Origin of the sequence: Pseudomonas sp. B20 (assembly GCF_020515755.1) — a bacterium.
GTDB classification, from domain to species: Bacteria; Pseudomonadota; Gammaproteobacteria; order Pseudomonadales; family Pseudomonadaceae; genus Aquipseudomonas; species Aquipseudomonas syringae.
Map to the genome: position 1 here is coordinate 230,687 of NZ_JAHPJG010000005.1, position 103,051 is coordinate 333,737.

82 protein-coding genes and 1 pseudogene (1 of these 83 only partly in view) are annotated in these 103,051 nt (G+C 60.7%); 58 read left to right on the top strand and 25 right to left on the bottom strand.

Annotation, left to right across the window (positions count from 1 at the left end):
* From LIX91_RS07570 to LIX91_RS07620, 11 genes are all read left to right on the top strand, one after another.
* Window positions 1-148 carry the 3' portion of a hemerythrin domain-containing protein gene (locus LIX91_RS07570; RefSeq protein ID WP_003369485.1) on the top strand. It extends 296 nt beyond the left edge of the window, so 148 of the gene's 444 nt are visible here — the last part of the coding sequence; its start codon lies off the left edge, out of view; its stop codon occupies window positions 146-148.
* Window positions 149-196: 48 nt separating this feature from the next.
* A complete protein-coding gene (locus LIX91_RS07575; protein WP_003410340.1) occupies window positions 197-556 on the top strand; it encodes a hypothetical protein in 360 nt (119 codons plus the stop codon).
* 359 nt (window positions 557-915) lie between these two features.
* A complete protein-coding gene (locus LIX91_RS07580) occupies window positions 916-1,767 on the top strand; it encodes a transporter substrate-binding domain-containing protein (RefSeq protein WP_003416527.1) in 852 nt (283 codons plus the stop codon).
* 63 nt (window positions 1,768-1,830) lie between these two features.
* Window positions 1,831-2,493: an amino acid ABC transporter permease gene (locus tag LIX91_RS07585; RefSeq protein ID WP_003410344.1), complete on the top strand. Its 663-nt coding sequence runs from the start codon at window positions 1,831-1,833 to the stop codon at window positions 2,491-2,493.
* Between the two features lie 9 nt (window positions 2,494-2,502).
* Complete coding sequence (locus tag LIX91_RS07590) at window positions 2,503-3,165, top strand: amino acid ABC transporter permease (protein WP_003304383.1); 663 nt, start codon at window positions 2,503-2,505, stop codon at window positions 3,163-3,165.
* Entirely contained in the window at window positions 3,162-3,947 is a 786-nt protein-coding gene (locus tag LIX91_RS07595) for an amino acid ABC transporter ATP-binding protein (protein WP_003410346.1), read from the top strand. The genes LIX91_RS07590 and LIX91_RS07595 overlap by 4 nt, the downstream gene beginning before the upstream one ends.
* A 40-nt stretch (window positions 3,948-3,987) precedes the next feature.
* On the top strand, window positions 3,988-4,374 hold the full coding sequence (locus LIX91_RS07600; protein ID WP_003369497.1) for a RidA family protein: 387 nt from the start codon (window positions 3,988-3,990) through the stop codon (window positions 4,372-4,374).
* Between the two features lie 82 nt (window positions 4,375-4,456).
* The gene (locus LIX91_RS07605; RefSeq protein ID WP_003317643.1) at window positions 4,457-5,221 is read left to right on the top strand and encodes an IclR family transcriptional regulator; all 765 of its coding nucleotides are present in this window, start codon (window positions 4,457-4,459) and stop codon (window positions 5,219-5,221) included.
* 16 nt (window positions 5,222-5,237) lie between these two features.
* Window positions 5,238-6,440, top strand: a complete 1,203-nt coding sequence (locus LIX91_RS07610; RefSeq protein ID WP_100071886.1) for an amino acid deaminase — start codon at window positions 5,238-5,240, stop codon at window positions 6,438-6,440.
* Between the two features lie 26 nt (window positions 6,441-6,466).
* A complete protein-coding gene (locus LIX91_RS07615; RefSeq protein WP_003416533.1) occupies window positions 6,467-7,390 on the top strand; it encodes a sugar kinase in 924 nt (307 codons plus the stop codon).
* A 129-nt stretch (window positions 7,391-7,519) separates the two neighbouring features.
* Entirely contained in the window at window positions 7,520-10,012 is a 2,493-nt protein-coding gene (locus LIX91_RS07620) for a UvrD-helicase domain-containing protein (protein WP_226488268.1), read from the top strand.
* Between the two features lie 10 nt (window positions 10,013-10,022).
* Here LIX91_RS07620 and LIX91_RS07625 read toward each other — a convergent pair whose 3' ends face one another.
* On the bottom strand, window positions 10,023-10,289 hold the full coding sequence (locus LIX91_RS07625) for a DUF1652 domain-containing protein (protein WP_032698502.1): 267 nt from the start codon (window positions 10,287-10,289) through the stop codon (window positions 10,023-10,025).
* A 389-nt stretch (window positions 10,290-10,678) separates the two neighbouring features.
* Between LIX91_RS07625 and LIX91_RS07630 the strand changes: the two genes are divergently transcribed.
* Window positions 10,679-11,758: a polyamine ABC transporter substrate-binding protein gene (locus LIX91_RS07630; RefSeq protein WP_003416537.1), complete on the top strand. Its 1,080-nt coding sequence runs from the start codon at window positions 10,679-10,681 to the stop codon at window positions 11,756-11,758.
* A gap of 6 nt (window positions 11,759-11,764) precedes the next feature.
* Here LIX91_RS07630 and LIX91_RS07635 read toward each other — a convergent pair whose 3' ends face one another.
* Genes LIX91_RS07635 through LIX91_RS07645 form a run of 3 tightly spaced genes read right to left on the bottom strand, consistent with a single transcriptional unit; the run spans window position 11,765 to window position 14,337 of the window.
* Window positions 11,765-12,478 (bottom strand): ABC transporter ATP-binding protein, encoded by a 714-nt coding sequence (locus LIX91_RS07635; RefSeq protein WP_226488269.1) that lies wholly within the window; start codon window positions 12,476-12,478, stop codon window positions 11,765-11,767.
* Window positions 12,479-12,481: 3 nt separating this feature from the next.
* A complete protein-coding gene (locus LIX91_RS07640; RefSeq protein WP_226488270.1) occupies window positions 12,482-13,330 on the bottom strand; it encodes an ABC transporter permease in 849 nt (282 codons plus the stop codon).
* Window positions 13,327-14,337, bottom strand: a complete 1,011-nt coding sequence (locus LIX91_RS07645) for an aliphatic sulfonate ABC transporter substrate-binding protein (RefSeq protein ID WP_032702883.1) — start codon at window positions 14,335-14,337, stop codon at window positions 13,327-13,329. Before LIX91_RS07645 ends, LIX91_RS07640 begins: the two co-directional genes overlap by 4 nt.
* Before the next feature lie 619 nt (window positions 14,338-14,956).
* On the opposite strand from LIX91_RS07645, the gene LIX91_RS07650 reads away from it, so the two are divergent.
* Window positions 14,957-15,643 carry a hypothetical protein gene (locus LIX91_RS07650; protein ID WP_003416545.1) on the top strand — a complete coding sequence of 229 codons (687 nt, stop codon included), beginning with the start codon at window positions 14,957-14,959 and terminating at the stop codon, window positions 15,641-15,643.
* A 19-nt stretch (window positions 15,644-15,662) separates the two neighbouring features.
* Here LIX91_RS07650 and LIX91_RS07655 read toward each other — a convergent pair whose 3' ends face one another.
* Window positions 15,663-16,658 carry an aldo/keto reductase gene (locus tag LIX91_RS07655; protein WP_226488271.1) on the bottom strand — a complete coding sequence of 332 codons (996 nt, stop codon included), beginning with the start codon at window positions 16,656-16,658 and terminating at the stop codon, window positions 15,663-15,665.
* 204 nt (window positions 16,659-16,862) lie between these two features.
* On the opposite strand from LIX91_RS07655, the gene lexA reads away from it, so the two are divergent.
* The 5 genes from lexA to LIX91_RS07680 are packed head-to-tail and all read left to right on the top strand — an operon-like array spanning window position 16,863 to window position 23,522.
* Window positions 16,863-17,480 carry a transcriptional repressor LexA gene (gene lexA, locus LIX91_RS07660; protein ID WP_226488272.1) on the top strand — a complete coding sequence of 206 codons (618 nt, stop codon included), beginning with the start codon at window positions 16,863-16,865 and terminating at the stop codon, window positions 17,478-17,480.
* Window positions 17,480-18,100 (top strand): translesion DNA synthesis-associated protein ImuA, encoded by a 621-nt coding sequence (imuA, locus tag LIX91_RS07665; protein ID WP_032702976.1) that lies wholly within the window; start codon window positions 17,480-17,482, stop codon window positions 18,098-18,100. The genes lexA and imuA overlap by 1 nt, the downstream gene beginning before the upstream one ends.
* A 7-nt stretch (window positions 18,101-18,107) precedes the next feature.
* Window positions 18,108-19,523, top strand: a complete 1,416-nt coding sequence (locus LIX91_RS07670) for a Y-family DNA polymerase (RefSeq protein WP_226488273.1) — start codon at window positions 18,108-18,110, stop codon at window positions 19,521-19,523.
* Window positions 19,520-22,615 carry an error-prone DNA polymerase gene (locus LIX91_RS07675; RefSeq protein ID WP_226488274.1) on the top strand — a complete coding sequence of 1,032 codons (3,096 nt, stop codon included), beginning with the start codon at window positions 19,520-19,522 and terminating at the stop codon, window positions 22,613-22,615. Before LIX91_RS07670 ends, LIX91_RS07675 begins: the two co-directional genes overlap by 4 nt.
* Before the next feature lie 55 nt (window positions 22,616-22,670).
* Window positions 22,671-23,522: an urea carboxylase-associated family protein gene (locus tag LIX91_RS07680; RefSeq protein ID WP_003410362.1), complete on the top strand. Its 852-nt coding sequence runs from the start codon at window positions 22,671-22,673 to the stop codon at window positions 23,520-23,522.
* A 4-nt stretch (window positions 23,523-23,526) separates the two neighbouring features.
* Here the strand turns inward: LIX91_RS07680 and LIX91_RS07685 are convergent, their stop codons facing one another.
* Window positions 23,527-24,456 carry a magnesium transporter CorA family protein gene (locus LIX91_RS07685; protein WP_226488275.1) on the bottom strand — a complete coding sequence of 310 codons (930 nt, stop codon included), beginning with the start codon at window positions 24,454-24,456 and terminating at the stop codon, window positions 23,527-23,529.
* Window positions 24,457-24,460: 4 nt separating this feature from the next.
* Entirely contained in the window at window positions 24,461-26,047 is a 1,587-nt protein-coding gene (locus LIX91_RS07690) for a RimK family alpha-L-glutamate ligase (protein WP_003420659.1), read from the bottom strand.
* Between the two features lie 93 nt (window positions 26,048-26,140).
* Here LIX91_RS07690 and LIX91_RS07695 point away from each other — a divergent pair, with 93 nt between their 5' ends.
* Complete coding sequence (locus tag LIX91_RS07695; RefSeq protein ID WP_003416558.1) at window positions 26,141-27,289, top strand: GNAT family N-acetyltransferase/peptidase C39 family protein; 1,149 nt, start codon at window positions 26,141-26,143, stop codon at window positions 27,287-27,289.
* Complete coding sequence (locus LIX91_RS07700) at window positions 27,286-28,188, top strand: polysaccharide deacetylase family protein (RefSeq protein ID WP_226488276.1); 903 nt, start codon at window positions 27,286-27,288, stop codon at window positions 28,186-28,188. The genes LIX91_RS07695 and LIX91_RS07700 overlap by 4 nt, the downstream gene beginning before the upstream one ends.
* A 20-nt stretch (window positions 28,189-28,208) precedes the next feature.
* Here LIX91_RS07700 and LIX91_RS07705 read toward each other — a convergent pair whose 3' ends face one another.
* The 4 genes from LIX91_RS07705 to LIX91_RS07720 form a co-directional block, all read right to left on the bottom strand.
* A complete protein-coding gene (locus LIX91_RS07705) occupies window positions 28,209-29,468 on the bottom strand; it encodes a metal-dependent hydrolase family protein (protein WP_016568113.1) in 1,260 nt (419 codons plus the stop codon).
* On the bottom strand, window positions 29,465-30,775 hold the full coding sequence (locus tag LIX91_RS07710) for an MFS transporter (protein ID WP_003416564.1): 1,311 nt from the start codon (window positions 30,773-30,775) through the stop codon (window positions 29,465-29,467). Before LIX91_RS07710 ends, LIX91_RS07705 begins: the two co-directional genes overlap by 4 nt.
* A 188-nt stretch (window positions 30,776-30,963) precedes the next feature.
* Window positions 30,964-31,875, bottom strand: coding sequence for a LysR substrate-binding domain-containing protein (locus tag LIX91_RS07715; RefSeq protein ID WP_201417575.1), 912 nt, complete (start codon window positions 31,873-31,875; stop codon window positions 30,964-30,966).
* Between the two features lie 24 nt (window positions 31,876-31,899).
* Window positions 31,900-32,805, bottom strand: coding sequence for a LysR substrate-binding domain-containing protein (locus LIX91_RS07720; protein WP_103688443.1), 906 nt, complete (start codon window positions 32,803-32,805; stop codon window positions 31,900-31,902).
* 150 nt (window positions 32,806-32,955) lie between these two features.
* On the opposite strand from LIX91_RS07720, the gene LIX91_RS07725 reads away from it, so the two are divergent.
* Complete coding sequence (locus LIX91_RS07725) at window positions 32,956-36,003, top strand: FAD-binding and (Fe-S)-binding domain-containing protein (RefSeq protein ID WP_226488277.1); 3,048 nt, start codon at window positions 32,956-32,958, stop codon at window positions 36,001-36,003.
* Window positions 36,004-36,131: 128 nt separating this feature from the next.
* On the opposite strand, the gene yghX is transcribed toward LIX91_RS07725, so the two are convergent.
* Window positions 36,132-37,019 (bottom strand): YghX family hydrolase, encoded by an 888-nt coding sequence (yghX, locus tag LIX91_RS07730; RefSeq protein WP_003416575.1) that lies wholly within the window; start codon window positions 37,017-37,019, stop codon window positions 36,132-36,134.
* Window positions 37,020-37,423: 404 nt separating this feature from the next.
* Between yghX and LIX91_RS07735 the strand changes: the two genes are divergently transcribed.
* The 11 genes and pseudogenes from LIX91_RS07735 (at window position 37,424) to LIX91_RS07785 (ending at window position 48,914) form a co-directional block, all read left to right on the top strand.
* Window positions 37,424-38,479 carry a GGDEF domain-containing protein gene (locus LIX91_RS07735; protein ID WP_003410389.1) on the top strand — a complete coding sequence of 352 codons (1,056 nt, stop codon included), beginning with the start codon at window positions 37,424-37,426 and terminating at the stop codon, window positions 38,477-38,479.
* Window positions 38,480-38,586: 107 nt separating this feature from the next.
* Window positions 38,587-39,537: a LysR family transcriptional regulator gene (locus tag LIX91_RS07740; protein ID WP_003402669.1), complete on the top strand. Its 951-nt coding sequence runs from the start codon at window positions 38,587-38,589 to the stop codon at window positions 39,535-39,537.
* A 315-nt stretch (window positions 39,538-39,852) separates the two neighbouring features.
* Window positions 39,853-41,313, top strand: a complete 1,461-nt coding sequence (locus LIX91_RS07745) for an NAD(P)-binding domain-containing protein (RefSeq protein ID WP_032702977.1) — start codon at window positions 39,853-39,855, stop codon at window positions 41,311-41,313.
* Window positions 41,310-42,280, top strand: a pseudogene (locus LIX91_RS07750) (ABC transporter permease). Before LIX91_RS07745 ends, LIX91_RS07750 begins: the two are co-directional and overlap by 4 nt.
* A complete protein-coding gene (locus tag LIX91_RS07755; RefSeq protein WP_226488278.1) occupies window positions 42,277-43,197 on the top strand; it encodes an ABC transporter permease in 921 nt (306 codons plus the stop codon). Before LIX91_RS07750 ends, LIX91_RS07755 begins: the two are co-directional and overlap by 4 nt.
* On the top strand, window positions 43,194-44,207 hold the full coding sequence (locus LIX91_RS07760; protein ID WP_003416583.1) for an ABC transporter ATP-binding protein: 1,014 nt from the start codon (window positions 43,194-43,196) through the stop codon (window positions 44,205-44,207). Before LIX91_RS07755 ends, LIX91_RS07760 begins: the two co-directional genes overlap by 4 nt.
* Complete coding sequence (locus LIX91_RS07765) at window positions 44,197-45,210, top strand: ABC transporter ATP-binding protein (RefSeq protein WP_003416585.1); 1,014 nt, start codon at window positions 44,197-44,199, stop codon at window positions 45,208-45,210. Before LIX91_RS07760 ends, LIX91_RS07765 begins: the two co-directional genes overlap by 11 nt.
* Window positions 45,211-45,261: 51 nt before the next feature.
* Window positions 45,262-46,827: an ABC transporter substrate-binding protein gene (locus LIX91_RS07770; RefSeq protein WP_226488279.1), complete on the top strand. Its 1,566-nt coding sequence runs from the start codon at window positions 45,262-45,264 to the stop codon at window positions 46,825-46,827.
* 70 nt (window positions 46,828-46,897) lie between these two features.
* Window positions 46,898-47,425, top strand: a complete 528-nt coding sequence (locus tag LIX91_RS07775) for a CMD domain-containing protein (protein WP_003410397.1) — start codon at window positions 46,898-46,900, stop codon at window positions 47,423-47,425.
* Entirely contained in the window at window positions 47,425-48,012 is a 588-nt protein-coding gene (locus LIX91_RS07780) for a peroxidase-related enzyme (protein ID WP_226488280.1), read from the top strand. The genes LIX91_RS07775 and LIX91_RS07780 overlap by 1 nt, the downstream gene beginning before the upstream one ends.
* A 104-nt stretch (window positions 48,013-48,116) precedes the next feature.
* Window positions 48,117-48,914, top strand: coding sequence for a phosphodiesterase (locus LIX91_RS07785; protein ID WP_226488281.1), 798 nt, complete (start codon window positions 48,117-48,119; stop codon window positions 48,912-48,914).
* Window positions 48,915-48,942: 28 nt separating this feature from the next.
* Here the strand turns inward: LIX91_RS07785 and LIX91_RS07790 are convergent, their stop codons facing one another.
* Window positions 48,943-49,278 (bottom strand): DMT family transporter, encoded by a 336-nt coding sequence (locus LIX91_RS07790; protein ID WP_003410401.1) that lies wholly within the window; start codon window positions 49,276-49,278, stop codon window positions 48,943-48,945.
* 24 nt (window positions 49,279-49,302) lie between these two features.
* Window positions 49,303-50,418 carry a type III PLP-dependent enzyme gene (locus LIX91_RS07795; RefSeq protein WP_181017060.1) on the bottom strand — a complete coding sequence of 372 codons (1,116 nt, stop codon included), beginning with the start codon at window positions 50,416-50,418 and terminating at the stop codon, window positions 49,303-49,305.
* A gap of 550 nt (window positions 50,419-50,968) precedes the next feature.
* On the opposite strand from LIX91_RS07795, the gene LIX91_RS07800 reads away from it, so the two are divergent.
* Genes LIX91_RS07800 through LIX91_RS07875 form a run of 16 tightly spaced genes read left to right on the top strand, consistent with a single transcriptional unit; the run spans window position 50,969 to window position 66,725 of the window.
* Entirely contained in the window at window positions 50,969-52,039 is a 1,071-nt protein-coding gene (locus tag LIX91_RS07800) for a DUF6001 family protein (protein WP_226488282.1), read from the top strand.
* The gene (locus LIX91_RS07805) at window positions 52,036-52,587 is read left to right on the top strand and encodes a DUF6031 family protein (protein WP_003416601.1); all 552 of its coding nucleotides are present in this window, start codon (window positions 52,036-52,038) and stop codon (window positions 52,585-52,587) included. Before LIX91_RS07800 ends, LIX91_RS07805 begins: the two co-directional genes overlap by 4 nt.
* Window positions 52,584-53,840, top strand: coding sequence for an aspartate aminotransferase family protein (locus tag LIX91_RS07810; RefSeq protein WP_103688449.1), 1,257 nt, complete (start codon window positions 52,584-52,586; stop codon window positions 53,838-53,840). The genes LIX91_RS07805 and LIX91_RS07810 overlap by 4 nt, the downstream gene beginning before the upstream one ends.
* A gap of 12 nt (window positions 53,841-53,852) precedes the next feature.
* On the top strand, window positions 53,853-54,320 hold the full coding sequence (locus LIX91_RS07815) for a type II toxin-antitoxin system RatA family toxin (RefSeq protein WP_003402649.1): 468 nt from the start codon (window positions 53,853-53,855) through the stop codon (window positions 54,318-54,320).
* A 1-nt stretch (window position 54,321) separates the two neighbouring features.
* A complete protein-coding gene (locus LIX91_RS07820; RefSeq protein ID WP_100071871.1) occupies window positions 54,322-55,431 on the top strand; it encodes an SDR family oxidoreductase in 1,110 nt (369 codons plus the stop codon).
* A gap of 34 nt (window positions 55,432-55,465) precedes the next feature.
* The gene (locus tag LIX91_RS07825; protein WP_003416609.1) at window positions 55,466-56,482 is read left to right on the top strand and encodes a fatty acid desaturase family protein; all 1,017 of its coding nucleotides are present in this window, start codon (window positions 55,466-55,468) and stop codon (window positions 56,480-56,482) included.
* Window positions 56,483-56,486: 4 nt separating this feature from the next.
* Entirely contained in the window at window positions 56,487-56,999 is a 513-nt protein-coding gene (locus LIX91_RS07830; protein WP_003410416.1) for a dCTP deaminase domain-containing protein, read from the top strand.
* 2 nt (window positions 57,000-57,001) lie between these two features.
* Complete coding sequence (dcd, locus tag LIX91_RS07835; protein ID WP_046270106.1) at window positions 57,002-57,676, top strand: dCTP deaminase; 675 nt, start codon at window positions 57,002-57,004, stop codon at window positions 57,674-57,676.
* Window positions 57,666-59,561 carry a PEP/pyruvate-binding domain-containing protein gene (locus tag LIX91_RS07840; protein WP_226488283.1) on the top strand — a complete coding sequence of 632 codons (1,896 nt, stop codon included), beginning with the start codon at window positions 57,666-57,668 and terminating at the stop codon, window positions 59,559-59,561. The genes dcd and LIX91_RS07840 overlap by 11 nt, the downstream gene beginning before the upstream one ends.
* Complete coding sequence (locus LIX91_RS07845; RefSeq protein ID WP_103695793.1) at window positions 59,558-60,736, top strand: hypothetical protein; 1,179 nt, start codon at window positions 59,558-59,560, stop codon at window positions 60,734-60,736. Before LIX91_RS07840 ends, LIX91_RS07845 begins: the two co-directional genes overlap by 4 nt.
* A gap of 24 nt (window positions 60,737-60,760) precedes the next feature.
* On the top strand, window positions 60,761-61,900 hold the full coding sequence (locus LIX91_RS07850; protein WP_226488284.1) for a hypothetical protein: 1,140 nt from the start codon (window positions 60,761-60,763) through the stop codon (window positions 61,898-61,900).
* Entirely contained in the window at window positions 61,897-62,943 is a 1,047-nt protein-coding gene (locus tag LIX91_RS07855; protein WP_003416619.1) for a hypothetical protein, read from the top strand. Before LIX91_RS07850 ends, LIX91_RS07855 begins: the two co-directional genes overlap by 4 nt.
* Before the next feature lie 12 nt (window positions 62,944-62,955).
* Entirely contained in the window at window positions 62,956-63,543 is a 588-nt protein-coding gene (locus LIX91_RS07860) for a dephospho-CoA kinase (protein WP_226488285.1), read from the top strand.
* Entirely contained in the window at window positions 63,540-65,123 is a 1,584-nt protein-coding gene (locus tag LIX91_RS07865) for a hypothetical protein (RefSeq protein WP_226488286.1), read from the top strand. Before LIX91_RS07860 ends, LIX91_RS07865 begins: the two co-directional genes overlap by 4 nt.
* Window positions 65,124-65,161: 38 nt before the next feature.
* Window positions 65,162-65,959: an HAD-IIA family hydrolase gene (locus LIX91_RS07870; RefSeq protein WP_226488287.1), complete on the top strand. Its 798-nt coding sequence runs from the start codon at window positions 65,162-65,164 to the stop codon at window positions 65,957-65,959.
* A gap of 28 nt (window positions 65,960-65,987) precedes the next feature.
* On the top strand, window positions 65,988-66,725 hold the full coding sequence (locus LIX91_RS07875; RefSeq protein WP_226488288.1) for a GntR family transcriptional regulator: 738 nt from the start codon (window positions 65,988-65,990) through the stop codon (window positions 66,723-66,725).
* 139 nt (window positions 66,726-66,864) lie between these two features.
* On the opposite strand, the gene LIX91_RS07880 is transcribed toward LIX91_RS07875, so the two are convergent.
* Window positions 66,865-68,313, bottom strand: a complete 1,449-nt coding sequence (locus LIX91_RS07880; protein WP_100071864.1) for a fatty acid desaturase — start codon at window positions 68,311-68,313, stop codon at window positions 66,865-66,867.
* Between the two features lie 232 nt (window positions 68,314-68,545).
* On the opposite strand from LIX91_RS07880, the gene LIX91_RS07885 reads away from it, so the two are divergent.
* Both LIX91_RS07885 and LIX91_RS07890 read left to right on the top strand, forming a co-directional pair.
* Window positions 68,546-69,211 (top strand): hypothetical protein, encoded by a 666-nt coding sequence (locus LIX91_RS07885; protein ID WP_226488289.1) that lies wholly within the window; start codon window positions 68,546-68,548, stop codon window positions 69,209-69,211.
* Entirely contained in the window at window positions 69,205-70,320 is a 1,116-nt protein-coding gene (locus tag LIX91_RS07890) for a hypothetical protein (RefSeq protein WP_032702886.1), read from the top strand. Before LIX91_RS07885 ends, LIX91_RS07890 begins: the two co-directional genes overlap by 7 nt.
* Here the strand turns inward: LIX91_RS07890 and LIX91_RS07895 are convergent.
* Complete coding sequence (locus LIX91_RS07895; protein ID WP_100071863.1) at window positions 70,268-71,215, bottom strand: hypothetical protein; 948 nt, start codon at window positions 71,213-71,215, stop codon at window positions 70,268-70,270. The two genes, LIX91_RS07890 and LIX91_RS07895, sit on opposite strands and share 53 nt — an antisense overlap.
* Before the next feature lie 24 nt (window positions 71,216-71,239).
* A complete protein-coding gene (locus LIX91_RS07900) occupies window positions 71,240-72,106 on the bottom strand; it encodes a metal-dependent hydrolase (protein WP_180301183.1) in 867 nt (288 codons plus the stop codon).
* A 137-nt stretch (window positions 72,107-72,243) separates the two neighbouring features.
* Here LIX91_RS07900 and LIX91_RS07905 point away from each other — a divergent pair, with 137 nt between their 5' ends.
* The 3 genes from LIX91_RS07905 to LIX91_RS07915 are packed head-to-tail and all read left to right on the top strand — an operon-like array spanning window position 72,244 to window position 75,847.
* The gene (locus LIX91_RS07905) at window positions 72,244-73,161 is read left to right on the top strand and encodes a fatty acid desaturase family protein (RefSeq protein WP_003416644.1); all 918 of its coding nucleotides are present in this window, start codon (window positions 72,244-72,246) and stop codon (window positions 73,159-73,161) included.
* On the top strand, window positions 73,161-74,777 hold the full coding sequence (locus LIX91_RS07910; protein WP_180301182.1) for a GH3 auxin-responsive promoter family protein: 1,617 nt from the start codon (window positions 73,161-73,163) through the stop codon (window positions 74,775-74,777). Before LIX91_RS07905 ends, LIX91_RS07910 begins: the two co-directional genes overlap by 1 nt.
* The gene (locus LIX91_RS07915) at window positions 74,762-75,847 is read left to right on the top strand and encodes an aromatic ring-hydroxylating oxygenase subunit alpha (RefSeq protein WP_003416648.1); all 1,086 of its coding nucleotides are present in this window, start codon (window positions 74,762-74,764) and stop codon (window positions 75,845-75,847) included. Before LIX91_RS07910 ends, LIX91_RS07915 begins: the two co-directional genes overlap by 16 nt.
* Window positions 75,848-75,859: 12 nt before the next feature.
* On the opposite strand, the gene dhaL is transcribed toward LIX91_RS07915, so the two are convergent.
* From dhaL to LIX91_RS07950, 7 genes are all read right to left on the bottom strand, one after another.
* Window positions 75,860-76,522, bottom strand: a complete 663-nt coding sequence (gene dhaL, locus LIX91_RS07920) for a dihydroxyacetone kinase subunit DhaL (protein ID WP_226488290.1) — start codon at window positions 76,520-76,522, stop codon at window positions 75,860-75,862.
* A 3-nt stretch (window positions 76,523-76,525) separates the two neighbouring features.
* On the bottom strand, window positions 76,526-77,527 hold the full coding sequence (locus tag LIX91_RS07925; protein WP_046270115.1) for a dihydroxyacetone kinase subunit DhaK: 1,002 nt from the start codon (window positions 77,525-77,527) through the stop codon (window positions 76,526-76,528).
* 40 nt (window positions 77,528-77,567) lie between these two features.
* Window positions 77,568-78,683, bottom strand: a complete 1,116-nt coding sequence (locus LIX91_RS07930; RefSeq protein ID WP_004417774.1) for an erythritol/L-threitol dehydrogenase — start codon at window positions 78,681-78,683, stop codon at window positions 77,568-77,570.
* A 29-nt stretch (window positions 78,684-78,712) separates the two neighbouring features.
* On the bottom strand, window positions 78,713-79,468 hold the full coding sequence (locus LIX91_RS07935) for an SDR family oxidoreductase (RefSeq protein ID WP_044312811.1): 756 nt from the start codon (window positions 79,466-79,468) through the stop codon (window positions 78,713-78,715).
* Window positions 79,469-79,676: 208 nt separating this feature from the next.
* A complete protein-coding gene (locus tag LIX91_RS07940; protein ID WP_226488291.1) occupies window positions 79,677-80,687 on the bottom strand; it encodes a substrate-binding domain-containing protein in 1,011 nt (336 codons plus the stop codon).
* Window positions 80,688-80,730: 43 nt separating this feature from the next.
* Window positions 80,731-81,708 (bottom strand): ABC transporter permease, encoded by a 978-nt coding sequence (locus tag LIX91_RS07945; RefSeq protein ID WP_003416658.1) that lies wholly within the window; start codon window positions 81,706-81,708, stop codon window positions 80,731-80,733.
* Complete coding sequence (locus tag LIX91_RS07950; RefSeq protein ID WP_226488292.1) at window positions 81,705-83,192, bottom strand: sugar ABC transporter ATP-binding protein; 1,488 nt, start codon at window positions 83,190-83,192, stop codon at window positions 81,705-81,707. Before LIX91_RS07950 ends, LIX91_RS07945 begins: the two co-directional genes overlap by 4 nt.
* Window positions 83,193-83,470: 278 nt before the next feature.
* On the opposite strand from LIX91_RS07950, the gene rpiB reads away from it, so the two are divergent.
* The 3 genes from rpiB to LIX91_RS07965 all read left to right on the top strand — a co-directional run bounded on the left by rpiB (window position 83,471) and on the right by LIX91_RS07965 (window position 87,425).
* Entirely contained in the window at window positions 83,471-83,932 is a 462-nt protein-coding gene (gene rpiB / locus LIX91_RS07955) for a ribose 5-phosphate isomerase B (protein WP_003395470.1), read from the top strand.
* A 67-nt stretch (window positions 83,933-83,999) separates the two neighbouring features.
* Complete coding sequence (locus LIX91_RS07960) at window positions 84,000-84,980, top strand: sugar-binding transcriptional regulator (protein ID WP_180301181.1); 981 nt, start codon at window positions 84,000-84,002, stop codon at window positions 84,978-84,980.
* A gap of 69 nt (window positions 84,981-85,049) precedes the next feature.
* On the top strand, window positions 85,050-87,425 hold the full coding sequence (locus tag LIX91_RS07965; RefSeq protein ID WP_003416664.1) for a glucose/quinate/shikimate family membrane-bound PQQ-dependent dehydrogenase: 2,376 nt from the start codon (window positions 85,050-85,052) through the stop codon (window positions 87,423-87,425).
* Window positions 87,426-87,513: 88 nt separating this feature from the next.
* Here LIX91_RS07965 and LIX91_RS07970 read toward each other — a convergent pair whose 3' ends face one another.
* On the bottom strand, window positions 87,514-88,287 hold the full coding sequence (locus LIX91_RS07970; protein ID WP_003416665.1) for a helix-turn-helix transcriptional regulator: 774 nt from the start codon (window positions 88,285-88,287) through the stop codon (window positions 87,514-87,516).
* Between the two features lie 289 nt (window positions 88,288-88,576).
* Here LIX91_RS07970 and LIX91_RS07975 point away from each other — a divergent pair, with 289 nt between their 5' ends.
* Entirely contained in the window at window positions 88,577-98,074 is a 9,498-nt protein-coding gene (locus tag LIX91_RS07975; protein WP_226488293.1) for a non-ribosomal peptide synthetase, read from the top strand.
* Window positions 98,071-103,051 (top strand): non-ribosomal peptide synthetase (locus tag LIX91_RS07980; protein WP_226488294.1); only part of this gene is annotated, 4,981 nt, incomplete at its 3' end. The genes LIX91_RS07975 and LIX91_RS07980, both read left to right, overlap by 4 nt.

A 103,051-nucleotide genomic window follows, 5' to 3' on the forward strand; every position in this document is an offset into this window, starting at 1 on the left:
AAAGCTGTCGGAAAAAGTGCATCACCACCTGAAGGAAGAAGAGCAGAAGTTCTTCCAGATGGCGGGCAAACTGCTCGACGAAAAGCAGAAACAGAGTCTGGCCGGCGAATACGTGAAGGAATACGAAGAGCAATTGGCTGAAGGTTGATAGCGCTGTGCAGTGCTAGAATCGGCTTTTTATCAGCGAAGGCATGACATGAAGTTTCTGTTTCTGACAAGCGCGACGGTGATTGCGGCAACCGTATTGACCGGGTGTGCAGCGCCTTCCAGTTCTGCACGTGCCGCAGGACCCTACAAGGTCCTGTCGAGCGCCAAGCAGGATGCTGCCGTTGCCCAGTGCATTCAGGTGACCTGGCAGAACGAAGCCATGTTCGGCACGTCTACTGACGTGTTCCTGCATGACCTGTCCGGCGGCGGCTTCACTGTGTTTACCACTGAATCGACCTACTTCGCCGACGTGCGCGGCAAAGGCCCGACCACTGCGGTCGAGTTCTATGCTCCGCAAGGCGATGCTCAGGCCGCGTTGCGCTCTGCGGCCATTGCTACCTGTCTTTGAATCTTTTCCCACTGACACCTCTCATTCCCATGCTCCCGCATGGGGATGCCGTTCCGGACGCTTTGCATGCGCCCACTCATGCTTCGGGCTTGTCCGGGTCAGTACTCCCCGCCCGATAACAGCGCATGCGCACGAAAGTGGGGCCTTACCACTCATATGTGGCAATCTGTAGCGTTACCTGCGAAATCCGCCCGCAATGTCCTGATTCAAGCCTTAATCCCAGTCTGTTGATTTGCCTCGACTTTTTCATGTGGTGTTTTGCGCATGTTCTCTGTGGCACACTTTCTGCTGTCTATTCCGTTGTTACATACCTGTGTCCGCTATAGCGGAATAACGAATACTTCGGCGGAGTTTAAGTCATGCATCGCGGACCTTCCTTTGTGAAAGCTTGTGCCTTTGTTCTTTCAGCTTCATTCATGCTGGCCAATACGGTGCAGGCAGCCGAAGGCAGCAAGCTGGATGCAGTATTGAAACGTGGCAATCTGGTGGTAGGCACGGGCAGTACCAATGCTCCGTGGCACTTCCAGGGCGCGGACGGCAAGTTGCAGGGCTTCGATATCGACATTGGCAGAATCATCGCCAAGGGTCTGTTCAATGACCCGAGCAAGGTGGAATTTGTCGTGCAGTCCTCGGATGCACGTATCCCCAACCTGCTGACCGACAAAGTCGACATCAGCTGCCAGTTCATCACCGTTACTGCCAGCCGCGCGCAGCAGGTGGCATTCACCCTGCCGTACTACCGCGAGGGTGTGGCGCTGCTGTTGCCTGCCAACAGCAAATACAAGGAAATCGATGATCTGAAAGCGGCAGGTGACGATGTGACCGTGGCCGTACTGCAAAACGTGTACGCCGAGGAACTGGTGCATCAGGCACTGCCCAAGGCCAAGGTCGATCAGTACGACAGCGTCGACCTGATGTATCAGGCGATCAACTCCGGGCGTGCCGATACAGCGGCCACCGATCAGTCTTCGGTCAAGTACCTGATGGTGCAGAACCCTGGCCGCTACCGTTCGCCTGCTTTTGCCTGGAGCCCGCAAACCTATGCCTGCGCGGTCAAGCGTGGCGATCAGGACTGGCTGAACTTCGTCAACACCGCGTTGCATGAGGCTATGACCGGTGTCGAGTTCCCTGCTTACGCGGCGTCTTTCAAGCAGTGGTTCGGTGTTGATCTGCCGGTGCCTGCAATCGGTTTTCCGATGGAATACAAATAAGTCCACTCTGACCTTCAGCGGCAGGGCGGGCCCTCGGGCTTTCCCTGCCAGGTACGGGCAAGCATGAATTACCAATTGAATTTTGATGCCGTATGGCGCGACTTTCCCAGTCTTCTGGCGGGGTTGGGCCTTGGCCTGGAACTGGCCCTGATCTCGATCGCGATTGGCTGTGTGATCGGGCTGGCGAATGCATTTGCGCTGCTGTCACGTTACAAGGCGTTGCGTATCGTCGCGTCGGTCTACGTAACGGTGGTACGCAACACGCCGATTCTGGTGTTGATCCTGCTGATCTACTTCGCATTGCCCGGGCTGGGCATTCGACTCGACAAGCTGGCGTCATTCATCGTCACCTTGTCGCTGTACGCTGGCGCCTATCTGACCGAAGTGTTCCGTGCCGGGCTGCTGAGCATCCACAAGGGGCAGCGCGAAGCGGGGCTGGCGATCGGTCTGGGCGAATGGCAGGTGCGGGCCTACATTATCGTGCCGGTCATGTTGCGCAATGTATTGCCGGCACTCTCCAACAACTTCATTTCGCTGTTCAAGGACACCTCGCTGGCGGCCGCCATTGCCGTGCCGGAGCTGACCTATTACGCGCGCAAGATCAACGTTGAAAGCTATCGGGTGATCGAAACCTGGCTGGTGACCACAGCACTCTATGTGGTGGCCTGCTACGTGATCGCTCTGCTTTTGCGCACCCTCGAACAACGTCTGGCGATTCGCCGCTAGGAGGCTGTCATGTATCAACCTCCTGGCTGGCTGCAGGAATTGTGGAATGCGCGGGAAGTGCTCTGGTCCGGCTTTCTGACCAGTATCCAGTGCTCGGCGCTGGCGATTGCCGCAGGTACGCTGATCGGCATGCTGGCCGGTCTGGTGCTGACCTACGGCGGTTTTTTCGCCCGCTTGCCGATTCGCCTCTATGTGGATCTGATTCGCGGTACCCCGGTGTTCGTGCTGGTGCTGGCAGTCTTTTACATGGTGCCGGCGCTGGGTTGGCAGATCAGCGCGTTTCAGGCCGGCGCAATAGGCCTGACGCTGTTCTGCGGCTCTCACGTTTCGGAAATCGTGCGCGGCGCCCTGCAGGCCATTCCCCGTGGCCAACTGGAAGCCGGCAAGGCCATCGGTCTGCGCTTCAATCAGTCGCTGCGCTACGTGTTGCTGCCTCAGGCCATGCGCCAGATCCTGCCGACCTGGGTCAACTCCTCGACCGAGATCGTCAAGGCGTCGACGCTGCTTTCGGTGATCGGTGTGGCTGAACTGCTGCTCAGCACCCAACAGGTGATCGCGCGCACGTTCATGACCCTGGAGTTTTACCTGTTTGCAGGTTTCCTGTTCTTTCTCATCAACTACGCCATCGAGCTTCTTGGGCGGCAAATCGAAAAACGGGTGGCATTGCCATGACACAGACTCATAACCCCGGCCCGGCGCTGCTCAGCATCGAGGGCCTGCATAAATCCTACGGCCAAGTGGAAGTGCTCAAGGGTGTCGATCTGCGCATGCAGAAAGGTAATGTCGTGACCCTGATCGGTTCCAGCGGCTCGGGCAAGACCACCTTGCTGCGCTGCGTCAACCTGCTGGAAGAGTTTCAGGGCGGGCATATCCGTCTTGAGGGGCAGGACATCGGTTACAGCAACGTAGACGGCAAGCGCACCCGCCATCCGGAGCGCCTGATCGCGCAACACCGGGCAATGACCGGCATGGCCTTCCAGCAATTCAACCTGTTTCCGCACCTCAGCGCCTTGCAGAACGTCACCCTGGGCTTGCTCAAGGTCAAGAAGATGCCCAAGGATCAGGCCGTTGCGCTGGCCGAAAAGTGGCTGGACCGGGTCGGCCTGCTGGAGCGGCGCAATCACTTCCCCGGTCAGTTGTCCGGCGGGCAGCAGCAGCGTGTGGCGATTGCCCGCGCCATTGCCATGAACCCCAGCCTGATGCTGTTTGACGAAGTCACGTCGGCACTCGATCCGGAACTGGTGGGCGAAGTGCTGAGCGTCATCAAGGACCTGGCCGAGGAGGGCATGACCATGCTGCTGGTGACGCACGAAATGCGTTTCGCCTACGAAGTGTCGGACCAGATCGTGTTCATGAATCAGGGCCGCATCGAAGAGCAGGGGCCACCCAAGGCCTTGTTCGAACAGCCGAAGTCGGCGCGCTTGAGCGAGTTTCTCAAGAACATCCGTTTTTAAACCTTCATTACGTTTAATGCTTCAAGACAAGGAAAAACTCATGACTATTACCCGTTATGGCGCAGGCAGCACAGCAGGGGGCGGCCAGCCACGTCCATTCGCTCGCGCAGTCGAGGCTGACGGCTGGTTGCACGTTTCCGGCCAGGTACCTGCGCTGGATGGCGAGATCATCGTCGGCGGCATCGTCGAGCAGACGCATCAGACCATGCGCAACCTGATCGCAATTCTTGAAGAGGCCGGTTATGCGCTCAAGGATGTGATCCGGGTCGGCGTGTGGCTGGAGGACCCGCGGGACTTCTGGAGTTTCAACAAGGTGTTCGGTGAGTACTTCACCCCCGAGCATGCGCCGGCACGCGCTTGCGTTCAGGCGAGCATGATGGTCGACTGCAAGGTCGAAATCGACTGTATTGCCTACAAGCGCAAATAGCACACGTGCAGCCACACGTTGCAAGCCAGAAGCCCGATCACCTGAGGCTTTTGGCTTGCCGCTTTCCCAAGGAATGAACCTCATGACCGAAGACACTATCAAGCGCCGGGCACGTGGACTGGACCGGGCGTTCGATATCCTGGATTTTCTCAAGGAAAAGGCCAGGCCCATGCGCCCCAATGAGATTGCCAGCGGGATCGGCAGCCCCAAATCCACGGTTTACGAACTGGTGGCATCGTTGCTGGAGCGGCGGATTCTGGAGACAGTGGGCAAAGACGGGCATGTCTATCTTGGCCGTCAGTTGTATTTCCTGGGGCAGGCACACTTGCGGCACTTCGATTTCACTCGCGAGGCCGAAGCCTGCCTGTGCGAGATCGTCAGCCAGACGCGGGAAACTGCGCAGATGTGCCTGCTCAATGGTCGCAAATACACCGTGGCGCTGATGAAGGAGGGCGAGCGTCATTTCAGGATTTCTTCAGACATCGGCGAAAACGCGCCCATCCCATGGACGGCGTCCGGGCGTCTGTTGCTCAGCCACCTGAGCGATCAGCAGATCATCGATCTGATCGACCCCGACGATTTCATTCTGCCGGGTGGCGAACGTCTGCCGCTGGAGACCTTTCTTCGGGAAATCCGCAAGGCCGGCGAGGAGGGCTTCTTTTCCTTCAACAGCGTGGCTGACACCTTCACCCACTGCTTCGCCGCGCCCGTGAACAACGAACACGGTCAGTGCATCGCCACACTGTGCATCGTCGCGCCGCGTGCCGACGCCAAGACCCACTACGACGACTACCGGCGGGTGCTGATCGACAGCGCCAATGGCTTGGCTCGCCGTATCAATGAATAACCGCAGGAGATTACCGATGAGCACCGTCGTAATGGACAAGGGTACTGCGCAGCCGGGTGACAGCCTGGTCAGTGATGTCAGCCTGCCCGCGCTGGTGATTCACAATCAGGCGCTGCAACACAATATTCGCTGGATGCAGCAGTTTGTCAGCGACAGCGGTGCAGAACTGGCACCGCACGGCAAGACCAGCATGGTGCCCGCGCTGTTTCGCCGGCAACTGGACGCGGGCGCATGGGGCATGACCCTCGCCACGGCAGTCCAGACGCAGGCTGCTTATGCGCATGGCGTGCGCCGGGTGCTGATGGCCAACCAGTTGGTCGGTGCGCCGAACATGGCAATCGTCGCCGACATGCTGGCTGATCCCATGTTCGAGTTTCACTGCATGGTCGACCATCCGGACAACGTCGCTGCGCTGGGCGAGTTTTTCGCTGCGCGTGGCCTGCGTTTGAACGTGATGATCGAATACGGCGTACCCGGCGGGCGCTGCGGCTGCCGTAGCGAAGAGCAGGTGCTGGCGCTGGCCGACGCTGTTCTGGCTCAACCGGCGCTGGCATTGACCGGCATTGAAGGGTACGAGGGCGTCATCCACGGCGACCACGCCATCCAGGGCATCAAGGCCTTTGCCGCGTCGCTGGTGCGCCTGGCTGTCGACCTGCAGGACAAGGGCGCCTTCGCTCTGGATCGCCCGATCGTCACTGCGTCCGGCTCGGCCTGGTATGACCTGATCGCCGAAGCATTCGACGCCCAGGCTGTTCGCGAGCGCTTCCTCAGTGTGCTGCGGCCCGGCAGCTATGTGGTGCATGACCACGGCATCTACAAGGACGCGCAGTGCTGCGTGCTGGATCGGCGCGCCGAACTGAGCGAAGCGCTGCGGCCGGCCCTGGAAGTCTGGGCGTATGTGCAATCCATGCCGGAACCGGGTTTCGCAGTGATTGCCATGGGCAAGCGCGACGTGGCCTACGACGCCGGGTTGCCCAACCCGCTGCTGCGTTACAAGCCAGGCGTGCAATCGGCTGGCGACGATGTGAGCGCCTGCAAGGTGACGGCCGTCATGGACCAGCACGCATTCATGAGCGTTGCCCCCGGATGCGAGTTGAAGGTCGGCGATATCATTTCCTTCGGCACCTCGCACCCGTGTCTGACGTTCGACAAGTGGCGTTCAGGTTGCCTGGTGGATAATGACCTTCGGGTGATAGAGCCTTTCAGTACGTATTTCTAGATAAGTATTTGCAGGAGTATCGTCACATGAGCCTTCCACGGGTCGCCCTGATCGGCGAATGCATGATCGAACTGCAACAGCATGCCGATGGCAGTCTGCGCCAGAGCTTCGGCGGCGACACGCTCAATACGGCGGTCTACCTTTCCCGATTGCTGGGTGAGCGGGCCAAGGTCGACTACGTTACGGCACTGGGTGACGACAGCTTCAGCGATGCGATGTGCCGGATCTGGGCGGACGAGGGCATCGGTCTGGGCAAGGTGCAGCGCCTGCCCGGACGCTTGCCGGGGCTCTACTGCATCCAGACCGACGCCAATGGTGAGCGGCGCTTTCTCTACTGGCGCAACGAAGCTGCCGTGCGTGACTGCTTCATGACCGCGGCGGCCGAGCCGATCCTGGCAGCGTTGGCCAGCTATGACGTGCTGTATTTCAGCGGTATCACCCTGGCAGTGCTTGGCGAGCAGGGGCGTGCCAAACTGCTGGAGGCATTGGCGCGTGCGCGTCAGCGTGGAGTCAGGGTCGCCTTCGACAACAACTATCGTCCGCGGCTGTGGGCCAGTGTCGAGCAGGCCCGCGAAGCCTACCGTGCGTGTCTGCAGCATGTGGATCTGGCCTTGCTGACTGAAGACGACGAGCAGGCCCTGTATGGCTATGCCGACAGCGAACAGCTGCTGTCCGCCTATCGTGGGCGCGGCATCGGTGAAATCGTCGTCAAACGTGGCGCGCAGAGCTGTCTCGTTGAAGCCGGCGGCGAACGTTTCGAAATCGCAGCGCAGAAGGTCGAGCGTGTGGTCGACACCACGGCTGCGGGTGATTCCTTCAGTGCTGGCTATCTCGCGGCCCGGCTCACGGGTGACCACCCGCTGCAGGCGGCGGAAGCAGGGCATCGCCTGGCCAGTATTGTGATTCAGCACCCAGGCGCGCTGGTGCCCAAGTCGGTCATGCCAGTCTGATAGCACTTGCCACGGAACATGCAGTTGATCGGCTAACACACTGACAGACAAGCATTTCGCTGGAACCCGCGCGAAAATCCGGCCACCATAGGCGACCTTTTCGCCTGCGAGCCCACCACCGGAGTCTGCGTGCCTGACGACCTGCCTTCTGCGCTTCCCCATGACCTGGATGTCGACCTTGTACCGCCCCGGCAATTGCCGTTTTTTCGACGCCTGTTGGCGCGGCTGATGGGGCGTGGTCTTACCGGACTGCGCTCGCAGCACGCGCCCTCATGGTCGCAGGGGCATGCCGACGGTTATCTGAACGGCCACATCGAAGGCGTGCGTGAAGGCTATGAAGAGGGTTATCTGGATGGGCGGGAGTCGGGCCGTCAGGTGCTGGTCATCAGCGATACCCAACCAGCCCGGCATCGTGGCCCCAAGGTCGACGATCATCTGTTCGACGACTGGCGGCTGGCGCTCACACCTGAACTGAAAAAGCGCATCAAGGCCGATGTCGCCGAAAAACTCCCCGCACATGCCCAGCCCAGCGCGGCGCAGTGGAAGATGATTTTCAGCGATACGCCGTCTACCTACGTGATTGCCGGGGCGGGTGCAGGCAAATCCACGTCGCTGGTCCTGCGGATTCTGCTGCTGCATCACTACCTGGGCTTCGAACTGAATGCCATGACGGTGGTGACCTTCACCCGCGAGTCGCGCAAGGACTTCATCAGCAAACTGATCGATGTCATGGCCCTGTGGGGGCATGTGCTGGAGCAAAAGCAGGCGCGCGAGGTGGTACGCACCTTCCATTCGCGCATTCTGCCGCTGGTGCGCAGCCTGCCCGGTTTTGAGCAGCTGCGCGCGTTCGAGAACCTGAGCAGTCAGTCTTCCGGCCTGGAAGAGGCGGACAGCAACCCCTTCGACTTGCGGATCAACGATGCGCAGCGCCAGCAACTCAATCTCTGCTATCGCGATCTGTACGCCGGTAACGAGCGTTTTCGCGAAGTCATGGCGCCGCTGTATCGCCATGCATTGCAGCTCAAGGAACTGGATCGCGATCACCCTGATGTGCAGAAACGGGTCGCGGTAACCGAGCTGTCCTCGAAACGCGATGAAGAGTGGTGCGATACCGTTGAAGACTTGTGGATTCGCGCCGGCGCCTGGCCTATAAAGGGCATTGAGCCCATGCGCCAAGCTGTTGAAATAAATGGTTTTTCGTTTTCGTTTCACGGCTATATCGCCGAGCTGGATGCCTGGGTCGTGCTGGGTCTGGACGCCAGTGAGGACCAGCAGCTCAAGCGCCCGGGCGCCAAATTGCCGGTTTGGGCAGAGGGCGTGATAAAGCGCACACTGTTTCAAGCTTTCTGCAGTAAACCATTGATATGGATGGATAACTACCAGTCGGCCAAAGAGGTTTTGCAATCCCTGGCGGGGGATGCCGTCGCGGGGCCTGGATTCGATTACCGGGTCAAGGGTGAACTCGGTGCGGCACCCTTGCTGGACTGTTTTGTCACGGCTGCCAGCTTCATCGAGAACCTCGGGCTGGACGTGCCGAGCGCTGTGTCCGAGATGAGTTTTGCCAGCGATGACCCGGACCTTTTCTTCTTCGAAGCGCTCAGCCTGTTCTGGAAAGCCTTCGAAACGCACCTGCTGGCTCAATCGCCGCCGATCATGACCTACAACCGCATGTTTGCCTTGTTCGGCGAAACGTCTCCCGAGAACCTCAAGCACGTCAGTGACCCGATGCTCAGACCCTTGGCGCATTTGATGATCGACGAGTTCCAGGACGTCTCGCCGCAGATCGTTTCATGGCTACGCGCCAGCCTGCGCGAAATCAGGCGTCGTGGTCCGGCATTGCACACAGGCCGCATCGCTCAGCACTCATCGCTGCTGTGTGTCGGTGACGATTGGCAATCGATCTACGGCTGGCGCGGCAGTTCGCCGAAGTACTTCATGGAGTTCGCAAAGGAGTTTTCATCCCCGGCGACCACCAGGGTCATGCTCAGTGACAACTTCCGCAGTCATCAGCACATCATCGACGCCGCCGAGCACATCGTCCGTGCGGCCCCGGCTATACCGGGCAAGAAGGCCCGCGCCAGTGGCCTGCTTCAGGAACTGCTACCGGTCAAGGTACTGGATCGCGATGAGGACGAGCTTGCCGAGCGGGTCGCCGAGCATTATCACGATGGCGACTCGATCCTGCTGCTGTACCGCAAGGGCAGCGAGAAAGCGCGCTTCTCGGCGCGTCTGCAGGCATTGATCGACGCTGATTCGGCAAATGGCGCGCAGAATCGCCGCATCAGAACGCTTACCTACCACAGTTCCAAGGGCTTGCAGGCGGATGCCGTATTTTTGCTGGGCGATTGTCAGCATCTGACTGTCTCGCCCTACAAGAATCAGGTTTACCGCTTGGCAGGGCTGGGTGATGCGAATGATCTTCAGCCATTCGATACAGCACAGAAGGATGAAGTCTTGCGTCTGGCATATGTCGCCATTACTCGTTCGGCGCGGCACTGTTATTGGTATATCGATGAAAGCGCCAGTTCGGGAGAGGCAGTTCAGATGCCCAAGGCGTCAGACAGGATTGCCCGCGACAAGCCTTTCTTCGAAGACCTGCGCAACAAGGCTCGTGTCGGCTGAGGCGCTTATGTCAGATAAAACCGGCGACCTGTCGTTGGGTATGCGTGCCGAATAATTCCAGCTCATCTTCGATGGCCTCGATGATGCGCTCCACGTCTGCGGCATTCATCACCGTAGAACAGGGCAGGCCGGCAATGGCGACCACGGTTTCACCGCTGGCACGGTCGAAAAGTCGCGCAATCATGCTCCCTGGCGCATCCATCGAGGCTTCAAAGCCCACGGGGTGGAAGTGCCAGCGCATCAGTTGGCAGGCATTGGGGAATGTGACTTTAGTCATGACGATGGCCCACCTGAATCAATCGAGCACTTCCCTTGCTCCAATGGGTAGGCAGACAGCCAGAATGCGTCCGGTAAAGCCATGATGACGAGACGATGACCAGCAGTACGCATCATCGGTCGGTCAAGTTGCTTTCCAGCAGGATCGCTGAGCGGTCTGACGAATACTGAAAATAGCATTTGCCAGCGCCGTTCTGGAAAAATTTTTTATGACGCAGCACAAAAAAATCAATTATATGACCTGTGTCATTAGAAGGTATTAATGGGCACGCTCCATGCATTTGCAGAGCCGCTGCCGCAAGTCCTTCAGTGGACTGAATTTGCCGTGACGAAGATGGTTTTCGTGCCGGGTCTGGGGCAAGCTGTCGCTATTGACCCGAGGAACCGCACATGCTGAGAAAATCCCTTGCCGCACTGGTGTTGCTGGCCTCGACCAGCCATGCGGCGGAGACGGTCAATATCTACAACTGGACGGACTATATAGCGCCGGACACCCTGAAGAATTTCGAAGCCGCCACGGGTTTCAAGACCACTTACGAAACCTTTGAAACCAATGAGGCGCTGAACGCAAAACTGCTGGCGGGTCACTCCGGTCACGATGTGGTTTTTCCGTCCATTCATTTCATGGGACGACAAATCCAGAGCGGGCTGCTCAAAACCCTCGACAAGCGACAGTTGCCCAACTGGAAAAACCTCAACCCGGTCCTGCTCAAGGCGCTGGAGGGCAGTGACCCCGGTAACCAGCATGGTTTCCCTTATCTGTGGGGCAGCACCGGCATCGGCTATGACTCAGCCAAGGTCAAGGCCATCCTCGGCAAGGATGCACCGCTCGATTCCTGGGATCTGGTGCTCAAGCCGGAAAACATGAAAAAGCTTGCCCAATGCGGTGTCGTATTTCTCGACAGCGCACCGGCTCTTCTGCCGATCACCCTGAATTACCTTGGCTTGCCGCCGCACAGCGAAGTACCTGACGACTATCGTCAGGCAAAGGCGGTACTGGACAGCGTACGGCCGTACATACGCAATTTCAGCTCTGCCGATTACATCGCCGACCTCGCGAAGGGCAGGATTTGTGTCGCGGTGGGCTATTCCGGGGATATTTCCCAGGCTCAGGAGCAGGCGCAGAAAGAAGGCAACGGCTTCACCATAGATTATGTCGTTCCGAAGGAGGGCGCGCCCATGTGGTTCGACATGGTCGCCATCCCGGCTGACGCCACCGATACCAAGGGCGCCTATGCGTTCCTGAATTACCTGTTGCGCCCCGAAGTGATCGCCAACATCACCAATACCGTGCATTACGCCAACGGCAATGAAAAGGCGGACGCGCTGATCGGCCCGGGCCTGTGGACCGATACCACGGTGTACCCGGACGCCGACATGCTGAGCCGCCTGTTCGTGATGTCTCAGGTCCCGGACACTATCAATTCGTTTCGCGAGAAACTCTGGGACACATTCAGGGCCGGCAGGTAACGCTGTTCAAATGACATGAGCCTGCTGCAGTTCGGTCAGCGCCTGAGCCTTCAACCGGGCCATTAGCGGATCGCGACGATCCCTGGGTGCCTGCAGCCGGACCGGCAAGTCGTGGGTTATTGTGCCGGGGCGGCTGCCCATCACCAGCACGCGGTCGCTCAGGTACAACGCCTCGTCGACATCATGGGTCACCAGCAACAGGGTGATGGCATGGCGCGCAGCCAGTTGCAGCAGCAGGTCCTGAAGCTTCATCCGGGTAAACGCATCGACTGCGCTGAACGGCTCATCCAGCAGCAACACCGCCGGGTGCGAGTACAGGCCGCGCGCGATAGCCACGCGCTGGGCCATGCCCCCTGACAGCGCTTTGGGCAAGGCGTCGGCAAAACCGGACAGGCCTACTTCTTCGGTCAATTGACCGACCCAGTGGCGGTCGTAGCGGTCATCGTCACTGAAACCGATGTTCTGTGCGACGGTCAGCCAGGGCATCAGGCGCGGCTCTTGAAACACGAACGCCACTTCGCCCTGAATACGCTGCACCGAACCACGAAAATCCTGCTCCAGTCCGGCGACAATCCTCAGCAGCGTGCTTTTGCCGCAGCCGCTGGGGCCCAGCAGGCTGACGATTTCACCTGATTGCAGCGACAGATCGATATCACGCAGCACGGTATTGCCCGCGAACGCCTTGTGCTCTACGCGTATATCCATCAGTGATTCCAGCATCTATCAACCCTCGCGGCTTTGCCCGTTGAATGTATCGCGCCAGGCCAGGAAGCGTTTTTCCAGACTTGCCAACAGGCCGTCGCTGAGTTTGCCCAGTGTCGCCAGAACGATGATGGCCGCCAGCACGATGTCCGGGCGCGAGGTTTCGCGCCCGTCACTGAGCAGGTAGCCCAAGCCTTTGGTGGCCGCGATCAGCTCGGCGGCCACCAGAAACATCCACGACAGGCTCATGCCGCTGCGCAAACCGGTAAACAGGCCGGGCAGGGCGGCGGGCAGAAGAATGCGCCGGGTCAGGCGATAGCGGCTCAAGCCATACATCTGACCGACTTCCACCAGCTTTCGGTCAATGCCTCTAATCGCGGCCACGCCGTTGAGATAGACCGGAAAGAACGCACCAATGGCAATCAGCACGATTTTCGATGTCTCGCCAATGCCCAGCCACAACAGCAGAAGCGGCACCCACGCCAGACTCGGAATGGAGCGAAGGCCGGCGAATGTCGGCTCCAGATACGCCTCTGCCTCACGACTGAGCCCCACCCATGCGGCAAACACCAGGGCCAGGCTCGCGCCGATCGCAAAGCCGCAGAGTACACGCAGCAGGCTGGCACTGATGTGCTTCCACAACGCACCGTCCGCCAGGTCGCGCAGGGTCAGCACGATCTCGCTGGGCGCTGGCATCTGGTAGGCAGGCAGCCAGCCGATACGGACGATAATCTCCAGCAGGACGATGATCACCGCCGGCACTACCAGACCTTTGAGTGGCGTTCGGTAGCGCTGCCAAAGCGTTGGTTGCGCCTTGTCCGGCACTGTTGCCCGTGCTGAGGCAGGCAACGTTTTGTCCCGGCTGGTCATGGAGTGGCGATCACGGCTTTGGAGAATTCAGGCGTGATCAGTTGATCGATGACCTGCTCGACATTGACGCCTTTGCGCACCAGATCCTCCGCGACCAGAATCGGCGCTGCGGCCTTGGACGCCTCCACGTCTTTCGCGCTCAGTTGCGGGCTGCTCAGGTCTGTGCGGGTCAATTGCAGCCTGGCGACTTCCAGCGGCAGGCCCGACTCGGTCGCCAGCAGCCTGGCCAGCTCATCAGGATTTTTTACTGCCCATTCCCGGGCTTGTTCATAAGCGCTCAATACTGTTCTGATCGCCTGTGGGTGTTCCTTGGCGTAGGTTTCCGTGACGCTCAGTACGCCATAGCTGTTGAAGTCCTTGTTGCGGTAAAGCAGGCGCGAGCCGGACTGGATTTCACTGGCCGCCATGTGCGGGTCAAGCCCTGCCCAGGCATCTACGTCACCTTTTTCAAGGGCTGTGCGCCCATCGGGATGCTGCAGGTGCAGCAGTTCGACATCATCCTTTTTCAGCCCGGCCTTCTGCAGCGCGCGCAAGGTGAACAGATAAGGATCGGTGCCTTTGGTGGCGGCTATTTTCTTGCCTTTGAGCTCGGCAACCGATTGCAGGGGAGAATCCTTGCGCACCACCAGTGCTGTCCATTCCGCCCGGCTGTAGACATACACCGACTTGATCGGGCTGCCGTTGGCCCGGGCCAGCACGGCAGACAGGCTGGCCGACGAAGCGAAGTCGACGCTGCCACTGTTCAGGTACTCCAGCGAGCGGTTGCTGCCCTGGCTCAACACCCAGGTGACTTTCGCCTCCGGCAGGGCTTTCTCCAGCCAGCCAAAATGCTTGAGCGCCAGGCTGACCGGCGAATAGTAGGCATAGTCCAGACGGATTTCGGCAGGTACGGCCTCGGCGGCCTGCACCGCGCCGTGGAGGCTCAACGCCAATACACAGGTGCTCGCCATCCAGCGAATCAGCGTGCGGGGAGACAACAACCGAAAAGAAACGGGGGGTTGTGGCATAGTGGCGTCCAGGTCAGGAAAACTAGAGCCGCAGCGACCGGTTGGTATATTCCAAAACAGGCAGTTCGCAGGGCGTGAAATTCACAACAGGAATACTGCACGCTCTATGCCAAACACCAGAGTGCTTGAATTCCGGGGCTTTACGCGGTTTTCCGATGTCCGTGATGTTGATCTGACGGCGGTCTGTTGAATGGCTGTTGCCAGGCAAACAGTCAGGTCTGATGACTCCTCTTTCGACGATTTTTTGACATTTTCTCTGTTTGTCAGACGATTTTTTTGCCGGCATTGCAACAGAATCGTTTTTTGACACTCTTAATCGTCCACATTCTTAATTTCGAAACATGTGCGCACTAGGCTCTGTACGAAAAGTCGGCGAGCGAAGGTCAGGCGAGGCAAAAACAGGCGAGGAAGCGGAGTCTACGTGTTGTAAATGAGCATTCCGAGCCTGTTTTTAACGAAGCATCACCGAGCGCAGCCACTTTTCGTACAGAGCCTAAGATTCGCGCGTGACCCTTTTTGACTGATCCGCAGAAATTTCCAGGGCGAGCTGCACAAGCCTGCGTATTCGCACCAGCCAGATGGCTGTCCCCTTTCAAATGCGCACCGGACTCAGAAAATAATGAATATGCCGAAAATGCCTTCCATCACCCGACTTCAGCGCCGTCTTGCGTGGTGCTTCTTCCCCTCCTTGCTGGTGGCTTCTGCCTTGGCCTTTTTCACCTTGGGCAAAGGCGTCCATGCAGAGCCCAAGAATGGTACCCAGACACTGGTGTTCCTTCGGCATGCCGAAAAACCGGCCATGGGGCTGGGGCAACTGAACTGTCAGGGGCTCAACCGGGCGATAGAACTGTCGGAAGTTCTGCCCAGGGAATTCGGCAAGGCTGATTTCATTTTTGCTGCCAATCCGAGCCGGCATGTGGAAGAGGGTGAGGGCGACCAGTCCTACAGCTACGTTCGTCCGCTGATGACGGTAGGCCCCAGCGCAATCAAACTGGGTCTGCCCGTCAACCTCGACTTCGGTGCCAATGACACCGCAGACCTGGCCGATGAACTGATGCAGGACAAGTACCACAACGCAATCATCTACACCGCCTGGTCGCATGGCTACCTGCCGGAGCTGATCAACAAGGTTGCTGAAGAAGCGTCCGGCAAGAGCACCAAGCTGCTGGATGACTGGACAAACGATGATTTCGACTCGGTGATTGTCGTCACCCTGAAATGGGTCGATGGCAAAGCCACGCTCGATTACAAGAATCAGAAGCAAGGCCTCAACAACGGCACCGAGACCTGCCCTGAAGCGACCTGATGTCGAGCCTCAACGGTTTTCAGCCGTTGAGGGACTTCATTGACGCCGCGTTATAACGCTCGCCGGATGCCGACCCCTGGGCCGGGAAAATCGCTTCCAGCTGGACAAGGTCATCGGCACTCAGCGTCAATGAAGCTGCGGCCACATTGCTTTCCAGGTACTTGCGCTGCTTGGTGCCTGGGATCGGAATAATGTCCTCGCCCTGGGCAAGCACCCAGGCCAGCGCCAGTTGTGATGCGCTGATGCCCCTGGCCGTAGCCAGTGTTTTCACCTTCTCGACCAATTGCAGATTGCGATTGAAGTTTTCGCCCTGAAACCGTGGGGTGAAGCGACGATAGTCATCGGCCGCGAAATCGTCCGGGGTGCGCAATTCGCCGGTCAGGAACCCCCGACCGAGCGGGCTGTAAGCCACGAAGGCAATGCCCAGACGACGGCAGGTGGCAAGCACGCCATCCTGTTCCGGATCGCGTGTCCAGAGTGAGTACTCGCTCTGCACGGCCGCCAGCGGGTGCACCGCGTGGGCCTTTTCGATGGTCGCTGCACTGGCTTCGCAAATACCTATGTGGCGTACCTTGCCAGCCTTGACCAGTTCAGCCATGGCGCCAATGGTGTCCTCGATGGGCACCTTGGGGTCGACGCGGTGCTGATAATAGAGATCAAGGTAATCGGTGTTCAGCCGCTTCAGACTGGCGTCGATGGACTGGCGAATGTACGCCGGGCTGCCATTGACGCCACGTGCATGCGGGTCGTCGCCACGCACGATGCCGAACTTGCTGGCCAGGTAGATACCTTCACGCTTGCCCTCGAGGGCACGGCCAAGCAAGGCTTCGTTGGTGTACGGGCCGTACATGTCCGCCGTATCGAAAAAAGTGACACCCAGCTCCAGCGCGCGGTGCAAGGTGGCGATGGATTCCTTTTCGTCGATGCCGGTAGTGTAGAAGTCCGACATTCCCATGCAGCCCAGCCCGAGGGCCGAAACCTGCGGACCGTGGTTACCCAATTGGCGCGTGATCACAATGAGTGCTCCTGATCGTTGAAAGAGCGGTCGAGTTTCGCCTCTTTGCCGGGCTCAATAAACCGGGTGTTTCTTATTTCACTGTTGTTGAAATCCAAACAATGTCGCCCATAGCGGTGTTCATCGCCTGTCGTTGGACATGCAACACCGCGCCTCTTGAATCCGACCAACCGCGCTAGTCACAAAACACCGAATGGAGTACAAATGTACTCCATGAGCACATTATCTCCTCGACGCAACGCTATCCTTACCTTCATCCGCGATCGCATCGCGCTGCAGGGGCAATCACCGAGCCTGGCGGAAATTTCCGAGGCTTTCGGTTTTGCTTCACGCAGCGTGGCACGCAAACACATTGTCGCCCTCACTGAAGCCGGGCTGATCGAAGTCGTCCCGCATCAGGCACGGGGCATTCGCCTGCTGAACACTGAGCCACGGCCCGAATTGCTGGAAATTCCGGTACTGGGGCGCGTGGCGGCGGGCGCACCGATCGGGCCTGATCTCGATATCCACACCACGCTGCACCTGGACCGCAGCACCTTTACCCGTGTGCCGGACTACCTGCTGCGTGTGCAGGGCGACTCGATGATCGAGGACGGTATTCTCGATGGCGATCTGGTGGGCGTGCACAGTAACTCGCAGGCCGGTGACGGACAGATCGTGGTTGCCCGTCTGGACGGCGAGGTGACCATCAAACGCCTGCAACGCCGCGCCGATCAGGTGCGCCTGTTGCCGCGCAACCCGGCCTATGAACCGATCATCGTCACGCCCGATCAGGACTTCGCCATCGAAGGCGTGTTCTGCGGGCTGGTGCGTCGCGAATGATGGGCGCGGTGGTCAGCCTGGACGCCTTGCTGGATGAGCGCAGGGTCTGGAAAGGGCGTCAGCAGAGCGCGCCACAGGTCAGCCCGCAGCCCAGTGGCCACGCGTTGCTGGACGCTGCCTTGCCCACCGGCGGCTGGCCTGCTGCGGCCCTGACTGAAATCCTCATTCCGGCCAATGGCAGCGGCGAACTGCGCCTGCTATGGCCGAGCCTGGCACGGCTTTCCGCAATCGCCGAGCGCATTGTGCTGGTCGCACCGCCTTATATTCCTTACCCACAGGCGTGGCTGTCCGCCGGCGTCGATCTGCGCCAGTTGGTGGTGATCGAGGCGAGTCCCCGCGATGCCCTGTGGGCCGCCGAGCAATGCCTGCGCTCCGGCAGCTGTGGCGCGGTCGTGTGCTGGCCCGGCATGGTCGATGACCGTGCACTGCGCCGCTTGCAGGTGGCTGCCGAAACCGGGCAGACCCTGGCCTTTGCCTGTCGCCCGCAGCAGGCCGCCGCCAACCCTTCACCTGCGGCCCTGCGCATAGCGCTCGATATCCGTCCCGCACAGTTGCGGGTGCTCAAATGCCGGGGCGGACTTGCGCCGCCTTTCCCCATTCCGTTCCCGACCGACGCTTGAGGTTCTTATGCTCTGGGCCTGTGTCTTGCTGCCGCAACTGGCGCTGGACGGCGTCATGCGTCGTCACGGCAACCCCGATGAACCGCTGGCGCTGATCAGCGGCAGCGCTCAACGTCGCGTATTGCAGAGCGTCAATCCGGCTGCGCGTGCGTTGGGGCTGAAAGCCGGGCAGTCGCTGACCGCAGCCCAGGCGCTGGTGCCGAACTTCACCACGATCGAGCATGACCCGGCCGATATCGAGCGTTTGCAGCAACTGCTCGCGGCCTGGGCCTACGGTTTCAGTTCCAATGTCAGCCTCAAGTACCCGCGGGTGCTGCTGATGGAAATCGAATCCAGCCTCAAGTTGTTCGGCCCCTGGCCGGTGTTCGAGGCGCGTTTGCGTGAAGAGCTGACCACGCAGGGTTTTCGCCATCGCATCGTGGTCGCGCCCAACCCGATAGCCGCGCGAATGCTGGCCAACATGCATGACGGGCTGAGCATCGACTGTCCGCATGAATTGCGTCGCCGTCTGGAGCAGATGCCACTGGAACGCATTGGCCTGAGCCGCGAAACCGCTACCGCCCTGACACGCATGGGGCTGCGTAGCGTGCGGCAGGTGCTGGGGCTGCCCCGCGATACGCTGGCCCGGCGGTTTCCGGCCAGCGTGCTGCAGCACCTCGACACCTTGCTCGGCGAGCGCCCCGTGGCGCTGGAGTGCTACACGCCGCCGGACTTTTTCGATGTACGCATCGAGCTGAATTTCGATGTCGAGTCCCATCAGGCCCTGTTGTTTCCGCTCAAGCGGCTGATCGCCGATCTGGCCTTGTTCCTGGCCGGACGCGACAGCGGTGTGCAGCGATTTTCCCTGCATCTGGAGCATGTTGAAGGTCCGGAGACTGTGGTACCAGTCGGACTGCTGAGTGCCGAGCGCGATGCTTCGATGCTCTTCGAACTGGCCCGCGGCAGGCTGGAACAGGTGCTGGTAGCGTCGCCGGTACGTGCCGTGCGCCTGCTGGCGCGAGACTTGCCGGATTTCGTCCCGGCGCACCGTCAGTTGTTCGATGAGCGCGTGCAGCAGACCTTGCCCTGGGAGCAACTGCGCGAGCGCCTGCGGGCGCGTCTGGGCGACGAGTCAGTCAATGGCTTGCGCGCCCAGGCCGATTATCGTCCCGAATGTGCCTGGCAAGCGCACAGCAGCAGTAAACCGGTCCTGCCAGCCAGAGGCTTCACGCGTCCGGGCTGGCTGCTGCGCGAGCCTCAGCCACTGCCGGTACAGGCGACCCGCATCGTGGCCGGGCCCGAGCGAATCGAATCCGGGTGGTGGGACGGCGGCGATGTGCGCCGCGACTATTACCTGGTCGAAACCGCCAGTGGCCAACGCGCCTGGGCGTATCGCGCGGTTGGCGAGCCGGGTGAGTTGCTGCTGCATGGCTGGTTCGCATGACCAGCGAATACGCCGAGCTGCATTGCCTGTCCAACTTCAGCTTTCAGCGGGGTGCCTCGAGCGCACGCGAGTTGTTCGAACGGGCGGTGCGTCATGGCTACAAGGCGCTGGCAATCACCGACGAGTGCACCCTGGCCGGTATCGTACGCGCCTGGCAGGCATCAAAAAGCACCGGTCTGCCGTTGATCGTCGGCAGCGAAATGCACATCGAACACGGCCCGAAAGTCGTCTTGCTGGTGGAAAACCAGACAGGCTATGAGGCGCTGTGCACATTGATCACGGTCGCGCGCCGCAGGGCCAAAAAAGGTGAATACCGCGTGTTGCGCGAAGACTTCGAGCCTGCGCCGGCCGGGTTGCTGGCCCTCTGGCTGCCGGACCTCGACGAGGATGCTCAAGCCTGTCTGGCCGGCGGACGCTGGTTGCGTGAGCGATTTACCGAGCGCCTGTGGCTGGGTGTCGGGCTGCACCGTGGCCCGGATGACGAGCAGCGGCTGGCCGACCTTCTGGCGTTGGCACAATCGCTGGGTATTCCGGCAGTGGCCAGTGGCGATGTGCACATGCATGCGCGTGGCCGGCGTGCCCTGCAGGACACCATGACTGCCATCCGCCACCACACCACAGTGGCCGAGGCAGGTCATCTGCTGTTTGCCAATGGCGAGCGCCATTTGCGGCCACTGGATGCGCTCAGCGAGCATTACCCGGACTGGCTGCTCGCCGAGTCGGTGCGTATTGCCCGGCGCTGCACGTTCGACCTGGGCGATTTGAAGTATGAATACCCGCATGAGCTGGTCCCCAAGGGCCAGACCTCTACGTCGTGGCTACGTGAACTGACCGAGCGCGGTGTTCGCAGGCGCTGGCCGGGCGGGCTGACACCGGCCACCCGAGCGCAGGTCGAGAAGGAACTGGCGCTGATCGCGGAAAAGAAGTTCGACAGCTATTTTCTGACCGTGCATGACATCGTCGAGTTTGCCCGCAGCCAGCACATCCTTTGTCAGGGACGCGGCTCGGCGGCCAACTCGGCAGTGTGTTATGCGCTGGGGATCACCGAACTGAACCCGGAACAGAGCAACCTGCTGTTCGAGCGCTTCATTTCCAGAGAGCGCAACGAGCCACCGGACATCGACGTGGATTTCGAGCATGACCGCCGCGAAGAAGTCATTCAGTACATCTTTCGGCGCTATGGCCGGGGCAGGGCAGCGCTGACGGCCGTAGCCAGCACTTATCACGGTTCCGGCGCGATGCGTGACGTGGCCAAGGTGCTGGGCTTGCCGCCAGACCAGATCAATGCCCTGGCCGAAGCCTTCAGTCGCTGGAGCGATTCGTTGCCGTCGCCTGAACGCTTGCGCGAATACGGCTTCGATGCCGACACGCCGATCCTCAAGCGCGTGCTGGCGCTGACCGGCGAACTGATCGGTTTTCCCCGGCACCTGTCGCAACACCCGGGGGGATTCGTGATTTCCGAACACCCGCTTGAAACGCTAGTGCCGGTCGAGAACGCCGCAATGGCCGATCGCACTATCATCCAGTGGGACAAGGACGACCTGGACCTGGTCGGCCTGTTGAAAGTCGACATTCTTGCACTGGGCATGCTCAGTGCCTTGCGCCGTACGTTCGATCTGGTGCATTTGCACCGTGGCCAACGATGGACTCTGGCAAGTCTTCCGGGCGACGACCGGAAAACCTACGAAATGATCAGCCGGGCCGACACCATCGGCGTGTTTCAGATCGAGTCGCGGGCGCAGATGGCCATGCTGCCGCGCCTCAGACCGGAAAAATTCTACGACCTGGTCATCGAAGTCGCCATTGTCCGGCCAGGGCCGATCCAGGGCGATATGGTTCACCCGTACCTGCGGCGGCGCAATGGCGAAGAGGCAGTCACCTATCCGCCCAAGCTTGAATCGGTGTTCAAGCGCACCCTGGGTGTGCCGCTGTTCCAGGAGCAGGTCATGGAAGTGGCCATTCTGGCCGCCGACTACACGCCGGGCGAAGCGGACGAGTTGCGTCGCGCGATGGCCGCGTGGAAACGTCACGGCGGGCTCGAGCCGCATCGCGAACGGCTGCGCACGGGCATGCTGAAAAACGGCTATGAAGCGGACTTTGCCGACCGGATCTTCGAACAGATCAAGGGCTTTGGCAGTTATGGTTTTCCCGAATCTCATGCCGCCAGTTTCGCCTTGCTGACCTACGCCAGTTGCTGGCTCAAGTGCCATGAACCGGCAGCGTTCACCTGCGCACTGATCAACAGCTGGCCGATGGGGTTTTATAGCCCGGATCAGCTGTTGCAGGATGCACGTCGCCATCACATTGAAATTCGCCCGGTGGATGTGCGTTACAGCGACTGGGATTGTTCGCTGGAGCCGCTCGATCATCCTGACAGCACGCGCAATCTGGCGATTCGTCTCGGGCTGCGCATGGTCCGCAGCTTTCGTGAGGAAGATGCCTTGCGCATCGAAGCCGCGCGCGCGAAACGTCCGTTTGTCGATGCCACGGACCTGACGTTGCGCGCCGAGCTGGACTCGCGCGCCGCCGAAGCGCTGGCGGATTCCGGTGCCTTGCGCGGCCTGATCGGCCATCGGCACCGGGCGCGCTGGGAAGTCGCCGGGGTTGAGGCCCAGCGCCCGCTGTTCGACGACCTGCCCAGCGAAGAAACCCAGGTGATCTTGCCGCTGCCGACCGTGGCCGAAGACCTGGTGGCCGACTACACAACGCTGGGCACCACCCTGGGCCCACACCCGCTGGCCTTGCTGCGTCGGCAACTGGCTGCCAAGCGCTTTCGCAGCTCACAAGACTTGTTACACCTGGAAAACGACCGGACCCTCAGCGTGGCGGGGCTGGTCATTGGTCGTCAACGACCGGGCACTGCGAGTGGCGTGACCTTCGTCACCCTTGAAGATGAGTTCGGCATGGTCAACGTCGTAGTCTGGCGCGACCTTGCCGAGCGTCAGCGCAAGGTGCTGGTGGGCTCGCAATTGCTGCAGGTGTTCGGGCGACTGGAATCGAAAAGCGGGGTGCGGCACCTGATTGCCCAGCGCCTGTATGACCTGACGCCGTTGCTCACCGGGCTGGATGTGCGCAGCCGGGATTTCCAGTAATCGGGCCTGTAATTTGCAGTATCAACCGGTACATCCTGCCACCGAGAAGCCCAGTATGTACAAAGACTATCCAGCCGCTTACCAGGTCAGCAAAGGCGCGGCGCTGCAAGTCGACACTGCCTTTTATGAGCGCATCCGCACGAATGCGCAGCAACGCACCCTCGTCGAACAGTTCGAAGTACCGATTCGTACCGGGCGGGCCTGGAAGGTCAAGGCCGGTCAGGTGTTTCGGGTCACCACACCGGTGGGCCCGCAAGTCGGCGATTTCAATGTCTGGAACGCCAACGACCCCCGCGAGCGACTGTGGGCTGCGCGCACGCGGCAGTTGCAGGGCGCGCATGTCAGCACCCACGATCGGCTGTGGTCGAACCTGCCGTTTTTGCGGCCAATGGTAACCATCACCGATGACAGCTTGGCCAGTTACGGAACCGACGAGCACGGCGGTCGCCTGCATGACCTGCTCGGCACGCGCTGTGATCCCTACGTCAACAAGATGCTGACCGGCGAAGACTTTCACCATCACTGCCATTCCAACCTGACTCGCGCAGTGCTGCCGCACGGGCTGACCGAGTTCGATGTGCACGATGTGCTGAACATCTTCCAGTGCACTGGCCTGAACCATGACGACCTGTATTTCATGAAAGCCTGCCCGGCGCAGAAGGGCGACTATCTGGAGTTTTTCGCGGAAATCGACCTGCTGTGTGCCTTGTCGACCTGTCCGGGTGGCGACCTGTCACTGCCGATGTGGGGGCCTGATGCGCAGGACCCGTTGAGCGTCTGCCGGCCGCTGGGCGTCGAGATCTATGACCTCGACGCGTCGCTGCTGGACGGCTGGCAGTCCCCCGAGCGCGCGGCCTATAACGGCCTGCATGGTCTGCAGATCGCCAAGGCCGAGTGGGAGCAATAACCGCTCAGGCTGCGCGCGCCATTCTGCGCAGCCCCCAGACCATCACCGCCCCCATCCCGAGCATGGCCAGCAGCAGTGCCGGGTAAGCCACCCACCAGTGCAGCGGGGCGGTCATCATGCTGAATTCCGACATGCCGCCGATCCCGGCAATCAGGTTCAACGGCAGAAACACCACATTGATCAAGGTCAGTTTGCGCAGCAGGGTGTTGGTGCTGTTATTGACCAGATTGCCGCGCGCATCCATCAGACCGGCGAACACCGTGGAATAGATCTCCGCCTGTTTGTAGCACTGGTCGTTCTCGATGATCATGTCGTCGATCAGCGCCAGGCTGTCGGCGGCGTATTGCCTGCCTTGCGCATGATTGCGCAGACGCGTCAGGACCGCACCGTTGCTGTGGATGGCGTTGATGTAATACACCAGACTTTCGCTGAGGTTGAACATCTGCAGCAGATGGCGGTTTTCCAGGGAAGAGTTGAATTTCTGCTGCAATTCCCGGGCGACCATCTTGATGACTTTCAAGTGACCCAGATAGTGATGAATGTTGTTGAACAGCAGCTCCAGAAGGATATCCAGCGGCTGGTTCAACGGGCGGTGAGCGCCCAGCGCGCTCAAGGGTTGCTCGTCATCACAGATCAGCACCAGTTGGTCCCGGCTCAACAGCACGCCAAAGGACGAGACGTCGAACGAGAAGCTGTCCTTGCCCGAATAGTTCTCGGGACGTTTCCAGATGACGAACAACGCATCAGGGTGAAACTCGATGCGCGAAATTTCGTCCGGGTCGAGTGCCGAGGCAACGGCGTGCTCATCAAGGTGGAATCGCTCCAGCAACAATCTGCGTTCCCCGGCATCCGGTTCGCTGAACCACAGCACCTGAGCTTTTTGCGGATCACATGCCAGCAACTGGTTGTTGTCGAGTTTCAGGCCCTGAATCATCGTTTCACCATGCCTGACCGAGGCGCTTGAGCTCCAGACGGCGGACGAACTCTTCCAGCACCAGGCTGTACAGATCATCTTGCAGATAAGCGTCTTCGATGCCGGCATCCAGGTTCGGATTATCGTTGACCTCGATCACCACCACTTGATCGCCTGACTGTTTCAAGTCCACGCCATACAAGCCGTCACCAATCAGGTTGGCGGTCTTGAGCGCCAGTTCGACCACGGCGCGCGGCGCTTCGTGCACCGCCAGCGTGCGGCATTCGCCAATCACTTCGGCACCGATCGCCTTGTGGTTGTAGATCTGCCAATGCCCCTTGGACATGAAGTACTGGCAGGCGAATATCGGTTTGCGATTGAGAATGCCGATGCGCCAGTCGTACTCGGTGTAGAAAAACTCCTGGGCCAGCAGCAATACCGAGTGCTCGAACAACTGGGTCGTTGCCGTGTGCATTTCCTCGGGCGTGCTGACCTTGATCACACCTCTGGAAAAGCAGCCATCGGGGATCTTCAATACCAGCGGGAAGCCCAGGCGTGTGGCCACGTGCTGCAGTTCTTCCGGGCGGTCCTTGTAGAGAATTTCCGTTCGCGGCATGCCCAGATCATGGCTTTTGAGCAGGTCGGTCAGATACACCTTGTTGGTGCAACGCAGGATCGAGGTGGAGTCATCCATGACCACCAGCCCCTCGCTTTCGGCCTTCTTGGCAAAGCGATAGGTGTGGTTGTCGACGCTGGTGGTTTCGCGAATCAGCAGCGCGTCGTACTCGGCCAGCCGGGCGTAGTCTTTCTTTTCAATCAGCTCGACATCGATGCCCAGACGCTGACCGACGCGGATGAAATTGGCCAGCGCCTCAGGGTTGGACGGCGGCAGCTGTTCCTGCGGATCATGCAGAATCGCCAGGTCGTAGCGGGCCATGCGCCGCGAACTGGGCTGGCGCCAGACGTTGCGGCTGAAGCCTTCCAGCGCCGTGGCGAACTCATCCTGCTGATCTTCGCGCAAACGCGGCAGAGCGCCGGCCTTGATACCCGCAATATGCCAGTTGTCACGCTTGCGAAACTCCACCATCAGGATCGGGCAGGGGAAGACTTCAAACAACTGACGGGCAAGATCCTTCAACGGCTCAAGTGTGGTCTGGCCGAAGTACAGTGTCAGGGTAAACCCTTCGGTGTCGTCATAGGGATGATCCTCAAGTGCGGTCTCCAGCAACTTGTCCAGGTCATCGAGGGCCAGGCCGTAGAGTGACTTGCGGGTCAACTCGCTGATGGTCTTAACCGAGGGAATAACATTGTGCTGGCGCGCTTCGGCCAGCAGGGAACAGTAATAACCGTGGCCCAGATATTTATAGCTGCGGCACAGGTTGATGACTTGCACACGCCTGCCTGCCGTGGCTTTCAGCGGTTTTTCCAGGTAGTCCTGGGCGCTGATCAGGTCTTCGCTGGGAAAGTACGATGCCCAGTCTTCGAGCCGTTCGACAATAATCACCAGTTGCCTCTGCGCTGCAAAGAGTGTTGTGGGGTCTGCTCGTCGGGTTGTTGCTGAAAGCGCAAGTTGCGCAGATACTTCGTTCATCTTCACCTGTGCCGCTGACATGTGTAATCGATCCGATGGGAAACAAGTCCTTTCTATTAAGCATGTGCTTTTTGAAATGTCCCGTTTCGTTACACAACTTTTACGGCGGTGCAGATGGACTTTATATTTCGAGATGCAGTTGAAACCGATGTCGATGATTTGCTGCTTCTGGAGAACCAGTGTTTTGACGGCGACCGTCTGACTGCGCGCAGCTTTCACTGGATGATCCGCCGTGCCAATGCCAGCCTGATCGTCGCCGAGCAGGCCGGACAGCTCACCGGCTATGCGCTGGTGCTGTTTCATCGCGGCACTTCACTGGGGCGCTTGTATTCGCTGGCGATTGCCGATGCAGCGCGGGGCAAGGGGCTGGGTAGACAGTTGTTGCAACGTGCCGAACAACAGGCCGTGGGCCGCGACTGTGCTTACCTGCGCCTTGAGGTGCGCCCCGATAACGGCGCCGCCATCGCGCTTTACGAGCGCAGCGGTTATCGGCGTTTCGCCCAGGTCGACGACTATTACCAGGACCATGCCCCGGCCTTGCGCTACGAGAAACGCATCGTTGAACACGCCCGACTGGACAGTCGCTCAGTGCCTTACTACCAGCAGACTCTGGAGTTCACCTGTGGCCCGGCCTGTCTGCTGATGGCCATGAAGGCCCTGCAACCTGCGCGCTCGATGGGCCGTGGCGAAGAATTGCAGATCTGGCGTGAGGCGACCACGGTGTTCATGACCTCCGGCCACGGCGGTTGCAGTCCTCAGGGGCTTGCGCTGGCGGCTCTTCAACGGGGTTTTGCGGTGAAGCTGCTGGTGTCGGTCTCAGGCCCGCTGTTTCTGGGCGGTGTGCGCAGTGACAACAAGAAACAGGTGATTCGCCTGGTTCACGAGCAGTTCTGTGAGGCGCTGCAAACCGCCGGTGTGCAGACACTGCCCAATCGCTCGCTGAACCTGCCAGGTCTGCTGGCCGATGGCGGCAAGCCGCTGGTGCTGATCAGCAGTTACCGCCTGACCCGTTCCAAGGCACCGCACTGGGTGATGGTCACCGATTGCGACAGCGATTTCGTCTACCTGCACGATCCCGATATTGATCACAGCCTGCATCGGCAGGCCATCGACTGCCAACATATGCCGGTAAGCCATGCCGACTTCAATCGCATGAGTTGTTTCGGTGCAGATAAACTTCGGGCGGCAGTGATTGTGTTTGCCGCGCCTGTGGATGATCATGCGTGCGCTTCAGCAGACCGGCCACAGGATTCCCTACCGTGATTAAGTTCGTGCTCAAGGCTTTTTGCGTACTGGCCATCGCTGCGAGCCTGTCGGCCTGCATCAGCGCGCCGATCCCGCTGACCGCGAAAACCGCCGCGCAGCTGCAGCAACAGCCACCGGTGCGCTTTCTGCTGACCTTCGACGATGGCCCGAGCGCCTCGACGTTCTACAACCCCAGCATCACCGTGCTCGACAGCCTGGCCGACAATCCGCTGCAGCCGGGCATCAAGGCGGTGTTCTTCGTGCAGACCGGCGCAACCGGTGCGGGTAACAGTGATCAGGGCCGGGCGATCATGCGTCGTCAGCATGAAGAAGGCCACCTGCTGGGCTTTCACACCGCCACGCCGCACCACACCAACCACCGTTCGCTGAGCGATGAGGAGCTTGAGCAATCCCTGACCCAGGGCTGCGCGATCATCGCCTCTATCACCGGTGTGCCGACCACCTTGCTGCGTCCGCCGTTCTGGAATTACGACAAACGCACCTTCAGCGCCTATCAGCGCCACCGTCTGCAGGTACTGCTCACTGACCTGAGTGCCAATGACGGCAAGATCTGGGGCTATAACTTCAGCCTGCGCCGCCGCTCCAACATGGTCAGCCAGCTCTCACAGGTGCGCGAGCGCATTGCCGCTGGCGAGCTGCCTGCGGTGGATGGCGTGATTCCGGTGGTGGTGACCTTCCATGACCTGAACCGCTACACCGCGCGGCATGCGCGGGAGTACCTGCAGATTCTGGTCGACAGTGCCGGGCAGACCGGCGTGCGGCTCGCCGACAAGCCGTTCTATGACGACAGCGCGCAGTTGCAGCGCGCGGCACTGGCCCGCACGGTCAAGGCGGCGGGCGAGCCTGTCAGCTTGCCCGGTGTGTGGAGCTGGATCTGGGACCACAATGCGCACTGACGACACGCACTGACCAGGCGTCAGACCAGAGTGTTCTTGCGCACATGACCGCCCTGAACAATCATCGCCAGGTGCTCGCCCTGACCGACCAGGCAACTGATATCGCTCAGCGGGTCGCCATCCACCACCAGCAGATCGGCTATCGCACCGGCGGCGATACAGCCCAGTTCGCCTTCACGCTGAAGGATCTGCGCCGCCACACTTGTCGCACTGCGCAGCGCTGCCAGATTACCCAGCAGTTCTGCGCGAATCTTCAATTCATGAGTCTGGTACTCATGCATTTCCCCCAGCAAATCCGAGCCATAGCCCATTGGTACGCCCGCTTCGGCGAACAGTAACAGGGCATTGCGCCCGGCCTGGCGCACATCCTCGATCTTGGCGACCGAGTCTGCCGGCAGCCCGAAGCGTTCGCCATATTCGGCGAGCATTTCGTAAGTGACCTGGGTGGGTACCGCAAATGCGCCTTTCTCAGCCATCAGCCGCGCGGTGTCGGCATCGACCAGATTGCCATGTTCGATGGTTCTGACGCCGCATTCGATGGCCCGGCGAATCGCCCGAGCGGTGTAGGCGTGGGCCATGACGTAGGTGTTGGCAGCGGCGGCCTCATCGACGATGGCGCGGATTTCAGCTTCGCTGTATTGGGTGTTGGCAATCGGGTCGGTTGGCGAGGACACACCGCCCGAGGCCATGATCTTGATCTGGTTGGCGCCTTGCTGCAGCTCTTCGCGCACCGCCAGGCGCACGTTGTCGACGCCATCCACCACGCGGGCGATGGCCCCGGCGCGGAAGCAGCAGGAGCAGGGCTCGTTGAGCAGCAGTTCGCCGCGTGCGCGCATGTCGCCATGGCCGCCGGTCTGTGACAGTGCCTTGCCCGATGCGAAGATGCGCGGGCCGGGAATCAACCCCATCTGAATCGAGCGGGCCAAAGCCCAGTCAGCGCCCCCGGCATCGCGCACGGTGGTAAAACCACGGTCGAGCATCGCCGCCAGAATCGGCAAGGCGCGGTACATGATGATTGCGTTGGGTTGCAGGGCGTTCATGCCCAGGTTGGCGTTGGAAGCCAGAACATGCACGTGGCAGTCGATCAGGCCGGGCATCAGTGTTCTGCCACCCAGATCGATGACCTGAGCGCCCGCCGGGGCCGGTTCACCTTCGGCACGCACCGCGACAATGCGCTCACCCTCGATCACGACCTCCTGGCCCGAAATCAGTTGTCCTTGTTGCACGTCCAGCAGGCGGCCGTTGCGCAGGATCAGGTGTGTGGCTTCAGTGGTACTCATTGGTAAGCTCCAGACAAGGGTTGATGGGCCGCAGGCGCACGGTCGTGATAAAGCATTGCGCCAATACCGCTGACGATGGCGGCGAACATGATGTAGAAGGCCGGCGCCAGGTTGCTGCCGGTCGAGGCAATCAGCCAGGTGATGGTGAAGGTGGCAAACCCGCCGAAGATCGTGACGGCGAAGTTGTAGGCCACCGAAAGCCCGGTGGACAGCACGTGGGTTGGCAGCAATTCACCGAAGGCTGCGAGGATCGAGCCGATGTAAGCGGAAATCAGCAGGCCGAGCACCAGCTCGAAGATCAACAGTGAAAACAGCCCCGGCATCTGGTTGATGAACAGAAACATCGGGTAGGCGCTGAGGAAGATGGCAATGGCCGAGCCCAGCAGCCAGGGGCGATGCCCGCTGCGGTCGGCCAGGGCGCCGACAATCGGCGTGGCGACGATCAGTACCGCGCCGCCCATCATGCCGGCGCTGAAGCCCATCCATGACGGCAGGCCGAGCACGCGCTGGGCGTAGGAGGGGATGTAAAACAGGATGGCATAGGTGCAGACGGTCCACAGCACGACCAGCGAAAAGCTGATCAGGGTCTGTCGCGGGTAGGTCTTGATCACTTCGCGCAGCGGCGATTCGACCGGTTTGGCAGCCTTGTAGGCAGGTGTCTCGTCAACCCGGCTGCGAATATAGAAGCCGACCGGCCCGATCAGCGTGCCGATCAGAAACGGCACCCTCCAGCCCCAGCTTTCGAGCTGTGCCTGGGTCAGGTAACTGGACAGCACCGCGCCCAGCGCGGAACCCAGTAGCACCGCTACGCCGATGCTGGCCTGAATCCAGCTGGAATAGAAGGCTTTTTTGCCCTCAGGCGCATGCTCGGTGAGAAACGCCGTGGCGCTGCCCATCTCGCCACCGGCAGAGAAGCCTTGCAGCAGGCGCGCCAGGACAATCAGCAGCGGTGCCAGATAGCCGATCTGCGCAAAGCTGGGGGTCAGCCCGATGATCAGCGTACCCAGTGCCATCAGCAGGATGGTCAGCGACAATGCCGCTTTGCGCCCGCGCTTGTCGCTGTAGATGCCCAGCACAATGCCGCCCACCGGACGCATGAAAAAGCCCACCCCGAAGGTCGCCAGCGCCAGCAGGTAAGACGTCAGTTCGCTGCCGGTGGGGAAGAACACCTTGGCGATGATCACCGAGAAGAAGCTGTAGACCGTGAAGTCGAACCATTCAAGGCCATTGCCGATCACCGTGGCGACCACCGCGCGGCGTGCCTTTTGTTCATGGGTGCGTGAAGCAGAGGATTGTAATGTGCTCACCGGATAAGCTCCTGCATGCGATACACGCAGGGAAGCCCCCTGCATCGGCTGCATTGATTGAGGGGCAGGGTAGGTACGAGTGCGGCTGAGTCAGGTCTTTTTGCCCGTTTCAGTCGAGAGTAGGCGCTGGGCTGATTTTAAGAAAACGCTTATTACGCAGATTTGCATGCGCCAAGCGCATGCAGGTTTCAGAGCGGTGGAGCCACTGTGGCGAGTTCGTCTGCCAGCCATTTCTCGAAGGCGCGTGCGGCACGCCGAGGCGTCTTGCCGCTGGGTGTCAGCAGATAATAGCCGCCTACCGCGCCGACGCTTTTGCGGCAGGCGGGCACCAGCGCGCCGGACTGCACGTGGCGGTCGATCATCGGCTGCCAGCCGAGCACGATGCCATGCCCGGCGACCGCCAGATCGACCAGCACCGGATACAGGTTCACGGTCATGCGCTTGCGGATCAGTGAGGCATCGACACCCTGGCGGCCGAACCAGTCACCCCACGACAACCATTGACGCTGGCCGTCTTCGAGCATTAGCAGGCAATGATCCAGCAGTTGCGCGGGCTCCAGCAGGCGCCCGCCCAGGTAGTCAGGCGAGCAGTAAGCGTTGACCGATTCGGCGAACAGCAGACGGCTGTCGAGACCCGCCGGTGAGACTTCGCGCAGAAAATACAGCGCCAGATCGAATTCGGCGCGAATCAGCGAATCCAGCCCGTCGACCACGCGCAGGCGGATATCCACGGCCGGGAAGGCGTCGCGATAACGTCCCAGCAAAGGCCCCAGCCACAAGGCCGCTACGCCGCTGGAGCAAGCCAGGGTCAGCTGCTGATCGCCGCTGTGAGTGATCACCTGAGCGGTGGCCTCGGCGCACAGGGTCAGTACGCGCTGGATCTGCTCGGCGTAAATCTGCCCGGCGACCGTCAGATGAATGCGCTTGTGCTCGCGACGAAACAGCGCGCGGCCGAGGAATTCCTCCAGTTGCGCAACCTGACGGCTGATCGCGCTCTGGGTCAGGTTCAGTTCGGTGGCGGCACGCGTGAAACTGCCATGCCGGACGGCAGCTTCGAAAGCGATCAGGTTCTGCAGCGGCGGAAGGGGCTCGATACGCACAGTGGCTCCTGTTGCGGGCAGCTTTTACAAAGGGTCGGGAAACGGCGTCGACAGCAGCCAGTCCCTGAACACGCACAGTGATGGCAGGTTCTGAAAACGCGTGGCGTAAGCCAGGTAATAATTGCGTCCGCTGTCCAGAGGCTCGAACAGGGTGACCAGTTCGCCACTGTGGATTTCGTCCTGCACCAGAATGCGCGGCACCAGCGCGATACCAATGCCGGCCGCGACGGCCTGGATCAGGTGCGAGGTCAGTTCGAAACTCGGACCGGGGCGCATGATGTGGTGGTCCAGCCGATTACTGTCGAACCAGTCCGACCAGGCATTGGGCCGCGACACCACGCTCAGCAACGCATGCTGGGCCACCTGCGCCGGGGTCATCGACTGGTAGCCGGCAAGGGCAGCCGGGCTGGCAATGACCACCAGTTTTTCACTGACCAACGGATGGGCGATGTAACCGGGCCAGCTGCCGTTGCCGGCACAGATGATTGCGTTCATTTCGCTGGCGGCGGGCGTCAGGTCGGCATGCACGATGCGTGAATGGATATGCACCACATAGCCCGGATGCCGGGTGTAAAAGTCATTCATCCGTGGCAGCAGCCACTTCGAGCCGAAGGTCGGCAGCACGGCCAGATGCAGCGTGCCGCCTTCGGCCTTGTGCGCGATGGTTTGCAGCGTCGCACTGCGAATGCGGCCCAGCGCGGCGGCCAGCTCATGCTGATACAGCGCGCCTGCGGTAGTCAGCTCGATGCGTCTGCCATCGCGCTTGAACAGTTCAACTTCCAGTTGTGCCTCCAGCGCCTGAACCTGCCGGCTGACGGCGCTCTGGGTCAGGGCCAGTTCGTCTGCGGCCTTGGTGAAGCTGCCATGCCGCGCGGCGGCCTCGAAGGCGAGCAGCAGCGACATGGAGGGCGTCAGTCTTCGGGTGTTCATTCATAAAACTCATGGAAAAACGGCAGGTTTTACGTTTGCACTGAAGCATGACAGGCCGGAGAATCACGCTAACCGTTGATAACGCCATGCATTCGAGCGTTTCGAAGCATACGTGCTTTGCATATAAAACGCCTAGCGAGGAAGACCACCATGATTGCGCTGTTGAAACCGACTTCCGAGCAGGTCGGTCACTATGACCGTTTCCTCAATGCCCTGGCGGAGGCCGGCTTTCGTGGCGAAATAGCCCGTGACCTCGGTTCGCGCACAGTGCTGGCCACTGACAACTCCATCTACCAGCGCCTGCCACAGGCTGCCGTGTTCCCGATGGACAGTCATGACGTCGCAATCGTCGCCCGGCTGGCGGCGCGGCCCGAGCACCAACAGGTGGTATTGACCCCGCGTGGCGGCGGCACCGGGACCAACGGGCAGTCGCTGACCGACGGCGTGGTGGTCGACCTGTCGCGGCATATGAACGCTATTCTCGAGATCAACGTCGAGGAACGTTGGGTGCGCGTGCAGACCGGTGTGGTCAAGGATCAGCTCAATGCCGCGCTCAAGCCGCACGGGCTGTTTTTCGCGCCGGAACTGTCGACCTCCAACCGCGCCACGATTGGCGGCATGATCAACACCGATGCCAGCGGGCAGGGCAGTTGCACCTACGGCAAGACCCGTGATCACGTCCTTGAGCTGTCCACGGTGTTGCTGGGCGGTTCGTACGTCAACAGCCATGCATTGAGTGCCGGGCAGCTGGCCAGCGAACAGGCACGCGTCGACCGCGCCGGCGACGTCTATCGCTGCGCGCAGGAGATTGCCGATACGCAGGCCCAATTGATCAAGGATGTCTTTCCACCGCTGAACCGCTGTCTGACGGGCTACGATCTGGCGCACCTGCGCGAGGAAGACGGGCGTTTCAACCTCAACAGCGTACTCTGCGGTTCTGAAGGCTCACTGGGGTTTATCGTCGAGGCCCGACTCAACGTCCTGCCGATTCCCAAACATTCGATTCTGGTCAACGTTCGCTATGCCGGTTTCATGGACGCCCTGCGGGACGCCAAGGCCTTGATGGCGCACAAGCCGCTGTCCATCGAGACCGTGGACTCCAAGGTGCTGATGCTGGCCATGCAGGATATCGTCTGGCATGGCGTGGCCGAGTATTTCCCCCAGGACCCTGCAACGCCGACGCTGGGCATCAACCTGATCGAGTTCAGCGGCGATGAGTTGAGTGAGGTGGAACAGCGCGTTCATGCGTTCGTTGCGCACTTGCAGACCGACAGGTCGGTGCTGCGCCTCGGCCATACGCTGGCGGCTGGCAGCGCTGCAGTGAACCGCGTGTACACCATGCGCAAGCGTTCGGTGGGGCTGCTCGGCAACGTCAAGGGGGAAGCGAGGCCGCAGCCGTTTGTCGAAGACACTGCCGTGCCCCCGGAAAATCTCGCCGACTACATTCAGGAGTTCCGTGCGCTGCTGGACAGCTACGGGCTGCAATACGGCATGTTTGGCCATGTGGATGCCGGTGTGCTGCACGTGCGACCGATTCTGGACATGAAGGACCCCGCGCAGGCGGCGCTGATTCGGCCAATCTCCGACGCCGTCGCCGCGCTGACAAAGCGCTACGGCGGGCTGCTCTGGGGCGAGCATGGCAAGGGCTTGCGTTCGCAATACGTGCCTGAATATTTCGGCGAGTTGTATCCCGCATTGCAGGCCCTCAAGGCCGCCTGCGACCCGTTCAACCAGCTTAACCCCGGCAAGATCGCCACGCCTGCCACAGTGCCGGAATCACGCTTGACGCTGGTGGATGAAGTGACGTTGCGCGGCGACCTGGATCGCACGATCGATGAACGGGTCTGGCAAAGCTACGACAGCGCGCTGCACTGCAATGGCAACGGCGCCTGTTACAACTATGACACCGACGACGCCATGTGCCCGTCGTGGAAAGCCACCCGTGACCGCATTCACTCACCCAAGGGCCGCGCTTCGCTGGTCAGGGAATGGCTGCGCCTGCAAGGCGAGCAGGACGTCAACGTGCTCACCGCCAGCGCCAGGGCGCGCAGTGCCAATGTGCTGAAAAGCCTTGCCGAGCGAACCGTCAACAGTATCGCCAGGGTGGCGGGGCAGAAGGATTTCTCCCACGAAGTCTACGACGCCATGGCCGGTTGCCTGGCCTGCAAGTCGTGCGCGGGACAGTGCCCGGTGAAGGTCAACGTGCCCGAATTCCGTTCGCGCTTTCTTGAGCTGTACCACAGCCGCTACCTGCGCCCGATCAAGGATTACCTGATTGGCTCGCTGGAGTTCAGCATTCCGCACCTGGCGCGCTTTCCGAAGCTGTACAACGCGATCATGGGCGCAAGGCCGGTGCGTTACCTGCTTGAGCATGTAGCCGGTATGGTCGACAGCCCGTTATTGAGCCTGACCGACTTCCGCGCGGCCTGCGCTCGCTGGAATGTGGGCATCGCCACTCCGCAGCGTCTGGCCGCGTTGAGCGAGCAGGAGCGCAAGCGCACGGTGGTGCTGGTTCAGGATGCATTCACCCGATATTTCGAAACCCCGCTGGCGGCAGACTGGCTGGAGCTGATTTCGCGCCTCGGTTATCAGGTCTACCTCGCACCGTTTGCGCCCAATGGCAAGCCGCTGCAGGTGCAGGGTTTTCTGCAGGCGTTCGAGAAGGCGGCGGGTTTCAACAGTCAGTCGCTGGGCAAGCTGGCCGGGTACGGCATCCCGCTGCTCGGTCTGGACCCGGCCATGACCCTGGTTTACCGCCAGGAGTACAGCAAGACGCTGGGCAGCGAGAACGTGCCCGAGGTCATGCTGCCGCAGGAATGGCTGGCGTCTACGGTCGAGGAAGGTCGTGATAGCGCGTCGGCAGAAACGTACTACTTCCTGCCGCATTGCACTGAAAAGACCAACGAGCCCGCCAGTGTCGGCCTCTGGCAGAAAGCTTTCGCCCGCGCCGGGCTCAAGCTGGAAGTGCTGGCCAGCGGCTGCTGCGGCATGTCCGGCACCTATGGGCATGAAACCCGAAACGCGAAAACCAGCGACACCATCTATCGTCAGTCCTGGCAGCCACTGGTGGCGCGGCATGGCGGTGAAGGTCGACTGGTCGCCGATGGCTACTCATGCCGCAGCCAGGTCAAACGCCAGGATGGCAAAGTGGTGAAGCATCCCTTGCAAGTACTGCTGGAGCGGGTGAGGGCGCTATAGAGAGGACGCGGAGCGTCCAGAACGGCATGACGACGCGGAGCGTCGCACGATAGTGGTATTTTCCAGCGCGGGAATGCCTTGCGTGATGCGGCGCGTCAACGATCTGTGCCGCGCCGTTCGGCCAGAACTTAAACCAGATACTTGTTAAACCACCCCAATGTACGATCCCAGGCCAGTTTGGCCGCAGCTTCGTCGTAACGTGGGGTGGAGTCGTTGTGGAAGCCGTGATTGGCGCCCGGATAAATGTACGTTTCGTACGTCTTGCCCGCAGCTTTCAAGGCTTTTTCATAGGCCGGCCAGCCTTCGTTGATGCGGGTATCCAGTTCGCCGTAGTGAATCATCACTGGCGCCTTGATCTTCACCACGTCTTCGGCATTGGGCTGACGCCCGTAGAACGACACCGCAGCGCCCAGCTCGGGATACGCAACCGCCGCGGCATTGGCCACACCGCCGCCGTAGCAGAAACCGGTGATGCCGACCTTGCCGGTGGTCGCGTCATGCTTCATCAGCCACTCGATGGCGGCAAAGAAGTCGTTCATGAGCTTTTCCGGGTTGACCGTCTGCTGCAGCTCACGGCCCTTGTCATCGTTGCCCGGATAGCCGCCGACCGACGACAGTCCATCAGGTGCCAACGCAATGAAACCGGCTTTGGCAACGCGGCGCGCCACGTCTTCGATGTAAGGGTTCAAGCCGCGATTCTCGTGTGCCACAACCACTGCCGGTACTTTTCCGGCGGCTTTGGCCGGACGTACCAGATAGCCGCGAACCTGACCATGCCCCTTGGGCGAAGGGTAGGACACATACTCGGCAATAATGTCCGGGTCGGTGAACTCCACCTGTTCGGCCAGCGCGTAGTTGGGGCTCAGCGAGGCAAGCAGCGCGCTGGCGGTCAGGCCGCCAAAGGTGAACAGCGCTGCACGATCGAGAAACTCGCGCCGATTGATCCTGCCGTGCGCGTAGTAGTCATACAGTTCAAGCAGTTCAGGAGCAAAGTCTTTTGCGGTAAGACGTTCCATCGGTAGGCTTCCTTCCGAATCATTCAGGGCTGCCTGCATCTTGGCGGGCTGACGAGCAATAGGTGATCGACACAAGGTTCGCTCCCGATAGTATTTCCGGAGCATCGGGTCCGCTACTGTAAAACGACGAAAAACCGCCAAACGCTGCCCGGGAGTGCAAACTCGCCGCATATTGCCAGACGCTGCCGACGGCCAGCGGACTATGAAAAAGTCAGGCACGGGATTGCACTACCCGGGCTCAATGATGTCCATTTGAGTCCTTCGGGCATTCACCGGGTTCGGGCGCTGCAGACAAACATATTATTGAGTCGCTGTATAAAGCGGCGTCGGTTCAGGCCGACAATACGTCATGATCTCAACCCTACGCGGCGGGTCATATTCCACCTGCATTTCGAGATAACGTGATGATGAGCCTTCCGACGGAAGACCGCACCCAGCTGTTCAAGGACACGGCTATCCAGTTCTGGAAACACATCACCCCGATCGTTTATGTCGCTCTGGGCATTCACTGTGTGTGGCTGACAGTGTTCCTGGGGCTGGGCATGAAGATCATGTGGATGGCGAACATCGCCAGCACGCTGATTTACGTCAACTGCATCTACCTGATCCGCAGGCGTCGGCATCGACAAGCCGGACAATTGATGTGTCTGGAGATCATCGGCCATGCCGTGCTCGCGACGTGGCAACTGGGCTGGGAAAGCAACTTCAGTTTTTACATATTCTGCGTGATTCCCGTCATTGCCTTCACGTTTCAACTGAACGTCATCAGACGCATTGCCTACAGCGTGGCGATTCTGCTGTCGCTGGTGGGCTGCTTCGCCTTTCGCCGATACACAGGGCAGGGGTCCGGTCTCAGCCAGAACGTGCTGGATGCGTTCGGTATCGTCAACGTACTCTCAGCGACCACTCTGTCGATTTACGCCACTGCACTGTCGGTACGTTTCACCTCGTCGATGCAACTGAGCCTGTTTCATATCGCCAACCGCGACAGCCTGACCAATCTCTACACGCGCAGACGAGTGCTGCATCGCATACGCGAACTGGAAGCCAGACGGCAGGGGCTGTCGGCTTCGTTGATCCTGCTGGACATCGATCATTTCAAACAGATCAATGATATCCACGGGCATGAAACCGGCGATGTGGTTCTGCAACGGGTCGCCGAGATCATCGGTTCAAGCGTGCGCAGTAGCGATATGGCGGCGCGCTGGGGCGGCGAGGAGTTTCTGGTGCTCATGCCTGACACCACGCCCGAAGACGCGCTGCGCGCGGCCGAACGTATCTGGCGGCGTATCGCCGAAGAGGCCGGGCGGATCAATGAGCGCATCATTGCCGTCAGCGCCACGGTTGCTGTGGCGACCATCGCCACAGGCGAGGCGTTCCAGCTGGCCCTCAATCGCGCCGACACGTCGCTGTACATGGGCAAACAGCAGGGCCGGAACCGGGTAATGATCGCCGGATGAGGTGCTTGCTCACGCCAGACGCTACCAGCGTGTAGACTTTCGCGCTTTGAACCGGGGAGCACAGCGTCGTGCTTCCTCATCGGCGGTGTATCGATCAAGGCATGCTTATGGATTTGCGTCAGCTCGAAGCCTTCGCGGCGGTCATGTCGGCAGGCAGTGTCACGGCAGCAGGGAAAATGCTCGGCCGCTCTCAGCCCTCGGTCACCCGGGCCATTCAGGAACTCGAGCAGGAGCTGGGCTTTGCGTTGTTCGAACGCAGCGGGCCTAAGGTCACGCCTACCCACAAGGCGTTCATGATGTATGGCGAAGTGGAGAGTGCGCTGCTGGGTGTGCGCAACATCCGCCAGCGCGCGCAGCACATTGCCCAGGAGGAGAACCACCAGATCAAGCTGGTGGCGATCTCGGCCCTGGCGGCCGGCCTGCTGCCCACAGCCTTGTCGCGCCTGCCCGAGCACCTGCGCCCGCAACAGATTCAGTTGCAGAGCATGTCTCCGGAGAATGTGGTTCAGGCTGTTCTGTCGAAAACCATGGATCTGGGGGCGGTCAGCCTGCCGCTGGAGCATCGTGGTCTGGAAATCCACTGGATCGGCGAGGCGCCTTGTGTGGCGGTATTGCCAGCCGATTCAGCGCTGGCCGCTCATGAGGTGCTGTCGATGGAGCTGCTGCGTCAGCAAACGCTGATCACCATGGCCAACCCGTATCGCTTTCGTCGGCGCATCGACAAGGCGTTTCAGGAGGCGGGTGGTCAGCCGCCGCGCATGCTGGACACCAATACGTCGCTGATTGCCATGCAGATGGCCAGGGTCGGGCTGGGCATTGCGCTGGTCGATCCGTTCACAGCAATGGGCGTGCCGGTGCAAGGCGTGGTAGTCAGACCGATCGCCTGCAACATTCCGTTTTTCTTCGGACTGATTTCCGCCTTCGCCAGCCCGTTGTCGGATGTGGCGCGCGCGCTGATCGATGAGATTGCCGACAGCGCAAAAATTCTCTTGCCGGAAATGATCATGCACGAAGCCAGCGCGCACGATGCCCTGTTACAGAGCATTTATGCCGAGTGAGTGGGCCATCCAGACAGCATTCAGGCCCGGGTGCTGGTAACGCTTGTCGTAGCGCAAGACTGAAAATCGACGCAGCGCGTCCGTGAATATCCTTCGTAACCCTTCGTTACACAACACGCAAAGCTCGCTTAAATTCTATTTTGGAATATAAATATGCTTTTTTGCGCGTTGCTAGAATAAAAAACGGCTTTTACTATTCGAATTAAGCATTCAAGGGCTTTAAGAATTCACTTATCACACTATTGGAATGATTCTTGAAGTGCTTTGAATCAAGGCTCGGGCTTGTGGCCCGATCATTTTTTCGAGTACCGATCAATGTCCGATGTGAATGCACCCGCTGGCCTGGCTGCTCTGGAAGCTCGTTTGCAGCAGGATCTGGTCTGGCTGGATCTGCCCGCCAAACCCTGGGTCAAGCCAAGGATCAGCGCAGGGCAGGCCGTGCTCGACGTGGCGATCATCGGCGGAGGCATGGCCGGTCTTGCCCTGTCCGCAGAGCTGCGCAATCTAGGTGTAGCGGCGGTCATTTTCGATCAGTCACCAGCGGGTTTCGAAGGCCCCTGGGCCACCACGGCGCGAATGGAAACCCTGCGTTCGCCAAAGCAGTTGACCGGACCGGCGCTGGGCTTGCCAGCGCTGACGTTTCGCGCTTGGTACGAAGCGCAATTCGGCGTCGACGGCTGGGCGTTGCTGGACAAGATTCCACGTTTGCAATGGGCCGAGTATCTGCGCTGGTATCGCAAGGTGCTGGCACTGGACGTACGCAATGAGCACCGCATTAGCCGGGTAGCGCCCAGAGCGGACGGTCTGATTGAACTGGACGTCGTCACGCCGGTACAGACGCGATTTCTGCTGGCCCGCCATGTGGTGCTCGCCACGGGGCGTGACGGTCTTGGCGGCCCTTGGGTGCCGGACTTTGCCCGGCAGTTGCCGGAGCATTTGTGGACGCATTCGGCGGCGGGTTTGCAGGACAGCTGGTTCGCCGGCAAACGCGTTGCGGTCATTGGCGGTGGCGCCTCGGCGATGGATAGCGCCGCCACGGCGCTGGAGGCTGGTGCAACGCGGGTCGATCTGCTGATCCGGCGCACCGAGCTGCCGCGCATCAACAAAGGCAAAGGCGTCGGTAATCCCGGCATGGTGCATGGCTACTGGCGCCTGCCGGACATCTGGAAATGGCGCATTCGCCATTACCTCAATACCCAGCAAGTGCCACCACCGCGCGGCAGTACGCTCAGAGTGTCCGCTTCCGGCAAGGCGCGGTTCATGCTCGACAGCCCGGTGCTTTCCGTCGAACAGAGCGCTGCCGGGGGCGTCTGGCTGAATACGCCGAAGGCGCGTATCGAGGCGGATTTCGTGGTATTTGCCACCGGGTTTCGCACCGACTTCCGGCAGCGTCCGGAGTTTGCGCCATTCTCTGCGCAGATCCGTGTCTGGCAGGATCGCTTCGACGCACCGAGTGGCGAAACCGATGCGGAACTGGCTGTGCTGCCGGATCTGGGCAACTGCTTTGAATTTCAGGAAAAGACCGCAGGCGCCTGCCCGGGGCTGAACCACATTCACTGCTTCAGTTATCCGGCCGCGTTGAGCTATGGCGCGGTGTCCGGGGACATTCCTGCCATCAGCGAGGGTTCCAAACGTCTGGCGCATGCCCTGGTCGGGCAGTTGTTCAACGAGGACATCGACCTGCATTTCGACACCATGCTCGATTACGCCGAGCCAGAGCTGCTGGGCGATGAGTGGGTGGTCAGCCAGCCAGACGCCGCAGAGCTGCGCCAATGATCGGCTGGGCGCTGCGTCGGTTGACTCAATCGTTGCTGGTCATCCTGTTGATGACGCTGGTGGTGTTCGTCGGCCTCAATGCCATCGGCAACCCGATGGACATTCTGGTCGGTGAAGACCTCAATCAGGCCGAGCGTCTGCAGGCCATCGCGCATTTGGGCCTGGACCAGCCGCTGTGGCAGCAGTACCTGATTTTTCTCAAGGGCGCGATCCACGGCAATCTGGGGCAAAGCTTCGTGTATCACGAGGATGCCATGCGCCTGATTCTGCAGCGCTTGCCCGCAACCTTCGAGCTGGCGTTCAGTGCCCTGTTTCTGGCGGTGGTCATCGGTGTGCCGCTGGGCATGTTTGCCGGCATGTACCCCGAGCATCCGCTGTCCCGGCTGATGATGGCCGCCAGCATTGTCGGCTTCTCGCTGCCAGCCTTCTGGGTGGCCTTGATGATGATCATGCTGTTCTCCATCACCCTGGGCTGCCGGCCAGCGGCCGCGGCGGAACCCGTGAGTGGCTGGGTGTGCAATGGTCATGGCTGACGCTGGACGGTTTGCAGCACCTGTTATTGCCGGCGCTGAACCTGGCGTTGTTCAAGATTTCCCTGGTGCTGCGCCTGACCCGAGCCGGCGTGCGCGAAGTGCTGCCCCAGGAGTTCGTCAAGTTCGCCCGGGCCAAGGGCCTGTCACCGATGCGTGTGATGTGCATGCACGTCATGCGCAACACCATGATTCCGGTGGTGACGGTGCTGGCCATGGAACTGGGCTCGACCATTGCCTATGCCGTGGTGACTGAAAGCATTTTCGCCTGGCCGGGTGCTGGCAAGCTGATTCTCGACAGCATCAACATGCTTGATCGCCCTGTGGTGGTCGCTTACCTGATGGTGGTCGTGGTGATTTTCGTGGTGCTCAACCTGATCGTCGACGGCTTGTATTACCTGCTGGACCCACGCGTACGCATCGAGGCATCCCGATGAATGTCATTGAAAAAGCCCCGATCGGCAGCACGCTGCTGCAGGCCCAATCGCCCTGGCGGCGAGTGCTGACCGAGTTCTTCAGCTCGCCCACGGCGGTGACGGGCCTGGTAGTCCTGCTGATCATTGTGCTGGTTGCAGCCCTGGCGCCGTGGATTGTGGCGCAGAACCCCTACGACCTGATGCAGCTCAACGTCATGGACGCGCGCATGCCGCCTGGCAGCCTCAATGGGGACAGCGGTTACACCTATTGGCTGGGCACTGACGGGCAGGGCCGCGATCTGGTCTCGGCGATTATCTATGGCCTGCGCATCAGCCTGTGGGTCGGCATTGGCTCGGCGTTGATTGCGGCAGTGCTCGGTACGCTGCTCGGGCTGGTGTCTGCGTATGTAGGCGGCTGGCTCGATGCTTTGCTGATGCGTCTGGTCGACCTGCTGCTGTCGTTTCCGGTGATTCTCATGGCGCTGATGATTCTTGCCTGGCTGGGCAAGGGTGTCGGCAACGTGATGCTGACCCTGATCTTGCTCGAATGGGCTTATTACGCCCGCACAGCGCGCGGTCAGGCGCTTACCGAAAGCCGCCGTGAATACGTTGATGCAGCGCGCGGGCAGGGCGTTGGTCCGCTGCGCATTGTGATCGGCCACATTCTGCCCAACTGCCTGCCGCCGCTGATCGTGATCGGCGCGCTGCAGATCGCCCGCGCCATCACTCTGGAAGCGACCCTGTCGTTTCTCGGTCTGGGTGTGCCGGTGACCGAGCCGTCGCTGGGGCTGCTGATTGCCAACGGCTTTCAGTACATGCTCAGCAACGAATACTGGATCAGTCTGTTCCCAGGCCTGGCGCTGTTGATCACGATCGTGGCCATCAACCTTGTCGGTGATCGTTTGCGCGATGTCCTGAACCCGAGGCTGCAGCGATGAGCCTGCCTGAAATGTCGTCTGTGCCTGACGCAGTCCAACAGCCGACCCTGGAGGTGCGCAACTTGTGCACTTCGTTTTATACCCGCGCCGGGGTGTTGCCGGCGGTGCGCGATGTGTCGCTGCGCGTGGAGCCGGGACGCATTCTCGGCCTGGTCGGTGAGTCCGGTTCGGGCAAGTCGGTCACCGGCTTTTCGATACTCGGCCTGGTCGATGAACCCGGGCGCATCAGCGGCGGCCAGGTGCTGTTCAAGGGGCGTGATCTGACCAGACTGTCTGCCTCGCAACTGCGTAGCATTCAGGGCAATCGGGTAGCGATGATCTTTCAGGACCCGATGATGACCCTCAATCCGGTGCTGCGGGTCGATACGCAAATGATCGAGGCCGTACGAGCCCACAGCGCGCTGAGCAAGCGCGAGGCCCGCGAACATGCCAGCCGCACGCTGGCGCTGATGGGCATCGCCAGCCCGGAAGAACGTTTGCGCGCCTATCCGCATCAGTTGTCCGGCGGCATGCGCCAGCGGGTGGCGATTGCCATCGCGCTGCTGCATGCACCGGACCTGATCATCGCCGATGAGCCGACCACGGCGCTGGACGTGACTATTCAGGCGCAGATTCTCAGTGAAGTGCAGAAGCTGGTGCGCGAACAGGGCACTTCGCTGATCTGGATCACCCATGATCTTTCCGTGATCGCGGGGCTGGCTGACGATCTGGCGGTGATGTACGCCGGACGCATCGTCGAACAGGGGTCGGTCGCCGATGTACTGGATCGCCCGCAACACCCCTATACACAAGGGCTGATCGACAGCCTGCCAAGTCGCAACCAGCGCGGTCAGCGCCTGCGGCAGATCCCGGGCATGGCCCCCGACCTGCTGTCGATGCCGGTCGGTTGTGCTTTCGCGGCGCGCTGCCCCAGAGCCTCGCAGGTCTGTGCCCAGGAGCCTCAACCCCACGAGGCGCGACCGGGCCAGACGGTTCGCTGTTTTCACCCAGGAGCGGCCGATGCCCAGTGATCAGATTCCCCTCATCGAGCTGCATCAGGTCAGCAAGACCTTCGGCAAAGCCGTGGATGAGCGCTCCCTTCAGGGGCTCCTGCAACGGCTGCACCTTACCCGTGCAAAACCGGTGACCCATGCGGTGGATCGCGTCGATCTGCGCATTGCGCGCGGTGAAGTGGTCGGGCTGGTGGGCGAGTCAGGCTGTGGCAAATCGACCCTGGGGCGCATGGTTGCCGGGCTGCTGCCGGTCTCTTCAGGCAGTACATCAGTGGACGGAAAACCGCTGGAGAGCCTGACCCCGCAGGAGCGCAAGGCGCTGCGCCTGAAAGTGCAGATGATTTTTCAGGACCCTTCGTCAAGCCTCAACCCGCGTCTGCGGGTCGACCGGATCGTCGGCGAAGGTGCGCTGTTACACGGCCTGACCGACCGCAAGGGCGCAGATGATTACGTCAGTGCGCAATTGCAGCGTGCCGGGCTCAGTCCGCAATTGCGTCAGCGCTATCCGCATCAGTTCAGCGGTGGCCAACGCCAGCGCATCGGGATTGCCCGTGCGCTGGCGGTGCAACCGGAACTGCTGGTGTGCGACGAGTCGGTGGCGGCGCTGGACGTATCGATTCAGGCGCAGATCCTCAATCTGTTCATGGACCTGCGCGACGAGCTGGGCCTGACTTATCTGTTTATCAGCCATGACCTGGGCGTCGTCGAGCACCTCTGTGATCGGGTCATCGTGATGTACCTGGGCCGTGTGGTCGAGACAGCATCGGTCGATGACCTGTTCGCGCGGGCCAATCACCCGTACACCCAGGCTTTGCTGGCGCAGATCCCGCGCTTCGATATTCGCAGTACCCGTTATGACGCGATCCAAGGGGAAATCCCCAGCCCGCTTGACCCGCCTGCCGGGTGTCATTTCCACCCTCGCTGCCCGCACGCCATGGCGCGCTGTCGCGAGGAAGTTCCAGCGCTGCGGGAGGTTTCGCCGAATCACCAGAGCGCCTGTCACCTGAATGACCAACGCTGAACGGGCACCTCAAGCCCGTCACCCTCTGCCATTGCGTACAAGGAATCACCCATGAAACCACTCGTTCGTTCGTTGTTAGCGTCGGCCCTGCTGCTGGCCGCCGGCAGTGTCACGGCACAGGACTTGCGCATCGGTTATGCCGACCCGGTCTCGTCCCTCGATCCACAGCTCAATAACTATGCGGGAGACCGTTCGGTAGCGTTGCATGCCTTCGAGTCGCTGGTCAGCCGCCGTGACGACAAGACCCTGCCAGGCCTGGCCAAGAGCTGGAAGGTGGTGGACGACACCACCTGGGAGTTCGCCCTGCGTGATGACGTCAAATGGCAGGATGGCACGCCGCTGACCGCTGATGACCTGGTCTTCTCCTTCGAGCGCGCGCGAAACGTACCCGGCAGCGTGGCCTCTTACGCAGGGGCCATGCGTACCGTGGAATCGGTCAAGGCCAAGGACGATCACACACTGATCATCAAGACCCGTTCGCCCAATGCCAACCTGCTGCCGGACATCGATTCGATCTATATCGTCAGTCGCCACACCGGTGCGGCAGCCAGCAGCGCCGATTACAACTCGGGCAAGGCGATGATCGGCACCGGGCCTTACCGGTTTGTCTCGTTCGTGCCGGGCGATCGCACGATATTCGCTCGCAACGACAATTACTGGGGGGGCAGACCGACCTGGGACAAGGTTGATTTCCGTTTCATCGCCAACGCCGCTAACCGTACCGCGGCCTTGCTCGCGGGCGATGTCGACGTGATCGACAAGGTATCGCCTACCGATGTGGCGCGCCTGCGCAAAACGCCGAACGTCAATGTCTTCGCCTATCAGGGGCTGCGTGCGCTGATCATTCAGCCGAGTTTCCGTGCTGGCCCGAACGAGTTCATTCGCGACAATGCGGGCAAGCCGCTGGCCGAAAACCCGCTGCTGGATGTACGTGTGCGCAAGGCGCTGTCCCTGGCGATCAATCGTCCGGCCATCAACGAGCGCATCATGCAAGGCACCGTCACCGAAGCCAATCAATGGATGCCGGCCAATACGTTCGGTTACAACCCGCAGATCAAGAACATTCCCTATGACGTCAAACAGGCCAAGGATCTGCTGGCGCAGGCAGGCTTTCCCGAAGGCTTCCAACTGACTGTGCATGTGCCGGGCGACCGTTATCCGCAGGCGCCGGAGGTCATGCAGGCGGTGGCGCAGTTCTGGACGCGGATCGGCGTCAAGGTTCAGCTGGAGGTATTGCCGTGGGCGGTTTACGCGGGCAAGGCCAACAAGAATGAACTGGCGATCAGCGTGATTGCCTGGGGCAATGGCACCGGCGAGGCGGCGTATGCCCTGACCAATATTCTGACAACAGTCGACAGCAGCAAAGGGCAGGGCGCTTCCAACTGGGGGCATTACAGCAATCCGCTGGTGGACAAGGCCCTGGCTGATTCGACCGCTGAATTCGACGAGGCCAAGCGGCGCAAGATTCTCCAGGACTCGGTGCAGATTGTCAGCGACGACGTCGGCATCATCCCTCTGTTCCATTACCAGAACATCTGGGCAGCGCGCAAAGGCCTCAAGGTCGAGCCATTGGTCAGCGACCGCACTGCAGCGACCATGGTCACCGAGCAGCCTTGATTCTCTTCCATCAACGCGCCGCTTTTGCCAGCGGCGGCGCGAATGCAACCACAGCATCGCAGGACCTTTCATGACATCGACCACTGAACATTCAACGATACCGGACGTGCTCGACAGCCTGCTGGGCATCGCACCGGGCAGCCCGCTGCACGCGGTTCGTCATGCGCGGGAAAAGGTGGCCCTGGCGACCCAGGGCAGTCAGGACTTGTTTTTCGACCCGGCACTGGCGCACAACCTGTCACTGAGCGAACGCCTCTGGGTGGCGTATTACGCAACGCTGCTGAGCGCGCAGCCGACCCTGAGCGGGTATTACCTGTCGCAGTTGCAGACGGCGGGCGCCGAGGCAAACGTGCTGGCCGATGTGGACGCCAGCCGAATCGATCTGCTGGAAGACCCGCGTCTGGCGGCGATCCTGCGCTTCACGCGGACCTTGATCGAGTCTCCGGTAGACGGCGATCAAAGCGCATTGCAGGCGCTGCAACAACAGGGTCTGAGCACCGCTGAAATCGTGGTACTGGCGCAACTGATCGCCTTTCTGTCCTACCAGGTGCGTCTGGCCGCAGGGCTGGGTGCTTTAAAGTCTGCCGGAGCAGCCTGATGAGCGAACTCATAGAAATTGAAGGTTTTACCAATCAGGTGCTGGGCTGGAAAGCCTGGTTGCCCACCGTGGACCTCGACAGCGCGAGCGCCGAGCAGGTCGCTGTGCTTGAGGAAAGCCACCCGCAGGCCAAGACCTCGGATTACTACCTGACGCTGGCCCATCATCCGGACATTCTTCGCCAGCGCTCTCAGGCGTTCAACGCGATCATGTACGCCCCCGGCGGCCTGTCGCGCGCCGAGCGAGAGCTGGCTAGCACGGTGGTGTCGCGCATTAACCGCTGCGTGTATTGCGCATCGGTGCATGCGCAACGCTTCGAACAACTGGCCAAGCGCAATGACGTCATCGCCCAGGTGTTTGCCGACCCCGCAACGGCAGGTACCACGGCGCGTGAAAAAGCGATCGTGCAGTTCGCCATCGACCTGACGCTTGAACCGGCGTCGCTCATCGCCGGGCATATCCGGGCGTTGTACGAACAGGGGCTGGACGAGACACAGGTGCTGGACCTGATTCACGCCATCTCGATATTTGCCTGGGCCAACCGGCTTATGCTCCACCTGGGGGAGCCGGTGTTTCCCGAGGCGTGAGGGTGGCAGCGGCCAGGCCCAGTGCTTGAGGTGCAATCTGGCCCGGTCGTTGCAGGTTCACTGCGTCAGTGAACAAGCGACCCGGACACGATTGAGGTAATGGAATGCTGATAGCACACATTTCGGACACACATGTACGGCCCAGAGGGCAACTCTATCAAGGCGTGGTGGACTCCAATGCCATGCTGGCCGCCGCCGTCGACACGATAAATGCCCTGGACCCACCGCCCGATCTGATTGTGTTCAGTGGTGATCTTGTGGACGAGGGGCGGCCCGAAGAGTACGCGATGGCCCGGGAGTTGCTGCAGCCGCTGCGGCAAAAACTGCTGATGATACCGGGCAACCATGATCATCGGCAGAACCTGCGCGACGCCTTTCCCGAGCACGATTACTTCATCGATGATCAGGATTGCAGCTTCGTCTACTCAGGTCCTGCGCCGGTGCGCATCATTGGTCTGGATATCAGCGTGCCGGAGCAGCATCACGGCGATATGACCGACACTGCGACCCGGTGGCTGGATCGCACACTGGCGCTGGAGCCGGACAAACCAACGCTGATCATGATGCATCAGCCACCGTTTTCCAGCGGCATCCCCTACATCGATGCGTACCGTTGTGAAAGGGGGGAACGGCTGGCGGAGGTGGTCTGCAGATACCCGGCCATCGAGCGCATCGTCTGCGGGCATATTCATCGCTTCATGCAACTGCGCTTCGGCGGGGCGCTGATGTGTACGGCGCCGAGCACGACGACGGCCATCGCCTTGCGACTGCACCCCGAGGCTGTCGACGCATCCTATGTCGAACCGCCTGCATTGCTGCTGCATCACTGGAAAGCCGACACGGGCCTGATCACCCACTGGGTGCCGATAGGCCGTTTCGAAGGGCCTTTTGACTTCGCCTGAATGGGGACGATCCTGACAGCGCAGGCTGTCAGGTCGCCTGCTCCTTGGCCAGACTGACCAGAATGATGCCCGCGATGATCAGGCTGATACCGCCGATGGCCATCAGCGTGGGCACCTGCTGGTAGCGAAACGCTGCAATGACGGTGATCAGGGTAATGCCCAGGCCTGACCACATGGACGTGATCAGTGACATGGGCAAGTCTTTTTGTGCATACCCCAGACACACGATGCCAAGGCCATAGCCTGCTATCGAGGCAATGACCGGAACCCAGCGGGTGAAGCCGTTGCTTTCTTTGAGTGCAATAGTCGCTACAGTTTCGGCGACGATGCCTGCAAGCAGGAATAGGTAGGCTTTTATGAGCATGGCGGCAGATCGCTTTTCAGGCATTCAGGAAGGAAGAGAGATGATGCGGTCGGCGTAAAATCCGTTGAACGGCGTACGTAAGGACACCGAGTAAGCGCCGGTCGATTGGAACTCCAGCCAGTCGCCTTCCCTGATATCGCTGGCGAGCGAGTAGGGGAAGGCCAGGCGATCCATACTGTCGCAGGTGGGGCCAAAGATATTGAAGGTGTGTTCCGCTGCACCGCTGTAAGGGGCCGCGTCTCGCCACACGCGTGCGGGAAATTGCAGCCACTGCTGGGCGGAGAGCAAGCCGCCAAAAATGCCGGCACCACAGAAAACACTGTGCTCGCGTCTTGAAAGCACCCGTGCAAACAGCGACATGCCGCCGTACACCAGGCCACGACCCGCTTCACAGATCAAGTTCAGTTCCTTCAATGTCGGGCTGGTCTGAATGTGCTCGCAGACCCTGCCAACCAGGTCCGGCGTGTTACCCATGGAGTTCAGGTAATTGCCCGGAAACCCGCCACCGATATCCAGATGCCTGACATGCTGGGCGGTGTCGCGAACGATGGCGTCGGCGTCATCGAGGGCCGCGAGCCACGGGCCGTCTTCAATGGCTTGTGAGCCGACATGGAAGGAAAGCCCGAGTGACCAGTCAGTGCTGGCCGCCACTTGATGCACCAGTTGCGTCGCCAACGCCGGACTTGCCCCGAATTTGCCTCTAAGATCGTAAACCGCCGTCGACTCGGAGGGCGCGTAGCGTACGAACAGGTTGATCGTGCTGTCGCGCTCGGGCAGTACGTCCCGCAGCTTCAAGAGTTCCTCCTCACTGTCGAGTACAAATGAACGTACGCCATGTCGATAGTAGGCCTCGTGCAGGCAGTGGCGGGATTTCACTGGATTCATCAGGTATTGAACTGCGTCGGGCAGTGTGTTGTGCACCGTCTGCACCTCTGCAAGCGACGCCACGTCAAAATGATTGATACCGCCCTGGCTCAAGGCTTCAAGCACTTGCACGAGTGGATTGGCCTTCATTGCATATAGCACGGTACCTGGAAAACAGCCGCTGAATTGTTGCGCATTCCGGGTGATCCAGTGCGGGTCAACGGTATAGAAGGTGTCGTTGGTGTCATCGGCTAATTGTGCAAAGAGTCTGTCCACGTTGAACGCCCCTGATTTAGAAGTGTGGGCAAGTTTCGAGCAAGCTTCGTGCCACCACTTTATCGAGAGGCTGAACAACTTAATGAGCGCCGTTCAATAAACATGTATACAAGATGATCCACCAAAACAGGGCGATTTCGAAGTGTTCGAATCGGTGTGGTGCAGTTGATTGTGGGCACTTAAATAATAAACATAGGTAGCACTTTGCTACTCATAAAAGTGGTTTATAAATAATTTGATACATATATTAAAGTTGTCATATTCACTGTCTTATCGCAAAAAAGTGATTGAATTTAACGGCTTGGCGATTGGTCGGCAATGCTTAAGAACCGGTTGGCGATTATCTGACACTTTGCCAATACGCGATGATCAATAGCGGTGGCACGCCACTTGCTGGTACCCCATCGTGAAGTAATGGGGCTTGTTCCATTGCGTCAGCGCTCGCGTTAACGACGACAAAGTAATTCATGGTCATGGATCAGGCAGGGGGTTGTTCGGCAAGCCGAATAGCGACCCCAATGAAGTCACCGTTATCGAGTGGAAGGTGTACATGGACTTTCGTGCTTTTTATTCAGGCAACGCCCAGCAGTTTTTGGCCACACGCCAACTTGCTTTTTCCGAACTGGAAGAGGTTGTAAAACGCCAGTATGCCGATGCGCAACTGGCTCTAATTAGCAGCTCTCCAGTCCATGGCATCGCTAATGCGGCCAGCGATATAGACCTGATATGTGTGACCGATGGTCGGCAGTCCGATCAATCGATGGCTTCGCAGATTTACCACAATGAACACCATATGGAAGTGGTGGCCTTTGCCCGCGAAGAAGTTCAAAACGCGTTCTCCCAACTGGCGACGGACGCGCACAAAAGCACCGCCCAGAAACTCGTTGCGTTCAAGCAGTGGGACAAGCAGCAGGCGGTATCGCGAAAGTACCTGGAGCGTCTGGTCTGCGCGGTGTCGACCGATCAGTCGCTGCCTTATCTGGACAGTCAGAAGGACCTGAGCTCGATCTGGTCTGCAGCAGCGTTCGATGACTTTCGCCAAAGTGCCTGCTTCTCGGTGCTGGCCTGGCGCAGTGGCGAATACCGCGCGGCCGCCGCCTATGCCTGCAACGCCGCACTGTTTCTGATGAACGCGACGCTGGCCAGCCACGGCTGGGTCAATTCCAATCGCAAGTGGACGCTGTTGCGCTGGGACCGCGCGCTCAACAGGCACGGCATGCTCACCGACGACGGCCTTGCCCGTGCTATCGGGCAGCTATGGCAACGCGCCTATCCGGCCTGCGGCAATGGGTTGCAGGGCGCAGACCTCATGCACTTGTGTGAATTGACTCAACTCGCCGAGCAGACGTTCGCCTGCGAGGCCGCCTACGCCGAGCTGAAGCCGGGTATCGAGCGCTCCGCCGCCAGCAGGTTTTTGCCGGGGGTCGACTTCGTGCTCACCGATAACCAGCAGGCGACCCTGTTGACGCATCTGGACGTGCCGGAATTGCCCAGCACCCGCCCGATCGATCTGGCCGAGCAATCCCGGGAAGTGGCTGCGTGTTTTCTGCGCGCCGCACGGGCCGGGCTGGTCAGTTTCTCACTCAAGGATCAATACCCGATGCAGGGAGCACACGCATGATTGCCAGCACACAAGCCGTTCGCCAGTGGTTTCCCCGGCTCGCTGGCGGCTACGTATATCCGGCGGGCCCCTACACGCAAAAGCTGATATCGGTGGCCTGGTTGCTCATGACCGAGCTTGAGGCGTATCTGGAAGACCTCGAAGGTGCGGCGGACGAGCCGCTGGTGGTGGATGCGCTGAGAATCAAGCTGGCGGAACTGATGGTCGACATCGACTGCCGACTCGCCGGTGCCGATACCCCGAACGAGCTGCACCAGTTCGCGCTGTTCAGCGAGTATGGCCTGACCGATGTCATTGCCCACACAGGCCCCGTCGCCGTCGAATGGCTTGGCGTTCCCGCTGACAGTGCTGCAGGTCAAGACCATGAAGCAGAGCGACTGATCGAACTGTTCAAGGAACTGCTGGAAGCCTTTCCCGGGAAATTGTTCAACCCCTTGCTGCCGGGCACTCAAGGTCAGGTTTTGCGAACCCTGCGCGACTGGGACCGCTCCTGCCGCCTGGCAGGTGGCGATGCTGCCTTTCTGGCACCTTTGATGAGGTCTCTATGAACAGTCATGTCATGAGTGCGCCGGCGAGCGTGCCTGCGCGCAAATCATCATTCGTCGAACGCTACGGTGCGGTGTTTGGCCGTGAGCAAGGCCTTATGTTGCGCATGGCCGGGCTTACCGCAGCCGAACACACGGCCGAGGGTTCGTGGATAACCGATGACACCGGCCGCCGCTGGCTGGACTTCGGCTCCTTCGGGTTGCACCTGCTGGGCCATCGGCACCCTCAGGTCGTGGCTGCGCTGACGCGACAAGTGACATCACTGGGTCTTTCCAGCCGGATACTGGCCAACGAATCCAGTCTGAGCGCCGCCGAGCGGCTCGTGACGTGTGTCGGCCGTCCGGGCAACGGTGTGCTTTACGGCAACAGCGGTTCGGAGGTCATTGAAGCAGCCCTCAAGCTGGTACGCATGCAGACCGGCCGGCGGCGAGTCATCGCCTTGACCCACGCCTACCATGGCCGGACAAGTGGTGCGCTTGCGGTCAGTTATGGCTATCGCGGGCACGCTGCGCTGATGCACGCCGAAGATGTCGTGTTCATTGCTGCCGGTGATCTTGCTGCTGCACGCCAGGCGCTGGCAGAGGGCGATATTGCCGCAGTAATCGCCGAGCCGGTTCAGGGAGAGGGCGGAATCAGGCCGGTCGACCTGGATTTTCTGGGCGAACTTGCCGGTCTGTGTCACGAACATGGCGCGTTCATGATCCACGACGAGATTCAGTCCGGTCTGGGGCGCAGCGGATCGCTGATCTGCGGCGCGCCTGCCGACATCGTTGTGTTCGGCAAAACCCTGGGCGGTGGTGTGTTTCCGGTGGCCGCCGCCATTTATGACAGCAGCCGTTTCGGGGCACCGGCGCGTGATCCGGTCGTGCATGCCTCTTCCTACGCTGGCAGCGCCCTGGCGGGAGCCGTGGTCAACGCTGTGCTCGACGTGGTCAGCGATCCCGCCTTCTGTCAGCGCGTCAACGAGCTGGGGCAGGTGGCCATGAGCATTCTGCGTGCGCGTTTACAGGACTGTCCCGCCGTGGCTGAAGTGCGTGGCAGCGGCCTGATGATCGGGGTGGAATTCACCTCCAGCAACTATGTGGCGCAGACCCTGATCGAGGCCGCGCAGCGCAATGTACTGCTGGCTTTCTGCCTGAGCGCAACCTCCGTGCTGCGGGTCTATCCCGACGCGACCATCTCCCGAGACCACCTCGAACAAGGCATCAACAGTTTCTGTGATGCCGTCGATGCGGCTTATCGTTCCATTCAATGACGGAGATTTCCTATGCCTGATGTATCAACCAGTGTTCTTCTCGGTGATTTCGAGCCTGGCGAGGTCTGGCCGATTCTCTCGGACTTCGCTCGCTATCCCGACTTCATGAGCGATGTGCTGGAGGTGATCGTTCACCCCCGGCAGAGTGAATATGTTTCCAGTACGTGGCGCGTATTGATCAATGGCAGCGAGCTGACCTGGACCGAGCAGGACTGGCTGGTGACGGACGAGCGCATCGAGTTCAAGCAGACCGATGGCGACCTTGAGGTCTGGTACGGCGAGTGGTTGCTGATCCAGCGCGAAGACGGCTTGCACGTGGACCTGAACGTCACCTTCGACCTGGGCATCCCGTCACTGGCCGAAGTCCTGCACCCGATCGGTGAACGGGCGATTCGCGCCAACAACATCCAGATGCTGGACGGGATACGCAATCAGCTGCTCGCTCGCCGTCATCAGCGGGTTGCGGCAGGGGGTTGCTGATATGCACTCGACACTGATCATCACCGGGGCCAGTGGTGCGCTGGGCTCCTGGTTCGTGCGCGACTGGCTCAGTCAGCATCCGGCGTCGCATGTGATCGCCTTGTGCCGTTCCACGCAGGCGGCCAGTCGCTGTCTGCAGGATTTGCCTGAGCACAGCCGCTCGCGGCTCGACTGCCAGATCGCCGACCTTACAGACGCCGAGTCCCTGAATGCGCTGGCCGCCACGCTGCCCGCTATCGAGTGCGCCACGGCAGTCCATCTGGCTGCCGATGTGGCCTGGGACAAGACCTTCGACGAGATGCACGAGTTGAATGTCGAAGGTGCGCAGCTGTTCTGCGGCTTTGTCCAGAAGCTGGTGCGCAAGCCTCATTTCATTTATGTGTCCACAGCGTTCACCCGTTGTGAAGGCTGGACCTATCGCAACGGTTACGAGGAAAGCAAGGCAGCCGCAGAGCGTGGTTTGCGTGAGACCTTCGGCACGCAGATGCCGATTTCCGTGTTCAGTTGCAGCCTGGTCATTGGCGCTACCAGCGATGGTGCAATCAGTCGTTTTCATGGTCTGTACCCGTTGATTCGCTTCATCAATACCTTTGCGCCGCCTTTTCTGGTCGGCAATCGCCAGGGGCTGTTCGATCTGGTGCCTATCGATTGGGTGGTGGACGAATTGATCCATCTGGTCAGTCATTGCGTGGCCGGTGGTGAAGGGCGTGAGGTCGTCGCCTCGGCGGGGGATGCACGCCTGCCTTATGAGCAGGTGATCCGCATCATCGAGTCGCGCGTCGACCATGCTCGGCAGCAGGCGGGTATTGCGCCCTTGACCCCGGCACCGATCCTGCGCAGCCGGCAATGGGCGTTCCTCAAGCGCTCGCTGGTCGCATGGCGGCCTGAAGGTATTTCGACCCGGGATTTCCGCTATTTCGAGCGCCTGTTGCAGATCTATGGCGTGTACGCCGAAAGCGATCTGGTCAGGCCACCGTTGAATGTCCGGAACCCGGCACCCGGCGCGGAAGTGTTTTTACCCAAAGCGGTGGATTACTGGCTGGCTCATGCGCCCGACGCGCGGCTCAGCCTGGACAAGCTTGTCGCGAAATCGGCGGCAATGCACGGTTAGCAGGCCCTTTCAACGATTGAACGGGAGATGGAACATGGCAGACACAATCGAACTCGACACGATGGACAGTGGCGCTTACGACCGACGCTCCGAGCGCGCCACGTTGGCACGCGACAACCTGTCACTGACCTCGGATCTCAAGCAACTCAGCCACTGGCGGCAGGCATTGCAGATAGGCGTGCAGTGGGCGGTGATCGCCTCCGCAGTCACGCTGGCTGAAGTCAGCGACTCGACGCTGGTGTGTCTGATCGCAGTAGTCGTCATTGCGACGCGACAGCACGCGCTGCTGGTACTCATGCACGATGCGGCGCATTTGCTGATCAGCCGTGACAAGCGGCGCAACGATCTGATCTCCAATGTGTTCCTGACGTTTCCTCTGACGTTGAGCACGTCACGCTACCGGGCTCACCACATTGCCCACCACAAGCACCTCAACACGCCCGACGATCCGGACTATGCCGATGCCTTCGCACCCGCCAGTTCCAGATTGTTCTGGCAGGCTCTGCTGCGCGATATCAGTGGGCTGTCGACCCTGCAATCGCTACGCACGATGGACAGCTTCAGCGTGATCGGACTGTTCACTCACCCCGTGCCGTCGACCCGCATCGAGCGCTATCAGGCAATGGCCTTTTATGTCTGCGCCGCGCTGCTCATCACGGCTTTGCAGGCCTGGCCGGGCGTGCTGCTTTACTGGCTGGCGCCACTGGTGTTCTTTCTGCCGCCGATTCTGCGCATTCGCAGCCTGTCGGAGCACGCAGGGCTTTCGACCCGGAGTGTGAAGCGCGATGCACGCAGTGTCAGCCCCGGCTGGCTGGAACGAGGGCTGTTCGCGCCGTGCAATATCAATCGGCACTGGGAGCACCACCTCTTTCAACAGATACCCAGCTATCGCCTGGGCACCTTGTCTCGACGCCTGGCGCAACGCCTGCCTGGCTCGGCTGCCGCCTGCTGCACTCAGGGCTATCTCTTGGGGGAACGCAGCATGCGCGCCGAATTGTATGGTGCCAACGGCCGAGCGCGTGCCGTGGCCTCTCTGGATCAGGAGGCTTGAACCCATGATGCTGACTGGTTCTGAAATAGTGAAGATGCGCGAGGTCGGCAGTGTCGTCATCGAGCCTTTCGACCCCGCCCATGTCGAGGTCAATTCGTACGGCTGTCACCTGGCGGATCTGCTTCTGGAGTACCGCAGCGACCGCATCGATCCTCACGGTGAGCTGGAGGTGGTCGAGCACCATATTCCGCCCGAAGGCTTCGTGTTGTACCCCAACCGTTTTTACCTGGGCGCCACTGCCGAGCAGATCGGCGGTATCGATTTTGCCAGCGAGCTTTACGCCAATGTGTCCACGGCATCCTGTGGCGTTTTCATCCAGACCAGTGCGCCGCTCGGTCATACCGGGGCGGCCATCAGCTGGACGCTGGAAATCGTTGTGACTCAACCGGTGCGGGTCTATGCCGGCACCAAAGTGGCCAAGGTCTGCTTCTGGGCGAACTTCGGCATGACCACCTGCTACGCGGGACGCTACTTGGGCTCCAAGAGCACCGTGCCCTCGAAAATCATTCTGGATTGACCATGATATTGACCGGTAGTGAAATCGAAAATCGCGTGCGTTCGGGTGAAATCGTCATCAGTCCGTTTTCCCATGAGAACGTCAATCCCAACAGCTACAACTTCCGCTTGCATGACCAGATGAAGGTCTACGAAGACGATGTGATCGATGTGCGCGCCGAGGCGTCGACGCGAACCATCGAAATCGGTCCGGAAGGCTTTGAATTGCAGCCCATGAAGCTGTATCTGGCCTCGACCATAGAAACCATGGGCAGCACCCATTTCGTACCGACGTATGCGGCTCGTTCTTCGATCGCCAGGCTGGGCATGTTCATTAACCTGTCGGCGCCGCTGGGCGACATCGGCTTCGTCGGGCGCTGGACCTTGCAGCTGTATGCGCTCAACCGCATACGGGTTTACCCCGGCATGAACATCGGTCAAATGATGTTCTGGAACGTCAAGGGCGATATCGAGCTGTATTCCGGAAAATACCAGGGCGCGACCGAGGCCTTCGCGTCACGGATTTTCATGGATTTCGAGAAGACGCCGCGTCCGCAGCCGCTGGTGCCCAACCTTGCGCCATTCCCCGCTGCTGCAGCCCAGGAAGAGCTCGATGCCGCGCCCGATGCGCTGGCGGCCAGGCCCGGTCGAATGGCCACCGATATTCCACTGATAGCAGGAGGCCGTCGTGTCCAGTAAATACTCGACCTTGAAACACCTTGCCGGTGATCTGCCGGTGCCCGCCCTGAGCGCTCTGCAAGATGCCGATTACCGCGTGTTATGGCAGGACTTTGCAAGCCGCAAACAGGCCATTGAGGACACGCTGAAAACCGTGCGCATCACCGCTGGTGCCTTCCTTGACGAGCACATGGACAGAATCGCCCGGCTGGCCGAGTTCGAATGGAGTGACGCTGCCGACAGCCATCTTCAGACATTGCTCGGGCAGGCAGGCTTTGATGCCGACAGCGAACTTGCCGTGCGCTCTTCGGCGAATATCGAGGATGGCAACCAGCACAGTTTCGCCGGAATCTTCAGCACGCATCTGTCGGTCAACGGGTTTCCGGCGCTCAAGGCGGCGATTCTGGATGTATGGCGCTCCGGGGTTTCCCGTCAGGCCATCCTGGAACGCTTGCGAGCGTCGATGCTGGAAACACCGGTCGAAATGACGGTGATCATGCAGCGCATGGTCAAGGCTCGCTTCGCAGGCGTCGCGTTCAGCCACGATCCGCTGACCGGTGAGGCCGTGACGCTGATTGAAACGGTCGCCTCGCTGGGTGAAGCGATGGTGTCCGGTGTGGAGAGGGGCATGTCGGCGCGGATCGGTGACCAGCGATTGCTGGACTGCGACCCTGCGCTGGAACCGCACGCGGCATTGCTGCTGGAGGTGGCCGCGCTGGCCTCCAGGGCATCTGCGGCGTTGGGCATGCCTGCCGACATCGAATGGGCAGTGGATGAGGGGCAACTCTGGCTGCTTCAGGCAAGACCCGTCACCAGCCTGCGCGAGGCGCGCAGCCTGGAACCGATGCTGGAGTGGACTGAACTCTACCTTGCCAGTGACGACGCACTGACGGATTTCCGTCCATTGCCTGCCTTTGCGCAGTACTTTCGAAGCAAGCGCCGTCCGCTGGCCTTGTTCGCAAAAACCCACGGCGTCTCGGCAGGCCAGGCATTGCTGATAAAGGCCAATCGCCAGGGGCTGCTCGAACCGGCCATGAGCCAGGCACTGCTGGACAGGCTCAAGACCGATCAAGTGGTACTGGATTTCTCCGATCAGGTGCGCCAGCAGATCCTCGAACGTGGCGCAGTGCGTGAACGGCTGCTTGAACTCAGCGATGAGCGGGTGGTGTGTTTCGTGCTGCGCGAGTTTCTGCAGGGTGAAACCGGGCTTATTACCCAGGCGTGCGATGACGGCTCGACGACCTGTGAGTGGTCATCGGAAGGTTTGCTGGCGATCAATCGTGGCATTGCCGGCACTCAACGCGCGCGCCTGGCGACGAACGACCCGAGTGGGCCCGCCGATGCGCAGCAGCTGCACAGCATCACCCATGCAGCTGGCGCGCTGCTGGGCTCGGTGCAACTGGAATGGGTAAGGGCAGGGCAGCAGTTGCATCTGATCGATTTTTCGCCGTTGTCGACGTTCGTGCAGGTGCAGGACGCAACGGAAATCCGCCTGATTTCGCCAGGTTATGCCGACGGGCCGGTGGTGCTGGTCACGGCGGGGCGACAGCTGGAAGAACTGAGTATCTCGGCCACTGTTTCAATCAATTCGATCCCTTCGTCCAGCTCGCTGGGTGCCGAACTGGAAGAGCTTGAGCGGCAACTGCGTGTTCACGACGGACAGGCGATTGTGGTCTCGCCGCGCCCTTATGCGGCGCTGGCGGCATTGCTGCCGTTCGCGCGCGGTTTTGTCTTCGAGCAGGCGTCCATGCTTTGCCATCTTTCGATTCTGTTGCGGGAACACGGCATTCCTGCCGTGGAGTCCGAAGCGCTTTATCAGCAGGGGCTTGCCGGACAACGGATCACTTTCAGCCAGAGCCCCAAGGCGCTGCCTCACGCGGTCAACGAAGTACGGGAGCTACAATGACTACGGATATTTCACTGTTGTTTTTCGATCCGCACACCCTCAACGGCAGCCTCGATTGTGCGCTGGTCGCCATTGTCGACACAGAGGCTGCGCGAGCCCGTCACTCGGACAACGGCCTGTTCATCCCCAGCGGTACGTTGCATGCGCAGTGGCTTTCCAATGCCCATCACACTCATGTGCCGATGCCCATGAAAGACTTCGACTTTCAGGTGTTCAATGCCGGGCAGCGCAAGCGTACCCAGGACAGCCGTTCGCGCATGCATATGCTGGATCCGACGCTCAATCGTCGACCGTCCGATCAGGCCTTGATGGCCACCCTGGCGGTGACGCATCACCTCGATAAATGCAGCGTTTATCACTACGTTCACGAGGGCGAAGCCGGAGCCTTGTTCCTGCACTTGATGGATGTCGAACCGGTCGAGCGTGCTTCCTGGAGGGCCTGGCAACGTTTGGCCCGATCCGCTGCTGCGCGTGTGGCTGTTTCGCAACCGATGCTGAGTGATGACTGCTGGTACGTGCGCTGGCGTCCGGAAATGGAGCTGGAACGTAAATTCACCTCGTTTCAGATACCTGACATGTGGCAGTTGTCCACCGCGATGCACAAGGCGTTCGGAGAGGGCGCTTTCAAGGACCTGGTACTGGAAATCGACCGTGACTTTCAAACCTACGACTATGAATCGCATATCTTCGAAGTGACGGGCGACCCCGTCGAAACCGGTTACATCTCGTTCATTCCCCAGGCCGACGGGCTGATGGCGGTCAAGCGCAAATGGTTTCTCGAGAACGCGGAATTGCGCCGCGAAGACTTCAACACCGATCAGCCGGTGGCGTTTGCCGATATCGAAACTCACGCCCGCTCGATGACCTCGGCGAACCTGCGTCGGCTCAAGCCGTTCAGGCGCACCCGGATCGACATCAATTTCGAATCGCTGAGGACCGGTAATGGTTTCGGGGCGTACTTCGATGTCTGCCGCATGGTCGACGGGAGTGCGGAGTTCGCCCAGGTCGAAGTCGAATATTGCCGCAGCAGGACCCTGCACACGCTGCGCGAGGTGGAGGAAGACTTTGAAACCGTATCCAACGTAATGCGCGACTTTCTGGCGGAGCGGCACCCGCCGTTTCAGCAGGATCTCTATTCGAAACTCGACTTTGCCCGTGAGGCGAGTCGGCTCTGAATTCACTTTGCCGGGGAGATGAGCATGTCGCAATCCACGACCACGCAGACGGCTATTGTGTTCGGTAGCTGGAAAATCCGTCATCAGGAGCCGTTCGGCAGCGATGACCACAGGTTGTATGCCATTGCCGCGGACACGGCGTTGCTGGGTGAGCTGACCGCCGTCGCTGACCTGCGAGGCCGCCACCGGGTACTGGCACGTTGGGATGCCGACGGGGCGATGTTCCTTGATGAGGATTCGCACGGCGCGCTGGGCGATGAAAGCTGCCAAAACCTGTCCGGTGCCGCCATCCCGCTGGCGATTATCCGCTTGCAGGCGGACCGGGTGTACATCAGCCATTTGCTCAATCGCATTGATGTGCATCGTTCGCTGTTCGTACAGCCGCCCCTCGAAATCGAGCAGCCTGCCGTCCCGCAAAACCTGTTGATCGCGCTGCGCAATGCGTTCGAGCGCAACCATCTGGCGATCAACAATTGGGAATGTCGCTACGCCACCAGCGAACAGACCTATGTCGAGTCCATCGAGATGGCACCTGATTGCCATGCGCGAATGCTCGGCGAGGCCTGGTTCGACGCCAGTTTCAGCCCGGCAATGGCGCCGTTCACCAGCCAGTGCGGTGACGAATTTCAGGTCTGGGACCATCAGGTAACCGCCGCCAGGGCGGAAGACGGTGGTTATGTATGGGTCGAGCACTGCAGTCGCAAACGCAAGCTGGCGGTCAATGAACCCATCGTGCAGCTGTTTCGCAGCGCGCCGGGCAACCTGTCGGGCACCGTAAGGCACCTGTCGCTGGGCTCTCCGACGCTGGAGGCCATGGCCATGAACATTGACAGCACGTTGCAGGCACTTGGTGAGTACCGACGTTATGCGTTCAGTGCCCCGTGTGAATCCGTGGACAGCGGCAACCTCTTCGCGATCACCTTCGAGACCTGCATGCCGCTCGATTCGCAGGCGGGGAGTACGACGCGCGGTGAGGTACGTTTTCTCAAGTGCCGGGGCGCACTGGACTATCAGTCGATCGATGCCGATCTGCGCAGGCTGATGGAGCATCTGCGGGCATTTCTGAGCGAACGTCGCCAGGAATGCTGGCCCCTGACTGATCGTTTTGCCTTTCTGCATTCGCCATCACCCTTCATCACCAGCCCGGAGAGCCTGCACTCATGAGTTGTTATCTTTGCAATGGACGCTATCGATTCGAACTGGACGATCAGACCTCCGGCTCGGCACTGGCCCAGCGGCTGCGGGTATTCCTTGCGCCTTACTTTGCCGAAGTGGACGACGACGGCCAGACCATCGTCGACCTGAGGGTTCGGCTGCACGACAGCGCGGCGTTCAACGCCGAGTGGATGAGCCTCTGCGTGACGCCTGACATCATCCGCGAAACCTACGCCCCCGGCTTTACCCTGCGGGTGTTGCGTGGCCATGACCCGGAGACAGGGCTGGACTACGCTTGGGATGCCGATACGCGGGTCGGTTACCGGATTGATCGGGCGCGTCACACGGTTGATTTTCATGGCGACGAAAATGCCTTCATCCACTTGATCGAGCTAGTGCGTTATTACGGGCTGCTGGTCGAGCAGGCCAAAGGCAGTGTGATCATGCATGCCTCGGCGGTGGTCGCACCGGACGGCGGAATCGTTGCCATCGGCGGTGCAAAAGGGGCAGGCAAGACCACCACCATGCTCGATCTGGTGCTGTCCGATGAGTACCTGTACTTTTCCGGGGACAAGCTGTTGCTGGACAGCGTCGACGGTCGGATTCGTGCCCGCGGCTGGCCGGATTATCCGCATGTCGGTGTCGGCACATTACGTACACATCCAGAACTGGCAAAGCGACTCGATCTGGCAGCGGTGGCCGATGATCTGTCGATCGCGCATACCGAAAAACGCCTGTGCAAACCCGAAGCCATGCGCGCCGCACTCAAGGCCAGCCCGGAAGGCTGTGGCTGGCTGGAGACCGTCATCCTGCCCAACGTGGCGGCGCGGGGCAAATTGCGGGTCGATGCAATGGGCCGCGATGCGATTCTGGAACAGATTCACTCACCCACGCTCTTCGAGTGGCCGCATCGTTTCGTTACCTCGACCTGGCACGGCTTGCTGGATGCCGGTTCGCTGACCGACAGCGTACCGCCGCAGATCGTCCGTGGGCTGCTCGGTGTACAGTGGCAAAGCCGTGTGGGCGTGGCGCGCGAGCTGATCAGCGCCTGATAAGGAGATCCTATGAACCACGCTACCCAATTGCGTCTGGCGCTGGTGGCCCCCAGCGGTTCCGGGAAGAGTACAACCGCCGATTTGCTGCGTGAGTATTTCGAAACGGCAGGGCTGTCGGTCGAGGTCATCAAGCTCGCCCAGCCCTTGTACGAGTTACAAGGCATGTTCTATGCGCAGGCCGGGGTGCAAGTGGCGAGCGGCAGCCAGAATCAGCGTTTGCTGGAGTGCATCGCACGCGAGCTGAGGGATCTGGACAGTCAGTCGCTGGTCACGAACTTCGCCCGACGATTGGCCCGGTGCTGCGCGCAGGTGGTCATCAATGATGATCTGCGCGACGACACGGTCGACTGGCCGTACCTTCAGGCGCAAGGCTTTCAGGTGATCAAGGTGCTTGCCGATTCATCCGTGAGACAAACGCGTCTGGGGCAGCGAGGCGACATCAGTGTGGTGGAAAACAGCGCACTGGATCTGCAGATGCGCCGGATCGAAGCGGATTATGTACTGCCCAACAGCGGTTCTATAGAGCAGTTGAAGCAGCGTGTTGCCGTGGTGGCCCGCTGGGCGTTGGACGACTCTCAACGCCGGATCGCTTCATGAAGGGCGCTGATCCGTTGGTATGGCTGTTGATCGACGGGTTGTCGTGGGAGCTGGTCAAGCGTTACCGGGCACGACAGCCTGGACGGCCCTCGGCGCAGTGGCCGTGTTACCCCTTGCTGCCACTGTCGCCCAATTGCCAGACCCCGCCCTCGCTGTTGTCGATCTTCAGCGGCGCACCGGTCAGCGAGCACGGTTTGACGGGCTATCTCGTGCCTGCGCCAACGCCGCAGGACTGCCTGGCGGTGACGGATGCATTTGAGGTCTGGCCGCGCCACATCGATATGGTCTGGGATGAATGGGCGCGCCAGGGCATCACTTTCCGCCTGTGTGCCGTGCCCTTTGTGCAGCCCGACAGGCTGGGTGACGCATTGCTTGGGCAAAGCTGCGTCTATCAGGGTTTTTCGCTGCGTCCCGAGGTCATCGAAAACGGTGGCTGCCTGCGTATCGAGGCCCTGGATGTGCTTGCCAGGGTCAGTCTTCAACAGGACGGTGCGGTGCTGGACTGGCCAGAGGACCATGGCCGTGCTGCATGCCGATTGCCGCTGGGCAGAACGGTGCACGTGCCGTTGTCGCGGCAGGCCCCTGGCAATGTGTGCAAGGCGATTGCACTGCGCGCGGTGCACATCGAAAACCGTGTTTGTGTGATCAGTTTCGGTTACCGGGAGGTCCAGGCGCTTGATCTGCAGGGCGACACCGGCAAGGCTTACGTGGCCAATGACCTGACGGTGCTGTACCGCACCGGACAGCTGGGCAAGCGGCTGGATGAGGGCGGGCAGGGCGCTGCGGAATGGCTGCTGCTGGAACTGATGCGCGAGATGCATGAAAGCTTTTGCGACGACATTGTCGGCGCAGTCAGGGCCGGTGATGCACAGCGTGTCATCGGTTATTACCCGGTGGTGGATCTGCTGTCACATCATCTGCTCAAGTACCTCGCGCCAGACTGGGCCAGCGAATTGATGCAAGCGGTTGGACAACGCCTGTTCGACGAGATATCGGGGTGGGTCGATGAGCTGATCCTGCGCTGCGTCGACGCCGCGGGTGGCGAGATACGCTGCGTCGCTCACTCGGATCACGGCATGGCACCTGTCCATCACGATCTTTACCCCAACAGTTTTTTCGAGCAGCAGGGCTGGCTGGTCTATGACGCATCAGGCGTGCCGGATATGCACAAAAGCGCGGCGCTCTTTCATCCGGCCGACAACGGTCTGGTGCTGTTCAACACCGGGCGACTGGCGCTGTCCGGACACGACCCTGGCTCAGTGACCGACGCCTGGCGCAAAAGCCTCGCACAGCCGTTTCGAGATGAGTGGACGATGTTCGAGTGCGCCGGCGGGCAGGTCTTTGCTGAAGGCTGGACGGGCTGCTGCTACTGGCAGGCCCCGCGAGGCACGCGACTGCTGGCCGCTCGTTCAGAACACGCCGTTCGCCTCAGCCGAAAAGGTGGCGATCACACGGTATGCGCCAATGACCCGTGGTTGCGTGGCGTGTTGCTGGACGCCAGCAGCACGCCGTTGCCACGGCCTGCCGACGCTGAAATGACATTGCCTGCGATTCGCCAGTGGCTCACAGCCACAATCTGACACCTGACTCGATACTTTCAGCCACAGGGAGCTTATCCATGCGCTTCGACAGCCTGCTTTTCGATATTGACGGCACACTCATGCTCAAGGGACAGCCTCTGCCGGGCGCAGCCGATGCATTGAGCTTCGCGCGCTCGCAGGGGTTAAGGCTGCAATTGCTGACCAACACCACGGCGAAGATGCCGGAGGCGCTGGCAGAGGAGCTTTGCCATGCCGGAATCGAGGTCGTCCCCGACGAAATCCAGACCGCCACCACGGCGTGTCTGGGCTATCTGCAGCAACATCCGCACCTCAAGTGCCATCTGCTGGTCCCCGATTCGATACGGCCGGCGTTCAGCGGCATCGTTACAGACGATACGAACCCGGACGTAGTGGTCATCAGCGATATCGGCGAAGCCTTCGACTACGCCACGCTGAATCGCTGTTTCCGTATGTTGCGAGGCGGTGCTCGTCTCATTGCGCTGCAAAAAAACCTGTTCTGGTTCGATCGTGACGGGGAGCGCCTCGATTGCGGCGCCTTCATCGTCGGGCTTGAGGCCGCAGCACAGGTACAGGCCTTGGTCATGGGCAAACCGTCACCGATGTTTTTCGAGGCTGCCCTGCGCAAACTCGATACCAGCGCCAGCCGCACTCTGGTGGTGGGCGACGACGTTCTGACTGACTGCGCAGGGGCGAAAGCCGTCGGTGCCAGCAGCCTGTTGGTGCGTACCGGAAAATATGACCCGAAGCTATTCGAGGCCCATCGGCAAAACGTGGACGCGGTGATTGAAGGGATTGCAGATTTCCCACGCTGGTGGATGTCCGGCAATACCGCAGATCATCTGCGCCAAGGTTAAGTAACTGGATTACAAGGACGAATCATCAATGCAGACAGCATGCGCCAAAAAATTGAAAGAGCGCTCGGAAACCATGTCCGAGCGGATTTACGCCCTGCTCAAAGAAGATATTTCCGAGTTTCGTCTATTACCCGGCGAACGATTTACTGAAGGTGAAGTGGCCGAGCGTGTTCAAGCCAGCCGTACACCGGTCAGGCAGGCATTGTTCCGGCTGGAGCAGGAAGGCTATGTGGAGGTTTATTACCGAAGCGGCTGGCAGGTGCGGCCCTTTGACCCTCGTCACTTCGAGGAACTGTATGACGTGCGGGTGGTGCTCGAGCTGACGGCGCTCGCCAGGCTGGGGTTGATGGACCTGAGTGTCGAGCCGCTGATCGACGAACTCGTACGCACCTGGCTGGTGCCGAAAAGCGAGCGTTTGAGAGACACCGATATCCTCGCCGGGCTGGGCGAACGCTTTCATTGCGCGTTGGTCGAGGCGGTGGGTAATCGGGAAGTGGCCAGGTTGCATTACGAGATCACCGAGAAGACCCGGACCATCCGGCGTCTTGAATTCAGCGCCTCCAGAGTCGATGCAACGTACGAAGAGCATGGCAGCATTCTGAAGGCCCTCCTGCAACGTCGGCCGCAACACGCCCAGCAATTGCTGGAAGCGCATGTCGAACTCAACAAGGAGGAGGCGCGCAGAGCCACCCAGCATGTTTTGCGCCGCGCGCGTCACTACGCCGAGAAGAACGAGCCCGCCAGATTGCGTGCGCAAGCGCAGTGAGCGGTTGCTGGATAGCTGCGCGTTTCGGTCGTTTGATCCATCACCGGTAACGCAATGCTTCCAGCAACAGGGCAAAGTTCCTTGATCACCGCGCGGCCAATAATGGCGAATGACTATTCTGAGGCAGAGTGTGTAGGTATCAGTAGTTCTGCTTGAGCCTCGACCACATCAGCGAGGCAAGCGAGCGTGATGCCATGAGCTGCTCCTCGGCGCGAACTGCAGAGGGCAGGGCATGCCACGGTATGCTGGCGGTTCGGTGATGCTGTAAGTGCAGGTTGATATGGTAAGGCCAGATGAAAAATCGTCCCAGCCAGCCGACGCGCCAGGCGTAGGTCCACTCTTCCCAGCCAGGCGTGACGCCGGGGCCGCCGCTGTGCTCGGCCATGCTGCGAATTTTCTGCAGCAGGGTGCCGACCGTAATCAGGGGCAGGAACCACAGCATCGCCACCAACCCGAACGTTTGCGCCGAGCATTGCCAGATAAGCGCGGCGACAATCATCAGCCATACCAGCGCTGCCGAAATCAGCGGGCGGGTGAGCGCTGGCGGCGCGCCTCCTGCGGCCTTGTAGGCGGCAATGTTGCGCAGCGTGTTGATCAGCAGCAAGTCTCCCAGCAGTTGCCTGGCCAGCAACTTCGCGGTTAACGGTCGGAACTGCCAGGGCTGGCGGTAATAGAGGAAGCGTCGTTCCGGGTCCTGTTCGGTACCCGCGTGCTGGTGATGGTCCAAGTGCAGGGGCCGGTAGAATTCGATCGGCACCAGGCCCGGAACACCGATCGCCAGGTTGATCAGGAAGTCGTTAGTACTGCGCTGTCGAGTCAGGTGGTAATGGGTTGCATCGTGATACAGCACGAACAACGCGTGCTGCCTTGCTGCCACGATGAGCACGGCCAGCAGATAAAAGCGCCAGTCTGCGAGGTAAATCGCGACACGAATCGTGACCAGTATGCACAGCCATTCGAGTAGCAGAGCCGATAAGGTGCGCATGTCTACCGCACAGCGCCTGAGTACCAAGGTCGTCAGGCCGCAGGCCAGGCCGATGAACACGCCACAGGCCATGTCGGTGAAGACATGCTGCCCGGTGGTCATCACCGTCAGCATGAGCACGGCGCTCCAGAGGGCAAATACCCAGGCCGATCTCAGCCGCAAACCGCCCATGACGACGCTGATTGCAACGGGTAACGCCACATGCCCGCTGGGTGATGCCGCCAGTGGCGCATCGAGCCGGTACAGCCAGTCGAGCCACGCGGAACCGCTTTCAGGACGCAGGATCATGGTCGGCCAGAACAGGTGGCTGACCAGGCACAGCCCGGCGGCCAGGGCGCCGGCGAAAAATACCGGCAGCAGCCAAGAGGACTGACGCCCCATGTAAACGAGCACCGGCATCACCAGCGTATAGCTGAGATACAGCGGCAGTGTGAACGGCAGCAAGGGCATATGAGCGTCGACGATACCTGGCTCGACGAGCCTTGCTGGGCCCATTGGAACGTGTGTCACCAGAAAGTACAGCAGGCCGGTGACCAGCAGGTAGGCCAACAGCCACGTGACGGGACGATCAGTACTGGACGTGGCGCATTGATAAGGATGCATGGGTGCGAAGCCTGGTTCATTCGTTACGTGCACAAGCGAACGCCCGGACGGGCCAGACTGTGCGCAGCGATGATTGCAGAAGAATCGGGACATTGTGCCGAGAGACTGATTGCCCTCTGCGGCCCGGCAATTCAGAATCCGGTCATTGTGTTTCCATACATCGAAGGCCTCCATGAGTTTGTGCGCGACCGCCGTTGGGCGCCCCGATTTACGATCAGTCGATATCGATCGGATGTTCGAGATTTATTCTGCCTGCTATCAGGATACCTGTCGGGCTCGATTCGAGCAGGACCTTGACGACAAGACGCATTGTGTCGTTCTGCGCGACACCCATGACACGATCATGGGCTTCACAACGCTGAAACTGTTTGAAATGAGCTGGGATAATCAGCCCTGCAAATTCATTTTTTCCGGTGACACTATCATCACCCCTGAACACTGGGGCAGCCAGCAACTCGCCTTCGCCTGGTCTCGACTGGTGGGCGACCTGTGGCGTCAGGCTCCCGATGTTCCCCTTTACTGGTTTCTGATCTGCAAGGGGCATCGAACCTATCGCTATCTGCGGGCAATGGTACTGGATTACGCACCGCGTGCGGGTCATTCGACAGCGCCTCGTGTCCAGGCCTTGATGGATCACCTTGCCTATACGCGTTTTGGCGATGCCTACGACCCGGCCACCGGCGTGCTGTCATTCAAGACGCCGCAGGGCCGCCTCAGCGCGGAGCTTGCACTGATCTCGGAAAATCACGCAAAGCTGCCGGAAGTCGAGTACTTTCTGCAAAAGAACCCGCGTTACGCCGAGGGTGACGAACTGGTTTGCCTGTGTCGCCTTGCCCCCCAAAACCTGCGACCGCTGGCTCGACGGCTGTTTATGACCGAGCAGTACTCGGCGTGCTGATTCGTCAGGCCGGTACGGCGGACAATTCGCGTCTTCTCGACTTTCAACGGCGACACACGATGCGCGGGAGCATGCCGCTACGTTTTGATCGTAGCCCGGACTACTTCGCCCTGCACCGCTGCCATGCCGACGATCAGCGCACCTGGATCGCCGAAGGCCCGGAGGGCGAGCTGCGCGGCTCGGCCAGTCTGGTGGTGCGTGATGGCTACCTGCACGGTGGTGTCGAGCCTGTCGCCTATCTGGGCGACCTACGACTGACGCCCGATCGCAGGCTGTCCCGGTCATGGATGGCCGAGGTACAGACGCGGCTCGCGGATCTGTCCCGTGAAACAGGCGCACAGCATGCCTATTGCTGCATCATCCGCAATAACGCTCTGGCGACCCAGTCGCTGCTGGGGCGACGACGAGCAAACCCGCTGAAACTCGCACACTGGCGTGGCTACAGTAATGTCTCAGTCTACGGTCAGCGTGGTTTGAGTAGCGTTCCCCGCACTAGCGGCGAGGTGAGGGTCGTCCGCGCAGCCCCTCGTTATCTGGATGCGCTGAGGGCGTTTCTCGACAGCGAGTCATCCCGGCAATCGTTTGGCTGTGTGTTCAGCGAGGCGGAGTTTGAGCGCAGGCTCAGCCAGTGGCCGGATTTCGGTATTGACTCGTTTCTGCTGGCTGTCGATGACCGCGACAACCTGCTGGGCTGCGTCGCGCCCTGGGACGCCGGGAAGATAAAACGCATCGTCGTCGAACAGATGCCCCTGACGCAGCAGTTACTGCGCCTTGGCTACAATGCGCTCGCACCTCTGGCAGGCCGACCAGGTATCGCAGCGCCTGGCCAGGCACTGCGGGATATCTACCTGACCCACCTGCAGGTTCGCCATCGTGACCCCGAGGTGTTTTGCGCGCTGCTGGATGTTGCCTGGAAGCAGGTGCGCAAAGACTATTCGCTGATGCAGTTATGCCTTTACGACCAGGACCCGCTGTGGAAGGCAATGCATCGTTATCACGCCTTTTCCTTGCCGATGGACCTTTACACGGCACGCTGCGGCAGCCACGCAGCCGAGTTTACCGAGGCTTGTGCGGCGAGTATCCCAGGCTTCGAAATCTATCTGGTGTAGAGCGTTCTGGCGTACGTGTCTGGTGTAGCACGTCGAGCAATGTCCGCCAGAATCTCTTCGGGTCGAAGCCGGTGCCGCCCAGTATCGGCTGACCGTGATCCAGATCCGGCAGACAGATCTGCGGGACGCCTGGCAATGCCAGGTGTTCCATGTAGAACTGACCGTCATGCGCATGCCCGGGACGCAACGCATTCAGGCGCTGATGGTGAGTATCGAAGTGTGAGCGCCGCGCGGCCGACCAACTGACGACATGCAGACAGTGCAGGGTGGCGGGCAGGGCGGAGAGCATTTTGGCAACCTGTGGGTCGCGGTTGCTGCTGATGTCCCGGGTGCCCGCAGCCAGTGGTGCGCTGTTAATCATCGCCTGACGGAACCTGTCCATTCGATAACCTCGGCCAGCGCTAGCGGCGCCGTGGCCCAGCAGCTCATCGATGATCGGCGAGGGTCCAGCGGGCGGCTGCACCAGTGCTATGCCGTCACACGCGTCGAGCAGGTCCTTGTTCTGTGACAACGCTGCCAGCGTATCCAGACCACCCTTGCTATGAGCCAGCACCACAAAGCGCTGCCCTGGCTTGAGTCGGCTGCCGAGCAGGGTCGCGATGTGCCTGCCTTGCGCGATCACACCGCGTGAGGAGCGCACCGGCATGCGCAGGACATCGTGGCCCGCAGAGGTGAGGGACCGGGCACCGGCGCGATTGCAGTAGAGGATGAATTCCGAGTAAAGACCTGCAACCAGCACGACCAGGGTGTTCTTTGGCAGGCTGGGCAAGGGCACCTGCCAGCGCTGCAGGAACAGATCGGTCCAGTCCAGCTCCGCAGGGTTACGTACGAAAGCGGTAGCCGGGAAATGCCTTTGCCACTCCTCGAAGCCATCGGGTGTCCAGATGGTCTTCATGCGAGCCAGCCCCGAAAGCTGCGTTCAGCGCTGTTCATCAAGTGCCTGGCGAGCGTTGTCGAGCAGCTCGCGTGTGTCGATTCGGTCAGGATGGAAGCCCGGAGCGAACCAGAACAGCCCGGCAGGCACGATGCGCGACAGCAGGCCGGGATTGACGAACAACCACCATTGCAGGCGCAGCCATTCGCGCCAGTTGCGGTGTTGCCGGTCCCCGCGGACGAGGTGATAGGTGAAGTAAGTAAGGTCGAAAGTGAAATACACCGAAAGGCTCGTCATCGCCACCCAACGAAGCAGGTAACGCCTTAGCGGGTTGCGTTCTACTTTGCACAGCACGTCATAGGCCACAGCCTTGTGCTCGATTTCCTCCATTGCGTGCCAGCGCCACAGACGGGCCATCGTCGGGTCGGCGCCCGCCATGTAGGCCGGGTTTCGCAGAATCTGCTCGGACAGTATTGCGGTTATGTGTTCAAGGCTGGCCGTCAGTGCCAGACGAAAGCTTGCCGGTAATCGCTCGCTTTCCTTTCTGCGCCGCAACAGCATGCGTTCCAGTTTTTCGACCGGCGCGCCTTGTGCGCCCAGAAGCAGGTTATAGGCACGGTGCTCGCGGATGTGCGACGCCTCCTGATAGACGAAATCGTCGACGGCCTTATCCAGAGCGCTGCCTTCGTCGAGCTGGTGGCGAAAGTGCACCACACTCTCGATGAAGATTCTTTCCCCTTGGGGAAACATGAACGACAGACAATCGAAAAAACGCGTGGTATGCGTGCGGCCGCCATGCCAGTAGCGCGGGATGCTGTCATCGAAGGTGAAGCGTATTGATCGGTGCGTGATTGCCTGCGGGGAGAGCATGGCCGCCGAGCGCCTGGACAGGATGCGTTTGAAGAGCGACATGGTGCTCGGCTTACCGTGATATCAAAGTGCGCAGTGTGCCAGATTCCGGCAGGCTTGAAACTGCCGAATAACCATACTGGCGCTCGGGCAGGTATACTTCCGGGCTTTCGAATGTGGTCATTCAGGCGCAGTTATATATGGATATTCACCCGGCACGCCGTTTCGACAAGGCCAACCTGGCTGTGCTGGTGCTTCAGACGCTGTTCTGGGGCGCTACGCTTACCTGGCTGTCCCACACTGGCGCAGGTCCATGGAAATGGCTGATCCTGATTCCGTTCTGTCTGGTCATGCAGGGTGTGTTCTCGATGATGCACGAGGCATTTCACAGCCTTGCGCACAGCGACAAAACCGTCAATTACCTGATGATGTGCTGGGCCTCGACCCTGTTTGGGGCGTCCGCGACGCTGATCCACATCAATCACCTCGGGCACCACTCACGGAACCGCACACGTGCCGAACTGGCCGATTTTGCGATGCCGGATGAATCCCTGCTGCGTAAACGGCTGGAATACTATTTTGCGGTGCTCGGCGGTATCTGGCTGGCGGCGTTCGTCGGCAGCCTGCTGCTGCCTTTGCTGCCGCCACGTCTAGCTGATCGATGGTCGCAGAGCGGTGAGGTCAATACTTACGCTGCGGCATTCAAGGATTTCTCGATCAGCGACTTTCGGCGCATCCGCAAGGAAGTCATCACCGGCATTATCGTCTGGCTGACGTGTGCTTACCTGCTTGGCTGGTCTTGGGAAGTGGTTCTGATTGCCTATATCGCATTCGGTTTTTCCTGGTCATCGCTGCAATGGGTCTATCACATGCGCACCCCGATAGATGTCGTCGAAGGTGCCTACAACATGCGGGCGCCACGCGTGGTCCGCTGGGCATTCCTCAACTTCAATTACAACCTGACTCACCATCGCCATTCACAGATGCATTGGCAGCACATGCACGCGGCATCCAATCCAAAGGAAACCCGACCTCTGTGGTTCGGCTGGCTACAGGTGTTCATGCCTCCGCAGCGACTGCCCGATGATCTGACCCAGCTCGACAAGACCTACTTTTGATGCTGGCGGGTGATGATGTGAAAAGAGCCTTGTGGCGCTCGTTCATGGACAGTGCTTACGTCACGCTCGATCACTGGCAGCGTCTGTTCGAGCAACCCGAAGAATCTCAGCAGCGCTTACTGCTGCGGATGCTGTCGGCCAGCCGTGACTGCGCCTTCGGCCAAGCTCATGATTTTGCCGGAATCCGCGATTCCGAAGAGTTTCGCAAGCGGGTACCGATACATACCTATGCCCAATTGCAGCCCTGGATCGAGCGTGCGCAGCATGAACAAGGGCCGATACTGACCGCCAGTCCGCCGTTGTTCTTCGAGCGCAGCAGCGGCAATAGTGCAGTGCAGAAACACATCCCCTATACGCAGGAATTCCTTGGCCAATTGCAGGGTTCCCTGACGGTGTGGCTGGCGGATATGTACCGCCAGGTCCCGGAAATCAGCCATGGCAGCGGGTATTGGTCCATGTCGCCGCCCTTGCAGCAGCCGGCAATGACGGCCAATGACATACCGATCGGCAGTGCCAGCGATCTGCAATATCTGCAAGGCAGTGCAATCGCCGGACTGGCCGGGACATTGCTGATTCCTGAACTGACCAGCGACGTGGCGCACTGGCGCAGGCAAACGCTGCTCGCCCTGACTGCAGATGCCGGGCTGAGCTTTATCAGCGTGTGGAGCCCGACGTTTCTGACCAGCGTGCTACAGCCACTGCTCGACACTGAATCGCCTGAAAGTCGGCAGATAGTTGCCTGGCTCGAAGAAAGGTTGCCGGCAACTCGCCAAAAAGCCTTACGCCACGCCCTTGCTCATGGGGTATTCACCGAGTTGTGGCCTCGTCTTGCGGCGGTAAGTTGCTGGATGGACGGACCGAGTCGTGTATACGCCCAGCAACTGGCTGCGCGTTTCCCTCAGGCAAGCTGGTTGCCCAAAGGATTATTCGCGACTGAAGGCGTGGTCAGCCTCCCGTTTGGCGAAGGGGCTGGCTGCCCGTTGGCGATAGGCAGTCATTATCTGGAATTCATCGGGGATGACGGGCTGCCAAAAGAAGCTCACGCCCTGCGTATGGGTGAAACCGCGCAAGTGCTGCTGACTACCGGTGCAGGTCTTTACCGGTATGCACTGGGTGATCGGGTGCGCGTAGTCGGTAAGCTCGCCGGGACTCCGCGTGTGGAGTTTGTCGGGCGTTGCGCAAGTACCTGTGACCTGGTGGGCGAGAAGCTCGATGAGCAACTGGTCGAGCGAGCCCTTGCGCAATGCATGGACGCGGCCGACAGCGCATGCCTGATACCCGACTCCAGCAGCGCACTGCCGCATTATGTGGTGCTGCTGTGTACCTCAACGACGACACTGACAAGCATTTGCCGCAATGCGTTGGCCAACAGTATTGAAATGGCCCTGCAGCGCTCCTTTCACTATGCACATGCGCGCACGCTGGGTCAGTTGGGCCCGGTGCGTATGCGTTTCGTCTGTGGAGGAGCGCAAAGACTCGCAGAATTGCTGCAGCGCGCTGCAGAGTCGACGGGTATTCGTGCGGGCGACGTCAAGCCGCGTGCATTGATCAGCCGTCTGGACACGGCTGACGCGCTCCTTGCAATCACGGAAGAACCTGAATGTCCGCAACCTTGATCAGTGAAACCGATACCCGTGACGACGGCACGCTTGAGCAGTGGTATGTAGCGTGCACGCAGAAGCAGCTGCGCAAAGGCAAGCCACATCGGGCCAGGATACTCGGCTTGAATATCGTTCTGTTTCGCCAGCGCGACGGGCAGCCCGCTGCGTTGCTGGACCAGTGTGTGCACCGTGGCACAAGGCTTTCTGCCGGCAAAATCAGCGATGATTGTCTGGTGTGCCCGTATCATGGCTGGCGCTATGACGCGAACGGCCAGGTGGTGCATATTCCCAGCGTAGACGCCAGTCAGGGCGCAGCGAAGTCGCCTGACTATCGCTACCGGCAGCGCCATTTTGCCGTCTGCGAACAGGATGGCCTGGTCTGGGTGTACACCGGCACGCGCGATGCTCGCGAAACACCGATATTCCGGCTGCCTGCCTATGGCGAACGCCCGTGGCAATCCTATTTCATGATCAACACCTTCGATGCCGATGTCGGCAGTCTGGTGCAGAACTTTCTGGACGTGCCGCACACCGTGTTCGTTCACGAGGGTATTTTTCGCTCGAGCAGCGGTCGAGCCATGGAAGCGACGCTCTCCTGCAAGGCGCAGAGCATTGAGGTTGTCTATCACGACGAAGTCGACGAGATCGGGATGATGCAGTGGCTGACCAACCCGGACGCCGAGCCGCTTGTGCACACGGATCGTTTTCTGGCGCCTAATGTGACGTTTTGTGATTACCTCTGGGGGCTACGCTCAGGCTTCCTGATCGTGAGCCAGATCACGCCTGTCGATGACTGCCAGTCGCGCGTCTACACCTACATTGCCTATCGTTTCCCAGTGCCGCGCTGGGTATTGAGAATTTTGCGTCCTTTCATCCATCTGTACACGCACATCGTGATTCAACAGGACGTCAGAATCATTCAGGCGCATCGCGAAGGGCTCGACAATGCGGCTGGTTTCAAACCGTGCAATGTGCCTGCCGATGCAATCCATGTGGGCGTCGAGCAACTGCTTGCTGCGGTCCGGCGCGGCGAGGCGCTGCCGGAAGCACAGCGCCGCGAGCGGCGGATTCGATTCGAACTTTGATAGTGCGGTGCTTTAACGGTCTTTCAGCCTCGGCTGCACTGAATCCGCCAGTTGCGTCAGTATCAGGCAGCACGACACCGCGCCTGCATCCAGCACGCCGAGCGACCTTTCGCCGAGGCGACTCGCCCGGCCTATCTTCGCTATCAGATCGCGAGTGGAATCGCGCCCTTGTGATGCAGCGCTTTTCATCGCATCGAGTGCCGCGCTGAATGATTCCCCCCGGGCATGGGCCTGCTCGAAGGCTTCGACGGCCGGAATCAGGGTATCCATCAGGCATTTGTCGCCGACCCCGGCTTCGGTGATGTCCTGCAGTGAGGTGAGGCCGCCGCGAAGCAGACTGGCGAAGGCAGCCGCGTCGATCTGCTCGCAGCCGCGTACCTGATCGGCCATGCCGATAAACAGGCTGCCATACAGCGGGCCCATGGAGCCGCCGATGCCTTCCATCAGGCTCAGGGTCAGCTCATCCAGCGCCTCGGCGAGGCTCAGTTGGCGGCCTTCGATGGTACGACCGCAGTGGGCGAAGCCCTTGGCCATGTTGATGCCATGGTCGCCGTCACCGATCGCGCCATCCACTTCGCTGAGGTATTCGCGGTTGGCGACGATCACGCTCACCAGGTCGGCAACGATAGGAGTGCCTTGTTGCGTAGGGAGATACGTAGAAAAATGCTCGCTCATGGTTCACTCCGCCTGGGTCATGCCGATGGAACGGCAAGGATGGTCGATCAGCTTTTTCAGCTCGGCGTCCAGGCCCAGCAGCGTCAGGGTTACGCCCATCATCTCCAGCGACGTAAAGTAATTGCCCACGTAGCAGCGATGGATTTTCAAGCCCCGGGCCTTGAGCAGGCGTTCCACTTCGGCGTAGAACACGTAGAGTTCCATCACCGGCGTTGCTCCAAGGCCTGAAACCAGCACGACTACGCTGTCGTCCACGCTGAAATCCCGATCGGCCAGAATCGGCGCCAGCATGCGTTCTGCCATGGCCGCCGCAGACTCGATGTCGATGACTTCGATACCCGGTTCGCCATGGTGGCCGATGCCCAGCTCCATTTTGCCGTCGGGGATCTGAAAGTTGGGCTTGCCGACCGCCGCGATGGTGCAGGGCGTCAGGCCGATACCGATGGATCGGCATTGATCCACGGCCTTCTGCGCGACGCGGATCACGCCATCCAGATCGTAACCGTGTGCGGCCGCAGCGCCGCCGACCTTCCACATGAAAATTTCCCCGGCCACTCCGCGTCGCTTGGCGATATCGGCTTTCGGCGCCGAGGCCACATCGTCGTTGGCCACCACGGTGCGCACTTGCAGGTCTTTGCTGGCGGCCATTTTCATCGCCAGCTTCACGTTCATGTTGTCGCCCGCATAGTTGCCGTACAGGCAGGCGATGCCTGCACCGTGATCGGCCGCGCGGAAGGCGTCGAAAAAGCTCTTGGCCGTGGGCGAGGAAAAAATCTCGCCGACCGCTACTGCATCCACCAGCCCGGGACCGACATAACCAAGAAAGGCCGGTTCATGACCGGAACCGCCGCCGGTGACGATCCCTACGTGCCCTTGTTCTGAGGGGCGGGTTTTGCTGATGACCCGCGGGTTACCTTCACTTTGCGACAGTTCGGGGTGCGCTACCAGAATGCCGCGCAGCATGTCCTCGACCACCTGGTCCGGATCGTTTATCACTCGGTTCATAACGCGATTTCCTGTGTTCTTTTTATAAGGATCGGGCGGATCAGGGTTCCAGAACCACCTTCAATGATTTATCACCTCGCTCCATGACGGCAAACGCCTCCTTGAACTCCGCCAGGGGGAATTTGTGCGTGACGACGTCGCGCATGTCGATCTTGCGGTTGCCGATAAAGTCGATGGCGCGCGGGTACATGTAAGGGCCGAGGTGAGAACCGAGCACGTCCAGCTCCTTGCGGTCACCGATGATCGACCAGTCCACCGTGGCCTCATCGTTGAATACGCTGAACTCCACAAAGCGTCCGAGTTTGCGCAGCATCGCCAGGCCCTGATTGACCGCCTTGTGGTGTCCGGTGGCTTCTATATAGATGTCGCAGCCGTAGCCGTCGGTTATCTCACGGATCTTCGCCAGCACATCGACCTCGGCCGGGTTCCACACCTCGTCGGCACCCATGCGCAGGGCGAGGGCGGCGCGCTCGGGCTTCATGTCGAGAACGATGAGTTTTTTCGGGTTACGCATGCGCACCGCGCCAATGATCCCGAGGCCCAGTGTGCCGGCACCGGCGACGACCACAATGTCGTCGAAATCGACATCGGCCCGTTCGGCTGCGTGCAATGAGCAGGCCAGTGGCTCGATGAGAATGGCTTCGTCCGGGGCAATCGAGTCGGGTACTTTGTGAATGATGCCTTCCTTGGTAAAAATCATGTACTGGGCCATGGCGCCCTGCACATTGTTCTGGAAGCCGTAAAGGTCGTGCTTCTGGCACATCCAGTACTGTCCGTGGTTGCAGAAGCGGCAGCCCCAGCACGGCACGATCTGTTCGGAGATCACCCGGTCGCCGATCTGCACGCCACGCTTTTCGGCACCAGGGCCGAGCGCCACCACGCGACAGACGAATTCATGGCCGGGAATCATCGGTGGTTTGACGTAGCGAGGCTGCTCGGCATCGCCCCAGAACGAGGGCGCGCCGCGATAGGTCTTGATGTCGCCCATGCAGATACCACACAGCTCGACCTTGGTGAGGATTTCGTCGGGGCCGGGAGTCGGCACATCCACGGTTTCCAGCCGGTAGTCTTCCGGACCGTGGCAGACCACGGCCTGCATGGTTTTAGGTATGACCGGTGAAAGTTGTTCGGCAGTGCGTTCGGTGACGGTGGACATGACGATGAACCTCACGACAGAAAAATGAATTACTGGATGCTGTAGCCGCCGTCGATCACTACGTTTTCGCCGGTGATCATGCTGGCGGCGTCGCTGAGCAGGTACAGGGCCAGCCCGGCTATTTCCTCCGGCTGGGCGAAGCGGCCTGCCGGGATCTGCGTTTTGGCCCGTTCTCCGACTTCGCCTGCCCAGGCTTTTTTGCCCAGCGCGGTCTCGACGATGGTGGGCGAGATGGCGTTGACGTTGATGTGCGGTGCCCACTCCATGGCCAGTACTTTGGTCATGCCGACCACTGCGGCCTTGCTCGCGCAATAGGCAACGTGCCTGTCCAGACCAATGACCGCGGCCTGCGAGGCAAGGTTGACGATGCGTCCGCTGCCTTGGCCGAGCATGTGTCGTGCGCAGGCCTGGGCGACGAAGAAACTGGCCTTGAGGTTGATCTCCAGCGTCGTGTCCCAGGCCTCTTCGCTGACGTCGACAGCCTTGTCCAGCATGGCAACGCCAGCACTGTTGACCAGATAGTCGATGCGTTTGAAATGCTCGAAGACGCTGTCGATGGTGCTGTTGACCTGGTCGACCCGGCGCAGGTCGACCGCAATACCGAGGTGCCCGCTGCCCAGGTCGGCGGCAACCTCGGCCACTGCCGGGTCACGGTCCAGCAGTGCGACCCGCGCCCCGCGTGCGACCAGCAGGCTGGCACAGGCAAGGCCAATCCCGGCTGCTCCGCCGGTGATGACCGCACAACGGCCATTGAGATCGAACGCCTTGTTCCAGAATTCAGACATGAAGATGACTCCTGTAGCGCTGTTTTTTTGAAGATTCAAACACGTTAGTTTTTGATTCTGGCCGAAGGCCGTGGGAGCGAACTTGTTCGCGAAGAGGCCGGTATGACCGCCGAAAATGCGTCGTTTGAAATACTGTCTTCGCGAACAAGCGAAGCGTCGCCCGGTTCGCTCCCACGCCCTTCGGGCAGAAGCGGGAATCTCAGACCAGTTACTTGCCGCCGCTGACCTGCTTGTACAGCGCATCGGCGTTGGCATCGGTGACCGGCACCCAGGGCAGGATGTAGTTCTTGTCGGTGCCGTCGCCCCATTTGACGTCCTTGGCGTAGCGTTCCCAGATCACCGACTGCGGCTTGTAGTCCTTGCCGGCCAGGGTGCGAAGGGCGACATCGAGGGCGCCCTGCGATTGGGCCTGGGCGTCCTGCAGGAAGGTCGTGATTTCGTTTTTCTTCGCCGCCTGGATGGCATCAGGCATGCCGTCGATGGAGGTGATCGGCACATCGGCAGGCTTCAGGTTGCGCGACATCACCGCTTGCAGGGCACCGAGAGCCATGTCGTCGTTCTGCGAAATGATCCCGGAGATGCCACCGTTCTGATGTGCATTGAGCCAGTCTTCAGTCAGAGTCTGGGCTTCGGCCCGGGACCAGTTGGCGGTCTTCTTCTCGATGATTTTGATGTCCGGTTGTTTGCTCAGGACTTCCAGCTCACCTTTTTCCCGATCAATTTGCGCCGACTGGCCAATCGGTCCCTGGATGATCACCACATTGCCTTTGCCCTTGAGCTTGTCGACCATGGCCTGCGCCTGCAGACGCCCGCCCTCGACATCGTCGTTGCCGACGTAAGGCACCTTGTTGCCGGCAACCCGGGTGTTCGATGCGATCACCGGAATGTCGTTTTCCATCGCCCTGGCCACCGTGCCGACGCCGGCCTTGGTGTCGATGGGCACGAAAATGATCGCATCGTAGTGCTGAGTGATCATGGTCTCTATCTGATTGTTCTGGGTCAGCGCATCGTAGTTACCGTCGAACACGGTGATTTTCACGGTGCCGTCCTTGACCGCCGGATGCTCCTTGAGCTCACGCACCCAGTTCTGCATGAACTGACCCTTGAGGCCATACACCGCCGCGCCGATCTTGTAAGTCTTGCCATCGGCGGCCATGGAGATACTGCTGGCGAGCAGGGAGAACGCCGCGACAGCGGCCAGGGATGTACCGAATTTCATGATGAGAACCTCGTTATTGTTGTAGTCAGTCGTTCATGCCGGTTTAGCGTTTTTTCTTGCGCCACACATCAATCAACACTGCGAACACGATGATCAGGCCCTTGGCGACCTGCTGGTAATAGGAGGACACGCCGAGCAGGTTCAGGCCGTTGTTGATCACGCCGATCAGCAGTGCGCCAAACAGCGTGCCGACAATGCTGCCGGTGCCTCCGGACAGACTGGTGCCGCCGATGACCACTGCTGCGATGGCGTCCAGTTCGTAGGACATGCCGGCCTGGGGCAGGGCGGAGGTGGTTCTGGCGGACAGCACTACGCCTGCCAGGCCGGCGAGCAGCCCGGAAACCACGTACACCGAAAACATCACCTTGCGTACGCCGATACCGGAGGTGCGTGCGCTCTTTTCGTTGCCACCGACGGCGTACACGTAACGGCCGTAGGTGGTGTAGCGCAGGACCATCCAGAAAATCAGCGCGACCACCGCGAAGATAATGATCGGCACACCAATCGGGCCGAGCCGGCCGATACCCAACGCCAGGTATTCTTCTGGCAGGTCGGTCACCGGACTGCCGTCGTTGAGGATGAAGGTCATGCCGCGGGCGATGCTGAGCATGCCCAGGGTGGCGACGAACGGTGGAATCGAAAGATTGGCGACCATGAAGCCATTGACCACGCCGAGCATCGCGCCGGCAAACATGCCTGCGCTGACCGCTGCCAAGAGGCCATAGCCCTGGGTCGCCACCAGTGCGCTGCACAATCCGGCGAACGCCAGAATCGATCCGACGGAAAGGTCGATGCCCTTGGTCAGGATCACGTAGGTCATGCCGACCGCGAGAATGCCGTTGATCGAGGTCTGGCGCAGGATGTCCATCCAGTTGCGCCAGGTCATGAAATATTCGCTGGCAAAAGCCAGTACCAGGCACAACAGAATGAACACCAGCGGCAGGCCGAAACGGTCGAGAGACAGGCGCAGGCGGCTGTGTGGAGACGTGGAGGCTGGTGCGATAATGGTTTTGGCATTCATGAGGCAAGACTCAACAGGACTTCCTGGGAAAGATCGGCATCGCTGCTGATGGTCACCAGCTTGCCACCTTTGAACACGGCGATTCGGTCACTGAGGCGCAGCAGCTCCGGCGCCTCCGAAGAGACCACGATGGCGGCCCCGCCAGCGCGTACGAACTGATCCAGCAGGTGATAGATTTCCTGCTTGGCACCCTCGTCGATGCCCCGGGTCGGCTCGTCGCAGAGCAGGCAGACCGGTTCGGTGGAGAGGCATTTGGCGAGGACGACCTTCTGTTGGTTGCCGCCGCTCATCGACGCGACGGGCAGATCCAGCGACGTCGTCTTGATCTGCAGGCGCTTGACCATGTCTTCGGCCAGCTTGTGCTCCTTGCGGGCATCGATCAGCGACCAGTTCGAAAGCCGTCGGTAAGCCGACAGCGCGATGTTGGACAGGATGCTGCCACTGAGCACCAGACCGCTGTCCTTGCGGTCTTCGGTGACCAGCGAAACGCCCGCGCGAATGGTCGCCTTGGGCAGACCGACCGGCAGTGGCTTGCCTTGCAGGGTGACGCTGCCGGCGTCCGGTGTGGTCAGGCCGTACAGGCAGTTGAGGAACTCGCTGCGACCCGAGCCCATCAGCCCGTAAATGCCGAGAATTTCGCCGTGACGCACGTGCAGGCTGATGTCTTCGAACTCGCCGTTGCGGCTCAGGCCCTCGACCTTCAGGCAGCACTCGGCTGCGCATTCGCGGCCGACCTTGTGATCGACACGCTGCAACTCCTGGCCGACGATGCCGCGCACCAGATGTGCCCGGTCGATATCGGCCATGCGTCCGCTTTCGACAAAGGCGCCGTCGCGAAAGATGCTGTAATCGTCGGCAATCTGTGCCAGTTCGCTGAGGCGATGGGAAACATAGATGATGCCTGCGCCCCGGGCGGCAAGCCGGCGGATGGCCTTGAACAGGATTTGCGCTTCACGCTCGCCGATGGCTGAGGTGGGCTCGTCCATGATCATCACCGAGCAGTCATGGCTGAAGGCCTTGGCAATTTCCACCAGTTGTATCTGCGCCACACTCAGCGAATGCATGGGGCTGGTGGCGTCGACGTCGAATTCCAGCTCGTCCAGCAGTGCGCGGGTGCGTCGGTTCAGTTCCTTGCTGTCGACAATGCACCCGGCCCGACGTGGCTCGCGGCCCAGCCAGATGTTCTCTGCGACGGTCATGAAGGGAATGGGTTCCAGCTCTTGGGTGATCATCGCAATCCCGGCTGCCAGAGCATCGCCGGGACGATTGAACTGCACCGGCTCGCCGTTGAGCAGGATGGTCCCGGCATCACGTTGGGTGATGCCCATCAGAATGCTCAGAAAAGTGGACTTGCCCGCGCCATTGCCGCCGCACAGGGCGTGCACGCTTCCGGCTCGCAATGAGAGACGCCCGTCACGCAGGGCGGGGATGCCAGCGTAAGCCTTGGTGACGTGTTCAGCCTGGAGCAGTAATGGCTTGGCCATTGGCGTGTCCTCGTGCTGTGAATTCTTATTAGGTGCTGATGCGTTGCTCAGTGAGCATATGTGTACCAAATGAAATTCTGATCAGTCAATCTGTTTCATATAAAAGTTTTGAAGTGTCGCCTTAGAGGCAGTGCTGCGGCGATTAGGAGCTTTTGTTCAGCGTTCGCTGGAAAACTTGCTTGACAGAACCGGGCTAATGTTTCATAAATGGCTGATCGGAATTTCACCGATTGAACATTTGGTCAGATAATAAGACCCCGGCAGTGGAGCCTGATGCCATGAACACACCTTTCCCGGTGGCTATCGGATGTGATGAAGCGGGTTATGAACTCAAGGAATTGTTGAAGCGCCATATCGAGTCGCTGGGTTATCCGGTAACCGATTTCGGTACTCATTCCACGGCACCGGTGCTTTACCCGGACATTGCTCTGGCCGTGGCCACAGCGATCAATGCCGGGCAGCAGCGGCTTGGCGTGCTGGTCTGCGGGACCGGAATAGGCATGGCCATCTCCGCCAACAAGGTCTTCGGCATTCGTGCGGCCCAGGCTCACGACACCTATTCGGCCGAGCGGGCGCGCAAGAGTAACGATGCGCAAATTCTTTCCATCGGTGCACGGGTGATCGGCACGGAACTGGCGAAAAGCATCGTCAAATCGTTCCTGGAGTCGGAGTTCGAAGCCGCGCGCTCCGGCGCCAAGGTCGAGCGCATAAACGCGATAGAGCGTGACGGGCATCAATAGTCAGTGGACGGGACAGGGCGGGAGTAGGGAGAATGTGCCTTTGACGCCGAAACGGAAGCCCGTCCACATGAGTGACAGCACCCTGCGCATGGCCAGCGACATCGATCTGATGACTGAAGTCGCGATGCTCTATTACCTTGAGAACGTCACTCAGGAAGCCATCGCCAAACGCTTTGACCTGTCGCGCGCAAAAGTCAGCCGACTGCTCAAACGCGCACGCGATGAAGGGATTGTCGAAGTACGGGTGCTGCAGCATCCGGCGATGAACAACGAGCTGGAAATGGCGCTGGTCGAGCGGTTTGCGCTGGACAGGGCGTTGATTGCAGTCGACCACAGCGACCCGGACACCCAGCGCTCGGCGGTCGCCAGCCTGGTTGCCAATTACCTGAACAAGACCCTGGGCGACGGCATGATCGTCGCCGTAGGCATGGGCCGCAATGTGGGTGCGGTTGCGGACAACGTCTTCCTGCCGGTGACGCGTAACTGCACATTTGTCTGTGCCATCGGCGGTTCGCTCAAGGCGGGCGAGTACATGAACCCCGACCACATCTGCCGCCGTCTGGCGCTCCGCTTCGGTGGCGAAAGCGAGAGCCTGTACGCCCCGGCGCTGGTCGCCAACCCTGAGCTGCGCAGTGTTCTGATCAGCAACGACACCGTGCGCTCGACCCTTGACCGTGCCCGGCGTGCCGACATGGCGCTGATCGGTATTGGTGACATGAGCGAGAACAGCAACATGGTGCGCATGGGCTGGTTCTCCCCGCAGGAAATCGCTCAGGCCAGGTTGTCCGGCACGGTGGGTGACATGATGGGCTATGACTTCATCGACATTCATGGCAAGCCTGCGGTGAATGCCATACAGGGCCGGGTGATCGGCCTGACCGTGCAGGAATTGTTTCGTATCCCCGATGTAGTGGCCATCGCCAGTGAAAACACCAAGGCCGCCGCCACGCTGGGTGCTTTGCGCTCAGGCGTGATCAACACCCTGGCAACCACCGTCACCAACGCCCACACTATCCTTGCCCTGGATGACGCGACACGCAAAAACTGACACTACGGGCGAAATCCGTGGTCGAACGCGTCGCTGCGCAAGATCGGATAACAATAAAGGGCAAGGAAGATGATTCTCAAAGTGACCGGTATCGTCATCGCGATACTCAGCCTCATTCTGCTGTTCATGGGCGCGCAATTGGTGGCTGCCGGCGGTTCACCGGCCTACTCGGTGATTGCCCTGGGTTTGCTGGCCACAGCAACCCTGGTTTTCCTGAAAAGGAAATCGGCGCTTACCCTGTATGCCGTGATGATGTGGGGGATTCTGCTCTGGATCATCTACGAAGCCGGCCTCGACAAATGGCAGTGGATCCCTCGCGGCGATCTGTTTGCACTGATCGGCCTGTGGCTGGCCATGCCCTGGGTAGTGCGGCCGCTTTATCAGGCGCGCTCGCGTACCGATAACCGTCGTTTTCACCCGTTGCTGGGCGGAACGCTTGGCGCAATGCTGCTGATCTTGATTGCGCTGATGTTTCACGATCCGTACCCGCAGCAGGGGCGGATCGACAACGTGGCGACCACCCGCAGCGCCGACTCGGCAGGCAGTGACTGGGCTGCATATGGCGGTAGCAACATGGGCCAGCGTTTCTCCAGCCTCGATCAGATCACCCCGGCCAACGTCGGCAAGCTGTCAGTGGCCTGGGAATACCATACCGGCGACCTGCGTGATGAGGACAAGGACGCCGGCGAGTACACCTTTGAAGCCACGCCGCTCAAGATCAACGATCGGGTGTACGTGTGTACGCCTCATAACGAAGTGCATGCACTGAACCCGCAGACCGGGCAACTGGCCTGGAAATACACCCCCGAGAAAAAACGCTCGTACCTGCAACAGCATCAGACCTGCCGTGGCGTCAGCTATTATTCCGCGGCCTCCAGCTCGACGGGTCAGCCACAACAGGCGGCTCAATGTGCCAAACGCATCATCACCGCGACTGCAGATGCCAGACTGGTAGCGCTTGATGCCGACACCGGCAACCTGTGCAGCGACTTCGGCAGCGGCGGGGTGATCGACTTGAGCGTCAACATGGGCACGATCCGACCGCACGCGCTGATGCAGACCTCCGCGCCACTGATTGCGGGCGATCTGATCGTGATCGGCAGCTCGATCATGGATAACGGTTATAACGACGGCAACCCGTCCGGGGTGATTCGCGCCTACGACGTCATCACCGGCAGGCTGGTGTGGAATTTCGATCCGCAAAACCCGGACAACACGCAACCCATAGCGGCCGACCAGAACTATCCGCAGGACACGCCGGTCGCTTGGGCAACCCTGAGCGCTGATGTCAAAAACGGTCTGGTGTACGTCCCGTTCGGCAACGCTTCGCCCGACGAAACCGGCACTCGGCGTAACCCCGGCAGCAACACCGAGCAGTTTCGCGATGCGCTGGTGGCTCTTGACCTGAAAACCGGTGCGCTGCGCTGGAAATTCCAGACCTCGAACAATGACCTCTGGGATCGCGATAACCCATCACAGCCCTCGCTGCTGGATCTGGGAAAGGACGGCAACCGCCAGCCTGCCGTGATATTGCCGACCAAGGTCGGCAACATTTTCGTGCTTGACCGACTGACGGGGGAGCCTATCGTGCCTGTCGATCAGGTCAGTGTGCGCACCGAGGGCGGTGTCGAAGGCGAGCGCTTTGCACCCACCCAGCCGGTCTCGCGACTTAACTTCATCCCGCCGGTGCTGACCGAGAAGTCCATGTGGGGCGTTACGCCCTTTGACCAGATGGCTTGCCGGATCGCTTACAACACACTTCGTTATGACGGTAACCCCTGGACACCGGCCACCGAGTCAGGCTCGCTGATCTATCCCGGCAACATAGGCGTGTTCAACTGGGGTTCGGTGGCCGTGGACCCTGACCGCCAGTTGCTGATCGCCGCACCGGTGCGTCTGGCGTATGTCTACAACCTGATCAAGCGCCCCGCGCAGGCCCGGGAAAAACGTCTGTTCACTCAGGAGGGCAAGCCCTACTGGAACGAGAACTTCGACGGTGACTATGCCATCCGTATTTCCAGATTCGCCTCGAGCCTTGGCATTCCGTGCACAGCTCCACCGTGGGGAACCATGGCCGGGGTCGATCTCGCGACCGGCAAGACCCAATGGATGCGTCGGGTCGGCACCACCAAAAACCTCAAGACCAGCTTCATGCAGGGACGTTTTCCGGTTGGCTTTCCCATGGGCATGGTCGCCCATGGCGGTCCGATGGTGACGGCAGGCGGATTGGCCTTTCACGGTGCGACGGCGGATAACTTTTTCCGCGCCTATGACGTCAATAACGGCGAAGTGCTCTGGGAGCATGAGTTGCCCGCAGGCGGACAATCCATTCCTTCGACGTATACCGGCAACGACGGCAAGCAGTACGTGGTCATTGCTGCCGGCGGTCACGGATCGCTCGGTACGACACTGGGCGATAGCGTGATTGCCTTCCGGGTTGATTGAAAACACAAGCGTCTGTGCGAAAGGGCCTTAAGTGGCCCTTTTTTATGGGCGCGTATCGCTGTAGTTCATTCACGATGGCATACGCGTTTCAATCACCTGCCATCCACCGTGCCAGGCCATGTCGTCCGCTGACGCCCAGTTTGGCGGTAGCGCGCTTGAGGTAGGTTTCCACCGAACTGTTCTTGACCTTGAGGCGCTGCGCCATCTCAGCCACAGTGCCGCCGGTCAGCAAGCCCAGGCAGACTTCCTGCTCGCGTGCTGAAAGTGTGACCGAGTCCTGTGCGAGCCTGCCATTGAAGGCCTGATCCAGCGAGCCAGGCTCCGGCTCGAGGCGGGTGGCGTTGTTGCTGGACTGAACAAGGCTCTGCGCGTGATGCTCGACCAGCGGCAACAGTGTGTCGGAGAGGCTCTTGAGCAAGGACAATTCTGTCAGGGAAAACGCCCGCAACGCAGTCAGCCGATAAAAACAGATGATCAGCCGACGTTCACCGTGGCTGGACACCAGATTGCACTGGTGGGTGTTGTGCTGAGGAAGTTGCGCGCTCAGCGGGGTCTTGAGCTGGATCAATAACGGGTCCTGCATGTGCAGAATGCTGGGTAGCAGAGGATGGCCTGTGGTCTCGCTGCCGGGAGGGTCATGTTTCAGGCCCGCACTGCCGAGCGGATTGATACGACTGATGCTGCTCTCACGCAGGTCCAGCGTCCATTCACTGAGGCCAAGCCCGTGAATGGGCACCAGCGAATCCACCAATTGCAGCATGTGCCCGGCAAAGGTGTCGTCGCCCGTACTGGATACCAGTTTGGCCAGTTGCAGATAAAAGCGTGGGTCGTCGTGGTACTCGAAATGTTGCGCCGTGTTCATCTTGAGCTTTCCTGATTCCGACCGCGCAAAAACGGACCATGTCGACTGCTGCGCGGCAACTACTGATTGCACTTACTGATGAGCCAGATGATGGCACTTGGTCTCGGGGTATTCAGCCTAAGCTTTCATCCTGCGTCTGTAACAAAAAACAGGGACAGGATTGCAATCGGCCGAAAGTGTATCTGCACCGACATTTGGCTGTACGGCACTGTCCGGGTTTCAGGGGCCATACACAGCTGGGACGGCAGTGCTTAATCCGCTGCCTACCTGCCAAGAAGGACCTTGAGTCATGCTCGCCTCCAGCGCCGCAACATTCCCATTGACCGCTGCTCAGCGCGACGTCTGGCTTGATCAGATCAGCCGCGGTGACTCTCCGCTTTATAACATCGGCGGCTATCTGCAACTGTCCGGAGCGGTTGACCCGGCGACCCTGCACAAGGCGCTGGAGCAACTGGTTTGCGCACATGAAGTGCTGCGCACGGTGCTGATGCCGGGTGCCGGAGCGGATGGCATGCCGCTGCAGTCATATGCGGCTCGCCTGCCGGTGTCCTTGCCGTTGCACGACGTCAGCGGTCACCCCGAGCCGGAACAGGCAGCGCGAGCACTGATCAATGACAACATGCGCCGCCCGTACGTGCTGGATGGCAGCCCATTGCTCGACTTCTGTCTCATCCGTCTGGCTGATGATCAGCACTGGCTGGCAGGCCAGGCCCACCACCTGATTCTCGATGGCTGGGGTTTCGGACTGTTGTTCAAGTCCCTGGGCGAGCTTTACAGCGCGTTGATGGCAGGCAAAGACCTCGAACTGGTTGCACCAGGGTACAGCGACTTCATTGCAGACGATGCACGTTATCAGGCGTCGCAACGCTATTCGCTGGACAGGGCTTATTGGCTGGAAAAATACTGTAATTTGCCGGAGCCGTTGCTGGTGTCGCGCTATCACAACCGCCGGGCGAATGACCCGGCGCCGTCGCACGCCTGGGTGCAGCCGCTTCCCGGTACCTTGCATGCGCGCATGAAACAATTTGCCGAGCGCCACAATGCGTCGGCGTTTCATGTGCTGCTGGCGGTTCTGCATGTCTATTTCGCGCGCACGGCGCAACGCGACGAGTGGATTGTCGGGCTGCCGCTGCTCAATCGCAGTGGTGCGCGTTTCAAGGCGACGCTGGGTCACTTCGCTCAGGTCAGTGCCGTGCGCATGGCCTTCGACGAAGGGCTGGACTTCGCTGCCTTGGTGGTCGAGGTGCGCAACGCACTGAAACGTGACTTCCGCCATCAGCGCTTCCCCTTGAGCGAGCTTAATCGCAGCCTCGAATTGTCACGTGAGGGAAGGGCGCAACTGTTCGAAGTTTCGGTGTCCTACGAGCTGGAAGACCATGGTTACTGCTACACCGATGCGCAGGCGCAGACTGTAAAAGTGTCCAATGGCTACGAGGCGACGCCGCTGGCCGTCCATTTGCGCAGCAACAGCTGCAACGACGAAGCCTCGCTGCACCTGGTTCACCATCGTGCCTGGATCGATGATGATGAGGCCTCGGCGATTGCCGGGCGTTTGCTGCACATTCTGGAGCAGGGGCTGGAAAGCCCGTCACTGAAGATTCAGAACTTCCACCTCTCAGAACCTGCCGAGCAATTGCAACTACAAGCCTGGAACCAGACTGAAAGCGTTGCGGGCGACGAGCAACTGATTCATCGACGCATCGAACAGCAGGCCCGTACTCGCCCCTATGCCGTGGCGGCGATATTCCAGGGGCAACATCTGACCTACGCGCAACTTAACCGTCAGGCCAATGCCCTGGCTCAGCGTCTGATCTATCAGGGCGTACGCCCTGACGATCGCGTGGCAATCGTTTCGCGCCGTGGCCTGGAAACCCTGGTAGGGCTGCTGGCCGTTCTCAAGGCGGGGGCGGCTTATGTGCCCATCGATCCGTCGCACCCGCGCGAACGCCTGCACTATCTGCTCACTGACAGCGCGCCGGTGGTGGTGCTCACCCTGTCTTCGCTGATCGAGCGTCTGCCGCCGCTGGCAGTGCCGCTGATCGAACTGGACCACTGCATCGACGGCCAGGGCGCCGAGAACAATCCGCAGGTAGCGGGGCTGGGCAGCGACAATCTGGTCTACGTCATTTATACCTCCGGTTCCACTGGCCAGCCCAAAGGCGTGATGGTGGAGCATCGAACCCTGGCCAATCTGGTTGACTGGCACTGCCAGGCTTTCGATGTGAAGGCGGGCAGTCATACTTCCTGCCTGGCCGGTTTCGGTTTCGATGCGATGGCCTGGGAGGTCTGGCCGACCCTTTGCGCTGGTGCAACCCTGCATGTGGCGCCGGTCCAGGACGGTGGTGAGGACATTGAAGCCATGCTCGACTGGTGGCGCGCGCAACCGCTGGACGTGAGCTTTCTTCCCACCCCGGTGGCCGAGTACGCCTTCAGCCAGAATCAGGATCATCCGACTTTGTGTACGCTGCTGATCGGCGGCGATCGCCTGCGGCAGTTCACTCACAACCGCCGTTATGCCGTGGTCAACAACTATGGTCCGACCGAAACCACGGTTGTAGCCACCTCCGGTCAGGTGCTGGCCACCGGCTCGCTGCACATTGGCGGCCCCATCGCCAACACCCGTGTCTACGTCCTCGACAAGCACTTGCAAGCGATGCCCGTCGGTGTACCCGGTGAGCTTTACATTGGCGGTGAGGGTGTTGCGCGAGGCTACCTGAACCAGCCGCAACTCACCGACGAGCGCTTTGTTGCCGACCCGTTCAGCGATGTTGCACAGGCGCGTATGTACCGCAGCGGCGATCTGGTGCGCTGGAACGACGACGGGACTCTGGATTACCTTGGCCGTAACGACGACCAGGTGAAGATTCGTGGCATGCGCATCGAGCTGGGCGAAATCGAATCGGTGCTGGCCAGTCTGGAGGGTATCAAAGACGCGGTTGTGCTGGTTCGCGATCTCCATCTGCTGGCCTGGTTCACAGAAACCGTCACGGTCGACACCGACACGCTGGCAGCGGCAATGCGCGCACGCCTGCCGGGCTACATGGTGCCGCGCGCCTTTACCCGGCTGGCGGCACTGCCATTGACGGCCAACGGCAAACTTGACCGCCGTGCGCTGCCCGATCCGGACCCGGCGTACCTGCTTGGCAACGCTTACGAAGCACCGCAGGGCGAAGTGGAAATCGCCATGGCGGCCATCTGGGCACAGGTGCTGGGCATCGAGCGCGTAGGGCGGCACGACAACTTTTTCGAACTGGGCGGCCATTCCTTGCTCGCCGTCAGTCTGGTGGAGCAACTGCGCAAGGCCGGACTCAAGGCGGATGTGCATGTGCTGCTCAGCCAGCCGACACTGGCCGCTCTGGCGGCATGTCAGACGGACGTCAGCACCTTCAAGGTGCCGGCAAACCTTATTCCGGCAGGCTGCAAGCAGATCACTCCGGGCATGTTGAGTCTGGTGGCGCTCGAACAGCCAGCCATTGATCGCATTGTCGCCAGCGTACCGGGCGGTGCCGCCAATGTGCAGGAGATCTACCCGCTGGCACCGTTGCAGGAAGGCATTCTCTATCACCACCTGACCGCAGAGCAGGGCGATCCCTATCTGCTGCAATGGCGTCTGGCGTTCGACACGCCGGAGCGTCTGTACAGCTGGGCTGCGGCCTTGCAGGAAGTCATCGACCGCCACGATATCCTGCGCACCTCGGTGGTGTGGCAAGGTCTGGAAAGCCCGCAACAGGTGGTCTGGCGTAACGCCGAGCTGACGGTACAAGCCATCGAGTTCGAGGCCGATGACCCCGAAACGCCTGTCATCGATCGTCTGCAACGCCAGTTCGACGCCCGTCATCATCGACTGGATCTGACCCAGGCACCCTTGATGCGTCTGGTGCATGCCCAGCAAGCGTCGAGCGGCGAGACCGTCGCCATTCTGCTCTTCCACCACCTGGTGCTGGATAACACAGCGATGGAAATCGTCAGCCGCGAGATGCAAGCGTTGCTGTTCGGCCACCGCTATGACTTGAAAACGCCGGTGCCGTATCGCAACTACGTCGCGCAAGTACGCCTGGCCAATGATGAGGCAAGCCACACAGCGTTTTTCACTGAAATGCTCGGTGACGTCGATGAGCCAACCCTGCCTTTTGGCATACAGGACGTGCACGCCGACGGCAGTGGCATCGAGGAGGAGCGACGGGCCCTCGACCCTGAACTGGCGCTGCGGCTGCGCGAGCAGGCACGCCAGCTCGGGGTGAGCGCTGCAAGCCTGATGCACGTCGTATGGGCGCGGGTTCTGGGCGTGCTCGCCAATCGTCGCGACGTGGTGTTCGGCACTGTGTTGCTGGGACGCATGGGCGGTGAGGGCGCTGACCGGGCGCTCGGTGTGTTTATCAATACCCTGCCGCTGCGCGTGGATACGGCGCAGGACACTCGTTCAGCCGTCGAGGCGGTGCACGCGAAGCTGTCTGCGCTGATCGCTCACGAGCAGGCTTCGCTGGTTCTCGCTCAGGGCTGCAGCGCGGTGGCATCGGGTTCCCCGCTGTTCAGTGCGCTGCTCAATTATCGCCACAGCGCTGAGGTAAAACCGCAGGACGGCGAAGGGCTCTGGCAAGGCGTGCGTGTGCTCGGTGGCGATGTACGCAGCAATTACCCGCTGACGCTCTGTGTGGACGATCTGGGTGAAGGTTTCGACCTGCATATGCTGGCGCAGCAGGGTATGGGCGCCGAGCGTATCACTGGCTGGGTGCTCAACACGCTGGAGCATCTGTTGGACACTCTGGAACAGGCGCTGCCGCTGCGGCTGGAGAGCGTAGCGATTCTCGACGCGGCAGAGCGCAACCATTTGTTGCTCGATTTCAACGGCAGCGAGCAGCCGTTCCCGCAGGACTGCACCGTCAATGCGTTGATCGAAGCGCAGGCCGCCAGCCAGCCAGACAGCCCTGCGGTGATTCAGGGAGGTCATGTCCTGACCTACGCTCAGCTCAACGAGCGCGCCAATCGCCTGGCCCACTATCTGATTGACCTGGGCGTCAAAACCGATGAGCGCATCGCCCTGTGCCTGCACCGTGGTCCCGAACGCCTGGTTGCCATGTTGGCGGTGCTCAAGGCCGGTGCGGCCTACGTGCCGGTCGACCCGGTCTATCCGGCCGAGCGTATTGCCTACCTGCTGCAGGACAGCGCGCCCCGCGTGGTTCTGACTGAAAACTCGACCCACGAGCTGGCCGGCGATACTGCACGGGTGAACATCGAGCAGGCGGACTGGCTGGGTTCTTCCGGCAATAACCCCTGTGTTGCGGCCCTTGATGCGCAAAAACTGGCGTACGTCATCTACACCTCCGGCTCCACCGGCCAGCCCAAGGGCGTCATGGTCGAGCACTGCACGCTGGTCAATCTGGTGCACTGGCACTGTCAGGCATTCGCTCTGCAGGCTGGCAGCCATACGGCGAGCGTGGCCGGTTTCGGCTTCGACGCCATGGCCTGGGAAGTGTGGCCAGCGCTGTGTTCCGGTGCGGTACTGCATCTGCCACCGGCCGAGGTCGGCAACGAGCACGTCGATGAGTTGCTCGACTGGTGGCTGGAGCAGCCACTTCAGGTCGGTTTCCTGCCCACCCCGGTGGCCGAGCAGGCCTTCAGACGCTCGCGCCAGCACCCGACCCTGCGCACGCTGCTGATCGGTGGCGACCGCTTGCGCCAGTTCGACAGCGACCCTGGCTTCGCCGTGATCAACAACTACGGCCCGACTGAAACCACCGTGGTGGCGACCTCTGGTGCCATGCAGCCGGGCGGGCCGTTGCATATCGGCGGCCCGATCGCCAACACTCGCGTGTATGTACTGGACGAGCAGTTGCAGCCGGTGCCGGTGGGTGTCGTCGGCGAGCTGTATATCGGTGGCGCGGGGGTTGCCCGTGGCTATCTGAATCGTCCGCAAATGACCGAAGAGCGTTTTATCGCCGACCCGTTCAGTGCCGCAACTCAGGCGCGCCTGTATCGCAGCGGCGATCTGGTGCGCTGGAATGCCGATGGCAGCCTCGACTACCTGGGACGCAACGACGATCAGGTAAAAATTCGCGGCATGCGCATCGAGTTGGGCGAAATCGAGTCGGTTCTGGCCAGTCAGGCTGAGGTGCAGGACGCTGTGGTGCTGGTGCGCGGTGAACGTTTGCTGGCCTGGTTCACCGAAAATGCTCCTGTCGAACCCGAAGCGCTGCGCGAGGCGTTGCGTGCACGTCTTCCCGCGCACATGGTGCCGCTGGCCTTCACACGCCTGGACGCGTTGCCGCTGACCAGCCATGGCAAGCTTGACCGTCGTGCCTTGCCGGACCCGGAGCTGGAAGCGCTGACCAGTCAGGCCTACGCAGCACCCGTGGGTGCAACTGAAACCCTCATGGCTGATCTCTGGGCACACGTGCTTGGCCTGGAAAAAGTCGGTCGCCATGACAACTTCTTTGAGCTGGGCGGCCACTCGCTGCTGGCGGTCAGTCTGGTCGAGCGTCTGCGCAATGCCGGGCTCAGCGTCGATGTACGCGTCCTGCTCGGCCAGCCGACCGTCGCCGCGCTGGCCGCATCGGTGGGCAAAGGGCGTGAAATCCCGACGCCGCTCAATCGCGTTCCGGCCGGTTGTACACACATCACGCCGGACCTGCTGAGCCTTTCACAGCTCGACCAGACGACCATCGAGCGCATTGTCGCCACGGTGCCTGGCGGAGCGGCCAATGTGCAGGAAATCTACCCGCTGGCGCCCCTGCAGGAAGGCATTCTCTATCACCACCTGACTGCCGAGCAGGGCGACCCGTACTTGCTGCAATTGCGCATGAACGTCGACAGCCCGGAGCGTCTGGAGGCGGTGGCCGCTGCCTTGCGCAAGGTCATCGCGCGGCACGACAGTCTGCGCACGGCGATCGTCTGGGAAGGCCTGGAAACGCCGCAACAGGTGGTCTGGCGCCAGGCGGACCTGCTTGTCGAACGGGTGACACTGGCGCAAATCGACACCCCGGCGGGCGCGGCGCGTATGGACTTGAGCTGTGCGCCGCTGATCCGTCTGGCCTACTGCCCGGACGCGGAAGGCCCAGGCCTGTCGGCAACGCTGCGTTTCCATCACATTGTGGTGGACGCCACGGCGCTCGAAGTCATGCGCGAAGAAATGCTCGCCCATCTGCGCGGCGAGCCGGGCCCGACTCAGCCCGCCGTGCCGTATCGCAACTATGTGGCCCAGGCACGTCTGGGTGTCAGCGAAGCGGAACATGAGGCGTATTTCCGCGAGCAACTGGGCGATATAGACGAGCCGACATTGCCATTCGATCTGCGCGATGTGCAGGGTGACGGCAGCTGCATCGAGGAAGCCCAGCAGGTGCTGCCCGATGCGTTGCTACAGCGCCTGCGCAGTCAGGCGCGGCAACTGGGTGTCAGCGTCGCCAGCCTGTTGCATCTGGCGTGGGCGCGGGTTCTGGGCGCGGCGACCGGCAATGACCGCGTGGTATTCGGCACTGTGCTGCTAGGTCGTTTGCAGGGCGGTGCGGGTGCCGACCGTGGTATGGGCATGTTCATCAATACGCTGCCGTTGCGGATCGATCTGGGCAACCTCAGCGTGCGCGACGGCGCACGCGCCACGCATGCACGACTGGCGGCACTGCTTGGCCATGAGCACGCATCCCTGGCTCAGGCACAGCGCTGGAGCGGGGTGGCAGCGCCATTGCCGTTGTTCAGTGCAATCCTCAACTATCGACACGCCGCAGGCCAGGCGCGCCAGGATGCGCAGCTCGATGCATGGCAAGGCCTGGAGATTCTGACCAGCGAGAAGCACACCAACTACCCGTTGAGCCTCAACGTCGACGATCTGGGCGACAGCCTGCGCCTGAGCGTTACCGTGCCACCGCAGGTAGGGGCGCAACGTATCTGTGCTTATGTGCAGCAGACGCTGACGGCCATGCTGGATGCCCTTGAAGGCCAGCCGGATCTGCCGGTGCAGCATCTGTCGGTACTCGGCGCTGAAGAGCGGCAGCGCTCGCTGGTCGAATTCAACGCCACGGCGATCCATCACGATCTTCAGCAAACCCTGCACGGGCTGTTCGAAGCACAGTCGGTGCGTACGCCGCAGGCGATAGCCCTACGCGCGGGGCGTACACAATTGAGCTATCGCCAGCTCAACGAACAGGCCAACTGCCTGGCGCATCACCTGATCGATCTGGGCGTGCGGCCTGATCAACGGGTTGCGATCTGTGTCGAGCGCGGCCTGTCGATGGTGATCGGTCTGCTGGCGATCCTCAAGGCCGGTGGTGCATACGTACCCCTGGATCCGAGCTACCCGCGCGAGCGTTTGCAGTACATGGTCAAGGACAGCACGCCGGTCGCCTTGCTGGTACAGGCCGGCACCCGCGATCTGCTCGACGACGAGCACGCCCTGCGGATCGATCTGGACAGCGTGACCTGGGACGCTCAGCGTGATCAGAATCCGCGCGTTCCCGGCCTGACGGCGGAGCATCTGGCTTATGTGATTTATACCTCGGGCTCCACCGGTACGCCGAAAGGGGTGATGGTCGAGCACCGTAACGTCAGCAACCTAGTGCAATGGAGCTCGAGGTTGTGCCCACCGACCTCGGGCACTGTCGTGCTGCAAAAGACCCCGATCAGCTTCGACGCCTCGGTCTGGGAAATCTTCTGGCCACTGAGCAGCGGTATTGCGCTGGTGCTGGCCCGCCCTGACGGCCAGCGCGATCCTGCTTACCTGGCGCAAGTGATTCAGGAGCGCCAGGTCAGCGTGGTGCAGTTCGTTCCTGCACTGTTGCAGCAGTTCCTCGATCTGCCGCAGAGCAGCGCGTGCAGCAGCCTGACCGACATTGTCTGCGGGGGCGGCGAGCTGACCGTGGAGATGGCCGCGCAGCTACGCAAACGTTTGCCAGAGGTACGCCTGCACAACGTGTACGGCCCGACCGAAACCACCGTCGATTGCAGCGTGTGGACACTGCAAGCCGACGAAGCCGTACCGGACACTGCCTTGCCTATCGGGCGTCCGATCAGCAACACGCGGCTTTATGTTCTCGATGCCCATGACCAGCCCGTACCGCAGGGGGTTATCGGCCAGCTGCATATCGGCGGTGCCGGGGTGACGCGTGGCTACCTGAACCTGCCAAAGACCGATGCCGAACGTTTTATCGACAGCCCTTTCGTAGCAGGGGATCGCCTGTACCGCAGTGGCGATCTGGTACGCCAGCTGGCAGACGGCAACCTCGAGTTCCTTGGCCGCAATGACGATCAGGTGAAGATCCACGGGTTGCGTATCGAACCGGGCGACATTCAGGCCTGCCTGCTCAGCCATCCGGGTATCGAACAGGCGGTCGTGCTGGTGCGCGACGAGCAACCAGGCGGGCAGAGGCTGGTGGCCTATTACACCGGCACACAGCTGTCGGTCGAGACATTGCGTGAGGTGCTGCGTGCGCAGTTGCCGGATTACATGGTGCCCGCACTGTTCGTGCATCTGGATGAAATGCCCCTGAGCCCCAACGGCAAGCTGGACCGCAAGGCGCTGCCTGCGCCCGGGCAAGATGCGCTCCTGACCCGCCCTTATGAAGCACCGCAAGGCGAAACCGAAGCCTTGCTGGCCAGGCTCTGGAGCGAACTGCTCGGGGTCGGGCAGGTCGGCCGTCACGACAACTTTTTCGAACTGGGCGGTCATTCGCTGCTGGCGGTGAGCCTGACTGCGCGCCTGCGCCAGGAAGGCATCGAGGCCGATGTCCGGGCGCTTTTCGAACAACCTACGCTGGCGGGCTACGCAGCCATCACAGAGAACATGGAGATTACCCTGTGAGCATCAACGAACTTTTGGCGACACTCAAAGCTCACGAAATCCACCTGACGGTCAAGGACGGTCAATTAGTGGTGCAGGGCAATCGCCGTGCCTTGACCGAGAACGGGCTACTGGAGCATCTGCGTGAGCATAAACCGGCGCTGATCGAGCTCATCGAACAGGGCGATTATCAGAACGGCAAGCGCGGCGCACCGGCATTGCCAGCCAATGGCATCGAGCAGGGTTGCGAGCGAATCACCCCCGAAATGCTGACGCTGGTGAAGCTTGATCAGGCGGCTATCGACCTGTTGATGGACGCGATACCGGGAGGTGCCGCGAACGTCCAGGACATCTACCCGCTGGCGCCGCTGCAGCAAGGCATTCTTTACCATCATGTCACCGCCACCCAAGGCGATCCCTATGTCATGCAGGTGCAATTCGCCTTTTCTGACCAGGCACGTCTGGACGCGTTCGCCGAGGCGCTGCAAAGCGTCATCACCCGGCATGACATTCTGCGCACCTCAATACACTGGAAGGGGCTGGAAACCCCGGTGCAGGTGGTCTGGCGCCACGCTGAACTGAAGGTCGACCGCTCGCCGCTCGCGGCAGACCTGACGATGGACCTGGGCCAGGCACCGCTGATGCGTCTGGTCTGCCATGCACCCGTAGCAGGCCAGCGGGTCGAGGCTACGCTGCTGTTCCACCACATTGCCATGGACCACAGTGCCCTTGAGGTGGTGCGCCATGAAATACAGGCCTGTCTGTCGGGGCAAGCCGAAAGGCTGGGCGTACCGGTACCGTTTCGCAACTATGTCGGGCAAGCGCTGCTGGGCGTCAGCGAAGCTCAGCACGAAGCGTTTTTCCGCGAGATGCTGGGTGATCTCGACGAACCGACACTGGCCTACGGCCTGCAGGATCTGAGCGGCGAGGGTGATGCGATCGAAGAGCACAGCATCACCCTCGATCAGCAATTGTGTCAGCGCCTGCGTGCTCAGTCGCGAACGCTGGGCATCAGTGTCGCCAGCCTGTTCCATTTAGGCTGGGCACGTGTGCTGGCGGGCCTCGCCGGACAGTCGCGGGTTGTGTTCGGCACCGTGCTGATGGGGCGCCTGCTGGGTGCCGAGGCCACAGAACGGGCGCTGGGCATCTTCATCAACACATTGCCGCTGCGCCTCGATCTGGCTGAGCAGGGCGTGCAAGCCGCAGTGCGCGCCACCCACCAGCGCCTGACCGCACTGATGCGCCACGAACACGCACCGCTGGCACTGGCGCAGCGCTGCAGTGGGGTAAAGGCGCCGACGCCGTTGTTCAACGCATTGCTCAACTACCGCCACAGTGCGCCGGCGCAGGCGTCCGGTGAAACATGGCAAGGCATTGAAGTGATGCAGGCTCAGGAGCGCAGCAATTATCCGCTGGTGCTGAGCGTCGATGATCTGGGTGAAGCCTTTGGCTTGACGGCTCAAGCCACCGCAGGCATCGACCCGCACAGTATTTGCGCCTATATGCAATGGACCATGGAAAGCGTGGTCGATGCGCTGGAGCAGACGCCGCAGTTGCCGGTCGATCAGCTCGATATCGTGCCCGCCAGCGAGCGTGCGCAGTTGTTGTTGGACTTCAATGACCGACGTGCTGACTACGAACGCAGGCTGACAATTCATCAGCGCATTGAGCTGCTGGCAGAGCAGCAGCCTGACGCCATTGCCGCACAGGTAGGTGCACAACACCTGAGCTACCGCGAGCTGAACGCACGCGCCAATGCGCTCGCCGATCATTTGCTCAGTCTTGACGTACAACCCGATGACCGCGTGGCGGTGGTGGCACGACGTAGCCTGGAGACGCTGGTCGGCTTGCTGGCGGTGCTCAAGGCCGGTGCGGGCTATGTGCCGGTCGATCCGGCGCACCCGGATGAGCGCATTGCCTATCTGCTCGGCGACAGCGCGCCGGTTGCGGTATTGGCTCAACCGGCGTTTGTCGAACGCCTGCAAGGGTTGGGCTTGCCGGGATTGAACACCCCACTGATCGAACTGGACCTGGCAAACTGGCCCGAGCAGCAAGACAACCCTCACGTCGACACGCTCGACTCGACCCATCTCGCCTATGTGATCTACACCTCGGGCTCGACCGGCCAGCCCAAGGGCGTGATGGTCGAACACCGCACACTGAACAATCTGATCGACTGGCACCGTGAGGCGTTCGATCTGCGTGCGGGCAGTCATACCGCCAGTGTGGCGGGCTTTGGTTTCGACGCCATGGCCTGGGAAATCTGGCCGGCCTTGTGCGCCGGGGCGACGCTGCACCTGCCACCGGCCGAAATCGGCAATGAGCAGCTCGATGCGCTGCTCGACTGGTGGATCGCCCAGCCATTGCAGGTCGCTTTTCTGCCCACACCGGTGGCCGAATACGCCTTCAGTCGCAATCTGCGTCATCCAACCCTGCGCACGCTGCTGATCGGCGGTGACCGGCTGCGCCAGTTCCATCGCGATCCGGGCTTTGCGGTGATAAACAATTATGGCCCCACCGAAACCACGGTGGTCGCCACCTCCGGTCGTTTATTACCCGACGGCAGCCTGGACATCGGCAGACCGGTCGCCAACACCTCGATTTACCTGCTTGATGAGCGGCAACAGCTGGTCCCGCTCGGTGTGCCGGGTGAGCTGTATATCGGTGGCGACGGTGTGGCCCGCGGTTACCTGAATCAGCCGCAACTGACTGCCGAACGCTTTGCGCATGATCCGTTCGCCGGGCAACCACAGGCGCGCATGTACCGCACCGGCGATCTGGCGCGCTGGAATGCCGATGGCACCCTGGAATACCTGGGTCGTAACGACGATCAGGTGAAAATTCGCGGGGTGCGTATCGAACTGGGTGAGATCGAAAACCAGTTCAGCCAGTTGCCGGGTATCGAGGAGGCACTGGTACTGGCTCGCGAAGACGAGCCGGGGCAACCACGGCTGGTGGGCTACTTCACGGAGCGTGCAGGCGCTGCCTCATGCACCGTGGAGCAATTGCGTACCGCGCTGCTGGCCCGCCTGCCGGGTTATATGGTGCCCGGCGCATTGGTGCGCCTGGATAGCTGGCCATTGACGGCCAACGGCAAGGTCGACCGCCGTGCCTTGCCGGTACCCGATCGCACCGCGTTGTCGACTGGCGAATACCAGGCCCCGCAAGGTGAGCTTGAGACCGCACTGGCTCTGATATGGAGCGAATTGCTGCAGGTCGAGCGCGTAGGCCGCCATGACCGTTTCTTTGAGCTGGGCGGTCATTCGTTGCTGGCCATGCGCATGGTTTCTCAGGTCCGTCAGCGCCTGTCACTGGAACTGGCCCTTGGCGACCTGTTTGCCGACAGCTCGCTGATCGCGGTTGCACACTGCCTGAGCGCTGCCGCGCGCAGTCAGTTGCCGGTCATCGACGTGCAGCCACGCAACGGCCCGGTACCCTTGTCTTCCGCTCAGCAGCGCATCTGGTTCATGGCGCAAATGGAAGACGCCAACAGCGCCTACAACATCTCGCTGGGCCTGAAACTGACCGGTCCGCTGGACAGCCGTGCCTTGACGCGGGCACTGGAGCGCATTGTGGCCCGCCACGACAGCCTGCGCAGCCGCTTCAGCCAGGAAGACGACAATGCCTGGGTACAGGCCGCGTCTGTGACTGAAGTGCCGCGCATCTGCTGGCAGGATTTACGCGAACAGGACCCGCAAGCGTTGCAGGCCGTGATCAGGGAAGAGGCCGCGCAGCCCTTCGACTTGCGGCATGACCTGCCGATCCGTGGCCGTTTGCTGTGTCTGGCTGAAGACCGTCACGTCTTGCTGCTGACTGTGCATCACATCGTTGCCGACGGCTGGTCGCTGGGCGTGCTGACCCGCGAACTGACCGCGCTCTACCAGGCGTTCAGTCAAGGGCAGGACGATCCATTGCCTGCGCTGGCGCTGCAATATGGCGATTACGCCGTGTGGCAACGCAACTGGCTGGACGACGAGCGATTGAGTCATCAGGCCGATTACTGGCAGCAGACCCTGACGGGTGCGCCGGTATTGCTGACCCTGCCCACCGACCGTCCACGTCCTGCGCATCAGGACTACACCGGGGCCAGCGTCGCGCTGGATCTCGACCCGCGTCTGAGCACCGACCTCAGAGCCTTCTGCCAGGCGCAGTCGGTGACACCGTTCATGCTGTTCATGGGCGCATGGGCCGTATTGCTGGCGCGGCTGTCCGGACAGGAAGAGGTGGTCGTCGGCATGCCGGTTGCCAACCGCCGTCGTGCTGAAATCGAAGGCTTGATCGGTCTGTTCGTCAATACCCTGGCCGTGCGTGTCGATACGTCGGGCGAGCCGGATGTGGTGACGCTGCTGGAGCGCATCAAGGCCCGTGTGGTGGAAGCGCAGGACCATCAGGACCTGCCTTTCGAACAAGTGGTGGAGCGCCTGCGGCCGCCGCGCAGCCTCGCGCACAGCCCGTTATTCCAGGCATCGCTGACCTGGGACGGCAGCCAGGGGCTGGGATTGCAACTGGGCGATATGCAGCTCGAACCGCTGGATGAACAGGCTGCATTCGCAAAATTCGACCTGGCGTTGAGCGTCAGCGATGGCCCTGATCATTTCCGCTGCATCGTGGAATATGCCACAGCGCTGTTTGACCACGGCACCATCGAACGCCACCTGGGTTATCTGGAGGCGATACTGCGGGCCATGGTGGCTGACAGCCAGACGGTGGTGAGCCACATTCCTCTGTTGTCGGAGGCCGAGCGTCGGCAGTTGACCGACGGTTTCAATGCACCCGATGCGGTTTATCCGCAAGAGCAGACGCTGCACAGCCAGTTTGAAACGCAAGCGCAGCGCACGCCGGATGCGATTGCCGTCAGCTTTGAAGAAGAGTCATGGAGCTACGCGACACTCAACGCCCAGGCCAACAGGATCGCGCATCGCCTGATTGGTATGGGCATCGGTGCGGACGACCGAGTCGCCATCTGCACGCCTCGCGGCCCGCAGATGATTGCCGGCC

What these genes read in the sequence shown, in the direction of transcription:
- rpiB (WP_003395470.1), top strand. Translation starts at nt 83,471, where the DNA reads ATGAACACACCTTTCCCGGTGGCTATCGGATGTGATGAAGCGGGTTAT.
- LIX91_RS07720 (WP_103688443.1), bottom strand. Translation starts at nt 32,805, where the DNA reads ATGAACACCCGAAGACTGACGCCCTCCATGTCGCTGCTGCTCGCCTTC.
- LIX91_RS07775 (WP_003410397.1), top strand. Translation starts at nt 46,898, where the DNA reads ATGACATCGACCACTGAACATTCAACGATACCGGACGTGCTCGACAGC.
- LIX91_RS07705 (WP_016568113.1), bottom strand. Translation starts at nt 29,468, where the DNA reads ATGAGTACCACTGAAGCCACACACCTGATCCTGCGCAACGGCCGCCTG.
- LIX91_RS07950 (WP_226488292.1), bottom strand. Translation starts at nt 83,192, where the DNA reads ATGGCCAAGCCATTACTGCTCCAGGCTGAACACGTCACCAAGGCTTAC.
- LIX91_RS07585 (WP_003410344.1), top strand. Translation starts at nt 1,831, where the DNA reads ATGAATTACCAATTGAATTTTGATGCCGTATGGCGCGACTTTCCCAGT.
- LIX91_RS07975 (WP_226488293.1), top strand. Translation starts at nt 88,577, where the DNA reads ATGCTCGCCTCCAGCGCCGCAACATTCCCATTGACCGCTGCTCAGCGC.
- LIX91_RS07800 (WP_226488282.1), top strand. Translation starts at nt 50,969, where the DNA reads ATGGACTTTCGTGCTTTTTATTCAGGCAACGCCCAGCAGTTTTTGGCC.
- LIX91_RS07805 (WP_003416601.1), top strand. Translation starts at nt 52,036, where the DNA reads ATGATTGCCAGCACACAAGCCGTTCGCCAGTGGTTTCCCCGGCTCGCT.
- LIX91_RS07830 (WP_003410416.1), top strand. Translation starts at nt 56,487, where the DNA reads ATGATGCTGACTGGTTCTGAAATAGTGAAGATGCGCGAGGTCGGCAGT.
- LIX91_RS07970 (WP_003416665.1), bottom strand. Translation starts at nt 88,287, where the DNA reads ATGAACACGGCGCAACATTTCGAGTACCACGACGACCCACGCTTTTAT.
- LIX91_RS07820 (WP_100071871.1), top strand. Translation starts at nt 54,322, where the DNA reads ATGCACTCGACACTGATCATCACCGGGGCCAGTGGTGCGCTGGGCTCC.
- LIX91_RS07860 (WP_226488285.1), top strand. Translation starts at nt 62,956, where the DNA reads ATGAACCACGCTACCCAATTGCGTCTGGCGCTGGTGGCCCCCAGCGGT.
- LIX91_RS07625 (WP_032698502.1), bottom strand. Translation starts at nt 10,289, where the DNA reads ATGACTAAAGTCACATTCCCCAATGCCTGCCAACTGATGCGCTGGCAC.
- LIX91_RS07685 (WP_226488275.1), bottom strand. Translation starts at nt 24,456, where the DNA reads ATGATTCAGGGCCTGAAACTCGACAACAACCAGTTGCTGGCATGTGAT.
- LIX91_RS07670 (WP_226488273.1), top strand. Translation starts at nt 18,108, where the DNA reads ATGCTCTGGGCCTGTGTCTTGCTGCCGCAACTGGCGCTGGACGGCGTC.
- LIX91_RS07850 (WP_226488284.1), top strand. Translation starts at nt 60,761, where the DNA reads ATGTCGCAATCCACGACCACGCAGACGGCTATTGTGTTCGGTAGCTGG.
- LIX91_RS07870 (WP_226488287.1), top strand. Translation starts at nt 65,162, where the DNA reads ATGCGCTTCGACAGCCTGCTTTTCGATATTGACGGCACACTCATGCTC.
- LIX91_RS07725 (WP_226488277.1), top strand. Translation starts at nt 32,956, where the DNA reads ATGATTGCGCTGTTGAAACCGACTTCCGAGCAGGTCGGTCACTATGAC.
- lexA (WP_226488272.1), top strand. Translation starts at nt 16,863, where the DNA reads ATGTACTCCATGAGCACATTATCTCCTCGACGCAACGCTATCCTTACC.
- LIX91_RS07960 (WP_180301181.1), top strand. Translation starts at nt 84,000, where the DNA reads ATGAGTGACAGCACCCTGCGCATGGCCAGCGACATCGATCTGATGACT.
- LIX91_RS07635 (WP_226488269.1), bottom strand. Translation starts at nt 12,478, where the DNA reads ATGCTGGAATCACTGATGGATATACGCGTAGAGCACAAGGCGTTCGCG.
- LIX91_RS07930 (WP_004417774.1), bottom strand. Translation starts at nt 78,683, where the DNA reads ATGTCCACCGTCACCGAACGCACTGCCGAACAACTTTCACCGGTCATA.
- LIX91_RS07935 (WP_044312811.1), bottom strand. Translation starts at nt 79,468, where the DNA reads ATGTCTGAATTCTGGAACAAGGCGTTCGATCTCAATGGCCGTTGTGCG.
- LIX91_RS07925 (WP_046270115.1), bottom strand. Translation starts at nt 77,527, where the DNA reads ATGAACCGAGTGATAAACGATCCGGACCAGGTGGTCGAGGACATGCTG.
- LIX91_RS07645 (WP_032702883.1), bottom strand. Translation starts at nt 14,337, where the DNA reads ATGCCACAACCCCCCGTTTCTTTTCGGTTGTTGTCTCCCCGCACGCTG.
- LIX91_RS07600 (WP_003369497.1), top strand. Translation starts at nt 3,988, where the DNA reads ATGACTATTACCCGTTATGGCGCAGGCAGCACAGCAGGGGGCGGCCAG.
- LIX91_RS07650 (WP_003416545.1), top strand. Translation starts at nt 14,957, where the DNA reads ATGAATATGCCGAAAATGCCTTCCATCACCCGACTTCAGCGCCGTCTT.
- LIX91_RS07785 (WP_226488281.1), top strand. Translation starts at nt 48,117, where the DNA reads ATGCTGATAGCACACATTTCGGACACACATGTACGGCCCAGAGGGCAA.
- LIX91_RS07875 (WP_226488288.1), top strand. Translation starts at nt 65,988, where the DNA reads ATGCAGACAGCATGCGCCAAAAAATTGAAAGAGCGCTCGGAAACCATG.
- LIX91_RS07735 (WP_003410389.1), top strand. Translation starts at nt 37,424, where the DNA reads ATGATGAGCCTTCCGACGGAAGACCGCACCCAGCTGTTCAAGGACACG.
- LIX91_RS07965 (WP_003416664.1), top strand. Translation starts at nt 85,050, where the DNA reads ATGATTCTCAAAGTGACCGGTATCGTCATCGCGATACTCAGCCTCATT.
- yghX (WP_003416575.1), bottom strand. Translation starts at nt 37,019, where the DNA reads ATGGAACGTCTTACCGCAAAAGACTTTGCTCCTGAACTGCTTGAACTG.
- LIX91_RS07610 (WP_100071886.1), top strand. Translation starts at nt 5,238, where the DNA reads ATGAGCACCGTCGTAATGGACAAGGGTACTGCGCAGCCGGGTGACAGC.
- LIX91_RS07780 (WP_226488280.1), top strand. Translation starts at nt 47,425, where the DNA reads ATGAGCGAACTCATAGAAATTGAAGGTTTTACCAATCAGGTGCTGGGC.
- LIX91_RS07900 (WP_180301183.1), bottom strand. Translation starts at nt 72,106, where the DNA reads ATGTCGCTCTTCAAACGCATCCTGTCCAGGCGCTCGGCGGCCATGCTC.
- LIX91_RS07580 (WP_003416527.1), top strand. Translation starts at nt 916, where the DNA reads ATGCATCGCGGACCTTCCTTTGTGAAAGCTTGTGCCTTTGTTCTTTCA.
- LIX91_RS07765 (WP_003416585.1), top strand. Translation starts at nt 44,197, where the DNA reads ATGCCCAGTGATCAGATTCCCCTCATCGAGCTGCATCAGGTCAGCAAG.
- LIX91_RS07770 (WP_226488279.1), top strand. Translation starts at nt 45,262, where the DNA reads ATGAAACCACTCGTTCGTTCGTTGTTAGCGTCGGCCCTGCTGCTGGCC.
- LIX91_RS07575 (WP_003410340.1), top strand. Translation starts at nt 197, where the DNA reads ATGAAGTTTCTGTTTCTGACAAGCGCGACGGTGATTGCGGCAACCGTA.
- LIX91_RS07790 (WP_003410401.1), bottom strand. Translation starts at nt 49,278, where the DNA reads ATGCTCATAAAAGCCTACCTATTCCTGCTTGCAGGCATCGTCGCCGAA.
- LIX91_RS07755 (WP_226488278.1), top strand. Translation starts at nt 42,277, where the DNA reads ATGAATGTCATTGAAAAAGCCCCGATCGGCAGCACGCTGCTGCAGGCC.
- LIX91_RS07760 (WP_003416583.1), top strand. Translation starts at nt 43,194, where the DNA reads ATGAGCCTGCCTGAAATGTCGTCTGTGCCTGACGCAGTCCAACAGCCG.
- LIX91_RS07630 (WP_003416537.1), top strand. Translation starts at nt 10,679, where the DNA reads ATGCTGAGAAAATCCCTTGCCGCACTGGTGTTGCTGGCCTCGACCAGC.
- LIX91_RS07615 (WP_003416533.1), top strand. Translation starts at nt 6,467, where the DNA reads ATGAGCCTTCCACGGGTCGCCCTGATCGGCGAATGCATGATCGAACTG.
- LIX91_RS07640 (WP_226488270.1), bottom strand. Translation starts at nt 13,330, where the DNA reads ATGACCAGCCGGGACAAAACGTTGCCTGCCTCAGCACGGGCAACAGTG.
- LIX91_RS07865 (WP_226488286.1), top strand. Translation starts at nt 63,540, where the DNA reads ATGAAGGGCGCTGATCCGTTGGTATGGCTGTTGATCGACGGGTTGTCG.
- imuA (WP_032702976.1), top strand. Translation starts at nt 17,480, where the DNA reads ATGGGCGCGGTGGTCAGCCTGGACGCCTTGCTGGATGAGCGCAGGGTC.
- LIX91_RS07740 (WP_003402669.1), top strand. Translation starts at nt 38,587, where the DNA reads ATGGATTTGCGTCAGCTCGAAGCCTTCGCGGCGGTCATGTCGGCAGGC.
- LIX91_RS07605 (WP_003317643.1), top strand. Translation starts at nt 4,457, where the DNA reads ATGACCGAAGACACTATCAAGCGCCGGGCACGTGGACTGGACCGGGCG.
- LIX91_RS07590 (WP_003304383.1), top strand. Translation starts at nt 2,503, where the DNA reads ATGTATCAACCTCCTGGCTGGCTGCAGGAATTGTGGAATGCGCGGGAA.
- dcd (WP_046270106.1), top strand. Translation starts at nt 57,002, where the DNA reads ATGATATTGACCGGTAGTGAAATCGAAAATCGCGTGCGTTCGGGTGAA.
- LIX91_RS07675 (WP_226488274.1), top strand. Translation starts at nt 19,520, where the DNA reads ATGACCAGCGAATACGCCGAGCTGCATTGCCTGTCCAACTTCAGCTTT.
- LIX91_RS07915 (WP_003416648.1), top strand. Translation starts at nt 74,762, where the DNA reads ATGTCCGCAACCTTGATCAGTGAAACCGATACCCGTGACGACGGCACG.
- LIX91_RS07825 (WP_003416609.1), top strand. Translation starts at nt 55,466, where the DNA reads ATGGCAGACACAATCGAACTCGACACGATGGACAGTGGCGCTTACGAC.
- LIX91_RS07595 (WP_003410346.1), top strand. Translation starts at nt 3,162, where the DNA reads ATGACACAGACTCATAACCCCGGCCCGGCGCTGCTCAGCATCGAGGGC.
- LIX91_RS07885 (WP_226488289.1), top strand. Translation starts at nt 68,546, where the DNA reads ATGTTCGAGATTTATTCTGCCTGCTATCAGGATACCTGTCGGGCTCGA.
- LIX91_RS07910 (WP_180301182.1), top strand. Translation starts at nt 73,161, where the DNA reads ATGCTGGCGGGTGATGATGTGAAAAGAGCCTTGTGGCGCTCGTTCATG.
- LIX91_RS07940 (WP_226488291.1), bottom strand. Translation starts at nt 80,687, where the DNA reads ATGAAATTCGGTACATCCCTGGCCGCTGTCGCGGCGTTCTCCCTGCTC.
- LIX91_RS07745 (WP_032702977.1), top strand. Translation starts at nt 39,853, where the DNA reads ATGTCCGATGTGAATGCACCCGCTGGCCTGGCTGCTCTGGAAGCTCGT.
- LIX91_RS07695 (WP_003416558.1), top strand. Translation starts at nt 26,141, where the DNA reads ATGGACTTTATATTTCGAGATGCAGTTGAAACCGATGTCGATGATTTG.
- LIX91_RS07895 (WP_100071863.1), bottom strand. Translation starts at nt 71,215, where the DNA reads ATGAAGACCATCTGGACACCCGATGGCTTCGAGGAGTGGCAAAGGCAT.
- dhaL (WP_226488290.1), bottom strand. Translation starts at nt 76,522, where the DNA reads ATGAGCGAGCATTTTTCTACGTATCTCCCTACGCAACAAGGCACTCCT.
- LIX91_RS07945 (WP_003416658.1), bottom strand. Translation starts at nt 81,708, where the DNA reads ATGAATGCCAAAACCATTATCGCACCAGCCTCCACGTCTCCACACAGC.
- LIX91_RS07815 (WP_003402649.1), top strand. Translation starts at nt 53,853, where the DNA reads ATGCCTGATGTATCAACCAGTGTTCTTCTCGGTGATTTCGAGCCTGGC.
- LIX91_RS07880 (WP_100071864.1), bottom strand. Translation starts at nt 68,313, where the DNA reads ATGCATCCTTATCAATGCGCCACGTCCAGTACTGATCGTCCCGTCACG.
- LIX91_RS07690 (WP_003420659.1), bottom strand. Translation starts at nt 26,047, where the DNA reads ATGTCAGCGGCACAGGTGAAGATGAACGAAGTATCTGCGCAACTTGCG.
- LIX91_RS07855 (WP_003416619.1), top strand. Translation starts at nt 61,897, where the DNA reads ATGAGTTGTTATCTTTGCAATGGACGCTATCGATTCGAACTGGACGAT.
- LIX91_RS07845 (WP_103695793.1), top strand. Translation starts at nt 59,558, where the DNA reads ATGACTACGGATATTTCACTGTTGTTTTTCGATCCGCACACCCTCAAC.
- LIX91_RS07680 (WP_003410362.1), top strand. Translation starts at nt 22,671, where the DNA reads ATGTACAAAGACTATCCAGCCGCTTACCAGGTCAGCAAAGGCGCGGCG.
- LIX91_RS07905 (WP_003416644.1), top strand. Translation starts at nt 72,244, where the DNA reads ATGGATATTCACCCGGCACGCCGTTTCGACAAGGCCAACCTGGCTGTG.
- LIX91_RS07810 (WP_103688449.1), top strand. Translation starts at nt 52,584, where the DNA reads ATGAACAGTCATGTCATGAGTGCGCCGGCGAGCGTGCCTGCGCGCAAA.